The organism is Pseudosulfitobacter pseudonitzschiae (assembly GCF_900129395.1).
GTDB lineage: Bacteria > Pseudomonadota > Alphaproteobacteria > Rhodobacterales > Rhodobacteraceae > Pseudosulfitobacter > Pseudosulfitobacter pseudonitzschiae.
On the sequence record NZ_FQVP01000004.1, the window covers coordinates 112,636 to 225,487 of the forward strand.

Annotated in this window: 111 protein-coding genes and 1 pseudogene (2 of these 112 running past the window's edge); 53 read left to right on the forward strand and 59 right to left on the reverse strand. The window is 61.7% G+C overall.

What is annotated here, in order from left to right:
* From nusA to pip, 5 genes are all read right to left on the reverse strand, one after another.
* Positions 1-978, reverse strand: the 5' portion of a protein-coding gene (nusA, locus tag BUC08_RS12360) for a transcription termination factor NusA (protein WP_037922480.1). 645 nt of this gene lie to the left of the window's left edge; only the first 978 of its 1,623 coding nucleotides appear in the window; the start codon lies at positions 976-978; its stop codon lies off the left edge, out of view.
* The gene (rimP, locus tag BUC08_RS12365) at positions 978-1,514 is read right to left on the reverse strand and encodes a ribosome maturation factor RimP (RefSeq protein ID WP_051539419.1); all 537 of its coding nucleotides are present in this window, start codon (positions 1,512-1,514) and stop codon (positions 978-980) included. The genes nusA and rimP overlap by 1 nt, the downstream gene beginning before the upstream one ends.
* Before the next feature lie 191 nt (positions 1,515-1,705).
* Positions 1,706-2,470 (reverse strand): NYN domain-containing protein, encoded by a 765-nt coding sequence (locus BUC08_RS12370; protein ID WP_156024883.1) that lies wholly within the window; start codon positions 2,468-2,470, stop codon positions 1,706-1,708.
* Positions 2,471-2,519: 49 nt separating this feature from the next.
* Positions 2,520-3,368, reverse strand: coding sequence for an ABC transporter substrate-binding protein (locus tag BUC08_RS12375; protein WP_037922485.1), 849 nt, complete (start codon positions 3,366-3,368; stop codon positions 2,520-2,522).
* Positions 3,365-4,348, reverse strand: a complete 984-nt coding sequence (gene pip, locus BUC08_RS12380; RefSeq protein ID WP_037922487.1) for a prolyl aminopeptidase — start codon at positions 4,346-4,348, stop codon at positions 3,365-3,367. The genes BUC08_RS12375 and pip overlap by 4 nt, the downstream gene beginning before the upstream one ends.
* Before the next feature lie 49 nt (positions 4,349-4,397).
* On the opposite strand from pip, the gene ubiG reads away from it, so the two are divergent.
* The gene (gene ubiG, locus BUC08_RS12385; RefSeq protein ID WP_037922490.1) at positions 4,398-5,144 is read left to right on the forward strand and encodes a bifunctional 2-polyprenyl-6-hydroxyphenol methylase/3-demethylubiquinol 3-O-methyltransferase UbiG; all 747 of its coding nucleotides are present in this window, start codon (positions 4,398-4,400) and stop codon (positions 5,142-5,144) included.
* Here ubiG and BUC08_RS12390 read toward each other — a convergent pair.
* The 4 genes from BUC08_RS12390 to BUC08_RS12405 are packed head-to-tail and all read right to left on the reverse strand — an operon-like array spanning position 5,141 to position 7,455.
* A complete protein-coding gene (locus BUC08_RS12390) occupies positions 5,141-5,584 on the reverse strand; it encodes a MarR family winged helix-turn-helix transcriptional regulator (protein WP_037922493.1) in 444 nt (147 codons plus the stop codon). The two genes, ubiG and BUC08_RS12390, sit on opposite strands and share 4 nt — an antisense overlap.
* Before the next feature lie 13 nt (positions 5,585-5,597).
* Positions 5,598-6,428: a carbon-nitrogen hydrolase family protein gene (locus BUC08_RS12395; RefSeq protein WP_037922495.1), complete on the reverse strand. Its 831-nt coding sequence runs from the start codon at positions 6,426-6,428 to the stop codon at positions 5,598-5,600.
* On the reverse strand, positions 6,428-6,685 hold the full coding sequence (gene grxC / locus BUC08_RS12400; protein ID WP_037922499.1) for a glutaredoxin 3: 258 nt from the start codon (positions 6,683-6,685) through the stop codon (positions 6,428-6,430). The genes BUC08_RS12395 and grxC overlap by 1 nt, the downstream gene beginning before the upstream one ends.
* A 35-nt stretch (positions 6,686-6,720) precedes the next feature.
* Positions 6,721-7,455: a ComF family protein gene (locus BUC08_RS12405; RefSeq protein WP_037922502.1), complete on the reverse strand. Its 735-nt coding sequence runs from the start codon at positions 7,453-7,455 to the stop codon at positions 6,721-6,723.
* 14 nt (positions 7,456-7,469) lie between these two features.
* Between BUC08_RS12405 and BUC08_RS12410 the strand changes: the two genes are divergently transcribed.
* Together BUC08_RS12410 and hemH are read left to right on the forward strand one after the other, a co-directional pair.
* Complete coding sequence (locus tag BUC08_RS12410; RefSeq protein WP_037922504.1) at positions 7,470-8,288, forward strand: methyltransferase domain-containing protein; 819 nt, start codon at positions 7,470-7,472, stop codon at positions 8,286-8,288.
* 50 nt (positions 8,289-8,338) lie between these two features.
* Positions 8,339-9,400, forward strand: a complete 1,062-nt coding sequence (gene hemH, locus BUC08_RS12415; RefSeq protein WP_037922507.1) for a ferrochelatase — start codon at positions 8,339-8,341, stop codon at positions 9,398-9,400.
* 99 nt (positions 9,401-9,499) lie between these two features.
* On the opposite strand, the gene BUC08_RS12420 is transcribed toward hemH, so the two are convergent.
* The gene (locus BUC08_RS12420) at positions 9,500-9,679 is read right to left on the reverse strand and encodes a hypothetical protein (protein WP_028955657.1); all 180 of its coding nucleotides are present in this window, start codon (positions 9,677-9,679) and stop codon (positions 9,500-9,502) included.
* A 138-nt stretch (positions 9,680-9,817) separates the two neighbouring features.
* Positions 9,818-10,408, reverse strand: coding sequence for a L,D-transpeptidase (locus tag BUC08_RS12425; RefSeq protein WP_037922509.1), 591 nt, complete (start codon positions 10,406-10,408; stop codon positions 9,818-9,820).
* A gap of 168 nt (positions 10,409-10,576) precedes the next feature.
* Here BUC08_RS12425 and dalA point away from each other — a divergent pair.
* Positions 10,577-11,089: pseudogene (gene dalA, locus BUC08_RS12430) on the forward strand (divisome-associated lipoprotein DalA); the annotation flags it as partial.
* A 167-nt stretch (positions 11,090-11,256) separates the two neighbouring features.
* On the opposite strand, the gene BUC08_RS12435 reads toward dalA, so the two are convergent.
* Together BUC08_RS12435 and BUC08_RS12440 are read right to left on the reverse strand one after the other, a co-directional pair.
* The gene (locus tag BUC08_RS12435; protein ID WP_037922512.1) at positions 11,257-11,754 is read right to left on the reverse strand and encodes a L,D-transpeptidase family protein; all 498 of its coding nucleotides are present in this window, start codon (positions 11,752-11,754) and stop codon (positions 11,257-11,259) included.
* A 105-nt stretch (positions 11,755-11,859) separates the two neighbouring features.
* A complete protein-coding gene (locus BUC08_RS12440; protein WP_037922514.1) occupies positions 11,860-13,077 on the reverse strand; it encodes a class I SAM-dependent RNA methyltransferase in 1,218 nt (405 codons plus the stop codon).
* Positions 13,078-13,183: 106 nt separating this feature from the next.
* Between BUC08_RS12440 and BUC08_RS12445 the strand changes: the two genes are divergently transcribed.
* The 3 genes from BUC08_RS12445 to BUC08_RS12455 are packed head-to-tail and all read left to right on the forward strand — an operon-like array spanning position 13,184 to position 16,847.
* A complete protein-coding gene (locus tag BUC08_RS12445; RefSeq protein WP_037922517.1) occupies positions 13,184-14,437 on the forward strand; it encodes an aminotransferase class V-fold PLP-dependent enzyme in 1,254 nt (417 codons plus the stop codon).
* A complete protein-coding gene (locus tag BUC08_RS12450; protein ID WP_037922520.1) occupies positions 14,430-15,533 on the forward strand; it encodes a CaiB/BaiF CoA transferase family protein in 1,104 nt (367 codons plus the stop codon). The genes BUC08_RS12445 and BUC08_RS12450 overlap by 8 nt, the downstream gene beginning before the upstream one ends.
* Positions 15,534-15,572: 39 nt before the next feature.
* On the forward strand, positions 15,573-16,847 hold the full coding sequence (locus BUC08_RS12455) for an acetylornithine deacetylase/succinyl-diaminopimelate desuccinylase family protein (RefSeq protein ID WP_037922522.1): 1,275 nt from the start codon (positions 15,573-15,575) through the stop codon (positions 16,845-16,847).
* Here the strand turns inward: BUC08_RS12455 and BUC08_RS12460 are convergent.
* Together BUC08_RS12460 and BUC08_RS12465 are read right to left on the reverse strand one after the other, a co-directional pair.
* Positions 16,844-18,043: an APC family permease gene (locus tag BUC08_RS12460; RefSeq protein WP_037922525.1), complete on the reverse strand. Its 1,200-nt coding sequence runs from the start codon at positions 18,041-18,043 to the stop codon at positions 16,844-16,846. The two genes, BUC08_RS12455 and BUC08_RS12460, sit on opposite strands and share 4 nt — an antisense overlap.
* An 89-nt stretch (positions 18,044-18,132) precedes the next feature.
* Positions 18,133-19,383, reverse strand: a complete 1,251-nt coding sequence (locus tag BUC08_RS12465) for an Hsp70 family protein (RefSeq protein ID WP_037923381.1) — start codon at positions 19,381-19,383, stop codon at positions 18,133-18,135.
* Between the two features lie 129 nt (positions 19,384-19,512).
* On the opposite strand from BUC08_RS12465, the gene BUC08_RS12470 reads away from it, so the two are divergent.
* On the forward strand, positions 19,513-20,991 hold the full coding sequence (locus tag BUC08_RS12470; protein ID WP_037922528.1) for an ABC transporter substrate-binding protein: 1,479 nt from the start codon (positions 19,513-19,515) through the stop codon (positions 20,989-20,991).
* Between the two features lie 73 nt (positions 20,992-21,064).
* Positions 21,065-21,472, forward strand: a complete 408-nt coding sequence (locus BUC08_RS12475; RefSeq protein WP_037922531.1) for a (R)-mandelonitrile lyase — start codon at positions 21,065-21,067, stop codon at positions 21,470-21,472.
* On the opposite strand, the gene BUC08_RS12480 is transcribed toward BUC08_RS12475, so the two are convergent.
* Complete coding sequence (locus BUC08_RS12480) at positions 21,469-22,608, reverse strand: acetoin utilization protein AcuC (protein ID WP_224769713.1); 1,140 nt, start codon at positions 22,606-22,608, stop codon at positions 21,469-21,471. The two genes, BUC08_RS12475 and BUC08_RS12480, sit on opposite strands and share 4 nt — an antisense overlap.
* A 73-nt stretch (positions 22,609-22,681) precedes the next feature.
* Positions 22,682-25,060: a transketolase-like TK C-terminal-containing protein gene (locus tag BUC08_RS12485; protein ID WP_081855317.1), complete on the reverse strand. Its 2,379-nt coding sequence runs from the start codon at positions 25,058-25,060 to the stop codon at positions 22,682-22,684.
* A 120-nt stretch (positions 25,061-25,180) separates the two neighbouring features.
* Here BUC08_RS12485 and BUC08_RS12490 point away from each other — a divergent pair, with 120 nt between their 5' ends.
* Positions 25,181-25,648: an Lrp/AsnC family transcriptional regulator gene (locus tag BUC08_RS12490; RefSeq protein ID WP_143186735.1), complete on the forward strand. Its 468-nt coding sequence runs from the start codon at positions 25,181-25,183 to the stop codon at positions 25,646-25,648.
* On the opposite strand, the gene BUC08_RS12495 is transcribed toward BUC08_RS12490, so the two are convergent.
* The 12 genes from BUC08_RS12495 to BUC08_RS12550 all read right to left on the reverse strand — a co-directional run bounded on the left by BUC08_RS12495 (position 25,645) and on the right by BUC08_RS12550 (position 37,939).
* Positions 25,645-26,025 (reverse strand): RidA family protein, encoded by a 381-nt coding sequence (locus BUC08_RS12495; RefSeq protein WP_037922537.1) that lies wholly within the window; start codon positions 26,023-26,025, stop codon positions 25,645-25,647. The two genes, BUC08_RS12490 and BUC08_RS12495, sit on opposite strands and share 4 nt — an antisense overlap.
* Positions 26,022-26,651 carry a TetR family transcriptional regulator C-terminal domain-containing protein gene (locus BUC08_RS12500; RefSeq protein ID WP_037922540.1) on the reverse strand — a complete coding sequence of 210 codons (630 nt, stop codon included), beginning with the start codon at positions 26,649-26,651 and terminating at the stop codon, positions 26,022-26,024. The genes BUC08_RS12495 and BUC08_RS12500 overlap by 4 nt, the downstream gene beginning before the upstream one ends.
* 112 nt (positions 26,652-26,763) lie before the next feature.
* A complete protein-coding gene (locus BUC08_RS12505; RefSeq protein WP_037922543.1) occupies positions 26,764-27,774 on the reverse strand; it encodes an ABC transporter substrate-binding protein in 1,011 nt (336 codons plus the stop codon).
* On the reverse strand, positions 27,771-29,162 hold the full coding sequence (locus BUC08_RS12510; protein WP_200796208.1) for an FAD-binding oxidoreductase: 1,392 nt from the start codon (positions 29,160-29,162) through the stop codon (positions 27,771-27,773). Before BUC08_RS12510 ends, BUC08_RS12505 begins: the two co-directional genes overlap by 4 nt.
* On the reverse strand, positions 29,162-30,337 hold the full coding sequence (locus BUC08_RS12515) for an amidohydrolase family protein (RefSeq protein WP_037922549.1): 1,176 nt from the start codon (positions 30,335-30,337) through the stop codon (positions 29,162-29,164). The genes BUC08_RS12510 and BUC08_RS12515 overlap by 1 nt, the downstream gene beginning before the upstream one ends.
* A gap of 5 nt (positions 30,338-30,342) precedes the next feature.
* Positions 30,343-31,191: an ABC transporter permease gene (locus BUC08_RS12520; protein ID WP_037922550.1), complete on the reverse strand. Its 849-nt coding sequence runs from the start codon at positions 31,189-31,191 to the stop codon at positions 30,343-30,345.
* Complete coding sequence (locus BUC08_RS12525) at positions 31,172-31,972, reverse strand: ABC transporter ATP-binding protein (protein WP_037922552.1); 801 nt, start codon at positions 31,970-31,972, stop codon at positions 31,172-31,174. The genes BUC08_RS12520 and BUC08_RS12525 overlap by 20 nt, the downstream gene beginning before the upstream one ends.
* 3 nt (positions 31,973-31,975) lie before the next feature.
* Positions 31,976-32,776: a creatininase family protein gene (locus BUC08_RS12530; protein ID WP_037922554.1), complete on the reverse strand. Its 801-nt coding sequence runs from the start codon at positions 32,774-32,776 to the stop codon at positions 31,976-31,978.
* Between the two features lie 233 nt (positions 32,777-33,009).
* Positions 33,010-33,765 (reverse strand): IclR family transcriptional regulator, encoded by a 756-nt coding sequence (locus BUC08_RS12535; protein ID WP_037922556.1) that lies wholly within the window; start codon positions 33,763-33,765, stop codon positions 33,010-33,012.
* Between the two features lie 117 nt (positions 33,766-33,882).
* Positions 33,883-34,971 (reverse strand): extracellular solute-binding protein, encoded by a 1,089-nt coding sequence (locus BUC08_RS12540; protein WP_037922558.1) that lies wholly within the window; start codon positions 34,969-34,971, stop codon positions 33,883-33,885.
* 35 nt (positions 34,972-35,006) lie between these two features.
* Positions 35,007-36,800 carry an ABC transporter permease subunit gene (locus BUC08_RS12545; RefSeq protein ID WP_037922559.1) on the reverse strand — a complete coding sequence of 598 codons (1,794 nt, stop codon included), beginning with the start codon at positions 36,798-36,800 and terminating at the stop codon, positions 35,007-35,009.
* Complete coding sequence (locus BUC08_RS12550) at positions 36,797-37,939, reverse strand: ABC transporter ATP-binding protein (RefSeq protein WP_081855333.1); 1,143 nt, start codon at positions 37,937-37,939, stop codon at positions 36,797-36,799. Before BUC08_RS12550 ends, BUC08_RS12545 begins: the two co-directional genes overlap by 4 nt.
* A gap of 227 nt (positions 37,940-38,166) precedes the next feature.
* Between BUC08_RS12550 and BUC08_RS12555 the strand changes: the two genes are divergently transcribed.
* The 20 genes from BUC08_RS12555 to BUC08_RS12650 all read left to right on the forward strand — a co-directional run bounded on the left by BUC08_RS12555 (position 38,167) and on the right by BUC08_RS12650 (position 60,610).
* Positions 38,167-38,982, forward strand: coding sequence for a CoA transferase subunit A (locus BUC08_RS12555; protein WP_037922561.1), 816 nt, complete (start codon positions 38,167-38,169; stop codon positions 38,980-38,982).
* Entirely contained in the window at positions 38,979-39,746 is a 768-nt protein-coding gene (locus BUC08_RS12560; protein WP_224769712.1) for a CoA transferase, read from the forward strand. The genes BUC08_RS12555 and BUC08_RS12560 overlap by 4 nt, the downstream gene beginning before the upstream one ends.
* A 48-nt stretch (positions 39,747-39,794) precedes the next feature.
* On the forward strand, positions 39,795-40,991 hold the full coding sequence (locus BUC08_RS12565; protein WP_037922563.1) for a CaiB/BaiF CoA transferase family protein: 1,197 nt from the start codon (positions 39,795-39,797) through the stop codon (positions 40,989-40,991).
* A gap of 9 nt (positions 40,992-41,000) precedes the next feature.
* A complete protein-coding gene (locus BUC08_RS12570) occupies positions 41,001-42,059 on the forward strand; it encodes a 2-hydroxyacid dehydrogenase (RefSeq protein WP_051693973.1) in 1,059 nt (352 codons plus the stop codon).
* Between the two features lie 10 nt (positions 42,060-42,069).
* A complete protein-coding gene (locus BUC08_RS12575) occupies positions 42,070-42,747 on the forward strand; it encodes a class II aldolase/adducin family protein (RefSeq protein WP_037922565.1) in 678 nt (225 codons plus the stop codon).
* Positions 42,748-42,759: 12 nt separating this feature from the next.
* Positions 42,760-44,259 carry an FGGY family carbohydrate kinase gene (locus tag BUC08_RS12580; protein ID WP_037922567.1) on the forward strand — a complete coding sequence of 500 codons (1,500 nt, stop codon included), beginning with the start codon at positions 42,760-42,762 and terminating at the stop codon, positions 44,257-44,259.
* The gene (locus BUC08_RS12585) at positions 44,256-45,809 is read left to right on the forward strand and encodes an acetolactate synthase large subunit (RefSeq protein WP_037922569.1); all 1,554 of its coding nucleotides are present in this window, start codon (positions 44,256-44,258) and stop codon (positions 45,807-45,809) included. The genes BUC08_RS12580 and BUC08_RS12585 overlap by 4 nt, the downstream gene beginning before the upstream one ends.
* Before the next feature lie 14 nt (positions 45,810-45,823).
* Positions 45,824-48,130, forward strand: a complete 2,307-nt coding sequence (locus tag BUC08_RS12590) for a molybdopterin-dependent oxidoreductase (RefSeq protein WP_037922570.1) — start codon at positions 45,824-45,826, stop codon at positions 48,128-48,130.
* 12 nt (positions 48,131-48,142) lie between these two features.
* Positions 48,143-48,712, forward strand: coding sequence for a peroxidase-related enzyme (locus tag BUC08_RS12595; protein ID WP_037922572.1), 570 nt, complete (start codon positions 48,143-48,145; stop codon positions 48,710-48,712).
* A gap of 3 nt (positions 48,713-48,715) precedes the next feature.
* Positions 48,716-49,111, forward strand: coding sequence for a rhodanese-like domain-containing protein (locus BUC08_RS12600; RefSeq protein WP_037922575.1), 396 nt, complete (start codon positions 48,716-48,718; stop codon positions 49,109-49,111).
* 26 nt (positions 49,112-49,137) lie between these two features.
* A complete protein-coding gene (locus tag BUC08_RS12605) occupies positions 49,138-50,805 on the forward strand; it encodes an acyl-CoA synthetase (RefSeq protein ID WP_081855334.1) in 1,668 nt (555 codons plus the stop codon).
* Between the two features lie 26 nt (positions 50,806-50,831).
* Complete coding sequence (locus BUC08_RS12610) at positions 50,832-52,229, forward strand: FAD-binding oxidoreductase (protein WP_037922581.1); 1,398 nt, start codon at positions 50,832-50,834, stop codon at positions 52,227-52,229.
* A 101-nt stretch (positions 52,230-52,330) separates the two neighbouring features.
* Positions 52,331-53,278, forward strand: a complete 948-nt coding sequence (locus BUC08_RS12615; RefSeq protein WP_037922583.1) for an ABC transporter permease — start codon at positions 52,331-52,333, stop codon at positions 53,276-53,278.
* Positions 53,275-54,090, forward strand: a complete 816-nt coding sequence (locus BUC08_RS12620) for an ABC transporter permease (protein ID WP_037922586.1) — start codon at positions 53,275-53,277, stop codon at positions 54,088-54,090. Before BUC08_RS12615 ends, BUC08_RS12620 begins: the two co-directional genes overlap by 4 nt.
* The gene (locus tag BUC08_RS12625) at positions 54,087-55,709 is read left to right on the forward strand and encodes an ABC transporter ATP-binding protein (RefSeq protein ID WP_037922588.1); all 1,623 of its coding nucleotides are present in this window, start codon (positions 54,087-54,089) and stop codon (positions 55,707-55,709) included. Before BUC08_RS12620 ends, BUC08_RS12625 begins: the two co-directional genes overlap by 4 nt.
* Positions 55,687-57,135, forward strand: coding sequence for an aldehyde dehydrogenase family protein (locus BUC08_RS12630; RefSeq protein ID WP_037922590.1), 1,449 nt, complete (start codon positions 55,687-55,689; stop codon positions 57,133-57,135). Before BUC08_RS12625 ends, BUC08_RS12630 begins: the two co-directional genes overlap by 23 nt.
* Before the next feature lie 24 nt (positions 57,136-57,159).
* The gene (locus tag BUC08_RS12635) at positions 57,160-57,900 is read left to right on the forward strand and encodes an SDR family oxidoreductase (RefSeq protein ID WP_037922592.1); all 741 of its coding nucleotides are present in this window, start codon (positions 57,160-57,162) and stop codon (positions 57,898-57,900) included.
* The gene (locus BUC08_RS12640) at positions 57,897-58,247 is read left to right on the forward strand and encodes a cupin domain-containing protein (protein ID WP_037922595.1); all 351 of its coding nucleotides are present in this window, start codon (positions 57,897-57,899) and stop codon (positions 58,245-58,247) included. Before BUC08_RS12635 ends, BUC08_RS12640 begins: the two co-directional genes overlap by 4 nt.
* 4 nt (positions 58,248-58,251) lie before the next feature.
* Positions 58,252-59,253, forward strand: coding sequence for a P1 family peptidase (locus tag BUC08_RS12645; protein WP_037923398.1), 1,002 nt, complete (start codon positions 58,252-58,254; stop codon positions 59,251-59,253).
* On the forward strand, positions 59,246-60,610 hold the full coding sequence (locus BUC08_RS12650) for a tetratricopeptide repeat protein (RefSeq protein ID WP_051693976.1): 1,365 nt from the start codon (positions 59,246-59,248) through the stop codon (positions 60,608-60,610). Before BUC08_RS12645 ends, BUC08_RS12650 begins: the two co-directional genes overlap by 8 nt.
* A gap of 4 nt (positions 60,611-60,614) precedes the next feature.
* On the opposite strand, the gene BUC08_RS12655 is transcribed toward BUC08_RS12650, so the two are convergent.
* From BUC08_RS12655 to BUC08_RS12670, 4 genes are all read right to left on the reverse strand, one after another.
* Positions 60,615-61,088 carry a c-type cytochrome gene (locus BUC08_RS12655; RefSeq protein ID WP_037922597.1) on the reverse strand — a complete coding sequence of 158 codons (474 nt, stop codon included), beginning with the start codon at positions 61,086-61,088 and terminating at the stop codon, positions 60,615-60,617.
* An 86-nt stretch (positions 61,089-61,174) separates the two neighbouring features.
* Entirely contained in the window at positions 61,175-61,819 is a 645-nt protein-coding gene (gene maiA, locus BUC08_RS12660; RefSeq protein ID WP_037922600.1) for a maleylacetoacetate isomerase, read from the reverse strand.
* Entirely contained in the window at positions 61,816-62,511 is a 696-nt protein-coding gene (locus BUC08_RS12665) for a fumarylacetoacetate hydrolase family protein (protein ID WP_037922602.1), read from the reverse strand. The genes maiA and BUC08_RS12665 overlap by 4 nt, the downstream gene beginning before the upstream one ends.
* Positions 62,512-62,580: 69 nt before the next feature.
* Positions 62,581-63,807, reverse strand: a complete 1,227-nt coding sequence (locus BUC08_RS12670) for a DUF2254 domain-containing protein (RefSeq protein WP_051693978.1) — start codon at positions 63,805-63,807, stop codon at positions 62,581-62,583.
* 127 nt (positions 63,808-63,934) lie between these two features.
* Between BUC08_RS12670 and BUC08_RS12675 the strand changes: the two genes are divergently transcribed.
* Complete coding sequence (locus BUC08_RS12675; RefSeq protein ID WP_051694043.1) at positions 63,935-64,789, forward strand: formate/nitrite transporter family protein; 855 nt, start codon at positions 63,935-63,937, stop codon at positions 64,787-64,789.
* Between the two features lie 62 nt (positions 64,790-64,851).
* Here the strand turns inward: BUC08_RS12675 and BUC08_RS12680 are convergent, their stop codons facing one another.
* Positions 64,852-65,580: a Crp/Fnr family transcriptional regulator gene (locus BUC08_RS12680; RefSeq protein ID WP_037922604.1), complete on the reverse strand. Its 729-nt coding sequence runs from the start codon at positions 65,578-65,580 to the stop codon at positions 64,852-64,854.
* A gap of 97 nt (positions 65,581-65,677) precedes the next feature.
* Here BUC08_RS12680 and BUC08_RS12685 point away from each other — a divergent pair, with 97 nt between their 5' ends.
* The gene (locus BUC08_RS12685) at positions 65,678-66,046 is read left to right on the forward strand and encodes a hypothetical protein (protein WP_037922606.1); all 369 of its coding nucleotides are present in this window, start codon (positions 65,678-65,680) and stop codon (positions 66,044-66,046) included.
* Here the strand turns inward: BUC08_RS12685 and BUC08_RS12690 are convergent.
* Together BUC08_RS12690 and BUC08_RS12695 are read right to left on the reverse strand one after the other, a co-directional pair.
* Positions 66,043-67,557: an FAD-dependent monooxygenase gene (locus tag BUC08_RS12690; RefSeq protein WP_037922609.1), complete on the reverse strand. Its 1,515-nt coding sequence runs from the start codon at positions 67,555-67,557 to the stop codon at positions 66,043-66,045. The genes BUC08_RS12685 and BUC08_RS12690 overlap by 4 nt on opposite strands.
* 125 nt (positions 67,558-67,682) lie before the next feature.
* Positions 67,683-68,498: a response regulator gene (locus tag BUC08_RS12695; RefSeq protein ID WP_037922612.1), complete on the reverse strand. Its 816-nt coding sequence runs from the start codon at positions 68,496-68,498 to the stop codon at positions 67,683-67,685.
* Positions 68,499-68,605: 107 nt separating this feature from the next.
* Between BUC08_RS12695 and BUC08_RS24355 the strand changes: the two genes are divergently transcribed.
* From BUC08_RS24355 to BUC08_RS12715, 6 genes are all read left to right on the forward strand, one after another.
* On the forward strand, positions 68,606-68,770 hold the full coding sequence (locus BUC08_RS24355; protein ID WP_143186737.1) for a NepR family anti-sigma factor: 165 nt from the start codon (positions 68,606-68,608) through the stop codon (positions 68,768-68,770).
* Positions 68,767-69,324, forward strand: coding sequence for an RNA polymerase sigma factor (locus BUC08_RS12700; RefSeq protein WP_037922614.1), 558 nt, complete (start codon positions 68,767-68,769; stop codon positions 69,322-69,324). Before BUC08_RS24355 ends, BUC08_RS12700 begins: the two co-directional genes overlap by 4 nt.
* An 80-nt stretch (positions 69,325-69,404) precedes the next feature.
* Positions 69,405-71,060, forward strand: a complete 1,656-nt coding sequence (locus BUC08_RS12705) for a sensor histidine kinase (protein WP_037922617.1) — start codon at positions 69,405-69,407, stop codon at positions 71,058-71,060.
* 9 nt (positions 71,061-71,069) lie between these two features.
* Positions 71,070-72,614: a phospholipase D-like domain-containing protein gene (locus tag BUC08_RS12710; RefSeq protein ID WP_037922619.1), complete on the forward strand. Its 1,545-nt coding sequence runs from the start codon at positions 71,070-71,072 to the stop codon at positions 72,612-72,614.
* 130 nt (positions 72,615-72,744) lie between these two features.
* Complete coding sequence (locus tag BUC08_RS24615; protein WP_156024884.1) at positions 72,745-72,909, forward strand: hypothetical protein; 165 nt, start codon at positions 72,745-72,747, stop codon at positions 72,907-72,909.
* Positions 72,910-73,101: 192 nt separating this feature from the next.
* A complete protein-coding gene (locus tag BUC08_RS12715) occupies positions 73,102-74,634 on the forward strand; it encodes an alkaline phosphatase D family protein (protein ID WP_037922622.1) in 1,533 nt (510 codons plus the stop codon).
* Positions 74,635-74,695: 61 nt separating this feature from the next.
* Here the strand turns inward: BUC08_RS12715 and BUC08_RS12720 are convergent, their stop codons facing one another.
* The 5 genes from BUC08_RS12720 to hslO form a co-directional block, all read right to left on the reverse strand.
* Positions 74,696-76,528, reverse strand: a complete 1,833-nt coding sequence (locus tag BUC08_RS12720) for an ABC transporter ATP-binding protein (RefSeq protein ID WP_037922625.1) — start codon at positions 76,526-76,528, stop codon at positions 74,696-74,698.
* Positions 76,525-78,363, reverse strand: a complete 1,839-nt coding sequence (locus BUC08_RS12725; protein WP_037922627.1) for an ABC transporter ATP-binding protein — start codon at positions 78,361-78,363, stop codon at positions 76,525-76,527. Before BUC08_RS12725 ends, BUC08_RS12720 begins: the two co-directional genes overlap by 4 nt.
* Positions 78,364-78,510: 147 nt before the next feature.
* Positions 78,511-79,665 carry a CCA tRNA nucleotidyltransferase gene (locus tag BUC08_RS12730; protein WP_037922630.1) on the reverse strand — a complete coding sequence of 385 codons (1,155 nt, stop codon included), beginning with the start codon at positions 79,663-79,665 and terminating at the stop codon, positions 78,511-78,513.
* On the reverse strand, positions 79,662-80,273 hold the full coding sequence (locus BUC08_RS12735) for a CoA pyrophosphatase (RefSeq protein ID WP_037922633.1): 612 nt from the start codon (positions 80,271-80,273) through the stop codon (positions 79,662-79,664). Before BUC08_RS12735 ends, BUC08_RS12730 begins: the two co-directional genes overlap by 4 nt.
* On the reverse strand, positions 80,245-81,234 hold the full coding sequence (gene hslO, locus BUC08_RS12740; protein ID WP_037922635.1) for an Hsp33 family molecular chaperone HslO: 990 nt from the start codon (positions 81,232-81,234) through the stop codon (positions 80,245-80,247). The genes BUC08_RS12735 and hslO overlap by 29 nt, the downstream gene beginning before the upstream one ends.
* A 77-nt stretch (positions 81,235-81,311) precedes the next feature.
* Between hslO and BUC08_RS12745 the strand changes: the two genes are divergently transcribed.
* On the forward strand, positions 81,312-81,758 hold the full coding sequence (locus BUC08_RS12745; RefSeq protein WP_037922637.1) for an NUDIX domain-containing protein: 447 nt from the start codon (positions 81,312-81,314) through the stop codon (positions 81,756-81,758).
* On the opposite strand, the gene BUC08_RS12750 is transcribed toward BUC08_RS12745, so the two are convergent.
* Positions 81,737-83,023: a PP2C family protein-serine/threonine phosphatase gene (locus BUC08_RS12750; RefSeq protein ID WP_037922639.1), complete on the reverse strand. Its 1,287-nt coding sequence runs from the start codon at positions 83,021-83,023 to the stop codon at positions 81,737-81,739. The two genes, BUC08_RS12745 and BUC08_RS12750, sit on opposite strands and share 22 nt — an antisense overlap.
* A 154-nt stretch (positions 83,024-83,177) precedes the next feature.
* Between BUC08_RS12750 and BUC08_RS12755 the strand changes: the two genes are divergently transcribed.
* Positions 83,178-83,513, forward strand: coding sequence for an Hpt domain-containing protein (locus tag BUC08_RS12755; RefSeq protein ID WP_318173659.1), 336 nt, complete (start codon positions 83,178-83,180; stop codon positions 83,511-83,513).
* On the opposite strand, the gene BUC08_RS12760 is transcribed toward BUC08_RS12755, so the two are convergent.
* Both BUC08_RS12760 and ilvA read right to left on the reverse strand, forming a co-directional pair.
* A complete protein-coding gene (locus BUC08_RS12760) occupies positions 83,510-84,322 on the reverse strand; it encodes an SDR family NAD(P)-dependent oxidoreductase (protein WP_037922641.1) in 813 nt (270 codons plus the stop codon). The two genes, BUC08_RS12755 and BUC08_RS12760, sit on opposite strands and share 4 nt — an antisense overlap.
* A 10-nt stretch (positions 84,323-84,332) precedes the next feature.
* Positions 84,333-85,556 carry a threonine ammonia-lyase IlvA gene (gene ilvA / locus BUC08_RS12765; RefSeq protein ID WP_234973755.1) on the reverse strand — a complete coding sequence of 408 codons (1,224 nt, stop codon included), beginning with the start codon at positions 85,554-85,556 and terminating at the stop codon, positions 84,333-84,335.
* A 117-nt stretch (positions 85,557-85,673) separates the two neighbouring features.
* Here ilvA and BUC08_RS12770 point away from each other — a divergent pair, with 117 nt between their 5' ends.
* The gene (locus tag BUC08_RS12770) at positions 85,674-86,894 is read left to right on the forward strand and encodes an argininosuccinate synthase (protein WP_037922645.1); all 1,221 of its coding nucleotides are present in this window, start codon (positions 85,674-85,676) and stop codon (positions 86,892-86,894) included.
* Here the strand turns inward: BUC08_RS12770 and BUC08_RS12775 are convergent.
* Positions 86,884-87,594, reverse strand: a complete 711-nt coding sequence (locus BUC08_RS12775) for a sulfotransferase-like domain-containing protein (RefSeq protein ID WP_143186738.1) — start codon at positions 87,592-87,594, stop codon at positions 86,884-86,886. The two genes, BUC08_RS12770 and BUC08_RS12775, sit on opposite strands and share 11 nt — an antisense overlap.
* Positions 87,595-87,696: 102 nt before the next feature.
* On the opposite strand from BUC08_RS12775, the gene msrA reads away from it, so the two are divergent.
* A complete protein-coding gene (gene msrA, locus BUC08_RS12780) occupies positions 87,697-88,341 on the forward strand; it encodes a peptide-methionine (S)-S-oxide reductase MsrA (protein WP_143186739.1) in 645 nt (214 codons plus the stop codon).
* Here the strand turns inward: msrA and BUC08_RS12785 are convergent.
* Positions 88,338-89,213 (reverse strand): ribokinase, encoded by an 876-nt coding sequence (locus tag BUC08_RS12785; protein ID WP_037922648.1) that lies wholly within the window; start codon positions 89,211-89,213, stop codon positions 88,338-88,340. The genes msrA and BUC08_RS12785 overlap by 4 nt on opposite strands.
* Positions 89,213-91,468 (reverse strand): NADP-dependent malic enzyme, encoded by a 2,256-nt coding sequence (locus tag BUC08_RS12790; RefSeq protein WP_037923414.1) that lies wholly within the window; start codon positions 91,466-91,468, stop codon positions 89,213-89,215. Before BUC08_RS12790 ends, BUC08_RS12785 begins: the two co-directional genes overlap by 1 nt.
* A gap of 122 nt (positions 91,469-91,590) precedes the next feature.
* Here BUC08_RS12790 and mutS point away from each other — a divergent pair, with 122 nt between their 5' ends.
* Complete coding sequence (gene mutS / locus BUC08_RS12795; protein WP_037922650.1) at positions 91,591-94,221, forward strand: DNA mismatch repair protein MutS; 2,631 nt, start codon at positions 91,591-91,593, stop codon at positions 94,219-94,221.
* Positions 94,222-94,252: 31 nt separating this feature from the next.
* On the opposite strand, the gene BUC08_RS12800 is transcribed toward mutS, so the two are convergent.
* Complete coding sequence (locus BUC08_RS12800) at positions 94,253-94,816, reverse strand: nucleotide exchange factor GrpE (protein WP_037922653.1); 564 nt, start codon at positions 94,814-94,816, stop codon at positions 94,253-94,255.
* A 9-nt stretch (positions 94,817-94,825) separates the two neighbouring features.
* Positions 94,826-95,890, reverse strand: coding sequence for a heat-inducible transcriptional repressor HrcA (gene hrcA / locus BUC08_RS12805; RefSeq protein WP_037922655.1), 1,065 nt, complete (start codon positions 95,888-95,890; stop codon positions 94,826-94,828).
* Between the two features lie 111 nt (positions 95,891-96,001).
* Between hrcA and rph the strand changes: the two genes are divergently transcribed.
* Genes rph through hemW form a run of 3 tightly spaced genes read left to right on the forward strand, consistent with a single transcriptional unit; the run spans position 96,002 to position 98,461 of the window.
* Positions 96,002-96,715, forward strand: coding sequence for a ribonuclease PH (gene rph, locus BUC08_RS12810; RefSeq protein ID WP_037922657.1), 714 nt, complete (start codon positions 96,002-96,004; stop codon positions 96,713-96,715).
* Positions 96,712-97,323: an RdgB/HAM1 family non-canonical purine NTP pyrophosphatase gene (rdgB, locus tag BUC08_RS12815; RefSeq protein WP_037922659.1), complete on the forward strand. Its 612-nt coding sequence runs from the start codon at positions 96,712-96,714 to the stop codon at positions 97,321-97,323. The genes rph and rdgB overlap by 4 nt, the downstream gene beginning before the upstream one ends.
* Entirely contained in the window at positions 97,316-98,461 is a 1,146-nt protein-coding gene (gene hemW / locus BUC08_RS12820) for a radical SAM family heme chaperone HemW (RefSeq protein WP_037922661.1), read from the forward strand. The genes rdgB and hemW overlap by 8 nt, the downstream gene beginning before the upstream one ends.
* Here the strand turns inward: hemW and BUC08_RS12825 are convergent.
* From BUC08_RS12825 to BUC08_RS12855, 7 genes are all read right to left on the reverse strand, one after another.
* Positions 98,458-99,348, reverse strand: coding sequence for a ParB/RepB/Spo0J family partition protein (locus BUC08_RS12825; protein ID WP_037922663.1), 891 nt, complete (start codon positions 99,346-99,348; stop codon positions 98,458-98,460). The two genes, hemW and BUC08_RS12825, sit on opposite strands and share 4 nt — an antisense overlap.
* A gap of 1 nt (position 99,349) precedes the next feature.
* Entirely contained in the window at positions 99,350-100,165 is an 816-nt protein-coding gene (locus tag BUC08_RS12830; RefSeq protein ID WP_037922665.1) for a ParA family protein, read from the reverse strand.
* Positions 100,158-100,775, reverse strand: a complete 618-nt coding sequence (rsmG, locus tag BUC08_RS12835) for a 16S rRNA (guanine(527)-N(7))-methyltransferase RsmG (RefSeq protein WP_037922667.1) — start codon at positions 100,773-100,775, stop codon at positions 100,158-100,160. Before rsmG ends, BUC08_RS12830 begins: the two co-directional genes overlap by 8 nt.
* Complete coding sequence (mnmG, locus tag BUC08_RS12840; protein WP_037923417.1) at positions 100,772-102,631, reverse strand: tRNA uridine-5-carboxymethylaminomethyl(34) synthesis enzyme MnmG; 1,860 nt, start codon at positions 102,629-102,631, stop codon at positions 100,772-100,774. Before mnmG ends, rsmG begins: the two co-directional genes overlap by 4 nt.
* A 14-nt stretch (positions 102,632-102,645) precedes the next feature.
* Positions 102,646-103,926 carry a tRNA uridine-5-carboxymethylaminomethyl(34) synthesis GTPase MnmE gene (mnmE, locus tag BUC08_RS12845; protein WP_037922669.1) on the reverse strand — a complete coding sequence of 427 codons (1,281 nt, stop codon included), beginning with the start codon at positions 103,924-103,926 and terminating at the stop codon, positions 102,646-102,648.
* Positions 103,927-103,944: 18 nt separating this feature from the next.
* Complete coding sequence (rho, locus tag BUC08_RS12850; protein ID WP_037922671.1) at positions 103,945-105,243, reverse strand: transcription termination factor Rho; 1,299 nt, start codon at positions 105,241-105,243, stop codon at positions 103,945-103,947.
* 119 nt (positions 105,244-105,362) lie between these two features.
* The gene (locus tag BUC08_RS12855; protein WP_037922673.1) at positions 105,363-105,812 is read right to left on the reverse strand and encodes a CopD family protein; all 450 of its coding nucleotides are present in this window, start codon (positions 105,810-105,812) and stop codon (positions 105,363-105,365) included.
* Positions 105,813-106,215: 403 nt separating this feature from the next.
* Here BUC08_RS12855 and BUC08_RS12860 point away from each other — a divergent pair, with 403 nt between their 5' ends.
* The 4 genes from BUC08_RS12860 to dnaQ are packed head-to-tail and all read left to right on the forward strand — an operon-like array spanning position 106,216 to position 108,914.
* Positions 106,216-106,815 carry a Maf family protein gene (locus tag BUC08_RS12860; protein WP_037922676.1) on the forward strand — a complete coding sequence of 200 codons (600 nt, stop codon included), beginning with the start codon at positions 106,216-106,218 and terminating at the stop codon, positions 106,813-106,815.
* Positions 106,812-107,645 carry a shikimate dehydrogenase gene (locus tag BUC08_RS12865; RefSeq protein ID WP_037922678.1) on the forward strand — a complete coding sequence of 278 codons (834 nt, stop codon included), beginning with the start codon at positions 106,812-106,814 and terminating at the stop codon, positions 107,643-107,645. The genes BUC08_RS12860 and BUC08_RS12865 overlap by 4 nt, the downstream gene beginning before the upstream one ends.
* Positions 107,642-108,235: a dephospho-CoA kinase gene (gene coaE, locus BUC08_RS12870; protein WP_037922684.1), complete on the forward strand. Its 594-nt coding sequence runs from the start codon at positions 107,642-107,644 to the stop codon at positions 108,233-108,235. Before BUC08_RS12865 ends, coaE begins: the two co-directional genes overlap by 4 nt.
* Positions 108,228-108,914 carry a DNA polymerase III subunit epsilon gene (gene dnaQ / locus BUC08_RS12875; RefSeq protein WP_037922686.1) on the forward strand — a complete coding sequence of 229 codons (687 nt, stop codon included), beginning with the start codon at positions 108,228-108,230 and terminating at the stop codon, positions 108,912-108,914. The genes coaE and dnaQ overlap by 8 nt, the downstream gene beginning before the upstream one ends.
* Before the next feature lie 32 nt (positions 108,915-108,946).
* On the opposite strand, the gene secB is transcribed toward dnaQ, so the two are convergent.
* Both secB and BUC08_RS12885 read right to left on the reverse strand, forming a co-directional pair.
* Complete coding sequence (gene secB, locus BUC08_RS12880; RefSeq protein WP_037922687.1) at positions 108,947-109,438, reverse strand: protein-export chaperone SecB; 492 nt, start codon at positions 109,436-109,438, stop codon at positions 108,947-108,949.
* A gap of 68 nt (positions 109,439-109,506) precedes the next feature.
* Positions 109,507-109,986 (reverse strand): FxsA family protein, encoded by a 480-nt coding sequence (locus BUC08_RS12885; RefSeq protein ID WP_037922690.1) that lies wholly within the window; start codon positions 109,984-109,986, stop codon positions 109,507-109,509.
* Between the two features lie 106 nt (positions 109,987-110,092).
* On the opposite strand from BUC08_RS12885, the gene BUC08_RS12890 reads away from it, so the two are divergent.
* The 3 genes from BUC08_RS12890 to BUC08_RS12900 are packed head-to-tail and all read left to right on the forward strand — an operon-like array spanning position 110,093 to position 112,370.
* Positions 110,093-110,749, forward strand: a complete 657-nt coding sequence (locus BUC08_RS12890; protein ID WP_037922692.1) for a Tim44/TimA family putative adaptor protein — start codon at positions 110,093-110,095, stop codon at positions 110,747-110,749.
* A gap of 41 nt (positions 110,750-110,790) precedes the next feature.
* Positions 110,791-111,783, forward strand: a complete 993-nt coding sequence (gene mltA, locus BUC08_RS12895) for a murein transglycosylase A (protein ID WP_051539441.1) — start codon at positions 110,791-110,793, stop codon at positions 111,781-111,783.
* Entirely contained in the window at positions 111,780-112,370 is a 591-nt protein-coding gene (locus BUC08_RS12900; RefSeq protein WP_037922694.1) for a Smr/MutS family protein, read from the forward strand. Before mltA ends, BUC08_RS12900 begins: the two co-directional genes overlap by 4 nt.
* Before the next feature lie 33 nt (positions 112,371-112,403).
* Here BUC08_RS12900 and BUC08_RS12905 read toward each other — a convergent pair whose 3' ends face one another.
* On the reverse strand, positions 112,404-112,852 hold the end of the coding sequence (locus tag BUC08_RS12905; protein ID WP_037922695.1) for an alpha/beta hydrolase. It continues 652 nt past the right edge of the window; 449 of the gene's 1,101 nt are visible here — the last part of the coding sequence; its start codon lies off the right edge, out of view; its stop codon occupies positions 112,404-112,406.

A 112,852-nucleotide genomic window follows, 5' to 3' on the forward strand; every position in this document is an offset into this window, starting at 1 on the left:
GCCGATGGCCAGCGACAGTTGTTCTTCGGGCACGACAACTTCGATCTTGCCGGCTTCTTCGTCCAGAACAACCTTGGTCACTTCGGCCGGTTGCAGCGCGTTCACCAGGAACGTGGGCTGGTCGTCGTTCCACGGGATAATGTCGATCTTTTCGCCCTGAAGCTCGTTCACGACGGCCTGAACCCGGCTGCCGCGCATACCGACGCAGGCGCCGACGGGGTCGATCGAGTTGTCATAGCTGATCACGGCAATCTTGGCGCGCGATCCGGGATCACGGGCCACAGCCTTGATCTCGATGATGCCGTCATAGATTTCGGGCACTTCCATCTTGAACAGCTCGGCCATGAACTCGGGCGCTGTGCGCGACAGGAAGATCTGCGGCCCGCGCTGCTCGCGGCGCACGTCCTTGATATAGACGCGGATACGGTCGTTGGGACGATAGCTTTCGCGGCCGATCTTCTCGTTGCGGCGCAAGATCGCTTCGCCTGCACCCACATCGACGATGACGTTGCCGTATTCCTCGCGTTTGACCAGACCGTTGATGATCGTGCCTGCGCGGTCCTTGAATTCTTCGTACTGGCGATCACGCTCGGCTTCGCGGACCTTCTGCAGGATCACCTGCTTGGCCGACTGCGCAGCAATCCGGCCCATTTCCACGGGCGGCACTTCTTCGACAAAGGTGTCACCGATCTTGGGGTCGGCCATATACTGCTTGGCCTGCTCAACGGTGAATTCAGCCTGATAGTTTTCCAGCTCGTCCTCGGCAACCACGGTGCGCACGCGGGTAAAGGTGGCGCGGCCAGTCTTGCGGTCGATGGAGACACGAATGTCCATCTCGGCGCCATAGCGGCTCTTGGCGGCACGGGCGAGGCTCTCTTCCATCGCCTCGATCACCAGACCGGGGTCGATCATCTTTTCGCGCGCAACGGCCTCGGCGGTTTGCAGCAGCTCAAGCTGGTTTGCAGATGTAATTGCCATCAGTCTTTCTCCTCATCGGACCCTTCGGTCTCAATATCGTCAAATGCGTCTTCGTTCAGAACACCGGCCTGTTTGCGCTGGCGCAGCATCTCTTTGATCAGGTCGTCGGTCAGCACCAGTTTGGCATCGCTGAGCCATTCGAATTTCAGGCCGATCGTGCCCTCTTCGATGTTGATCAACACCTCGTCATCCTCGACACCGGCCAGCTCGCCCTTGAACCGGCGACGGCCGTCGATCAGCTCGTCGGTTTCCAACTTCGCCTCGTAACCCTCGAAGGTCGCAAAGTCCTTAAGACGGGTCAGCGGGCGGTCGATGCCGGGGCTGGACACTTCCAGCGTATAGGCATCCAGAATCGGATCTTCGACGTCCAGCGTGGCGCTGACGGCGGTCGAGATTTCGGCCAGATCATCCACCTCGATCCCGCCTTCGGGACGTTCGGCCATGATCTGAAGGATCGATTCCTTGCCGCTCATCAGGCGGACGCGCACCAGCTCGAACCCCAGATCCTCGATCACCGGAGTGATGATCTCGGCCATGCGGCGGTCGATGGCGGCTTTGGCAATCAGGTCATTTACAGGCACGTGATTATTTCCAAGCAGATTCTAGCAGACACAAAAAAACGGGCGCGCGGCCCGTTGCTCTTTCTCGGTGGAGCGTCGGGTTTGGACCCCAGCGCGCCGCTGTTAAGGGGCATATACGCCGAAGCTGCCCGAAGCGCAAGCTTCTACTAGTCCCCTCCTGATGACCAAGAGTTTGGCCGATAGATCTTTGTGCCACCTTGACCGATCACAGGATCAGGAAATTGAGATTTTCTGAGCATTGCGTCGGACACGTGCCTGATGGCCGTCGCATACTCACGATGCCGTCTACCTGCTTGTGGGTCAGCATACCAAGCCATGACAATACGCTTGTTCAATTCTTGGGAAACCATTCTGAGTGGTTCCAACAAATCTGTATCTTGAGAAAAAATTAAGGCAACATCAAAAGTATCGCAAAATGCATCCATCAGAAGATGAGACGCAAGATTAACGTCTGAGCCTTTTTCTTCGGTATCCCTGACAAGAACGTATCTCTCAGGGTCTTCAACCAAGGGCCTCTTAATCTTCTTGGTAAGAAAAGATCCTTTATGTATTTCAAGTTCGGGAATGGTCTTCAGGGCTCGGAAATATGTCGCCTGCCTTATTGGCGCTTCTAAATCACCAGCTCGGGGACTTACATCCGCTGTAAAGTATCTAATCTTATCAATGTGATCCCCATCCAACAACAAAAGCTCAGCGAGAGACTTGAGATTGGTCCACTTGGTATTACTGCTCTGGAGACGCCTATAATAGAAATTGAAGCCGTCGATATAAACTCTTGCGCGCATCATTTGAACGCTAGAACCACTCAAACAAAACAGCAAGGGCCGCATGGCTTTCACCGATGCGACCCTTGAACCAACAGACTTGCCATTGGCCGGTATAACCTGAATATAACCCTGCGATTCGCGCAAGTCAACACTGACTTGTCCAGAGTCAAGCTAAATTATCAAAAAATCGTAATTAAACCCGCCACCACCGTTCCGCCATACGCAGATCATCCAGCGCGTGACGTGTGCCAATTTCCGCCGGAACCCCGATGTCCCGGTGCACGATCTGCTGGCAGCGTGCGGCGTCGGGCAGGTGCATGAACGCGCGGTCATCGGGCAGCGCATCGCGGCTGGTCACGTCGGCGGCATCCACCAGACCGGCGCGCAATGCCTCGGCGCGGACCTCTTGCGCGGGGATCGACACGAACTCGACCGTATCGAACCAGCCCGCGCGGTCGTTCTTGTAATGATCACCGATCCGAACCCCGATAAACTGGCGGCCTGCATCGAATTTCTGAACGCGGTACAGGCCGGTGCCCACACCCTGCGCCCGCGCGTCAGGGTCAGCCGGACGGATCAACGCGCCGGACAGCACATAGGGCAGATCGGCCTGCGCGTAGTTCAGGTGCACAACAACGCGCGCAGCGCCTTCGGCCCGCACCGTGCCGTCAACCTGATCGGCCAGGCTGGCCACCACATCCTGTGCCCGCAACGGCGTGCCATCATGGAACCGCACACCCGACCGCAGGTCAAAGGCCCAAGCGCGACCGCCCTGAGATCCCTGCCAGCCTGTCGCCAGCGCGCCGCGCAGGCTGCCGTCGGCGGCCACTTCGGTCAGCGCCTCGAACACGGTGTGATGCGCGGCCATCATGAACAGCCCGTTCGGCGCCCTGTCCCATGCATCATCCCGCGACGCACCGGACAGCGCCGCGCGCAACCGACCGCCCGAACGCGGCGCGATCTGCGCCTGTACGCCTGTCGCCGCCAGCAAGGCAGCAGCAGCACCCGAGGCAAACAAGGCACGACGGTCCATCCGTTTCATCGCCGCTGCTCCGTCATGGCGATCCGGTCCATCGTCCGGACCAGTTCCGAACTGATCCCCGGTTCAGACAGAGCGTGACCTGCGTTGCGCACCATCTTCAACGTGCTGCGCGGCCAGCGTTGCACAATGGCATAAGCGCTGTCAGGCGGGCAGATCATGTCATAACGACCCTGCACCACCGTCCCCGGAATATCGGCAATCCGGTCCATGTTCGCCAGAATCTGCCCGTCGAACTCCAGAAACCCGCCGTTGATGAAATAGTGATTCTCAAGCCGCGAGAATGCCCGCGCATATTCACCCGGCGCTTCGCCGCCCATGCCGTTGCTGTGGATCGACGCCAGCGCGTTTTCCCACGATGCCCAGGCGCGGCCGTATTTGGTCTCTTCCAACCGGTCGCCGCTGAACAAACGCTTGTGATAGGCGGCCACCAGATCGTCGCGCTCGTCCTCGGGGATCAGCCCGACAAAGCGCGCCCAGACCTCGGGCCAGAACTTGCCCGCGCCGCCACCATAGAACCAGTCGATCTCGGCCTTGGTCATGGTGAACACACCGCGCAACACCAGTTCGCGCACGCGGTCAGGATGGGTCTGGGCATAGATCAGCGCCAGCGTCGCCCCCCAGCTTCCGCCAAAGGCAATCCATGCGTCGATGCCCAGCGCCTCGCGGATCATCTCGATATCGCGGACCAGATGCCATGTCGTGTTGTTCTCGATCACCGCATGGGGGCGCGACCGCCCACAGCCACGCTGGTCAAACAACACCACGCGAAACACCGCAGGATCGAAATACCGCCGCATCGCGGGGCTGCATCCGCCACCGGGGCCACCGTGCAGCACCACGACAGGAATCCCAGACGGATTGCCGCACTGTTCGACATAAATCTTGTGCCCGTCGCCCACATCCATCATCCGCTGGTCGAACGGATCAACCGGCGGGTAAAGATATTGCACTGCGCGTTTTTGATCCGGGTACTTGTCCATGACCGTCCTATATAGGGTGCAAGGAACAATTGAGCATATGGAGAGCAGAATGCAAGCGCATCACGGCACCGTAGACCCCGCAGAAGTCGCCAAATTCGAAGCGATGGCCGCCGAATGGTGGGACCCGACGGGCAAATTCAAGCCGCTGCACATGCTGAACCCCTGCCGTCTGGACTATATCACCACCCAGATCGCCACCGAGTTCGACCGCGACCTGAACGCGCCCGATGCCTTTGCGGGCCTCCGCATCCTGGACATCGGCTGTGGCGGTGGGCTGCTGGCCGAACCGATGGCCCGGCTGGGGGCAGATGTTGTTGGGGCCGACGCGGCGGCGGGCAACATTCCCGTGGCGCAGGTCCACGCGCAGCAATCGGGGCTGGAGATCGACTATCGCCACACCACCGCCGAAGACATGGCCGCCGCAGGAGAACAGTTCGACGCGGTGCTGAACATGGAAGTGGTCGAACACGTGTCGGACCCGCTGGCCTATCTGACCGCCTGCCGCGAACTGCTGAAGCCGGGCGGGCTGCACATCTGCTCGACGCTGAACCGCAATCCCAAATCCTTTGCGATGGCGATCATCGGGGCCGAACACATCATGCGCTGGCTGCCCAAGGGCACCCATGAATGGTCCAAGTTCATCACGCCGGACGAGTTGTTTGACCTGCTGAAACGCGCCGGATTAGAGCCTGTGGACCGACAGGGGTTTGTGTTCAACCCGCTGACCTGGAGCTGGCGCCTGTCCGACCGGGATCTGAGCGTGAACTATGTCACGGCCAGCGTGAAACCGCGTTAAGCCTTGTCCGCCAACTGGCTGCGCAACTCGCGCAGCGTCGGAATCGCGGCGCGCACCTGTTCTTCACCGACCTTCTCGACCAGGTCACGGAACAACGGGGCGATGGCCGACACAGCCGCATCGCGGGCCTGCGCGCCTGCGGGGCTGATCGCCACCAGCTTGCGCCGCGCGTCGTCCCAATCGGGGCGGATGTGCACATATCCCTGCCATTGCAGCTTGCGCAGGGTGTTGGTCATGGCACCACGCGTCACGTTGAATGTCTCGGCCAGTTGTGCAGGCGTGCGCTCGCCGTGATGCCACGCCAGATTGTTCAACACCGAAAAATGCGAAATTTCCATGCCCTTGGGCAGCACACGCCCCAGCCGGTTGCGCACCGTCTGGTCGGCTGCCAAAACCTCGCTGAACAGAGCGATGGCCAATGCGTCCTTGTCCTGGGTCATGCGTTCATTTGGTTCATGGTCCGTCGAATTCACGGGCGTTTTCCAGCGCCGGAATGCGGCGGCGGGCGTCCGTGACCTTGCTAATGTCCAGATCGAACACCGAAAACCCCGGCTCCGCTCCTGCATCCACTACTACATCGCCCCACGGGTCAACCACAAGGGAATGGCCATAAGTGCTGCGCTGTGAACCCGACGTCGCGGGGTGCGTGCCGGTCTGGGCCGGGGCCAGAACCCACGCCCCGCTTTCGATTGCACGCGCCCGCAACAAGCTGTGCCAATGCGCGGCCCCCGTGACAGGCGAAAACGCCGACGGATAGACCAGAACCTGCGCGCCCGCCTGCACCAAGGCACGCGACAGATGACCAAAGCGCATGTCATAGCAGGTGGCCATACCCAGCCGAAAACCTGGCATATCAGCGACCACAGCACGGGTGCCGGGCCGGTAACCGGCAGATTCGCGATAGGTCTCACCCTCGCCGATCTGTACGTCGAACATATGGATCTTGTCGTAACGTGCGCGAATGTCACCATCCGGCCCGATCAGGAACTGCCGGTTGGCAAAGCGCCCGTCGGCATCATCCGTCTTGACCGCAAGCGATCCGATCAACAGCCAGATACCACGCGCCGCCGCCTGCGCCCGCAGTCCGGCCAGCGTGATGTCCGATGCCTCGTCCTGCAAGACCTCTTGCTGGCGGTCCCGGCGGGTCGAGATGCAGTTCGTCACCTCGGGGGACAAGACGAACTGCGCCCCCGCATCCACCGCGGCCCCCAACAAGGCTGAGGTCTGAACCAGATTGGCCGCCGGATCGTCCCCGACGTTCAATTGCAGCAGCGCGGCCTTCATCAGGCAGCCAGCAGCGCGTCCAGTTTGCCCTGACGCTCCAATGCATACAGGTCGTCGCAGCCACCCACGTGATCGTTGCCGACAAAGATCTGCGGCACCGTGCGGCTGCCATTGGCACGCTGGATCATCTCGGCCTTGCGCTCGGGGTTCGACATGACGTCAAACTCGACAAAATCCACGCCTTTCTGGTTCAGCAACTGTTTGGCGCGGTGGCAAAAGCCGCAAATCGGCGTGGTGTAGATTTCAACGGGTTTCATAGCAGCATCCTCGATATGGGGCGTTTGCCCAATATCTAGGTTGCTTTTGTCACCCGCGCCAGTGTCACCGCACAGACCCGCCCTGCGCCAGACGCCCGCACAGCGCGCGTTGCCTCGGCCATGGTCGCCCCAGAGGTCATGACATCATCGACCAACAGCACCGGCCGCCCGGCCGAAACACGGTGCGCCCGCGCCGGATTGAGCCGCAAGGCGCCGTCCACTATCGCGCGTCTTTGTGCGCCGTCCAGCTTGTCCAGGCTTCGGGTGCGGCGCGCGCGAATCAGCAGATCCGGGCAATAGGACAGGCCCAGCCGCTTTGCCATTGCCCTGCCCAGCAACGCCGATTGGTTGTACCGCCGCGACAGCATCCGTGTCCAATGCAGCGGGACCGGCGCAACCAGCATATCCGGCACCACGATGTCGCGCACCGCGCGGGCCATCCATCCCGATGCGGGCACCACCACCTCTTGCCGGTCCGCGTGTTTCAACCCCAGAACCAGCGACCGCGCACGGTCCCGATAGACCAACGCCGCGCGCCCCTGGTCCCAAGGCGGTGGTGCGCGCAGACAGTCATCGCAATGCGCCGCATCCACACCCATCTGCCCCGGCAACGGCCCCCCGCACGCATCGCAGATCGCGCCACCGATAAAAGGCGTGTCGCGCCAGCACGTGCCGCACAGGCCAAAATCGTCGTCCACCATGGTGCCACAGCCCAGACAGCGGGCCGGATAAACAAGGGAAAGGGCCGTTTGTAACCGCGTTGCAACCATTCTATCTAAGCTCCATGAACACACATGCACCACTGACCGACACCTCTGCCCTGGCCGCGCACCGCAAGCGGGTGCGCGCCGACGCGATGTTCCTGCACCAGACAGCGCGAGAGGAAATTCAGGATCGGCTGGAACTGGTTAACAGGACATTTACGCAAGCCGCCGTGGTCACCGGCTTTCCTGAAATGTGGCGCAATCTCATTCTTGGCGCGCGGATTGTTTCGGAAGGGGAAACGCTGGACCTGCAACCCGGCACGCAGGATCTGGTGATTCACGCCATGGGCCTGCACTGGTCCAACGATCCGGTTGGCCAGTTGATCCAATGCCAGCGCGCGCTGAAACCCGATGGCCTGTTTCTGGGCGTCTGTTTTGGCGGTCAGACCCTGCACGAGCTGCGCGCTTGCCTGGCCGAGGCCGAAGTGGCGCAGACCGGCGGGCTGAGCCCGCGCATCGCTCCAATGGGCGAAGTCCGCGATCTGGGTGCGTTGTTGCAACGGGCCGGTTTCGCCCTGCCGGTGGCGGATGTGCTGACGCAGCGGGTGGAATACAAATCCCCCCTGCACCTGATGCACGACCTGCGCGCGATGGGCGAGACCAACGCGCTGACCGGACGGCTGCGCAAACCCACCCGCAAGGCGGTGATGATGGACGCCGTTGCACGATACCAATCTGCATTCGGTACAGATACCGGCCGGATACGTACAACATTCGACCTGGTCTTTCTGGCCGGCTGGGCACCGGACCCCAGCCAGCCCAAGGCACTGCGCCCCGGCTCGGCCCAACAACGGCTTGCAGATGCGCTCAATGTCGCAGAACGCCCCTTGCCTGATTGAACTCGGGACAAAACCCTCTATGTCTCGGGCACCTGAACAGCGGAAAAGCCATGCCCGATACACAAACCAACGCCCAACGTCCCGCCCATGCCGCACCGGATCACCCCGCGCTCCCGGGCGAACGCGTCGGGGTTTTGCTGGCCAATCTGGGCACGCCGGACGGCTATGATTATTGGTCAATGCGCCGCTATCTGAGCGAATTCCTGTCAGACCGTCGCGTGATTGATTATTCGCCCTGGCTTTGGCAGCCGCTGTTGCAGACCGTGATTCTGACGAAACGACCCTTCACTTCGGGGGCGGCCTATAAATCCATCTGGAACGAGGCCGAAAACGAAAGCCCGCTGTTGACCATCACCAAGGCGCAGACCGCGAGAATCGCGGATGCGATGCAGGCACGCTTTGGCGACGCGGTCATGGTCGATTACTGTATGCGCTACGGCAATCCGTCGACCGAATCAAAGGTACGCGCACTGACCGAAGCAGGCTGTCGCAAGATCCTGTTTTTCCCGTTGTATCCGCACTATGCCGGCGCCACGTCGGCCACTGCCAACGATGCGTTTTTCAGCGCCTTGCAGAAAGAAACCTGGCAGCCGGTCGCGCGCACTGTGCCGCCCTATTTCGACCGCACGGACTACATCGACGCATTGGCCCAATCCATCGAACGCGGCTATGCGCAGGCCGAGCAGAGGCCTGATATTCTGCTGTGTTCCTACCACGGCGTGCCGCAACGCTATCTGACGCAGGGCGATCCCTATCATTGCCAATGCCAGAAAACGACGCGCCTGCTCAAGGAACGGCTGGGTTGGGACGACACCGAGATCATGACGACCTTCCAGTCAAAGTTCGGCCCGGAAGAGTGGCTGCAACCCTACACCGTGGAAGAGGTCGCGCGGCAGGCCAAGGCGGGCAAGAAACGCATCGCCGTATGCGCGCCCGCATTCTCGGCGGATTGCATCGAAACGCTTGAAGAAATCAATGAAGAGATCAAGGAAAGCTTTGTTCACGCGGGCGGCGAAAGCTTTACCTATATTCCCTGCCTGAACGATGACCCTGCACATATTCAGGCATTGTCGAACGTGATCGAGGAAAACCTGCGCGGCTGGCTGGTCTGAGGGCCTGCCGCGACCACGCCACCCTAGGGTGATTCGGTTTTTAGACGAAAAAAAAGGCGGTACCGAAGTACCGCCTTTTTCATTAGCTTGAAGCGTCGCTTAGTCAGCAACAGCTGCAGCCACCAGTGCCAGAAGCAGCAGGGGCAGCAGGATGCCGGAGGACGAAGAAGTAGCTTCTTCAACCACGACGGGTGCTTCGATGATCGGATCGGCAGGAGCGCCGGCGAATGCGGTAGTTGCAGCAGCTGTCAGAGCGGCGGCGAGAACGAGTTTTTTCATGTTAACCTCCAGAAAAAGCGCGTCAGCAATTGTGCGGACGCGCACCCAAGACTTACCTCGTATCCCGTTGTAAACAGCAAATAAGGTCGTTTGCAAACCCACATTGCCGCACAAAGGCCGCTAATCAATTCGATGTCGTCAAATTAGCAACACTTGTGTGCCCACTTTGGCCATCGCGAACAGTTCCTGGATATGTTCGTTGTACAAACCGATGCAGCCGTTGGACGAGCGGCGTCCAATTTTACGTGTGTCGTGGGTGCCGTGGATACGGTAATAGGTCCAGCTCAGGTACAAAGCATGTGTGCCCAAGGGGTTATCCGGGCCGGGGCCGATAAAGTCAGGCCACTCAGGGTTGCGCTGTTTCATCGAGGGCGTGGGGCGCCAGCTGGGGCCTTCGACCTTTTGAACAACGCTTGTGCGGCCGCGACGGGTCAGGTCGTCGGTCAGCGGCACGCTCGACGGGTACAATTTGTACACCGAGCGGTCTTCGTTCCAGTAATGTACGGCGCGGCTGTCGATATCGACGAGAATCGCACCGTTCTTCAGGTTGTCGAAATAAGGCTGCCAGTCCAAAGTCCGAAAGCTGGAAACGTTGCGGCGCACGGATTGCGTCGGATCACGCTCGGCTTGACCGGCGGGGACCTGTGCCAGCGCGGGCGTCGCAAGCAACGCAGCGGAGCCCGCCAAAAACGCACGACGGTTGTTGAATTCAAAACGCTTGCTGGACAAAATATGCCCTCCTGTTATGCGGATACTGCATTTACCCTTTTATATATGGCGCGAAAGACGCAGTCGCAATTCAAACAACTGTCATCCGGCAAGCTCACGCCTATGTGCGTTTGAATTGCAACGCGCGGCACTGTATCTCACCGGAAAACCAATCGACTGGAGCCTGTCATGATCCGTATATTTACCCTGCTTATGGCAGGTTTCCTTGTTCTGAGTGCCTGCGCCGTACCGCCGTCAACCCCGACACTCACTTCGGACGGCAGCACCGCCCCGAAATTGTACCGCATCCGCGCGGGTGACACTTCGAAGCTGCAGTACCGCATGCTTGATTCTGTCAACGCCCTGCGTCAGGCCCAAGGCGCCGCGCCGGTCGAGCTGAACCCGCAACTGAACGCCGCGGCCGCCACCCATTCGCGTGACATGTCGGTGCAGAACCGTCCCTGGCACTTTGGCTCGGACGGCTCGTCGCCCATCGACCGTCTGCAGCGCGTCGGCTATCCCGGTCGTCTTGTCGGGGAAAACATCTCTGAAACCTACGAATCAGAGCTGGAAACGCTGGCCGCGTGGATGGATCAACCCGACACGCGCCGTACGATTGTGTCACGTGACGCCAGCCAGATGGGCTTTGCCTGGCATCAGGAAAGCAACGGCAAGATCTGGTGGACGCTGGTCATGGCCAACCCCAACAGCAGCGCAATGGTCCCGCAGGCGAACCCGACCGCGACACGCCGCGTGCCTGCCCGTGTGGATCAGACCACAACATCGGCAGACGACGCCGCAGGGCTTGTTGCCTCTACCGAATGATCGGCTGAACCGGCGGCGGGCCTGACGGCCCGTCGCGCCCGTTTTTACGGATTGATCTGTATCGGCGTGCCGTCACCGACCATAGCGTAGACATCTTCGATCTCTTTATCGGTGACCGCGATGCAACCCCAGGTCCAGTCGTTCTGGCCCTTTTTCCGCTTGTCCGAATTCCCGTGAATAAAGATGTCGCCGCCGGGGCTCTTGCCCATCTCTTCGGCAAAAGCACGGTCTTTTTCGTTGGGATAGGAAATGCCCACGGACAGGTGGAATTTGCTGTTCGGGTTGCGTCGGTCGATCAGGTACACGCCCTCGGGCGTGCGTCCGTCACCTTCAAAGAACTTGTGCCCGATGGGGGCAAAGCCCAGATCAATGGTATAGGCTTTCAGCACGCGATCCTTGTGCAACAGGAACATCTGTCGCTGTGATTTGTTCACCACGACAAAGGTCACGGCAGGGCCGTTGTAGCGTTTGAATTTGCTGGGGGTACAAGCGGGTACGATCGCCGCCGCAACGCCGCCAAGGATCAATGCCCTGCGTTTCATCCAATCTGTCCTGCCTTGCGTGCCTGTTATCAGGCTACCATTTACTGCTTTGCATCGGTACACCGAATCCGGGCGTTCACCAAGCCGTTATCGCAAAAAATAAGCTCACAGACGCGTCAACTTGCCGACCAGTTCCACGTGAGACGACCAACGGAACTGATCCACGGGCTGGACCCATTCCAGCGCAAAGCCCGCCGAAACAAGCTGTGCCGTGTCGCGGGCAAAGGTCACCGGATTGCACGAAACATAGGCCACCGTCTTTACCGTGCTTTCGATGATCTGCGCGACCTGTGCAGCCGCCCCGGCACGCGGAGGATCAATCACCACAACGTCAAACCGCTTCAACTCGTCCGGCAACAAGGGGCGGCGGAACAGGTCGCGTGCCTCGGAAGTCAAGGGGCGCAATCCGCCTGCCGCGCGCCAGCCCGCCGCCAGCGCTGCCGTCATTTCCGCGTCGCCCTCGACCGCGTGCACTTCGGCGTGGGCCAGCAAGGGAAAGCTGAAGGTGCCGCAGCCTGCGAACAGGTCGGCGACCGACCTGGCCCCTGCACAAATTTCCATCACCAGCGCCTGCAAGCTGTGTTCGCCGTGCACCGTGGCCTGCAGGAACGTCCCCGGCGGTGGCACGACCCGCGCCGCGCCAAAGGTCTGGAACGCCTGCCCGCGTGCGGCAATCACCTCGCCGTCCCACGCCAGACGGCACAACCCGTGCGTCTCGGTCGCCTGCGCCAACTGGATGCGCAATGGTCCGTCCAGCGGCTTGCCGCCCTGCACCGAAATATCCAGCCCCTCGCCCGAGAGGGTTGCGGACACCGACATCTCGGCCTTGCGACTGGAGCCGACCAGCGCCAGCGCCTTGGCCACCTCAAGCGCGGGCAACAGCGCGCGGTCGACCAGCAGGCAATCGGTCACCTCGACAATCACGCCGGACGCGCGGCCATGAAAACCGGCGGTTGCGCCCTTTTTGGTGCGTTTGACAGAAAACGTTGCCCGTCTGCGCGACTGTGCGGGGGATGTCAGCGTCGGGCGTACATCGGTTTCCAGACGGTGGGCAGACAGCGCCGCCTTGACCACATCCGCCTTGAAATCCGCGACCAGCGCGTCGCTGGCGTGCTGCAACTGGCAGCCGCCGCAGCTTTTGTAATGGCGGCAGGGCGCGGCGACGCGGTCGTCCGACGGCACGTCGATACGCACGTCGGTCAGTTGCGAGTCGTTCAACGTCCCGCTGACCACTTCGCCGGGCAACGTGCGGGGGGCAAAAACCGGGCCTTCGGCAATGCCGTCGCCCTGATGTCCAAGGCGGATGATTGTGTGTTGTGTCATAGCGCGTTCCTTAGCGCGAAGCGTCGCCACACAGAAGCCCCATCGAACAGTTGCACCCGTCGCGAATTTGGCAGACCAATACGCGACACACCCAAAGGACATCAAAATGCCGTCACCGCTTGCCCCCCTGCTGGAAGACATCCGCGCCCGCTTTGCCCATGTCGATGAATGCCCCTTTGCCGGGCCGCGCATCTTTTTCGAGAACGCGGGCGGCGCGCTGACACTGAAGTCGGCGGTCGAAACCTCGGCAAAATTCGCGGCCATCCCCGACAACCAGGGGCGCGACAACCCGGCGGCCAAGGCGCTGGTGGGTATCATCCAGACGGCCAAGGCCGACATGGCCACATTCTTTAACGCGCCCTCGGGCCAGTTCTTTGTCGGGGAAAGCGGGACCGAGCTGTTGTTCCGCCTGATCCGCACCGCCGTGATGGGGGCAAAGGGCACCGTGATCGGGTCCACCATCGAACACCCGGCCTCGCGCAGTGCCGCGCAGATCTGGGCGAAAAACGCCGGTGTAGACTATATCAGCGTGCCCCATGACGCCGCGCGCGGGCTGGTGACAGCTCAGGACTACGCCGCCGCGATGACGTCGGATGTGCGTGTGGCCACGATCCTGCACACCTCGCCCGTGACCGGCATGGGCATGGACATTGCCGCCATTTCGCAGGCGATCCGCGCCGTGTCGCCCGATTGCCTGATCATCGTGGACGGCATCCAGCACGCCAGCCACGGCGGCATCGACATCGCAGCCGCAGGCATCGACGGCTATGTGGTCAGCCCCTACAAGGTGTTCTCGCGCCACGGTTACGGCGTGGCATGGGCGTCCGACCGGCTGAGCAAGCTGCCGCTTGAGGCGCTGATGGGCGGACCGTCGGAGAACTGGGAAATGGGCACCCGCGACACAGGTGCATATGCGACGTTTTCGGACGTGGTGGCCTATTTCGACTGGCTGGGCGGGCAGGTGTCCGACGCAACCGACCGCCGCGCGCGGATCGAGGCGGCAGGCCATGCCATCCACGCCCACGAGAAACACCTGACCGACACCATGCTGAACGGCACCGGCAACCTGCCCGGCCTGACCGATCTGCCCGGCGTCCAGATCATTGGCGGCGACGACAATCCGGCGCGCGAGGGGCTGGTTTGTTTTGTCATGGACGGAATGCCCGCCGCCGACATCGTGGCCCGCCTGAACGATCAGGGCATTCGCACCCATGTGCGCAAGGCTGACCACTATTCCGGCAACGTGCTGGACCCGCTGGGCCTGCCGGCGGCTGTGCGCGTGTCGCTGTGCCACTACAACTCAGAGGCCGAAGTGACGGCATTCCTGTCCGCCATGAAGAAGATGTCCGACGATGCTTGACCGCAACGGCCCCCTGCGCGGACTGCGTGTTGTTGAAATGGCGGGGCTGGGACCTGCGCCCTTTGCCTGCATGATGCTGGCCGACATGGGGGCCGAGGTGGTCCGCATCGCCCGTCCCGGCCAGAAACCGATGTTCGGGATCGACCAAAAGCACAACCTGTACGACCGCTCGCGCCAGAGCGTCACGCTGGACCTGCGCAATCCCGACGACCTGGCACAGGCGCAAACCCTGATCGCCCGCGCCGAAGTGGTGATCGAAGGGTTTCGCCCCGGCGTGATGGAGCGGCTTGGCCTGGGCCCCGAGCCGATGATGGCCAGCAACCCCGCGCTGGTCTACGGACGCATGACCGGCTGGGGACAGGACGGACCGCTGCGCGACCGCGCGGGTCACGACCTGAACTATATGGCAATCTCCGGCGCGCTGTGGTCCATCGGTCCCGCCGACGCGCCCCCGCCCCCGCCGCAGAACATCATCGCCGATCTGGCGGGCGGCGGCATGATGCTGTTGGCCGGCGTTCTGGCTGCCGTGTTGCACGCGCGCGGCACCGGGCAGGGACAGGTTGTCGATGCCTGCATGTCTGACGGTGCAGCGTTGATGATGGTGATGCAATACGGCCTGATGGCCGCAGGGATGCACAACGATCAGCAACGCGGCGGCAACACGCTGAACGGCGGCATTGCCAGCTATCGCTGCTATGAAACCGCCTGTGGCGGCTATGTCGCGCTTGGCCCGCTGGAACCGCAGTTCTATGCCGAGATGCTGGCGCAACTGGGGCTGTCGGACGATCCGCGCTTTGCCGATCAATACGGGGCGCAGGATGAGATGCACGCCGTGTTAGAGACGCTTTTCAGGTCAAAACCCCGCAGTCACTGGCAGGACATTCTGGAACGTGTCGATGCCTGTTTCGCACCCGTCCTGCCCATGTCCGAGGCGCCGGACTACCCCCACAATGTCGCACGCGGCACCTTTGTGACGACCGACGGCATCGTGCAACCCGGTCCCGCCCCGCGCTTTTCCCTCACCCCCTCCGATCCGCCGACGCACGGCGACGCTGGCATGACGACCGTGGCGGATGTGCTGAAATCCTGGGCCTAGGCTCTTGCCATTCGGTCGCCAAGCTTCAAAGGTATCGCCATGACAGTTTCCCAACGTATCACCGACAAACGCGATGACCTGATCCAGCTGACCCAGGACCTGATCCGCATCCCGACGCTGAATCCTCCGGGCGAGAACTATCGCGAGATTTGCGATTTTCTGGACAAACGCCTGAGACAGCACGGCTTTCAGACCCAGTTGATCCGCGCCCATGGCACCCCCGGTGACAGCGAGAAATATCCCCGCTGGAACATCGTCGCGCGGCGGGACGGGGCGCAGACGGGCGAATGCGTGCATTTCAACAGCCACACGGATGTGGTCGAGGTCGGTCAGGGCTGGACCTTTGATCCCTTTGGCGGCGCGGTGTCCGATGGCAAGATCTACGGACGCGGGGCCTGCGACATGAAGGGCGGGCTGGCCGCGTCGATTATCGCCGCCGAAGCGTTCATCGAGGAGCATCCGAATTTTCAGGGCGCCATCGAAATCTCGGGCACGGCGGACGAGGAATCGGGCGGCTACGGCGGCGTTGCCTATCTGGCGGAACAGGGATTTTTCGACCCTAACAAGGTGCAACACGTCATTATCCCCGAACCCCTGCAAAAGGATCGCATCTGTCTGGGCCATCGCGGCGGCTGGTGGGCCGAGATCGAAACCAAGGGCGAGATTGCCCACGGGTCTATGCCGTTCCTGGGCGATTGTGCCGTGCGCCACATGGGCGCGGTGCTGTCCGAATTTGAAACCAAACTGTATCCGGCGATGGCGGCGCGGTTCACCGAGATGCCCGTGGTGCCCGAAGGCGCACGGCAATCGACGATGAACATCAACTCGATCCACGGCGGACAAAAGGAACAGACCGACGATTTCACCGGCCTGCCCGCGCATTGTGTGCCTGACAGCTGCCGCATCGTGATCGACCGGCGCTATCTGGTCGAGGAAACGCTGGACCAGGTCCGCGACGAGGTTAAGGCGCTGCTGGAAGGGCTGCGCGAGACACGGCCCGATTTCGAATACGAGCTGACCGAGCTGAACAGCGTGATCCCGTCGATGACGGACAAGACTGCCCCTGTTGTAGAGACTGTTGCAAAGGCAATCGAGGATGTGATGGGCAAGCCGCCGACCTATGTGGCGTCGCCCGGATCGTACGACCAGAAACACATCGACCGCATCGGCAAGCTGAAGAACTGCATCGCCTATGGTCCCGGTCTGCTGGAACTGGCGCACAAGCCCGACGAATACATCGGCATCGACGACATGGTGGACAGCGCCAAGGTGATGGGCGCCGCGTTAGAGACGCTTTTGCTGCCCAAGGGCTAGCCTTCGGCCGATACCCCGAAGATCGCGATGGCGATGCCCAGCACGGCAAGGGCGGCAAAGCCTACGGCTCGCGGCCGCCCGTCGGCATTCTGCCACGCGCCAATCGCCGCAATTGCGGACTGTATCGCGTAGTACAGCGCAAAGGCGCGCGAGGCGTAGCTGATGATTTCGAACACGCTCGCCGCCCATGTCAGAACCAGCCCGATGGCCACCAGAATGGCATAGCCCTTGCGCGTCGACACACGCCCGCCGGTCAACTCGGCAATCAAACCGCCGGAACCACCCGTATCGGCCACTGCCGCGCTGAACTGGGCGCTGATGGCCGCCGCGATCAGCAACAGCGGCAGGATGGGGGCGACAACCGCCATCAGATCAATGATCGCCGTTTCGCTTAGGTGTCGGGCGTCGGGTTGGATCGAATAGCTTAGTAATACAATGTAAAACATGTAGATCGCCATCGACAGCCACTGCGCCAGTTTCATCGACCGTATCCGTTCGCTGGCACTGTAGTCCGCGCCCAGATAGCGCGAGGTCTCAAACCCCTGCACGGTGACCAGCAGACCTGCAAAGATCGTCAACGCGTGTATCCCGCCCACCTTCGGCGGCTGAACGATCAGGTCTCCGGCAACGGCGGTCTTGACGAAATACCAGCCCAGCCCGAACAACAACCCCGCGATAATCGCCAGCTTGACCCCGACAGACACCTGTTCGACCCGTTCCAGCGCGTGAAACCCCTTGGTCCAGCCGATGATCAGGATCACCACGAAAACGACACTTGTCACCAGCTTGGCATCAATGGTCGTGTTGAACGGCGTCATGCTGACGGCGAAAGACCCCAACAGGTTCAGATAGTAAGCCACCGATATCACATAGGCAAAGGCCAGCGCCCAGGATGCGGCCGTCTCGAAACTGTCTTCGGTTGCGTTGCGTCCGGTCGTGTCATCCGCCCTGCGTGCAATGTTGAACCGGATCGCGGCACCAAAGCAGTAGGCCATCAGGCACAGAGCCAGCATGACCGATGGCGCGTATTTGCCATAGGACGTATCAAGGATCGGCCCCAGCACCAGAAAGCCGCTGCCGATGATCGAGGCCAGCGGCGTGATCGCGGCGCGCCACAGTCGGGCCTGTGCCAGTCTGGGATACAGCAGCAAGGCCGCCGTACCGACGGTCACCAGAACAATAAACGCATTCAACATGAGAGATCCCTTTTTGATGGACTCATCGCACGGCTGTCTTCATGCGAATGCGCCAGCCCCGATCTACATAACGCGTTTAACGCGCACGGCTAGAACGCAGTTTCCGATGCCAGCGCCAGACCTTCGACAATGCCGGTCAAAGCAGCACCGCGATGCACATCTGCCCGAGGAAACCGCTGTGTCAGTGCGCCCTGAATCACGGCCATCAGGCTGGACCCGCCAACAAAGATAAGCCGGTCGATGTTCTCCGGCGCCACCCCGGCCTGCTGCACCGCCTGCAATGCAGCCTCGCCCACCTGATCGGCCATATCGGCCAGCCCCGCCCACATCATCGCGGCGGGCAGCGGAACGGTCAAACCTGTCTCTAACAGGCCCAATTTGATCTCGGGCAATGCGGTTCCGGCGGGATCGTTTGCGGCGATCTTGCCCGCCTCGACGGCAAAGGCCAGGTCGTGGCCCAGCTCATCCTCAAGCACACGCACCAACCGGTCGAGCAATTCCGGCTGCACCGCATGTTTCGCCAGATCCTGCGCCGCGCGGCGGCTGTCAGGGGCATAGAGGAACGGAATTTTCTGCCATGTGGCAAGATCGGCAAACAAGGCGCGCGGGGCGGTGTGGACCTGATCGCCAAAGGCATGACGAATGTCGCTGCCCAGCCCCAGATGCGGCATCACGTGATCCAGCGAGAGCCGCCGGTCAAAATCGGTGCCGCCCAGCCGCACGCCGTGGCTGGCCAGGATATCAATGCCTGCATCGTCCCCGTGCCGGAACACGGTAAAATCCGACGTACCCCCGCCAATGTCGACCACCAGCCCCAGATCGCCGTCCTGCAAGGCCGCACGGCTGGCCAGCGCCGCCGCTTCGGGTTCGGGCATGAATTTGACCGCGTCAAACCCCGCCGCGTGGTAACATTCCGTCAGGTCCACCAGCGCCTGCGCGTTGCGTTCGGCATTGGCACTGTGAAACAGCACCGGCCGACCCGACAGCGCGGTGTTGAACGTCAGCCCGCTTTCCGCTTCCGCCCGCTGTTTCAGCGTCGCCAGAAACCGTGCCACGATGGTGATGAAATCCTGCCGTTCGTTCAGCAGCATCCGGCTTTCACGCATCAACGACGTGCCCAGCAGGCTTTTGAGCGCGCGCATATAGCGCCCCTCGTCCCCCGCGATCAGCGCATTGTTGGCGGGACGCCCGTAAACCACCTTGCGCGAATCGAAATCGAAAAACACCGCCGTGGGCAGGGTCTGTTCGCCCGGTTCAAGCGCGACAAGATGCGGCGTGCCATCCACAGCATAGCCCGCAGCAGAGTTGGAAGTGCCAAAGTCGATGCCAAGGGTCGCCATGTCGTCACCGCCTGAAAACAGAAGAAAGGCGCCGCCATAGCGCCTTGGCCTTGCGGGTGCAACACGCCGGTGCTGGTCAAAGTCCAAGGAACTGGCTAGCCTTTCAAAAAACCAACCGGGAGTCTGAAAATGTTCCACATCCGCTCGCTTTTGCTGGGGGTCGCATCCGCTGCGCTGATCGCAGGATCGGCCTTGGCCAAGGACGACATCGTCGTTGCCCTGCAGCTTGAGCCGCCGCACCTTGATCCTACCAGCGCCGCTGCCGGCGCCATCGATTCGGTTCTGTATTCCAACGTGTTCGAGGGTCTGACCCGCTTTATGGGCGACGGATCGATCGTGCCCGGCCTGGCCGAAAGCTGGGAGATTTCGGACGACGGTCTGACCTATACGTTCAAGCTGCATGACGGTGTGACATTCCACGACGGCACCACCATGGACGCCGAAGACGTGAAATTCAGCCTGGACCGTGCCCGCGCCGAAGACAGCGTGAACGCGCAAAAGGCGCTGTACACCGGCATCGCGGATGTCGAGGTGATCGACCCCCTGACGGTCAAGCTGACCCTGTCCGAACCGAACGGCAGCCTGCTGTTCAACCTGGCATGGGGCGACGCGGTGATCGTGGCCCCCGAAAGCATCGAGAACATCAAGCAGACGCCCATCGGCACCGGCGCGTTCAAATTCGTGAACTGGGTGCAGGGCGACAAGATCGAGCTGGAACGCAACGACGCCTATTGGGGTGACGCGCCGGCGCTGGCCAAGGCGACGTTCAAGTTCATCTCGGACCCGACCGCCGCCTTTGCCGCTGTGATGGCCGAGGATGTGGACGTCTTTGCCGGGTTCCCCGCCCCCGAAAACCTGCCGCAATTCGAGGCAGACCCGCGGTTTCAGGTGCTGATCGGCAGCACCGAGGGCGAAACCATCCTGTCCATCAACAACGCCCAGGCGCCCTTTGACAACGTCAAGGTCCGCGAAGCGATTGCCCACGCCATCGACCGTCAGGCGATCATCGACGGGGCAATGTTCGGCTATGGCACGCCCATCGGCACGTTCTTTGCGCCGCACAACCCGGCCTATGTCGATCTGACCGGCCTGAGCGAATACGACCCCGAGAAAGCCCGCGCGCTGCTGGCCGAGGCCGGCTTTGCCGACGGGTTCGAAACCACGTTGCACCTGCCGCCCCCGTCCTATGCCCGTCGTGGCGGCGAGATTGTCGCGGCACAGCTGGCCGAGGTCGGCATCAAGGCCGAGATCATCAACGTCGAATGGGCGCAATGGCTGGAAACGGTGTTCAAGGGCAAGAACTTTGGCCTGACCATCATTTCGCACACCGAACCGATGGACATCGGCGTCTATGCCAACCCGGATTACTATTTCCAGTATGACAACCCCGACTTCCAGGCGCTGATGACCAAGCTGAACGGCACCACCGATCCCGACATGCGCACGCAACTTCTGGGTGACGCCCAGCGCATGATTTCCGAGGATTACGTGAACGGCTATCTGTTCCAGCTGGCCATGCTGTCGGTCGCCAAGGCCGACCTGCAAGGTCTGTGGACCAACGCGCCGACCCAGGCCACCGATCTGACCGGCGTCAGCTGGGCGGACTAAGCGCCCCTGACAAACTGATAAAGGGCGGCGGTTGCGTCGCCCTTTTCCTTTTTCATCTCAAGGGAGACCGCCAATGGACATCCACAAATTCGGCACACGGCCCCGCACGCAGGCTCCGTCAGAGTATTTTACCGGCGATGTCTGGCAAGATCCGGTTGTCACTGCGCCCGAGCCTGCACGTCTGCGCGCGCTGATCGTGACCTTTTCCGCCGGTGCGCGCACAGCGTGGCATACGCATCCGCTGGGCCAGACCCTGCACGTGATGTCGGGCGAAGGGCGCGTTGCCCTGCGCGGGCAGCCGCCGCGCGTCATCTCGGCGGGTGATACCGTCTGGATTCCCCCACACGAGGAACATTGGCACGGCGCCGCACCTGACACAGAGATGGTGCATATGGCGATGCAAGAGGCGCTGGACGGCAGCGCCGCCGACTGGCTGGAACATGTCAGCGACGCGGACTATGCCCTGAGGCCTGAAGGTTAAAACCGCGCCGCCAGCCGTGCCACATCGGCCCGCACGCTGTCGCGCACTGGCCCGCCGCGCGGCACATCGCGCAGGGTTGTGAACCACGCCGGATCGGGATTGCGCCCCCGCGCGTTGCCCTGAAACACCAGCCCGCGCAGCACCTGTTGCGCGGGTTCGGACAACACCGGCGGGATCGCGTGGCCGTTCAGCGTGGCCCAGACGCCCGTCCACAGCCGTCCCGCCGACCACGGGTTATAGCCGCCGCCGCCCAGCACCAGCAGGCGCGGGGCCATGCCCATCAGCCCCGCCACGACCTGCCAGTGGGCGTTGTTCGACAGCGACAGATGCGACAGCGGATCATCGGCCACCGCATCGGCCCCACATTGCAACACGATGGCATCGGGCCGAAAGGCAGCCACGGCGGGCAGGATCAGACCGTCGCGGATCAACGCCATCTCATCGTCGTTCAACAGCCGTGGCACCGGCAGGTTGAACACATTGCCCACCCCTTCATCCTCCAGCGCGCCAGTGCGCGGCCACAGACCGGCCTCGTGCACCGACAGCACCAGCGTGTCGGGGTCCTCTGCAAACCCGTGCTGCACCCCGTCGCCATGATGCGCGTCGATGTCGATATAGGCGATGCGCGCCGCCCCGTTGGCCCGCAACGACCGGATCGCCAGCACCGGATCGTTGAGAAAGCAAAATCCGCTGGCGCGGTCGGGCATCCCGTGGTGGGTGCCGCCCGCAGGGTGAAACACCACGCCACCGCCTGCCAGCAACTCACCGGCCAGCAACGACCCGCCCGCCGCCGTGGCAGGCCGACGGAACATCTCGGGGAAGACAGGGTTGGAGGGCGTGCCCAGATGGTGCCGTGCGCGCACGGCGTCACTTACGGCCTGTTCGGCCTCGGCCCGCAGCAGGGCCGCGACATAATCCGGCGTATGCCAACCGGTCAGCGCGGCGGGCTTGGCGCGCGGGCTGGTGACGTAAACAGACCGTGGCAACCAGCCCAACGCCCGCGACAGGTCCATCACCGTCGACACGCGCGGCACCCGCAGCGGATGCCAGCGCCCATAGGTCGAGGCACGGTAAATCTCGTGGCCGATGAACAGCGGGTGCGGCAGCGGGGTGGTGGGCCGTAGGCGGGCGTTCAAAATGTCATCTCGGCATCCTTTGCGATGCCAAAGGTGCAAGGATCAGCCCGCAAAGGCAACCACACGCGCCGCACTACATCCGAAGCGGTGCGACCACCGGACGCCCCAGCGTCAGGCCGTTCACCTTTTCCACGATCCCTTCGGCGTCGATGCCGAAATGCCGGTACAGATCGGCAATGGTGCCTGTCTGGCCAAAGTGTTCAACGCCCAGTGACACCGTCTGATGCCCGATCACCGAGCCCAGCCACGCCAGCGTGGCGGGATGGCCGTCGATCACCGTGACGATCTTGCAATCGCGCGACAGCCCGCCCAGCAGGGTTTCGATATGCGACCGTGCCGCCCCATTGCCCCGCGCCCGCGCCCGTTGCGCCGCTGTCCAGCCCGCGTTCAGCCGGTCGGCCGAGGTGACGGCCAGCACCGCAACATCGCGGCGGCCTTCGGCAATGATACCCGCCGCGCGGATCGCTTCGGGGGCGACAACCCCCTGATAGGCAATCACCACCTCGCAATTGGGGCCGGGTTTGCGCAGCCAGTACGCCCCGTCAATCGCGCCTTGGCGAAAGTCATCATCGACCCGCTTGCCGGGCTGTTCGATCGGGTTGGTGGACAGCCGCAGATAAACCGACCCGCCGGTTTCGTCGCGCAGCCATGTGCGTTCGTCCGGGTCGCCGTCGCCGCTGCGTTGCAGGTATTCAAACGCCCACTGCATGATCACCGACAGCTCGTCGACAAAGGCGGGTTCGAACGCGGCCAGGCCGTCCTGGCTCATCCCGATCAGCGGCGTGCCAATGGACTGGTGCGCGCCACCCTCGGGGGCCAGCGTGATGCCCGACGGGGTGCCCACGATCATGAAGCGCGCGTCCTGATAACACGCATAGTTCAACGCATCCAACCCACGCGCGACAAAGGGATCATAGACCGTGCCGATGGGGATCAGCCGTTTGCCGAACAGCGAATGCGACAGGCCCGCCGCCGCCAGCAACAGGAACAGGTTCATCTCGGCGATGCCCAGTTCGATATGCTGACCTTCGGGCGTGAATTCCCATTTCGCGGTCGAAGGGATCTTTTCGTTGATGAACGTGTCTTGTTGTTCGGTGCGCGCGAACAGCTTGCGGCGGTTCACCCACGGGCCGAGGTTGGTGGTGCCCGTCACATCGGGCGACGTGGTGACGATGCGCGACGCCAGATCGCTGTCGCCCTTGGACAGATCGTCCAGGATCTTGCCAAAGCCCATCTGGGTGGACAGTTCGCGGTCGGTTGCAATCTCGACCTTTGGCACGTCCAGAACATCGTCGGTATAGCGGCGCGGGCCCTTGGCAAAGAACGGCACCTGTCCCAGGAATTCGCGCAGGGCGTCGGGGTCTTCGACCGTGGCGAAGGGGTCCCATTCCTGCCCCTGCGGCACGCCCATCATCTTTTGCCACTCGGCCATCTGGGTCTTGTTCATCAAACCGCCGTGGTTGTCCTTGTGACCCGCAATCGGCGTGCCCCACCCCTTGATCGTATAGGCCAGGAAGCACACAGGGCGGTCGTGATCGATGGCGGCAAAGGTGTCGGCCATGGTTTGGACGCAGTTGCCGCCCAGGTTTTCCATCAGCTCGGCCAGCTCGTCGTCGCTGCGGCTGTCGATCAGCTTGGTCACGTCACCCTGATCGCCCAGACTGTCCATCAGCCGTTCGCGCCACGCCGCCCCGCCCATGAAGGTCAGCGCCGAATAAAGCTGGTTGGGGCAGTTGTCGATCCAGTCACGCAGCGTGTCGCCGCCCGGTTCCTTGAACGCGGCGCGTTGCAGGTGCCCGTATTTGACGCGGACCACATCCCAGCCAAAGGCCTCAAAGATCTTCTCGACCCGCTGGAACAACCCCTCGCGGACCACGCCGTCCAGCGACTGGCGGTTATAGTCGATGATCCACCACGCATTGCGCAGATCGTTTTTCCAGCCCTCTTGCAGGCATTCGTATATGTTGCCCTCGTCCAGTTCGGCGTCGCCGACCAGCGCCACCATGCGGCCCAGCGGTATGTCATTGCCCCAGCGTTTGGCGTGAATGTAATCCTGCACCAGCGAGGCAAAAGACGTGATCGCCACGCCCAGACCCACCGATCCGGTCGAGAAATCCACATCGTCGATGTCCTTGGTCCGCGACGGATAGGATTGCACGCCATGCAGCCCGCGAAAGTTCTGCATTTTCTCCAGCGTCTGCTCGCCCATCAGGTACTGCATCGCGTGGAATACCGGCGAAGCATGGGGTTTCACGGCGACCCGATCCTCGGGGCGCAGGGCGCTGAAATACAGGGCAGACATGATCGACACCATCGACGCCGACGACGCCTGATGGCCGCCGACCTTGATCCCTTCGGTCTTGGGTCGGATGTGGTTGGCGTTGTGAATCATCCAGTGCGACAGCCACAGCAGGCGTTGTTCAATCGTTTTCAGATGGCTGGCGTGGGACATTGGAGTTCCTGTGATCATGGATTTGACGCAGTATAACGCAGTGATATGCGTGAAATTCGCCTTTCTTTGCCTTCATTCCTGATTTATTAGCTATATCCATCAACAATGGCGGTATCCGTGATGGTTTCAACCAACTTGGACAGTTTCGACCTGGCCATTCTGCGCGCCCTGCAAAACAACGGAAGGGCATCGATTCAAGAGATCGCCACCGCAGTCGGTCTCAGCCCCTCGCCCGTGGCGCGCCGCTTGCGCCTGTTGGAAGACGCGGGCGTTGTCACCGGCTATTCGGCGCTGATCGACGAGGCATCGCTTGGCTTCGGCTTTTCGGTGTTCCTGTCGGTCAAACTGGAAAAGCAGGTGGACGATGCGCTGGCCCGGTTCGAGCGGGCGATTGCCGCTCACCCCGAGATTGTCGATTGCTGGCTGATGACCGGAAACCGCGACTACATGCTGCGCATCGCAACCAGCGGGTTGGAAGAATTCGAGCGGTTTCTTGTCGGAACCTTCACCAAGATCCCCGGCGTCGCGTCCATCGAAAGCTCGATCCCGTTGCGGCGGGTGAAATCGGGACAGGCGCGGCTGGGCTAAGGGGCCACCGCCAGGGCTTCGACCTCGACCAGAAACTCGGGGCGGGTAAAGCCCGTGACGATCAACAGGGTCGAGGCAGGCTTGACCGCAAAATCACGCACCGAGGCATCGCGCACCGCCATATAGGGGGCAAAATCCTCGCGGCGTGTGACATAGCCGGTAAAGCGGATCACATGCGAAAAATCCGCCCCCGCTTCCGCCAGAATGGCGCGAATGTTTTGGAAACACAGCTCGGCCTGCGCGGTCACGCCGGCGGGAACGCTGCCATCCGCCGACAACCCCAACTGTCCCGACGTGGCAATCAGCCGCCCGGCCTGAACGCCATGCGCATATGCACCAAAGGGGGCGGGCAAGGTATCGGGTGTCAGCGCCCTCATATGCGGCGCCCTTGTTCGTCCAGACCGCAACGGCGCAGGAACAGCGCGCTGGCCTCGGCGATGATGCGTTCGGCGTCCATGGGTTGGCCTTCGGGCGTCCCCATCAGCTTGCGTGCCTGCGCCTCGTATTCGGCATAGTGCTGGGTGACCGCCCAGATGTTGATCTGGAACAGCAGCGGATCGATCGGTGCGATCTTGCCCGCGTCGATCCATGTGCGAATGGTGTCGTTTGCCTCTTCCACAGAGGCGCGCAGCGGTTCCCAATAGTCCCCCATTTCGGGCGCGCCGCGGGCCATTTCATTGGCAAAGAACCGCGAGACATCGGGATGCTCAAGCGCATGTTCGACCTTGTTCCTGACGTAATTCCTGATCGCTTCAGCAGGGTCTTCCAGCGAGGACGACAGCGAAAACAACTCGCGCCAGTGCGACACGATATAACCCAGCACGTCCTGATAAAGGTCCTCTTTCGAGGTGATGTAATAATGCAGCTGCGCCTTGGAGATACCTGCCGAGCTGGCAATCGCTTGCGTCGAGGTGCCCGCCAACCCGTTGCGCGCAAATTCGCGGATCGCCGCATCGCGGATCGCTTCGTTTATGGCGCTGCGCCGGATTTTTGCGGTGGTCATGGGTGGTCCTCAGGTGGTCGCGGTCAAGGGGCGGCGCTGCAAGATTAACACAAGCACCGCCCCGCACCAGAACGGAAGGGACGCCGCATGAACGTGCGGCGACCTTGTCTGTTTATTGGCCTGTCAGTTTCGCCTTCAGGTCCAGCCCGTGACCCTGGTTCACGAACTGGCTGGTCGCGACCTTGCTCAGGTCGACCGAGCCCGCGTCGACGATGCCGCTGGACACGGCCAGATCGTAAAACGCTTTGATCCGCTCCTGGGACAGCGCGCCGATACCCTTCTCCAGCGCGTCGCCGCTGTCGATGATCTCAAGCGCCTTGAGCTGGGCCACTTCCTTGTCCAGCTTTTCGACGGTCATCTCGGGGTTGGCCGCCATGATCGCGTCATAGGCAGGCGTATGGTCGCCATAAAGAAAATTCACCCAGCCCTCGATGGTCGCATCGACAAACCGCTGCACCAGTTCGGGGTTTTCGTCGACCAGCTGCTGACGGGTTTCCAACGTCGCGGCATAGGTGTTCCAGCCGTTGTCGGCCAACAGGAACACGTCCACCTCGGCCCCTTGCTCGCGGGCATAGATCGGCTCGGCGGTGCCATAGGCCTGCTGGACCATTTTGTCGTCGGCCAGAAACTGCGCCAGGTTATAGCCATAGGGGCGCAGTTGCTCGTTCTTGAAACCCTGTGCCTGCACCATCCATTCCCAAAAGCTGAATTGCCCATCCTTGGACACCAGCACCGTGGGCGCGCCGGACAGGGCGGCAAAGTCGGCGTATTGCCCCTTGTGGGTCATCAATGCCTGCGGGTCTTTTTGGTAGAAGGCGGCGACGACGGTGGTGGGGATGCCGTTGCGCACGTTGTCAAAGGACAGCAACAGGTTGCCCGCCATCAAAAAGTCCAGCCGCCCCGCCGACAGCATCGGGCGGTTGTTGACCTGCGGGCCGCCGGGGCTGATTTCAACGTCCAGCCCGTATGCCTCATAGGTGCCATCTGCCAGCGCCTGATAGAACCCGCCGTGCCCGCCCTGGGCCAGCCAGTTGGTGCCCATGACGACCTTGTCGTTGGCCCATGCCGCTGTTGCGGACAACAGGGCGCAGACCGCGCCGATTGCCGTAAGTGTTCGTTTCATGCCGTTTCTCCATGCTGGTGTTGGTCGTCACGTCGGGCCATATCCTTGGTCCATCCGCGCGTTTTTCCGGGGTTCATCAGGCCGTAAGGGTCAGCCCGTTTTTTGAAATCAATCTGCGATGTGTCGATTTCCTTCATGCCGCCGTCTTCAATGGTGACGACATGGGGGTCGAAAATCGTGCAGCCGTCTGTTTCTTCCAGCTCTGCAATCAGACGGTACATGTCGTCCTTGCCGCGATAGCGCACCAGCGGCAGGGCAAAGATCTGGATGTCGCCGTCCTGACGCGCCATTTCGTGGTGCCAGAACATATCGTCGCCGTGGCGCGCCATCTGGCGCATCACCAGATCAACGTCGAACGGGCGCGGATAGGCGACTTGCAGGTACGTCCAGCCCGGATCGACCTTGAGCGCCTGCAAGGTGGTGTGGTTCCAGCCGCATTCGTAAGCCGGTTGCAGACCTTCCGCGCGGATCTGGTCCTTGGTCATGGCAAAGGACACGCGCCCGCCCTGCGCTTCGGCCTGCGCCGTGAAACGGTCCATTTCGTCCGGTGCCACCATCGCAAAGATCGCATCCCGGTCGGCGGGGAACAGATCGCCGAACTTGGTGTAATAGGGGGCAAAGCGCCGCTCGACCGCAGTCAGCAGGTAACAGTCCATCCCGTCCTTTTGCGCCTGGGTGGCAAAGTTCAGGGCGTGGTCATAGCCGTCGAACAGTGCCGCTGTATGAATCCAGTCGGTCCGGGGTGTTAAGGCCAGACCCAGTTCCACCATGATCCCGTTGGTGCCAAAGGCGTGCTGCACCTTCTGGATCTCGTCGCCGTGCAGTTCGATTACCTGCGGGTCTTCCTCGACCGTGATCACCTTGACGTAGCTGACGTTGCCGGGGTCGCGCAGCATCCCGTGGCGCAGCGACCCGATGCCGCCCGAGCCACCGGCCAGAAACCCGCCAATCGTCGCCATCTGGCGGGTCGACGGGTACATCAACAGCTCTTGCCCCGTTTCATGCGCCGCATCGTCCAGCCGCGAAATCCGCGCACCGGCCTGCACACGCACGTGGCCCGGTGTGATCTCCAGAACCTTGTCCAGACGGGTCAGGTCCATGATCACCCCGCCCTCCATCGGCACGCACTGACCATAGTTGCCCGTACCACCGCCGCGCAGGGTCAGGGGCAGCTTGTGCTTCGCAATCAGCGATGCCACCTGCATCACCTCGTCGACCGACTGCGGGATCACCAGCAGGTCGCCGATCTTGTCCTTCAACTGGTCGTTCAGGATCGGGCTGTACCAGAAATAGTCGCGCGACCGCGCTTCCAGATGCTTTTGGCCATCGTGAAAGCGGATGTCGCCCAGTGCGGCCTTGAATGCGGTCAGATCGGAGGTGTGGGACATCATTTGTCTCCTTGAAAGGGGGGCAGAACCGCGCCGTCACGCCAGACACGCCGCACCGCAGTGGGGCGGCTGATCACGTCGTTCAGGTCGGTCGCGTCAAAGTGGATAAAGTCGGCAGGGCCGCCGACGCGCAGGGTCAGGTCGTGGCCCATCCATGCGGCGGGCCGTGCACTGATGGCATCCAGCCAGTCCTCGGGCGGCAAATGGCCCATCAGCACGCCCATGCGCAAAACCTCGATCAGGTCATAGTCGCCATAGGGAAAGAACCCGTCGCGCACATTGTCCGACCCCAGCATGACCGGAACGCCGGCAGCATCAGCCTCTTGCAGGGGCGCAAGACCGCGCAAGCGGGGGGTGCGGCCCGCGCCTGCGTCCTGAAGATAGCTGTTGGCGCCGGGCAGGACGGTCAGACCAATGCCTGCCTCGGCAGCGCGGCCAAGAAGGGTTTCAACCTGCGACACGTCGCGCACCGACAGCGAACACCCATGCCCGCACAGCACACGGCCGGCCATGCCGCGTTTGGCCGTTTCGTCGATGATCGCGTCGATGCCACGGGCGTCCACGTCCAGCCCTTCGTCGACATGGAAATCAAGGTGCAGATCGTGCGCCTCGGCCAGATCGAACAGGGTGGCGATATGTGCCGCCAGATCGTCGTTGCGGTAAACGAACGCGCCCAGAATACCGCCGTCACGGCGCAGCACCGGCGCGATGGCGGTACCGATCCGCGCCAGATCGTCCAGACGGGTCAGCGACGACAGTTGCAGCTCAACCCGCCCTTGCCAGTCCTGCGCGAGTTCGGTCAGCACGTGCCAACCGCGCGGCGCGTCGGCATAGGACCAATCCACATGGCTGCGCATCAGCGCGGTGCCGTGGTGATAGGCCTTGGCCAGACCCAATGACGCGCGGTGGCGCAGGTCGTCGTCGGTCCAACGCGCGGCGTCCTGCCCCATCATCTCGATCGCATCGAACAGCGACTGCGCGCGATGTGGCATACGCGGCGCGGTCATCGTCTTGTCCAGATGGGTGTGAATGTCCGCCAACAGCGGCATGACGTAGCCGCCGCCGCCCGTCGTCGCGGGGCGCAGCGCGGTGATGCGCCCCGCGTCCTGTTCCAGATCCCAAAAGCCGCTGTGACCGGCCAAAGTGATCCCTTTTAGGTGCATACTGTCCGTCATCCGCCCTATCTCTCGCGCTTGATCTCGCTCTCGTGCCAATGGCCAAGAACGGCGCGCGACAGCCACGCGGTGATCAGGAAAATGCCGACGCCCAACACCGACACCAGGAACAACGCTGCAAACATGCGCGGGATCTCGTTGCGAAAGCTGGACTCGAGGATGCGCGAGGCAAGCCCGGTGTTCTGCCCTGCGGTGCCTGCCACAAACTCGGCCACCACCGCGCCGATCAGCGCCAGGCCGCCCGCGATTTTCAGCGCGGCCATGAAATAGGGCAACGCCGAGGGGATCAGCAGATACCGCAAACGCTGCCACGGGGTCGCCTGATACAGGCGGAACATGTCACGCAGGTTGTGGTCGGCGCTGCGCAGGCCGATGGCCGTGTTCGACAGGATTGGGAAAAACGCCACGATCCACGCGCAGATCAACAGGGCAACAAAGGTGTTGCTGACATAGATCAGGATCAGCGGTGCGATGGCGACCACCGGCGTGACCTGAAGGATCACGGCAAAGGGAAACAGGCTCATCTCGATGGGACGCGACAGGGCAAACAACATGCCCAGCGCCACGCCGCCCACAATCGCCAGCGCCAGTGCCATCAGCGTCAGCTTGACGGTGAACATCGCGCTTTGCATCAGGCTGGACCAATCGGTCACCAGCGTCTTGGCGATCAGGCTGGGCGCAGGAATCAGGTAATGCGGCACCGCGTTGTACCAGACCAGGAATTCCCACAGGCCCAGCGCAACGGCAATGGCGGTGATGGGCAGGATATACTGCAACCGGCGCTCGCGGCGTTCGCGCAGGATACGCGGGTCAAGCTGCGCGGCGGCCGGGGTATCAGTGGTTAAGTTCGACATGATCCATGGTCCCTTCCAAAGCTTTGCTGACGGTGCGGCAGCTTTCGGCGTATTCCGGTGACATCCGGTAGGCGGCGTTGCGCGGATAGCCTCCGCTCAGCGCGATGTCGTGCACCACGCGCCCCGGACGGGCGGCCATGACCACGACGCGGCTGGACAGATAGACGGATTCAAAAACCGAATGGGTGACGAAAATCACCGTCAGCCCCAGCGACTTCCACAGCGACAGCACCTCGTCGTTCAGCTTGGTGCGCGACATCTCGTCCAGCGCGGCAAAGGGTTCGTCCATCAGCAACAGCTTCGGCTTGGTCACCATCGCGCGGGCGATGGACACGCGCATTTTCATGCCGCCCGACAGTTCGCGTGGATAGGACCTGGCGAAATTCGCCAGCCCCACCATCGACAGCGCCTCTTCGACGCGGACGCGGCCTTCGACCTTGCCGACGCCTTGCAGTTTCAGGGGCAGATAGACGTTTTCGTAAACCGTGGCCCACGGCATCAGCGTCGCCTCTTGAAAGACATAGCCGATGTCGCTGCCCGCGTTGCCTTCGCCCGGACGGTGGCCGTTGACGGTGATCGTGCCCCGCGAGACGGACAGCAGCCCCGAGATCATTTTCAACGCCGTGCTTTTGCCGCAGCCCGAGGGGCCGAGAAAGCTGACAAATTCGCCTTGCTGGATTGTCAGCGACATATCCCGCACGGCGACGGTGCCGTTGCCGAACTGTTTGTCGACGCCGCGCATGTCGATCAGCGGCGTTCCGGTTTCGGAGGTGTGTGCCATCTATCAGACCTTTGGTTTTCTGTGCAGCCAGTCGGCGGGCATGGCGTCAATCTCGGCCATCGCCTCGACCAGCCGCGCAACCGCGTGATCCAGCGTCGCCTCGCCCTTGGCGGCGGTGGCCAGGTGCGCCTCGCCGCAGGCGCCTGCGGGGCTCAGGTCCTGGGTTTTCCATGCAGGTTTGCAGGCACGGCCAAGACCCAGATGCTTGGTCCCTTCGAACAGGTCCTGACCGCGTGACCGGAAATCGCGGGCATGGCGCATGTCCACGTTGCCCGCGTCCAGCGCCAGCATCACCGACGTTTCCATATCACCCGCGTGAATGCCGTGGGTGCGTTCCGTTTCGGAATACATCCCCTCGGGCATTCCAAAGCCGAACCAGTTGACCGAAAACGCCAGCATATCGTGCGAGATGCGCAATTGCCGCGCGACGATGTCCATCACCGGAATGTTGCCGCCGTGTCCGTTCAGCAGCACCAGCTTGTGCACCCCTGCCCGCGCCACGCTGGCCCCGATTTCGGTCAGCACGCGGATCAGGGTTTCCGCCGACAGGGTCAGGGTGCCGGGAAAGTCGATGTGTTCATCGCTTTTGCACACGGCCTGCGTGGGCAGGAAAATGACCGGACTGTCATCGGGCAGCGCATCGGCCAGACGGCGCGCCACGCCGGTCACGGTGCAGGTGTCGACTGACATGGGCAGGTGCGGCCCGTGCTGTTCAATCGCCCCGATGGGCAGCACCGCGATCAGACGGTCATGGTCCAGCGCTGCGAATTCGCGTTGGCTGTGATCGGCCCAGTACCGTTTCATACCGGCACCCTGCGGAACATCTTTTTCAGACTGATAAAGGTCATAGGCCCCCCTGTTTTAAGGCAGCCTAGGTATCTTCATACCAATTGGTCAAACTATTTGTTCAGGTTTTTTCAAGGCAACGCTGAATCCCCGCGCATCTGCCCAAAAAAGAAACAGGCGCGCGCAACAGCACGCGCACCAGGTGGCAAATTTGACTGTAAAACATGCAATGCCGCCCCGGCAGGTCCGGATCAGCGCGGGCCGGTGTATCCCAAGGCGGATGAAATCGCAGAGGCCGCCGCAACCAGGTGCGGGCTGAAGGCGTCCAGCTCTTCGCGTTTGACACGGGTGTCGGGGCCGGACACGCCAATCGCACCGGCCAGATCGCCATTGGGTCCAAGGATCGCACAGGCACAGGCCGCGATACCGGCGCGCCATTCGCCGTGTGGCACCACCGCAAAACCGGTCGCCCGCACCTCTTCTATGGCGCGGTGAAGCTGGTCCATTGTCGTGATGGTGGTTGGCGTAAAGCTTTGAAACCGGTTGTGATACCGTTCCAGGTAGGCATCGGGCATCCGCGCCAGCATCGCCTTGCCCGTCGCCATCGTATAGGCCGGCGCGCGTTGGCCCACATGGGTGTGGGCGCGGATGTGGTGGCTGCTTTCGATCTTGTCCAGATAGACAACGTCCATGTCGTCCAGAACCGACAGGTGCACCGTTTCACCGGTCAGCGCCGCCAGACGTTCCATTGCCGGACGCGCCACCTTGGTCAGGTCCAGCCGGCGGATCACATGGCTGCCCAGTTCCCAGATCTTGGTGCCCAGCGCATAGGTGCTGTATTGCGGGTCCTGGTGGACATATCCCTGTGCCACCAACGTCGCCAACAGCCGGTGCACGTTGCTTTTGGTCAGGCCCAGTTCAGCGGCAAGTTCGGTGACGCCGCGCGGCTTCTCGCTGTGCGCAAGCGCCTCGATCAGGCGCAACCCCTTGATAAATGCCTTGTCCATGACAGTTCTGTTACCTTGAATATCACGCTGTGAACAGTGCATCGCGCAACAGGGTTCCGTAACGAAAAGGCGGCCACAGGACATCGCCCCGCAGCCGCCGATCCTGTCATCTTCGGATCATTTCGCCAGCAAGCTGTTCAGCTGCTCCTGACCGTACTCTTCGTTGGTCATGTTGCCCGATGCAGCCTGTGCGCCCCAGAATTCCGGGCTCCATTCGATGGCTTTTTCCACGTTCTCGGGGTTGTTCGCCCAATACTTGCTGATCTCGGGGTCGGCCTTCTCGAACACCAGCGGCGACGGCAACGCCACCGGATAGGCCGAGGTCAGCTCTGCCGCCAGATCGGCGTCCAGACGCCACGACAGCAGCTTCAGCGCGTTGTCGTAGTTCGGCGCATCCTTGGGGATCGAGAAGAAGTCATAGTAGACAAAGCCCTGGTTCCACTCGACTTCGATCGGTGCACCCTCCAGCGCCAACAGCGATGTGGACCCGGTATAGGCCATGCACATGTCCGCCTCGCCATCCAGCAAAAGCTGCGGCGGCTGCGCGGATGTGGTCCACCATTTGGTCACATGCGGTTTGATCTCTTCCAGCTTTTTCAGCGCGCGGTCCATGTCCAGCGGGTACAGGTCCTCTTTGGCGACACCGTCAGCCATCAAAGCGGCCTCCATGGTAAAACGCGGCCATGCAGGCAGGCACCGTTCGCCGGGAAATTTCTCAACATCCCAGAAATCCGCCCAGCTTTGGGGGACGTTGCCGTCTTTGTAGACATCGGTGTTATAGACCAGACCCACGCCGATGACCTGCAAGGCGACGCCTTTGGGCCGTTTCAGGTTGTCGGGCATGGTGGCCAGCGTTTCCTTGGCGCTGTCCGACAGCTTGTCATAGTCGATGTCGGCAAGGCAGCAATCGCCCAGCAGTCCGACCTCTTGGTCAAAGATGAACGTCAGGTCCCACTCGGTCTTGCCCGCGTCCACCTGCGCCTTGATCCGGGGGCCGGACCGGGCCTCTTGCACGGTGATCACGTCAATGCCGGTCTCGTCTTCGAAGCTGTCGTACATCACCGACCGCAAGGCATCGCCATAGCTGCCACCGGGGTCTTGCATGATGACCTCGCCATCGGCAGACGCAAATTGTGCGCCCCCCGCGAGCAAGGCTGCGGCGGCAAGCGCCGTCATGCCCATCTTTTTGATTTCTTTTATAAACATGGTCTTCTCCTCCTCCTGTGTTGTCTTTGGGTCGTTCACGTGTCGGCGCGGGCCCGGGCAAAGACCGGACGCGCCAATATGATGCCACCAACGACCAGCAGAACCTCGAGCGTGGACACCACCGCCAGAACCGGATTCAGTTGATAATTGATGTCGCCCCACAGCATCAGCGGCAGGGTCTTCATGCGCGGGCTGGAGAGGAACAGCGTCAGCACCAGCTCGTCAAAGGAATGCAAAAAGGCAAAGAACACGGCCGCCCCCAGGCCGGGCGCAATCGCGGGCAAGGTCACCTTGCGAAACACCGTCAACGGCGACGCGCCATGCACGGCGGCCCCTTGTTCCAGCCTGCGGTCGACCCCCTGCAAAGCTGCCGCGACAATCACCACCACGATGGGAATGCCACCGATGGAATGCGCCGCGGCCAGCCCCCAATAGGTGCCAACCATATCGAATTTCAGAAACAGGCTGTACAGCGACAGACCCAGCACGACGGGCGGCACGATGATCGGGCTGACCAGCAAAAGCATCAGCGTGGATTTGCCCCGGATCGAACTGCGCACGATCCCCATTGCCGCCGTGGCCCCCAGCGTGACGGAAATGCCGGCGGACATCAGCGCGATGAACAGCGAATTCCAGAACGCCGACATCCAGTTGCGGTCGGAAAAGAATTTCTCGTACCAGCGCAGGGAATATTCGGTCGGCGGAAAGGTCAGATAGCTGGCCTTGCTGAACGAGATGATCATGACGACGACGATGGGCAGGACCAGCGTGGCAATCACGCAAATCGCCAGAACCCGCACCGTCCATTCGCCCCAGCGGGCATTCAGCGCGCCCAGCCAGCGCAGCAGCGGCCAGCCGGCCCTGTCGGCCAGCGCCTCCTTGACCCCGCCACGGGACGGCTTTGGCCGGTCTAGGGTCTCGCGCGCTTTTGGCATCGGGGCTTTGCGCTCGCCGCCCCAGATGAATTCGAACCCCAGAAAGCGCCCTGCGACCGCAACGACGATCAATGTCAGCACCAGCAGCACCACGGCCAGCGCCTGCAAGAACCCCTCGCCGGTGATCGAATCCGCTTGTTGGGTAATGTGCATGGCAAACATCATGTCGCCGGGACCGCCCAGCAGGCTGGGCGTGATGAAGAACCCCAGCGCCTGAACAAAGACCAGAAGGAACCCGGCACCCACACCGGGCAGGGTCAGCGGCAACAGCACGCGCCAAAACGCGGCCAGCGGCCCCGCGCCGTTCGCCATCGCCGCGCGCACCAGCGCCGGGTCCAGCCGCGACAGGCTGGAATAAATGCTTAGCACCATGATCGGCAAAAGCACCGCGGTCATGCCCAACAGCACGCTGCCCCGGTTGAACAACAGGCCCACAGGCTCGTCAAAGGCACCAATCCAGACCGCAAATTTGTTGATCGGCCCGTTGCGCCCCAACAGCACCATCCAGGCGTAGGTGCGGATCAGGATCGCGATGAAATAGGGCAGGATGATCGCCATCGCCACCAGCACCTGCGTGATCCCTTTGGTGCGCTGGATCAGCAGCGCCGCGGGGTATCCAATCAGCGCGCACAACAGCGCCACGGTCAGCGCGATGTTCATCGTCCGCACCAGCGAATCGAAATACAGCGGCACGGACAGCACCCGTTGCAGATCTGCCCACCACGGGTCACCTTCGACGCTGGTCTGCATCAGGTCGATCAGGGGCAGCAGGTACATGAACCCCAGAAAGGCAAAGGCGGGGATCAGCAACAGCGCCGGATCTTTCAGCCGTTCCGACAGGCTGCGCGCGGGGGTAACCCCCGGGTTACCCTGGTGCGTGTCCATCTGTGTCATGCCAAAACCCACCCGTCCGACATGCCCCAACTGACATGCACCGTGCTGCCGGGCGTGGGCAGCGTCTGGCCGGCACTGTCGGAACAGCGCACCAAAAGCGTCTCTCCGCTGTCCAGCGTCACCTCGATCCGCAGGATTTCACCCAGGAACAGCGCCGATTTCACACGCGCCGGTATCGACTCCTGACCCGGCACATCGGACAGGATCAGCCGTTCGGGACGGACCAGAACGGTGACATTGCGCCCCGAGACTTCGTCAGGCGCAGGACTGCGGAACAGATGGCCGGTCTTGGTGCGCAGAACCAGCGCCGCACCTTCTCGGCGCACGATCTCGGCGTCGATCAGGTTGCTTTCCCCGACAAAGCCTGCGACGAAACGGTTGCAGGGCTGGCGATAGATGGTTTCGGGGCGATCCACCTGGATGATGCGCCCGGCGTCCATGACGGCAATGCGGTCAGACATGGTCAGCGCCTCGCTTTGGTCATGGGTGACAAACAGGAACGTGCTGCCGATGGTCCGGTGCAGGTCGCGGATTTCCATCTGGATGGACTCGCGCAGCCGCCGGTCCAGCGCGCTCAGCGGTTCGTCCATCAAAACGACCTTTGGCCGCATGACGATGGACCGCGCGATGGCGACTCGCTGTTGCTGACCGCCCGACATCTCGGATGGCATCTTGGCCGCTGAATCCGAAAGCTGCATCATCCCAAGCGTTTCCGCCACGCGCCGATCGCTGTCGGCGCGGCTGATCCCGGCCATACGCATCGGAAAGCCGACGTTCTGCGCGACCGTCATGTTGGGAAACAGCGCATAGCTTTGAAACACCATGCCGAACCCGCGCTTGTGAACAGGCACGTTCTGGATCGGCTTGCCATCGACGCGGATTTCGCCGCCATCGACGCGTTGAAAGCCGGCAAGCAGGTTCAGCAAGGTTGTCTTGCCGCTGCCCGAGGGGCCCAGAAGCGTCACGAACTCTCCCGGCTGGATATCCAGACATATGCGGTCCGCGGCCACGAATGCACCGTATCGTTTCGTCACATTCTCGATCGTGATCCCCGAGCCGATGCCCGCACGCGACACGTCATCGCGTCGGGCGTCAGCACCGCCGGGCACAACAACGGGGTCTGCCAGCTTCAATGTCATCATATCCTCCCTAGTGTTCCATATTATAGAACGCTATTCCGAATACGATCATTGTATCGAAAAAATCACCTGTCAATCCCCTAGCTATCCACCCCTTGCGTTGCTGCACTGCGGCAAATTTGGGCGATTGACAAATTTCCCTCTGCCTGAATACCTTGTTGTTGAAATCTTGTTCCACAATACAGAACAACGACGACCGAAACGCACCAAGCAACAGGCGAACCGAAATGCTAACCAATGTGGACAGTCTGGTGGACAGGCTCAGGGACGGAATGCGGATCGCCGTGCCCGTCGATTACGCCGGCGTTGCGATGGCATTTACCCGGCCCATGATCGCGCGCGGGCTGCGTGATCTTGACCTTGTCTGTGTCCCGACCGGCGGCTTACAAGTGGACCAGCTGATTGGCGCGGGCTGTGTGCGGTCGGTGGAAACCAGCGCCGTCAGCCTGGGCGAGGCCGGCGGCGCCCCCCGTTTCAACGCGGCGGTGAAAGAGGGGCGCATCCGCGTGATTGACGCCACCTGCCCCGCCGTTCACGCGGGGCTGATTGCCGCGCAGAAAGGATCGCCGTTCTTCCCGATGCGTGGGCTGATCGGCACCGACGTGCTGCGCAACCGCCCCGACTGGAAAGTGATCGACAATCCCTTTGCCGATCAGGGCGACCCGGTGGTGCTGATTCCCGCCATCAAACCCGATGTCGCCATTTTTCACGCGCCGATGGCCGACCGCGCGGGCAACGTCTGGATCGGCCGGCGGCGTGAACTGGCCCCGATGGCCTATGCCGCGACCGACACCTATGTCACCGTTGACCGTATCGTGGATGACAACCTGCTGGCGGATGAAACCACCGCGGCGGGGGTGCTGCCCGCCTTGTACGTGTCGGGCATCGCGCATGTGCCTCAAGGGGCGTGGCCCTATGGGCTGTGGGGTGTCTATCCGGCGGACACCGATGCGCTGAAACGCTATGCCGCCGCCGCCCGCACGCAAGAGGGGTTCGACGCCTACATGGCCGCGACCGAAACCCGGAAGGAGGTGCGCGCATGATGTCCGATGCCCCCGCCCTGCCCAGCGAAACGCTGATCACCGCCATCGCCGCCCTGCTGGCCGATGTGCGTCACGTGGCGGTTGGTGCATCGTCACCGATGCCTGCCGCCGGTGCCATGCTGCGCCAGGCGCTGGACGAACAGACCCGCCACGTGCGGCTGTCGATCCTGGGGTCGGTCGCGCACAACTTTTTCACCAACGGATCGGGCGAGCTGTTCGATTGCGCGGGTCAGGGGCGCATCGACGCCTTTTTCCTGGGCGGCGGGCAGATCGACGGGCAAGCGAACGTGAACCTTGTCGGCGCGGGCGATTATCCTCAAAGCAAGGTCCGCTGGCCCGGCTCTTTTGGGTCGGCCTATCTGTATTTCGTCGTGCCCCGCGTGATCCTGTTCCGCGAAGAACACAGCCCGCGCGTGATGGTCGAACAGGTCGATTTCATCTCGGCCCCCGGTGTCAGCCCGCCGGATGTGTACCGGCCCGGCGGGCCCGTGGCGCTGCTGACAGGCAAGGCGTTGTTTTCCTTCGACAAGACGCGACCCGGATTCACCCTTGTCTCGGTCCATCCCGGCGAAACGCTTGAAACCATCCGCGACGCGACCGGCTTTGACTTTGACCACCCCGATGTGGTGCCGCAAACCCCCGCGCCCGACGCTGCCACGCTTGCCTTGTTGCGCGGTCCGGTTCTGGACAAGCTGCAAGAAACCTATCCGGCCTTTGCCGAAAACTGGCGCCGTGACCTGGCCGCCCAAACGCAACATTGCTGAAACACTGGCCTGACAGGGCCGCACATTACCGATTGAACGGAGAACTGCATGACGCCCACCGGCTCCCTTTCCAACCTCAAGGTCATCGACGCCAGCCGAGTCCTTGGTGGGCCCTATTGCGGCCAGATCCTGGCCGACCATGGTGCGGATGTCATCAAGCTGGAACCGCCCGCAGGCGACGAAACCCGTGGCTGGGGCCCGCCCTTTCTGGATGGGGCGGCCAGCTATTTCCAGGGTCTGAACCGCAACAAGCGCGGCATTGCGGTGGACATCTCGCAACCGGCGGGGCGCACGCTGCTGCTGGAGTTGCTGGCCGATGCCGACGTGTTTCTTGAGAATTTCAAGACCGGCACGCTGGAACGCTGGGGTCTGGGCACGGATGAGCTGCAGGCGCGGTTTCCCAAGCTGGTCCACTGCCGCGTGTCCGGCTTTGGCGCCGATGGCCCGAAAGGCGGTCTGCCCGGCTATGACGCGGCCATTCAGGCGGTCTGTGGCATCATGAGCGTGAACGGCGAACGCGGCGGCGATGCCACGCGCGTGGGCCTGCCCGTGGTCGACATGGTCACCGGCCTGAACGCGGCGCTGGGTGTGTGCATGGCGCTGAACGAACGCGCCACCAGCGGGCGTGGGCAGTTCATTGAAACGACCCTGTACGATTGCGGCGTGTCGCTGCTGCACCCGCACCTGCCCAACTATTACCTGTCCGGCAAGGTCGCAGGCACCACCGGCAACGCGCATCCCAACATCTGCCCCTATGACACCTACCAGACCAAAACCGCACCGCTGTTCCTGACCGTCGGCAACAACCGCCAGTTCGCCAAACTATGCGAAGGCATTGGCAACCCCGCGCTGGCGACCGACCCCCGCTTTGCCAGCAATGCCGACCGGCTGAACAACGCGGATGCGCTCAAGCTGGAGCTGGAAACCGCGATGGCGGCGTTCGACTGCGGCCCCCTGTCGGAAAAGCTGATCCGCATGGGCGTGCCCTGCGGTGCCGTACGGACCATCGACGAAGTGGTGGCCGACCCGCACACCACCCATCGTGAAATGATCGTGGACATCGGCGCCTATCGCGGCACCGGCAGCCCGATCAAACTGTCGCGCACGCCGGTCAGCTATCACAGCGCACCGCCCCGCTTTGCCCAGCACACCGTCGAGGTGATGGCCGAACACGGGCTGGATCTGGAAACTTACCGCGACGTGCTGCCGGGGCTGGACCCCGTGGCCACACCCGAGAAAGCGTAGGACACCCCCATGACGACGCATGATACAACGCCCCTGACCATCGGCATCATCGGTGACGGGTTCATGCAGCCCGCCCTGTTCCGCACGGCGCTGGAAACGCGGCTGGGTGACCGCAAGATCACCTTCCGCGAAATGGAACTGGATTGGCCGCTGCACGTCAAATCGACCAAGGTCGATCCTGACCTGCCCGTGGGGGAATTCGTCGGCAGGCCCGAGGATTACTTTGACTTCCTGTCCGATCTGGACGTGCTGGTGACCCACCTTGCCCCGATCACCGCGCACAGTCTGGACCATGCGCCCGCGCTGAAGCTGATCGCAGTGTCGCGCGGCGGGCCGGTGAACATCGAAATGCCGGCCGCCCGCGACCGCGGCCTGAGCGTGGTCAACACGCCGGGCCGCAACGCGTCGGCGGTGGCGGAATTCACCGTGGCCTCGTTGCTGGCGGAAACGCGCAACCTGATCCGGGGGCATCTGGCGGTGAAAAGCGGGTCGTTCAACCGCGATTACTATCACTATGACAACGCGGGGCCGGAACTGGGCGAACTGACCGTTGGCATCGTCGGCTATGGCGACATCGGCACCCGCGTGGCGCGGCTGTTGCAACCGTTCGGCTGCCAGATCGTGATCTACGATCCGTTCAAACCGCTGACCGCCGAGGAAACCGCCGCAGGCTTTCGCAAGGCCGAGCTGGACGCGCTGCTGGCCGAGGCGGATGTGGTCACGCTGCACCCGCGCGTGACGCCCGAAACCATCGGCATGATCAGCCGCGAACGGATCGCGGCGATGAAACCCGGCGGCTATATCGTGAACACCACGCGCGGGCAGGTTCTGGACTATGACGCGCTGTATGATGCGCTGGTGTCGGGGCATTTGCGCGGTGCGGCGCTGGACACGTTCACCCCCGAACCGCCGCCCGCCGACATGCCGTTGCTGCAACTGCCCAATGTCACCCTGTCGCCGCATATCGCCGGTGCGTCCCGTCTTTCTGCGAAAAAGGCCGCCACTGTGATCGCCGAGGACATCGCGCGGTTTCTGGCGGGCGACACGCCCCACAACCTGTGCACCTGAGGATAGAGACATGACCGACCAAGAGCTGACTTTGCGGACCGAACTGATCGAAGCGTGCCGCGCGATGAACGGGCTGGGCATCAACAAGGGCACGGCGGGCAACATCAGCGTCCGCCACGGCGACGGCTTTCTGATTTCGCCCACCGGCATTCCCTATGACAAACTGCGCCCCGAACATGTGGTGGCGATGAACTGGGACGCCTCGTTTACGGGCGACGTGCTGCCGTCCAGCGAATGGCGGTTTCACCGCGACATCCTGCAAGCGCGCCCCGAACTGAACGCCGTGGTGCACACCCATTCGACCAAGGCGACCAGCGTGTCAGTACTGGGCCGTGACATCCCGGCCATCCACTATTCGATTGCGGCCGCCGGCGGGGACAGCATCCGCTGCGCCCCCTATGAATTGTTCGGCACGCAGGAACTGGCCCACGCAGTCGTCAAGGCGCTGGAGGGCCGCCGCGCCTGTCTGATGGCGCATCACGGCGTGATCGCGGCACATGTGTCCATTGCCCGCGCGCTGGCGCTGGCCGTGACCGTCGAAGAACTGGCGACGCAATTGCTGGCCCTGCTGCCCATGGGCGAACCGCCGGTTCTGTCCGAAGCGCAAATCGCGGTGGTGCTGGAGAAATTCAAGACCTACGGCCAGCAGACGCCCACAGTTCAAGAAGGTCTGCGACATGCGTCGTAACGCGTTGCCCTTGTGATCCTGTGCCTGGACAGCGGCACGACGGCGGTCAAGGCCGCCGCCTTTGATGCCTCGGGGCAGCTGCTGGCGCATGTGGATTTGCCCAATACGGCACTAAGACGCACGGGCCTGCGGGTTGAACAGGACATGGATGCCTCGCGCGAACTGGCGGTACGCGCGCTGCGCGACTGCATGACGCGCGCGGACGGTCATACACCGCGCGGGCTGATCCTGACGGGACAGGGTGACGGGCTGTGGCCGGTGGATGCCGACGGTCAGCCGGTCGGGCCTGCGATGACATGGCTGGACGGTCGGGCGCGGGGGCTGGTCAGCGAACTGGGCGAAGCACTGGACCGGATCGAGGACATCACCGGGTCGCGCCCCACCGCCGCCGCACAAAGCCTGCAATTGCTTTGGCTGCAACGCCACGATCCCGACCGTGTGCAGCGGATCGCAAAAATCCTGCGGCTGAAAGACTGGTTGTTCTACACCCTTACCGGCACCCTGTTGGCCGAGCCGAGCGCCGCCTTGCCGGTCTGGGGCAACTGGCGCGAGGGCCGGATGTCGGCAGAGATCGGGCAGGCGCTGGGCCTGACCCGTGGCATCGACATTCTGCCCGAATTCGCGCCCGTGGGCCAGTGCCGCGCGCCATTGTCTGCCTCCGCAGCGCAGGCTTGCGGCCTGCCCGCCGGCCTGCCGGTGCTGATGGGGCCGGGCGATGTGCAGGCGACGCTGATCGGTCTGGGGCTTGGCACCCGTCCCGAGGTCACGCGGGCGTCGGTGTTTGGCACCAGTGCAATTCATGGCTGCCTGCTGGATGATCCCGACACGATGCCGCAAAAGCCCCGCGGGGCGATGGTGCAGCAGTTCGTGCTGGGCGACGGGTTCCTGTGCTTTCACCCCTGCTTTAACGGGGCCACCCTGTTGCAGCACCTGCACGGACAGTTCCGCGATCTGCCATCGCCCGTGCCGCCCGCCTATTCGGGGTTGGTGATGCATCCCTTTTTCGAGCCGGGCGGCGAACGTGCGCCCTGGACCGACCCACAGGCCAGCGCCGCCCTGTTCGGGCTGAGTGCCGCCACCACACCGCACCAAATTGCATGGGCCGGACGCGAGGCGCTGGCCTTTGTCGCGCGCACCAGCCACACGATGATGGGTGCCGCCCAAGGCGCATTGTCGCTGGGTGGCGGGCTGGCGCGGGATGCGGATTTCGCGCGGTTTCTGGCGACCTGCCTTGGCACGCCGGTGGTGCGCAGCCCCACGGCGCACGCGGGCCCGCGCGGGCTGGCCGCGATTGCGGCAACACATCTTTTGGGTGCTTCCCCTGCCGATATCGCGGCCCAATGGATCGGCCCGCCCGAAGACAGCATTCCCCCCCAAACCGGTCCGGTCGCGCGCTATGCGAATGCAAAATTTGCATCCTTCCGCGATCTGGTCGACACAGCATCACCCCATTGGGCGGCATTGTCCGGCATCGCGGACGCCGCTGCACATCTGAACGAGGACACACTATGAAAATCGGCGCCGACCTGCTTTGCGATACCCTGCTGGCCAACGGAATCGACACCTGCTTTGCGAATCCGGGCACCTCTGAAATGCACTTTGTCGCGGCACTGGACCGCCAGCCTGCGATGCGCTGCGTGCTGGGGCTGTTCGAGGGTGTGGTCACGGGGGCCGCCGACGGATACGCCCGTATGGCCGAAAAGCCCGCCGCGACCCTGCTGCACCTGGGGCCGGGGCTGGCGAACGGGCTGGCCAACCTGCACAACGCGCGCCGTGCCGGCAGTCCGATGGTCAACGTCGTCGGCGATCACGCGACCTATCATCTGGCGCTTGACGCGCCGCTGACCTCGGATATCGAAAGCCTGGCGCGGCCGATGTCGCATTGGGTCGGACGCGCGGACAGCCCCGAAACGCTTGGCTCTACAGCAGAAGAGGCGATTTCAGCCGCCTGCACCGCACCGGGGCAGATTGCCACGCTGATCCTGCCCGCCGATGCCTCGTGGGGGGCCGCTCCGGCTGGCGATCCCGTGGCCATCACGCCGCCGCAGCCCACGGCACCGGATGCCGCGCGCATCACACAGGCCGCCGCCGCCCTGCGCAACGGGCGCACCACCACGATCCTGATCTCGGGCAAGGCCCTGCGCGATGCCGAACTGGACACGCTGGACCGCATCGCCCAAAGCAGCGGCGCGCGGCTGATGGCGCAGCAATCGAACGGTCGCATGATGCGCGGCGCGGGGCGCGTTGCCCTTGATCGGGTGCCTTACAAGGTCGATCAGGCCCTTGCGACCTTTGCCGACACCGAACAGGTGATCCTGATCGGGGCAAAGGCGCCGGTCGGCTTTTTTGCCTACCCCGGAAAGCCGGGCAAGATGCTGCCCGAAAGCTGCGAGGTGATCGACATGGCCGATGCGGGCAGCGATCTGCCAGCGGCCATTGCCGCGCTTGCGGATGAATTCGGCGTGGCAAACAGCCCCGCCGCGCGCCTTGCGTCCCGCGCCAAGCCCGACATGCCCAGCGGCACGCTGACGCCGGATGCCATCGCCGTCGCACTGGCGCACCACATGCCCGACAATGCCATTGTTTGCGACGAATCCGTGACCTCGGGCCGCGACTTTTTCCGCCACACCTATGGCGCGGCCCCGCATGATTTCCTGCAACTGACCGGTGGGGCCATCGGTGTCGGCATGCCGCTGGCCACCGGTGCCGCCGTCGCCTGCCCGGACCGCAAGGTGATCACGTTGCAAGCGGACGGATCCGGCATGTACACGGTTCAGGCGCTGTGGACGCAGGCGCGCGAAGAACTGGATGTGGTCACCATCGTCTTTGCCAACCGCCGCTACCAGATCCTGCACGGCGAGCTGAAAGACGTGGGCGCAGGCACCGCCGGGCGCAACGCCAGCCGGATGCTGGACCTAGACAACCCTGCGCTGGACTGGGTCAGCCTTGCGCGCGGCATGGGAGTCGAGGCCGCCAGCGCCAGCACCGTCGAAGAATTCAGCGACTTGCTGCGCGCGGCCTGCCAGCGCCGTGGTCCGTTCCTGATCGAAGCCTTGATATGAAAGGGCCTGCCGCCATGTCCAACGTCCGCCGCATACCGCATTGCAGCCATTGGGGCGCCTATACGATCCTTGTCGATGACAACCGGATCGTGGGGGTCGAGCCGTTTGGCCCCGACCCTGCCCCGTCGCCGATCATCCATTCGGTGGCCGAATGGACCAAAAGCGACCGGCGTGTTTTGCAGCCCATGGTGCGGCAGGGTTGGCTGGAGAACCGCGGCGCAAGTGACGGGCGCAAGCGCGGATCGGACCGGTTCGTGCCGGTCAGCTGGGACGAGGCGACAACGCTGGTATCGGACGAGATTTCGCGCGTGGCGCGCGACCATGGCAACGCGTCGATCTTTGCCGGTTCTTACGGCTGGACTAGTTGCGGGCGTTTTCACCATGCCTCGACCCTGCTCAAGCGGATGTTGAATCTGGTGGGCGGCTATACCGGCCACGTCGACACCTATTCGATTGCCGCAGGCCCGGTGATTTTGCGGCACACGCTGGGCGACGAGCGCGCCTGTGGCGGCGGAGCCAACACGCTGGACAACATTGCCGAACATACCGAAACGCTGGTCGTGTTCGGCGCAATGTCTCCGCGCACCTCGCAAAGCGAGGCGGGGGGGATCGGCACGCACCAGTTGGAAACCCACCTGCGCCGGATCGCTGAACGCGGGGTCAGGGTCGTGCTGGTGTCGCCCCTGCGCGACGACCTGCCCGACTGGCTGAATGCCGAATGGATGCCGATCCGGCCCAACACCGACGCCGCGCTGATGCTGGGGCTGGCCGGTGAAATCGTCGCCGCCGGACGCCACGCCCGTGATTTTCTGGACCGCTGCACCAGTGGCGCGGACACGCTGCTGTCGTATCTGACAGGGGCCGACGACGGTGTTGTCAAAGACGCCGACTGGGCCGCCGAAATCACCGGGCTGGATGCCACGGCAATCCGCGCCCTGTCCGCGCAGCTGGTCGACAGCCGCAGTATGCTGACCGTCAGTTGGAGCCTGCAACGCGCACACCATGGCGAGCAACCTTTCTGGGCCGCGCTGGGGCTGGCCGCGATGATCGGCCAGATCGGCCTGCCCGGTGGCGGCGTCGGCTATGGCTATGGGTCGCTTGGCGGGGTCGGTGCGCCGATCCAGACCGGCAAATCCCCTGCGATGAGCAAGGGCATGGATGCGATCCGCAGCTTTATCCCCGTGGCGCGGGTCACCGACATGCTGCTGAACCCCGGTACGCCGTTCACCTATCAGGGCGAGACCCGCACTTACCCCGATGCGCGGCTGGTCTATTGGGCGGGCGGCAACCCGTTCCACCACCATCAGGACCTGAACCGGCTGAGCGAGGCGTGGACCCGTCCCGAAACCATCATCGTGCAGGACCCTATGATGACGGCCACCGCCCGGCGCGCCGACATCATCCTGCCTGCCTCGACCTCGCTCGAGCGGAACGACCTGGCTGGAAACCGTCGGTCGGACTATATCCTTGCCATGCACCAAGCCGTTGATCCGATGGGTCAGGCGCTGTCGGATTTCGAGATTTTCTGCCGCATTTCGGAAAAGCTGGGCGTCAGGGCCGCCTTTGACGAAGGTCGCGACGAAATGGGGTGGGTGCGGCACCTGTATGACCTCAGCCGGACCGATGTGCGCGAGCGGCTGGACTTTGACATGCCCGACTTTGACACGTTCTGGGAGCAAGGTTTCGCCGCCTGCCCGATTCAGCACAACCACACCTATCTGGCCAATTTTCGCGCCAATCCGCAGGCCGCGCCGCTGGCCACGGAAAGCGGCAGGATCGTATTGGGCAGCGCCGCGCTGGCGCAGCTTGGCTATGACGATTGCCGCGCACATCCCGCGTGGATTCCGCCCGCCGAATGGCTGGGGGCCGCTGGTGCAACCGACGCGCTGCACCTGCTGTCCCACCAACCCAAGGGGCGACTGCACAGCCAGCTGGAAACCGGCCCATCCAGCCGCGAGGAAAAACGCAACGGTCGCGAACAGGTGCGCATGAACCCCGATGACGCCGCCGCGCGCAACATCGCCGACGGGCAGACCGTGCGCCTGTGGAACGATCGCGGTGCCTGCCTTGCCACCGCCAGGCTGACCGCCGACCAGCGCCCCGGCGTCGCCGTGTTACCCACTGGCGCATGGCTGACCGAACAGGCAGATGGGCCGGAATTGGCCGGCAATCCCAACGTGCTGACAATGGATGTCGGCACCTCGCAATTCGGGCAGGGCTGTTCCGCACAGACCTGTCTGGTTCGGATCGCGCCGCATGACGACAATCCGGGCGATGCCATCGAAATCTATCAGGCGCAACTGACTGCGCTTTTGACCTAAGGAAGGACTTTCATGACCAACACATCCATCAGCCGCTTTCCGGTGCCCGAGATCAAGGACCTGCCCGAGGATCTGCGCGACCGCATTCTGGCGGTTCAGGAGAAATCGGGATTCGTGCCGAACGTCTTTCTGACGCTGGCCCACAGACCGGAAGAATTCCGCGCCTTTTTTGCCTATCACGACGCCCTGATGGACAAGCCCGGTGACATCACCAAGGCCGAGCGTGAAATGATCGTCGTCGCCACCTCGAACGCCAACCAGTGCCAGTATTGCGTGGTCGCCCACGGCGCGATTTTGCGCATCCGCGCCAAGGACCCGCAGATTGCCGATCAGGTGGCGATCAACTACCGCAAGGCGGACATCACCCCGCGCCAGCGCGCAATGCTGGATTTCGCCATGAAGGTTTCGGCCCGCGCCTACGAGGTTGACGAAAGCGATGTGGAAACGCTGAAATCGCACGGGTTCAGCGAGGAAGACATCTGGGACATTGGCGCGATCACCGCGTTTTTCGGCATGTCCAACCGGCTGGCCAACCTGACCAGCATGAAACCCAACGCTGAATTCTACAACATGGGGCGCTAGGACATGGCCATTGGATACCAACAAATGCTGGACGAAGCCGACGCCAAAGTGACCTCGGTCGACGCTGCGGATATGGCCGCGCAACTGGGCGCGGAGGATATCGTGATGGTCGACATCCGTGATCCCCGTGAACTGGAACGCGAAGGCATGATCCCCGACGCCTTTCACGCCCCGCGCGGGATGCTGGAATTCTGGATCGATCCGGCCAGCCCCTATCACAAGCCGCGCTTTGCCGAGGGCAAAACCTATGTCTTCTATTGCGCCTCGGGCTGGCGGTCGCTGCTGGCCGCAAAAGTGGCGCAGGAAATGGGTCTGGACGCCCGCAGCCTGCGCGGCGGCTTCAGCGGCTGGAAAGCCGACGGCCACCCCGTTGGCGAACTGCAAAAGCGGGCGCGTTGATGCACACAGACCAGGGATCTCCGCGCATGAGCATCTATGACACCGATCTGGACCGTTGTCCGGCCAACCATCAACCGATGTCGCCCCTGTCCTATCTGGAACGGGCGGCGCTGACCTATCCCGAGCGTGTGGCGGTGATCCACGGGCCGGACCGGATCAGCTATCGCCAGCTTTGGGAAAATTGCCTGAGGCTCGGTTCGGGCCTTGTCGGGCTGGGGATTGGCCACGGCGACACGGTTTCTGTGCTGTTGTCGAACACCCCGCCGATGATCGAGGCGCACTATGGCGTCGCGATGGCCGATGGCGCGGTTCTGCATTCGCTGAACTACCGTCTGGACGCACGCGCCATCGCCTTTCAACTGGACCACGCAGAATCCAAGGTTCTGATCGTCGACCGCGAGTTTTCGGATCTGGCCGCAGAAGCGCTGAGCCTGATGACATCCTCCGCGCTGCCCATCGTGATCGACTATGACGATCCGGCCTACCCCGACGATGCCCCCTATCCCAAAGGGCCGCTGATCGGGGTCATGGAGTATGCGGCGCTGCTGGCATCGGGGTCGGCTGACTATGTGGCACCGCCCCTGCGCGACGAATGGAACGCGATTTCCCTGAATTACACCTCTGGCACCACCGGCAACCCCAAAGGGGTCGTCTGCCACCACCGCGGTGCGGCGCTGATGGCGATGAACATGGTGATCCACGGCGAAATGGGGCGGCACCCTGTCTACCTGTGGACGCTGCCGCTGTTCCATTGCAACGGCTGGAGCTTTTCGTGGAGTGTCGCGGTTCAGGCGGGCACCCATGTCTGCCTGCGCTGGGTCCGCGCCAAACCGATCTATGACCTGATTGCAAACCACGGCGTCACCCATCTGTGCGGCGCGCCAATTGTCATGACGACACTGCTGAACGCCGCCGATGCCGACAAGACGCCCTTTGCGCATACGGCAACCTTTATCACCGCTGCCGCACCGCCCCCTGCCGCCGTGCTGGAGGCGATGAAAGCTGCCGGGTTCGAGATGCAGCATATGTACGGGCTGACCGAAACCTATGGCCCCGTGGTCATGAACGCTTGGCAGGACAGCTGGGACGACCTGCCGCTGGCGGATCAGGCTGCCTACAAGGCGCGTCAGGGCGTTCGTTTCCTGTCGCTGTCCCAGGCCGATGTACTCGACCCCAAAACGCTTGAGCCTGTCCCGCGCGATGGCGAAACGCTGGGCGAGGTGATGCTGCGCGGCAATGTCGTGATGAAGGGATACCTGAAAAACCCCGCCGCCACGTCCGAGGCCTTTGCCGGCGGCTGGTTTCACACCGGCGATCTGGGTGTGATGCATCCCGACGGGTATATCCAGCTCAAGGACCGGTCCAAGGACATCATCATCTCGGGCGGCGAAAACATCTCGTCTATCGAGGTTGAGGACGCGATCTTTGCCCATCCGGCTGTTGCCTTGTGTGCGGTCGTGGCCATGCCTGACGCCAAATGGGGCGAACGGCCTGTGGCCTTTGTCGAACTGCGCGGGGGACAGGTGATCCAGGAAAGTGACCTGATCGACCATTGCCGCGCGACCCTTGCGCATTTCAAATGCCCCGCAAGGATCGTGTTTGACGAACTGCCCAAGACGTCGACCGGCAAGGTGCAAAAGTTTGTCCTGCGCGAACGGGCCAAGCTGTTGGCAGAGCAGGCGTTGGCCGGCTAAGCGCGCCTTTGCAAAAGGAGACACCGATGCAAGACACCCCCGCGCTGCCCGATGTCGGCCTTGTGGACCGTCTGGCATCGGCCCTGCCCCCCGAAGCCTTGCTGACAGGCGACGCCATTGGCCCGCGCTATCAGGAGGACCGGCGCGACCGGTTTTCCGCCCGCCCGCAGTTTGTCCTGCGCCCTGCCGACACCGCCCAGACCGCAACCGCGCTGGCGCTGTGTCATGACGCGGGGCAGCCGCTGGTGATCCAGGGCGGACGCACGGGGCTGTCCGGTGCACACCGCATTGCCGAGGGCGAGGCGGTTCTGTCGCTGGAACGGATGACCGATGTCGGCCCCGTGGACATGGACAGCGCCACCGTGCTGGCGGGGGCCGGCGCGCCGTTGCAGACGGTGCAGGTTGCGGCGCAGGACGCCGGTCTGTTCTTTGGCGTCGACATCGGTTCGCGCGGGACCGCGACCATCGGCGGAAACATCGCCACCAACGCGGGCGGCATCCGCGTGCTGCGCTATGGCATGTTCCGCGCGCAGGTTGCCGGGCTGGAAACCGTGCTGGCCGACGGCACGGTGCTGTCATCGCTGCGCGGTCTGGCCAAGGACAACACCGGCTATGACCTGAACCAGCTTTTCATCGGCGCAGAGGGCACGCTGGGCGTCGTCACCCGCGCATTGCTTCACCTGCACCCCCGCCCCCAGACAGAGTTGAACGCGTTGCTGGCCCTGCCGTCACTGCCTGCGGCCCTGGCGCTGCTTCAGCGCGCGCGTCAGGGGCTGGGCGACGTGTTGTCGGCCTTCGAGGTGATGTGGAAAGACACATATTTTGGCATCTGCGCCCACCAGAACCGCCAACCCCCGCTGGGCACGACCGCGCCGTTCTATGTGCTGATCGAATGCCAGTCCGCCGACGCAGGCCCCGCCGTGGCCGACCGGTTCACCCAGATCCTGATGCAGGCGCTGGAGGACGATCTGGCGCTGGATGCCATCGTGAGCCAATCGAACCGTGAATTCGACACCCTGTGGGACATCCGCGATGGTGCTGCCGATTTCGTGCGCGGGCTTGATGGTGTGGCCAGTGGCGATATCAGCATTCCGCTGAACCGGATCGAGGCTTTTGCCCAGGCCAGCCAGACCGCGCTGCGCCAGATTGACCCAGATGCCGGATTTTACATGTTCGGCCATCTGGGCGACGGCAACCTGCATTATGTTTTCACCACGAATGACAGAACTGCCGCGCTAGAAAAACTCTATACTCTGACCGCCGAACATGGCGGATCAATCTCGGCCGAACACGGGATCGGCGTAGACAAGAAACCGTGGCTGAGCCTGTCGCGCAGCCCGCAAGAGCTGGCTGTCATGCGACAGATGAAGCGCACCCTTGACCCCAGGACGATCCTGAATCGCGGGCGTCTGTTCGATTTGTAAGATGGGCCGTCCCCACGCTGCCGATCGCGTTTCGCAGCGTTGCGTTATTTGTGTGCGGTCAGTGCTAGACCCTGCCGCGATCCGGGCATAACGTGCGCGCGATGCTACGATATATCCTCAAACGTCTGCTGTCTCTTGTCATCAGCCTGGCCGTTGCCTCGCTGGTGATTTTCTTCGTGATCGAGATTGCTCCGGGCGATCCGGCGACGTTCATGCTGGGGATCAATTCGCAACCGGATACCATCGCCGCGCTGCGCGCCGAACTGGGATTGGACGTGCCACAATGGCAGCGTTACCTGAACTGGGTCGGCGGGCTGCTGACCGGTGATTTCGGCACCTCCTACACCTATCGCACCCCTGTTGCGCAGATGATTTCCGAACGCTTGTGGGTGTCTTTGCCGTTGGCGATCTATGCGCTGACGCTCAGCACCCTGATTGCCTTTCCCACCGGCATCTATGCCGCGTCCCGCCGGGGCAAGGCAGGTGACACCGCCGTGATGGGGGCCACGCAGCTGGGCGTGGCGATCCCGAACTTCTGGTTTGCGATGATGCTGGTGCTGCTGTTCGCCATCAACCTGCGCTGGTTCAGCGCCGGCGGCTTTGTCGGCTGGGACAAGGGGCTGGGCGCGGGACTGTGGTCGCTGACGCTGCCCGCGATTTCGCTGGCGTTGCCACAGGCCGCGATCCTGTCGCGGGTCATGCGGTCGGCCCTGCTGGATGTGCTGGGCGAGGATTTCATGCGCACCGCACGCGCCAAGGGGCTGACACGCAAACAGGCGCTGTGGCGGCACGGGCTGCGCAATGCGATGATCCCCGTTCTGACCATCATCGGCCTGCAGTTTTCGTTCCTGCTGGCCGGTGCCATCATCATCGAACAGGTGTTCTATCTCCCCGGTCTGGGGCGGCTGGTGTTCCAGTCGATCAACGCCCGCGATCTGATCGTGGTGGAAAGCGTGGTCATGCTGCTGGTGTTCACCGTGATCATGGTAAACTTTGCCGTCGATCTGGCCTATGCCCTTGTCGATCCCCGCCTGAGGAGCCGCACATGAGCCGCAACCTGATCATCGGCGGGCTGCTGACGGCGCTGGTCCTGCTGGCCGCCTTGCTCAGCTTTGTCTGGACGCCTTACGCGCACACCGCGATGGACATCCCGCAAAAGCTGCAACCGCCCAATGGCACGCACTGGCTGGGCACCGACCATTTCGGGCGGGATATTCTGTCGCTGATCATGGTCGGCGCACGCACCTCTATCGCCGTGGCCTTTGTCGCCGTGGGCGTCGGTATGCTGATCGGTGTGCCGCTGGGCCTGTGGGCCGCCGCACGCAATGGCGGTTGGATCGACGAACTGATCATGCGCGGCAACGATCTGGTCTTTGCCTTTCCCAGCCTGGTCATCGCCATCCTGATCACTGCCATCTTCGGCGCCGGTGCGATCAATGCGATCATCGCCATCGGCATCTTCAACATTCCCGTCTTTGCCCGTGTCACCCGTGGCGGTGCGCTGCCCATTCTGGCGCGCGAGTTCATTATGGCCGCCCGCGTGTCGGGCAAGGGCGACGCGCGGATCGCGTTTGAACACGTGCTGGGCAATGTCGCCAACCTGTTGATCGTGCAGGCCACGATCCAGTTCAGCTTGGGCATTCTGGCCGAGGCGGCACTGTCCTATGTCGGTCTGGGCGCGCAACCGCCCACGCCAAGCTGGGGCCGTATGCTGGCCGACGCGCAAACGCTGGTCAGCATCGCGCCCCATATGGCGCTGATCCCGGGCTGTGCGATCATCATCACCGTTCTGGGTCTGAACCTGCTGGGCGACGGGCTGCGCGACAGGCTGGACCCGAAACTGCGGGTGTCACGGGTATGAGCTTGCTAAGCGTTCAGAAGCTGTCGATGGGCATTCACGACCATCCCGTGTTGCACGATGTGACCTTCGAGGTGGCCAAAGGCGAAATCGTGGCGATCACCGGCGAAAGCGGTTCGGGCAAGTCGATGACCGCCTTTTCGGTGATGGGTCTGGCCCCCGGCGGGTCGCACGCCACGGGCCGGATCATGTTGAAGGACACCGACCTGCTGACGCAGACCGAGGCGCAGATGTGCGCCCTGCGCGGCAATGCCATCGGCATGGTGTTTCAGGAACCGATGACCGCGCTGAACCCGGTGAAAACCATCGGCGACCAGGTGGCCGAAACCATCCTGATCCATGGTGCCGGCACCCGCGCCGAGGCGATGAGGATCGCGGCCGATACCCTGACCCGCGTCGGCCTGCCCCAGGACCGCTTTCCGCTGGGGCGTTTCCCGCATGAACTGTCCGGTGGCCAGCGCCAGCGGGTTGTTATCGCCATGGCCATCGCCCTGCGCCCCGCGCTGCTGATCGCGGACGAACCGACGACGGCGCTGGATGTGACGACACAGGCGCAGATTTTGCAACTGCTGGCCAAACTGGCGCGCGAGGATGACATGGGCCTGCTGATGATCACGCATGATCTGGCGGTGGTGTCCGAAATGGCCGACCGCATCGTGGTGATGCAACATGGCAGGATCGTAGAACAGGGCGACACCGCGCACCTGCTGCACAACATGCAGCACCCCTATACCAAACTGCTGTTTGCGGCCTCGACGCATCAGGTGGATCTGCCGCCGCTGACGTCCGACGCGCCGCTGTTGCGGGTCGATGGTGTCAGCCGCGATTACCGCACGCCGCGCAAATCCGTGTTTGGCGCGCCGGGCACCTTCCGCGCGGTGAACAACGTCAGCTTTGACATCAAAAAGGGCGAACGCCTTGGGCTGGTCGGGGAAAGCGGGTGCGGAAAATCGACCCTGACACGGGCGATTCTGGGTCTGGAAGACGTGCAAGCCGGCAGCATCACCCTGAACGGCGCGCCAGTGTTTTCGGCGGGCCGCGCGAACCTTGCCGTGCGCCGCAACATGCAGGTGGTGTTTCAGGACCCCTACGGCAGCTTCAACCCGCGCCACCGTGTATCACGCCTGATCACCGAGCCGTTTTTCCTGCTGGACGACCCGCCCAAGGGGCAGGACCGCACCGACCTGATTGCCGAAACGCTAGAGGCTGTGGGCCTGTCGGCGGCGGATGCCGACAAGTATCCCCACCAGTTCTCGGGTGGCCAACGCCAGCGCATCGCCATCGCACGGGCGCTGATCATCCGCCCCGAACTTATCGTCTTTGACGAGGCGGTCAGCGCATTGGATGTCTCTGTCCGTGCGCAGATCCTTGATCTGCTGGCAGACCTCTGCCGCCAATACGACCTGACCTATCTGTTCATCAGCCACGACCTGAGCGTGGTGCGCACGGTGACCGACCGTGTGCTGGTGATGCAGTCCGGCCAGATTGTCGAACACGGACCGACCGAACAGGTCTTTTCCGACCCGCAACACCCTTATACGCAAACTTTGCTCGCGGCGGCGCCCACGCTGCCCGACCTTACAGACAAGGCCAGTCCCCATGCCCAACCCCCTTTGGTTTGACCCCACTGAAATCCTGATCGGCGGCAAATGGCAGCCCTGCGCCAGCGGCGAAACGATCCCGCTGGTCAACCCGTCGGACGGCAGCGAACTGGCGCAGATCGCGCGCGGTTCCAGCGCCGACATCGACGCCGCCGTCACGGCTGCTCAGGCAGCGTTGGACGGCGCATGGGGCCGCATGACCGCGCTGGAACGGGGCCGCATCCTGACCGAGATTGGCCGTCGCGTGCTGGACCACGTGGACGCACTGGCCGAGCTTGAGGCCTGCGACGTGGGCAAACCGCTGGGACAGGCGCGCGCCGATGCGATTGCGCTGGCCCGTTACATGGAATTCTACGGCGGGGCCGCCGACAAGGTGCATGGCGCGACAATCCCCTATATGGACGGCTACACTGTCTATACCCTGCGCGAACCGCACGGGGTCACGGGGCATATCGTGCCGTGGAACTATCCGATGCAGATCATCGGGCGCAGCGTCGGGGCGGCCCTGACCATGGGCAACGCCTGTGTTCTCAAACCGGCGGAAGAGGCATGCCTGACCGCGCTGGCCTTTGCCCGTATCTGTCAGGACGCGGGCCTGCCCGATGGAGCGCTGAACGTCGTCACGGGCATTGGCGTCGAGGCAGGCGCCGCCCTGACCAGCCACACCGGCATTCACCACATCAGCTTTACCGGCTCGGTGCGCACCGGCGCGCTGGTGCAACAGGCGGCGGGGGCCAACGTGGTGCCCGTGACGCTGGAGCTGGGCGGCAAGTCGCCCCAGCTGGTGTTTGACGACGCCGATCTGGATGCGGCGCTGCCGTTTCTGGTCAACGCGGGCATCCAAAACGCGGGCCAGACCTGTTCGGCGTCCTCGCGCATTCTGGTGCAACGCGGTGTCTATGACGCCGTGCGCGACCGCATGGCCGAGGCCTATCGCGCGCTGACCGTCGGCCCCGCCATGGACGACCTGCGCGTCGGTCCGGTGATTTCCAACCGCCAGCGCGACATCGTGCAGGGCTTTCTGGACAAGGGCGCGGACCTGACCATCGCCGCGACCGGCCAGTTGCAGAACGCCCATGACGACGGGGCCTATGTGCTGCCGACGCTGTTCGCCGACGTGCCGCCCGATCACACGCTGGCCCGCGACGAGATTTTCGGCCCGGTACAGGTGCTGATCCCCTTCGACACCGAAGAAGAAGCAGTGCAGATCGCCAACAGCACCGACTATGGCCTGGTTGCCGCCATCTGGACCGCCAACGGCGCGCGGCAGATGCGTCTGGCCAAGGCACTGCGCGCCGGTCAGGTGTTCATCAACAACTATGGCGCGGGGGGCGGGGTCGAATTGCCGTTCGGCGGCAGCGGCAAGTCCGGCCATGGCCGCGAAAAAGGCTTTGAAGCGCTTTATGGCTTCTCCACGCTCAAAACCGTCGCGGCCCATCACGGCTAGGGCGTATTCACAGGGAGGAATGACATGCGATTGGACGGAAAAACAGCGATTGTAACCGGCGCGGCGTCGGGCTTTGGCGAAGGCATCGTGCGCCGGTTCGCCGCCGAAGGCGCCCGCGTCCTGGTGGCCGATATCAACGGTGACGGGGCCGCGAAAGTGGCCGCCGATCTGGGCACGGAATACTGTCAGGTCGATGTGGGCAAGGGCGCATCGGTGCAGGCCATGGCCGATGTGGCGCTGAAGACGCTGGGCCACGTGGATATTCTGGTGAACAACGCGGGCATCACCCACCTGCCACAGGCGATGGAATACGTGACCGAAGACGACTTTGACCGCGTGTTCAACGTCAACATGAAGTCGGTCTATCTGACCGCCCGCAGCCTTGTTCCCCACATGAAAGAACGCGGCACCGGCGCGATCCTGAACATCGCGTCCAGCGCCGGCGTATCGCCGCGCCCGAACCTGAACTGGTACAACGCGTCAAAGGGCTGGATGATCACCGCGACCCGCACCATGGCGGTCGAGCTGGCCCCCAGCGGCGTGCGCGTCAACGCGCTGAACCCTGTTGCCGGGGAAACGCCGCTGCTGAAATCGTTCATGGGCGAGGACACGCCGGAAATGCGTGCCAAGTTTCTTGCGACGATCCCGCTGGGCCGCTTTTCGCAACCCGAAGACCTGGCGAATGCCGCGCTGTTCCTCTGCTCGGACGAGGCCAGCATGATCACCGGTGTTGCAATGGAAGTGGACGGAGGACGCTGCATATGAAGACGATCAATCTGGCATCGAAACTGGCGCAGTTCAGCACCCATTGGGACCCACACGTCGTGGCCGATTACAACGACAACGACGTGATGGTGGTCAAATTCCAGGGCGAATTCCCGTTCCACCTGCACGAAGACACCGATGATTTCTTTCTGGTGCTCGAAGGCGAGATGGTGATGGATCTGGAAGATGCCCAGCACCCTGTCGGCGCGGGGGAATTGTTTATCGTCCCGCGCGGCGTCACCCACCGGCCCCGCGCCGCAGCCGAATGCAAGGTGCTGCTGATCGAACCCAAGGGCGTGCCGAACACCGGCAATCCTGCCACAGCCGCCCCGAAACCACGGATCTGACATGATGACACCCGGCCCCCGCAACCTGTTGACCGACGTGCCCGGCCTGCGTGTCGGCAACGCCACCGACCAGGCACTGAAATCGGGGGCCACCGTCGTCACCGCCGATGCGCCGTTCACCGCTTCGGTGGCCGTCATGGGCGGTGCGCCCGGCACGCGTGAAACCGATCTGCTGCAACCCGACAAATCGGTGGCGGCGGTTGATGCGCTGGTGCTGTCGGGTGGCTCGGCCTATGGGCTGGATGCCTGTTCGGGTGTGGTTGACGGGCTGCGGGCGATGGGGCGCGGTTACCGGATTGCCGATGCCGTGATCCCGCTGGTGCCCGGCGCGATCATCTTTGACCTGCTGTCGGGCGGTGACAAGGATTGGAACGAAAACCCCTATCGCACCCTGGGCCGTGCCGCGCTGGATGCCGCCAGCGACAGCTTTGACCTGGGCAGCGTCGGTGCAGGCACCGGGGCGATGACGGCGATGGTGAAAGGTGGGCTTGGCTCGGCTTCGCTTGTTTTGCCGGATGGCACGACCGTGGCGGCATTGGTCGCGGCGAACCCGATGGGGGCCGTGACCACGCCGGGCGACAAACACTTCTGGGCCGCGCCGTTCGAGATCGACGGCGAGTTTGGCGGCCTTGGCCCCGACCCCGCCAGTGGACTGGGCCGCACGCTGGACAGCCGCAAGGTCAGCGCGGTGATCGAACGCGCCAACACCACCATCGCCATCGTTGCCACCGATGCCAACCTGACCAAGGCCCAGTGCCAGCGCGTTGCATGGGCGGCGCATGACGGCATCGGACGCGCTTGCGTGCCTGCGCACAGTCCGGGCGACGGCGATCTGGTCTTTGCCCTGTCCACCGGCGCGCGGACCATGCAGGACGACCACCGCGACCTGTCGGTGATCGGCCATGCCGCCGCGGTCTGTCTGTCACGGGCCATTGCGCGCGGCGTCTATCTGGCCCACGCTGAGCCGGACGACCTGTTGCCCTGCTGGAGGGACCTGAATGCCTGAGATGACCGACCTGTATGGCCTGCCCGTCACCGGTGCCGATGAGGCCGCCCTGCAAGGCATCGACGACTTTGTGCACGGTTTCATCAGCTTTCAGACCAAGGCGGCCAATGTGCTGAAGGCCGCCGAGGCAGCACCCGACTGTGCGTTGATCAACGCCTATGCCGCGATCCTCTACATGCTGCTGGAGGCACCCATTGCCCCGCAACTTGCAGCCCCTTTTCTGCAAGCCGCCGAAGCTGCCGCGCCCAATGCCACCCCCCGCGAGCAGGCGACCGTGCACGCCGCACGGCTTTTCCACGACGGCAAGATCCCCGAGCTGATTGCCCTGTGCGAAGAGACCATCCGCCGTTACCCGCGCGATATGGTGATGCTGAAGCTGGGCCAGTACCACACCTTCAACATTGGTGATTTTCCGGCGATGCTGCGCATCGCCACCCGCGCCTTCCCGGGGGCCGAGGACATCGCCTATGCCCATGGCATGCTGGCGTTCGGCTACGAGGAATGTCACCTTCTGGAAGAGGCCGAAGCCGCCGCACGCCGCTCGATGCGGCTGCGCAATGACGACCCGTGGGCGCATCACGCGCTGGCGCATATCTATCTGACGCGCGGCGACGTGACCGGTGGCATCGTCTTTCTGGAAAGCGTCGCGGACACGTGGCAGGATCTGAACAGCTTTATGCGCAGCCACAACTGGTGGCATCTGGCGCTGTTCTACATCAGCCAGGGGCGGCACGAGGATGTGCTGCAAGCCTATGACGAACACGTCTGGGGGCTGGCCAAGGACTACAGTCAGGATCAGGTCGGGGCGGTGTCCCTGCTGGCACGGCTGGACTTTGCGGGCATTGACGTGGGCGACCGCTGGGCCGATGTGGTGGCGCATGTGGCACAGCGCGGGGCCGATACGGTCAGCCCGTTCCTGACACTGCAATACCTGTATGGACTGGGGCGCACCGAAGATCGCGCGGCGATGGATGTGTTGATGCAGGCGATCCTGGACCGCGCCGCCGACAACACCCGGCACGACCACCGCGCATGGGCCGAAGTGGCCCTGCCCGCTGCCCAAGGAATCGTCGCCCATGCCAACCGCGACTGGTCAGAGGCCACGCGGCTGCTGGGCATTGCCCTGCCCCGCCTGGCCGAATGTGGCGGCAGCCACGCCCAGCGCGATCTGTTTGACCAGATCCATCTGGATGCGTTGATGGAAAACGGCGACGTGGCGCGGGCGCAGCAAGTGCTGGAGATGCGGCGCACCTATGATCCCGACGGCGTGCCGCTGAACCGGATGCTGGCCGAGGTCTATACCCGCAACGGTCTGCCGGAACTGGCGGCGCAGGCACAGGCCCGCACCGCGCGTTGAATGCTTAGCTGTCGCTGTCGGCGTGTGCCTCTGCGGCATCTGCCTCTGCCGGTGCAACTTCGGGCCCGACGCGCGCCAGATAGGCAGCCACATCAGCGCCGCCTTTCTTCAACTTGAAGGACATGCCCGACTTGGCCTTGGAATCGTCCAGAAATTCGCGCAGGAATTCGCGCGGATCGGCGATATATTCCGTCAGCGATGCCTCGTCCCAGACCAATCCGGCCTCGCCTGCTTCAACGATGGACTTTTGATAGGTGTATCCTTCGGCAGTGCCCGCCTGACGCCCGATCACCCCATACAGGTTCGGCCCGGTGCGCCCGCCCTTTTCGATCACCTGGTCGCCGTTGGCGATCATGTGACAGCTTTTGCATCTGCCAAAGGTCTTGGCCCCGGCGTCGGCATCCCCCGCTGCGTGACTGTCGGCAAAGGCAGGGGTGGCGAGGGCGAAGATGGCAAGAACGCGGAACATCGTTTTCATGGGGTCACTCCGATCAACTGGCTTCAGCATTGTCCGAACCCAGAGTAGCACGCAGCCTGACGAAGGCCGCGTGCCACGGTGTCGCATCAGGTGGCGTCGGGCTGGTTCGCGGGGGCCGCGCGTTCAAACGCAGGCATTGCCATACAGGCCGCGTGAATGCGCGCGATGGTCGGATAGGCATCCAGCCCCACGCCGAACCGTCCGTTGTTCAGCACTTGGGCAAACAGACACAGATCGGCCAGACCGGGGGTATCGCCGTGGCAAAAGGTGCCGGTTTCAGCCTCTGACGAAAGCCGCGCCTCAAGGCTCTCCATGCCCGCCTGTGCCCACTTGCGGAACCACGCGGCCTTGCCGTCGGCATCGACGCCGTATTCGGTTTCAAGGTGTTTGAGAATGCGCAGGTTGTTCACGGGATGTACATCTAAGGCGATAATATGTGCAAGACTCCGCACCCGCGCACGGCCCCAGGCGTCGGCAGGCAGCAAGGGCGGTTCGGGATGAACTTCGTCCAGCCATTCGATAATCGCCAGCGACTGCGGCAGCGCACCGTCATCTGTCACCAGCGTCGGCACCAGCCCTTGCGGGTTCAGCGCCAAGTGCGCGGCCCCGCGCTGTTCGTCCTTCAAGAGCGCATAGGACACATAGTCATAATCCAGCCCCTTGAGGTTCAGCGCCGCCCGCACACGTGTCGACGTGGACGAGCGAAAATAGTTGTGCAGGACAAGCGTCATGCGCGCGGCCCCACTGTCACTTCAAGTTCTGCAATGCCATCAACACCGCCCGTCATCACGTCACCGGGTGTCACGGCGCCCACGCCCGCAGGCGTGCCCGTCATGATGATGTCACCGGGGGCCAGCGTCATCGCCTGGCTCAGCGTTGCAATGTGATCGGCGACCGGCCAGATCAGATCGGCGATGTCGGCGTCCTGCTTGATCTCGCCGTTCACGGCCAGCCAGATTCGCCCCTGCGTCAGGCTAGGCACATCGGCCATCGGCACGATCGGGGCGATCGGCGCGGAGTGGTCAAAGGCCTTGCTCCAGTCCCACGGGCGGCTCATCTTCTTGGCTTCGTTCTGCAAATCACGGCGGGTCAGGTCGATACCAACCGAAGCGCCCCAGATATGATCAGGCACATCCGCAGCCGAAATATCTGCGCCCCCCTTTCCGATGGCAATGACCAGCTCGATCTCGAAATGCAGGTCCTCGGTCAGCGGCGGATAGGGCACGGTGCAGGGCGTGTTCACCACCGCGTCCGCCGGCTTGGTGAAAAAGAACGGCGGATCACGGTCGGGGTCATTGCCGAACTCGCGGGCGTGGGCCGCATAGTTGCGCCCGACGCAAAAGACGCGCCGCACCGGAAAATGGTCGGTGCTGCCTGCAACGGCCAGAGCGGCCTGGGGAGCGGGTGGAAAGACGAAACGCATGACGGGAACCTTTCAATCAGCAGTGCCGCAGTTGTGCGACAAGTGATCCGGTTTGGCAAATGGCCGCGCTCAGGCTTTTTCAAATTCCTCAAGCAGCTTGGCCACGGTCTTTTTATGTTCACCCGTGGCCGCGTCCATCAGGCTGCGCACGCAGAACATCCAGTGGTCGCGCGCCATCTTGTCGGGCATGCAATAGGGTGCAGCGGCACGAAAGCTGATGTTCAGCAAATGCTGCAGGGTCAGGCTGCGGTATTGCACTCGCGCCCGCTGCACGGGGGCAAGCCCGCCCTTGTATTGCAAGGCGACGCTGATGCCGTTGCGCAGCCAGTTCAGGCAATTCAGCGCGGTAAATGGATCATTCACCCCCGGCGACAGGGCCCGCGCCAACATCTCGACCAGCTGGTCGATCATAAAGGTGATGTCCTGCGCTTCGGTCTGCTCTTCGCCGACGGCAAAGCTGGAACACAGGCTGTCGCATTGGTCTGCGGTGGGTGCGCTGGCCGAATAGACGGTCAGGACCGTTTCGTACATGCTGACAAAGCTGCCGATCTCGACGGCGACATGGATCACCCAGTCGTTTTCTTCGGCAAGTTCAAAAAGACCCGCCAGATCCAGCTGCTGGATATAGCCCGCACGTCCAAGGCTCAGCTCGGTCTCGGTCGCGTTCTTCTCAGGCTGCACTTCGGCTTCAGGGGTCCGTTCGGCGTGGTTGTCGATGATCCGTTCGATCCCCCGCGCCAACCTGCGCCCCAACGCGGCCGAGATGTTCGATACATTGATGGTTTCGGGAATATGGTGCAGGAAATAGATCAGCGTGCCCACGGACACCAGCGTCAGCAACAACGCCATCAGCATCGAATATTGCGGCACGAAGGACTCCAGCCCGTCCGCCCCCGAACTTTGCACCGCGCGCAGGATCATCAGCGAATAGACAAAGGCGGAAATCAGCAGGCCCAGGCTGATCTGGTTGCCACGATCGCGCATAAAGTTCCCGATCAGCCGCGGCCCGAAGTTGCCAGAGGCAAAGGACACCGCCACCATGGTGATCGAAAACATCACACCCGTGACCCCAATGATCGATTGCGCAATCACCGCCAGCGTTTGGCGCGCGCCGTCCACCTGTGTGTTCAGAAAATCATCCGGCAGCGCAACAGGCAGAATATCCGGGTTGTGGTCGATCCACTGGGTCAGTTCGGACAGCAAAAGAGCGGCAACCACCAAGGTCGAGGGAATAAACCAATAGCTGGATCGCACGTCTTGTGCGATTTTCAAAATATAGGCGCGCGATCCGAACATGTATCTCTCCAAAGTGTCAGGCTGCAATGTGGAGCAGAACACCTATACGACAATGGCAACAGATAATCGGGAACCAAACAAGAGGTCCGCGTGTTAAAGTCCGATGACCAACTGGGACGAACATAAAATGGTATCTATTCACGAGAACGATCCCGGTGCGGTGCCTCTTGAAGAAGAAACCGAACGCGAGTCAGTCGAAGCCGCGGCCAAACTGTCGTCAAAGCTGATCTACGAAGTCATCCGCCGCGATGGCGAGGAAGAGCTGGCGCGCACCAAGCGGTCGCTGTTCTGGTCCGGGACGGCCGCCGGTATCATGATCAGCTTTTCGGTGCTGGGCGAGGCGATCCTGCGGACCTATCTGCCCGATGCGCCGTGGTCGTTCCTGATCGAGAACTTTGGTTATTCGCTGGGCTTTTTGCTGGTCATCATGGGCCGGATGCAACTGTTCACCGAAAACACCATCACCACGGTGCTGCCGCTGATGGTCAAACCGACGGTGCATAATTTCGCCTGCGTGGCGCGGCTGTGGGGGATCGTGCTGGGGGCCAACGTGCTGGGCGCGTTCTGTATCGCGACGCTTTATGCCCATACGCCCGCGATCCCTGAAAACCTTGGGCCTGCGCTGCTGTCCTTGTCCGAACACGCGATCCATATGCCTGCGGGCGAAAGCTTTTTCCGTGCAATTCCGGCGGGCATTCTGGTCGCGGCCATCGTGTGGATGCTGCCGCAGGCGGACGAATCCGGGTTCTTCATCATTCTGACATTCACATGGCTGATCGCGGCGGGTGATTTTACCCATATCGTCGCGGGGTCGGTCGAAATGGCCTATCTTGCGGTGCAAGGGTTGCTTGGCCCGACCGAGGCTGTGTTCGGCTTTTTCATTCCGGTGCTGGTGGGCAATATCGTTGGTGGCACGGTGGTCTTTGCGCTGATCGCCTGGGGTCAGGTCAAGGATGATGTGCTGGCGGCGGAGTCCCAATAACAAAAGACCCTCTGCAGGGGCGTGCAGCGGGTCCCGGACTTGCTCGAATCTTGACGACACGCCTACATGATCGGACGTTTCATCAAAGGTTCCAGCGTCATGCAAGCGGCCTTGGCCAAGGCGCCCAGATCATTGACGATCAGCGCGTCATCGCTCCAGTTCGCCAGTTGGCGCGTGCGCAATTTGCTCAGTGTCTTGTTGGTGTGGACCAACGACAGGCCCAGCGCATCCGCAAGATCCTGTTGCCGGAAGGGCAAGGGCATCACCCGATCCCGCGCCAATCCCAACGCCTGCCCGCGCAGCATGATCTTGCACAACGCCCAGGCGATTGCCTCATAGGCTGTTCGCTGTCCAACCGAGGCCAGCGCCTCGCCCAGAAAATGCTCTTCTGCGGCGGCCATCCACGTCAGGTCAAAGGCACGTTCGGGGTGGGATTTGAAAAAGCTCCAGAATTCACTGCGGTCGAAGACGCACAAGGTCATCGGTGACGTGGCCTCGACCGAATGTTGCATTTCGCCCATGATACCCGCCTGAAGGCCGATGAAATCACCCGGAAAGACAAAGTTGATCACCTGCCGGTTGCCGTTCTCCAGTGTCTTGTAACGCAAGCCCATGCCGCGCAGCGCTGTATAAAGCTGTGGGCTGTTTGACCCTTCCATCAGCAAAGGCGTGCCTGGATTCACCTCAAGCTCGCCCACTTTGAACTTCTGCATGTACCGGATTTCTTCTTCATTCAGGTCAACGAACACATCACTGCGTTGCAGCGGGCAGTTCGCGCATTTGGTCGCCATGGTACGAAAAACCTTTTTAGAGCTATGTCATAGTTTAATGCGCGACGCTGAAGAATGTTCCATATAGAAGACCTGTCACGAATTTAGGGGACAGTGAATGACGACGAAATTCCTGGTCGTGCAGGGCGATATTTTGATTACAGAGGATCTGTCCCAGATCCTCCTCGACTGCATTCCAGCGTCGACCATCCGCCGCGTCGATAACGTGCCGCAAGCGGTTAAGACGTTGAAACAGGACGGCCCGCAAGACGTGGTTTTCCTGCTGGGCAGCGCGGCCAGCAGTGTCGACCCTGAATTGATGGACCTTCTGAGCGAACGCGCAGTCACAGCCGTGCGCGTCGGCGTCGAGAACCCCAGTTTCACCGAAGTTCTCTATGATGGCTATCGGGTCGCCATGCCGTTCAGCACCGGCGACATCGAGCGTTTGCTGGGCAACATCGGGCTTATACCAAAAGACGACAGCTAAAGCCCCAGGCCTGCCATATAAGTCTCTAACAGCTGCGTATCCCCCTGCGGAGCCGCACAGCCGACATAGGTGTCGGGGCGCAGCAAATAGGCCGCGCCCTGTTCAAGGCCCGCAGCCTCGCAGGCAGCGTTCCAACCAAAGACATGCAGCGGAATATCGCGGTCCGAACACCATGTGTGCAGCGCATCCGTCGGCTGGCCGTAAACGTGCACCTGCCAGATGATGTCGGCGAGCGGACCAAAATTGTCCCCCTTGTCCAGTTGCACGAAAGGCAAGCGGTCACCGCCTGACACCTCCCCCGCCTTGCCCGCACCCAAGGGTCCGTCGGCATAGGTGATCGCCACCTGGGAAATGGCGCGGAACATGGCCGCACGGGCCGAGGCTAGACCAAAGGCCAGCTTGGCGACGTTCGGCACCACATAGGTGCGCATGAAACCAAAGACGCTGCCCTTGCGCGAGGCAAGGTTGAACGCCTGATCGGTGGTCTTGATCAGGGTCCGCGCAAAGGCCGCGCGTTCGGCGTGATAGCTTTCCAGCAGCGCATCATTGCCGCGTCCATTGACCGCTGCTGCCAGCTTCCACGCCAGGTTGATCGCGTCGCCAATGCCCGTGTTCATCCCCTGCCCGCCTGCGGGGCTGTGAATATGCGCGGCATCTCCGGCCAGGAAGATATTCCCGTGCCGGAAACGGTCGGTCATTCGGTGGTGCGATTTATAGGTCGAGAACCAGTTCAGATGCGTCACCTGGATGCCCAGGGCATGCAGGCTCTCGCGGCCCACATCCTCAAAGTTCAGATCGACGCTGCGCGCCACCCGCTCGGGCCGTATGCTGCCCACCAGCCGCATTTTTCCCTCGGTGCCATAGGGGAAGACCAACAGGAAATCGGTTTCCTCAAAGGACAGGTGGACGTTGCCGTTGAACATGTCCTGCGCAACCTCAACATCCGCCACATAGAGCAACGACCTGTAGGTCCCGCCCTTGAATTTCCCACCCAGCCCCTTGCGTACGGTCGATGCGGCGCCGTCGGCCCCCACCATGAACCGGGCGGTGCAGGTCTGGGTCTTGCCATCGGGGCCGCGCAGCTTGGCGGTGACATGGTCGCCCTCGTCTTTGGCGTCCAGCAACTCGGTGTTGCGCTCAATGGACAATCCACGCGCGGCAAGCTGGTCACACAAGAATGCCTCGTGATGGTCCTGCGGATAGATCAACAGATAGGGATAGGGGGTGATGTCCCCGCCAAAGTCGCGCATGTCGATCTGCGCGCGGCGCTTGCCGCGCGCCCACATATTCACCACGCGGCTGGGATGTCCGGCGGCCGCCACGGCATCGGCCATGCCCATCTGACGGTACAACTCAAGCGTGCGGGCGTGCACCACCATCGCCCGCGATGTGGTGCCGGGTGCGCTGGTCTTGTCGATGATGCGGACGGTGATCCCCTGGGCCTGCAACCAAAGCGCCAGAACCAATCCCGTTGGCCCAGCCCCGACAATCAAAACATCGGTTTTTTGCATATCAAACGCCTTTCTATACGTTCAACATGCGTGCCCTTTGCCCCCGTTTCAACGCGTCAGACACGCAAAAGCCCGCCGCATTTCTGCGACGGGCAAATTCCGGCTGATCCGCGAAGGGACGGGTATCAGACCTTTAGCGTCGCCGTTGTCGAAAAGAACATCGCCTGGCTGACAGCCGATTTCACCTGATCTTCCTTGTAGGGCTTTGAGATCAAGAACGCAGGCTCGGGGCGTTCGCCTGTCAGCAGACGTTCGGGATAGGCGGTGATGAAGATCACCGGCAGGTTGCCAAACTGGCCCAGCAGATCGTTCACGGCGTCGATGCCGGACGAGTTGTCGGCCAGCCGGATGTCGGCCAGGATCAGGTCGGGTTTGTCGGCACCGCCCAGTTTCACAGCTTCGTCGCGGGTGCGCGCGATGCCGGTGATGCGGTGACCCAGATCACCCACAAGGTTTTCCAGATCCATCGCAATGATCGGCTCGTCCTCGATGATCAGGACGCGACCCGCGATGCTGTCGGCCATTTCGCGGTGTGCGACATTGACCAGGTGTTCAGCCTCGTCACGGTCCACGCCCATGATATCAGCCACGCCGCCAAAATCGAATTCCTCGATGGTGTGCAGCAACAACGCCTCGCGGGTGTTGTCGGTCAGTTTTGCCAGGTGCTTTTGCGCGGCACCTTCCATGATGTCGTCGGAACTGTCCATCGTATCGACCTTGCTGGCCTGCCAGATGACATGCAGCACCTTGAACAGACCTGTCTTGACACTCAGACTTGGGTCCAGCGCACTGCTATCGGCCAGGATCGCTTCCAGAGCAGCGGCGGCATACCGGTCACCTCCCGTTTGCGAACCAGTCAGCGCACGCGCGTAGCGGCGCAGATATGGCAACACCGAGCCAATCTCGGCGGAACGGTCCAAGCCAGTATTTTCAGAAGTCATATTATTTCCCCGAATTTCGAATTTCTTGGGAACCAAACGCAGCATGCCGTGTTTAGTTCCCAACTAAGTGCGCAAAAGTACATTTCTGAAATTAGGCGAAATCCACAATGGCAAATAACGAACCGAATTCCGGGACACGCAAGCAGATAGACGACAACCTGCGTCGTGTGTTTCAGGAAAAGGTCGAGGAAGAGGTTCCCGATCGCTTCAAGCAACTGCTTGCGCAGCTGCAAGAGCAGGACAGCCAAAAAGGGTCAGGTGACCATAAATGAGCGATTCAGATCCGAGAAATCAGCTGGTAGACCATCTGCCGGCATTGCGGGCGTTCGCCCTGAGTTTGACGCGCAACGGCGCCGTGGCCGATGACATGGTGCAGGATACCGTCGTCAAAGCCTGGACAAATATCGACAAATTTCAGGAAGGCACCAACATGCGTGCCTGGCTGTTTACCATCCTGCGCAACACCTATTACTCCAGCCGTCGCAAGGTAAAACGCGAGGTTGCGGATGTGGACGGCGTTCACACCGGCAACATGGCTGAAAAGCCTGCGCACGATGGCCGCTTGCAAATGAACGACTTTCGCAAGGCATTTGCCCAGCTGCCCGACGAACAGCGCGAGACACTTGTACTTGTGGGGGCCTCTGGATTTTCCTACGAAGAGGCAGCCGAGATGTGCGGTGTTGCCGTTGGGACGATCAAAAGCCGTGCCAACCGGGGGCGCAAGCGTCTGGCGGAATTGATGCACCTTGATGACGAGGATTCGATGATCATGACCGACAGGGCAACGGTCGCAGTTGTAGCGGCGAACGGCTCTTCCGCGTTCTGATGTCAGACCCGGGACGCGACACATCGTCGACCCGGGCGCTTGCGCGCGGCCTTAGGCTTAGGGTCGCGGCTTTTCTTGCGTTGGCACTGCTGCCCATCGGCGTCATGGGTGTCTTGCAAACCCACGATCTGTCACGAGAAGTGGACAACCGGTCGGAACTGGCATTGCTGGCGCTGACGAACACCGCCGCCGTATCCGAGCGGCAGGTGTTCGAACGCGCCTTTGGCGCGGCCGAGGCGCTGACTGCCGTGTTGCAGTTGATGCTGGTCGAACCGGAGCGTTGCGGCAATTACCTGGCCCAATATATCAAGGAAACCGGAAGCTACTCCTTCGTCGGTTTTCTGGACCCGAACGGAAACATGGTGTGTTCCTCTGGCGGCACCGAAATTAACATAAACAGCTGGTCGAACCTGACACAGCGGTTCGAAGCGCCACGTATGTGGATCGACCCCACCCACAACAACGGCACGGATGGAAACGGGGCCATCAACGTGCTTTACCCCTCGTATCAGGATGCAACCTTTCGCGGTTATATCGCCATGTCGTTGCCGCGCACCGGGCTTGGTGTGCCATGGCAACCCTCGACCACGCGCCGTCCGCTCAGCCTGACCACATACAATGACCGTGGCGACGTTCTGACAACGGTGTCGTCAACAGCGGACCAAACGATCTATCTGCCGCAGGATTTCAAATTCGAGCGGCTGGACGGTGACTGGACGCAGACCTTTGTGTCCAAGAACCAGTTCGGCCAGGAACAGGCCTTTGCCGTGGTGCCGGTGATGCCCGGCCTGGTCTATGCGCTGGCCGCCTGGCCGGTCGAATACCGCAAACCTGCAATCGGGCGTTTTTCCAGCGCACCGATGCTGTTTCCGTTCCTGATGTTCGTGGCCAGCCTGGCGGTGGCCTATTACGCGGTCGACCGGCTGGTCGTGCGCCACGTGAAAAACCTGCGCAACAAGGTGCAGGCGTTTTCGCGCACACGCCGGCTGCCGACCACTTCAGACCAGTTTTCCCTGTCAGCCGAGTTGCAGGATCTTGAGGATGCGCTGGCCGAGATGGCCTTTCACCTGCTCGACGACGAGGCACAGATGGAAGACGCGCTGCGTGAAAAGAACGTGCTGTTGAAGGAAATCCACCACCGGGTGCGCAACAACCTGCAACTGATCTCGTCGATCATGAACATGCAGATCCGCAAGGCTTCCGAACCGGAAACGCGCGATATCCTGCGTCGGTTGCAGGAACGGGTCATGAGCCTGTCATCGGTGCACAAAAGCGTTTACCAGACCGAAAACCTGAGCCGCACCAACGCGGGCACGCTGATACCTGACCTGTTCGAACGGCTGGTTGCCTCGAACGGTCCGGCAGGTCTGGATTATCGCCACGAGTTCGACGAAATCGTCCTGTTCCCGGACCAGGCAGTGCCGCTGACCTTGTTGGCATCCGAGCTGGGCACCAACGCGCTGACCTTCATGGGGGCGCCGGAGGGCGAAAAACCGCATCTTTTTGTGTCACTCAAGCAACTGGAAGCGGGGTCAGCGCGTTTGGTCTGCGAAAACTCGGTCGGCGCGGACATCCAGGATATGAAACCCAACGACGCTGGGTTGGGCGCGCAGTTGATCCGGGCATTTGCAACGCAGTTGAACGGCAAGGTCGAGACCACCTCGACAGACCGTTTGTACCGGACCGAGGTGACCTTTGATGTCGAAGACGTGTTTCACGAACCTGCCGACCATTGACCCCCTGTCATGATCTCGGAAAACCCGGCAAAGGCACGGATTTTCCTCACGGCATCCGAAGCCTATCCCGCGCTTGAAACCCTTTTTCTGGACGCGGAAGAGGAGCTGTTGGCAGGCTTTCGCGTGTTTGACCCCGCGACACCGCTGTATTCCGAACGCGCACGCGAGATTGGCGATACGTGGTTCGACCTGATCGAACACACCCTGCGGCGCGGTGTGCGGTTCCGGATGCTGCTGACCGACTTTGACCCGATCATCCGTCCCGACCTGCACCGCGGCACATGGCTTGCCAAACACCGAATGATCCTGGCCGGCGAGGCATCGGGCAATCCGCATCTTCTGGACATCGTGCCCGCCATGCACCCCGCGCGGGTCGGCTGGCTGCCGCGCATCTTCTTCTGGCCAAAGATCATTTCGGAGATCCGTGCCGAGGTGAAACGGCTGAACGCGCTGCCCCAGCAAGAAGCAGCCATGCAACTGAAGCACGCGCCGGGGCTGGGCCAGTATGTTTCAGGCGACCATCCCCAGCTGAAGGTCGGCCTGCGGCAGTTTCCTGCGCTGATCCCGACCACGCACCACCAGAAACTGATTGTCGCCGATGGCAAGCGGCTGATGCTCGGCGGTCTGGACGTGAACGAACGTCGCTATGACACGCCCGAGCACCAACGCGAGGGTCCGCAAACCTGGCACGACACACAGATCATGTGCGAAGGCCCGATCGTGGAACAGGCCCAGCGCCATTTGTTCGAAATGCTGGCGGTCACCAATGGCACCCGCGCCCCGCAACCGCTGCCCCTGCTGTTGCGCACCCTGTCCCGCAAGCACGACAACGCCGCACTGCACATGTCGCCGCGCCCGGTGCTGAACCGGATCGAACAGACGCATTTGAAGCTGATCGCCAAGGCGCAACACCTGATCTATCTGGAAAGCCAGTATTTCCGCAGCCGCGTCATCACCAAGGCGCTGGCGCGCGCGGCGCGTGAAAAACCCGATCTGAAACTGATTCTGGTCCTGCCCGCGGCCCCCGACGACGTGGCTTTTGAACATTCAACCAAGAGCGACGCGCGTTTTGGCGAGTACCTGCAAGCGAAATCCGTGAGAAAAGTGACGCGTGCCTTTGGCAAACGCTGTCTCGTGATGTCCCCCGCCCGTCCTGTCAAACTGGACAAGGACAGCGGTCGCGCAGCGCATTACGATGCGCCAATGATCTATTTGCATTCCAAGGTTTCGATCTTTGACGAAACGGATGCGATCATTTCGTCTGCCAACCTGAACGGACGCAGCATGCGCTGGGACACCGAGGTGGGCACCCATCTGACCGACCAGCAGACAGTTAAGGAACTGAAATCAAGAAGCTTTTCCCACTGGCTACCCAATGATGCAGGGCCCGAGTATCACGATTTGAACACCGCCACATCTGCATGGCGCAAGCTGGCTGTACAGAACGCCAAACTGCCCCCGCAACAGCGATCCGGCTTTGTCCTGCCATTCCCGATTGCGCCTGCCCGCCACTTTGGCCGCAACCTGCCAGCCGTCCCGGAAGAACTGGTCTGAGGGCCGCATTGCTAACGATGTATTAACGCAACCGTGATTATTTGAAATTGATTCAACCATTAAATCATGGAACCGACGCTGCACTGCCGTGTTGAGACCCCAGACCCACTTAGAGAGAGAGGATCAGAACATGAGTATCGACATGCTTGTTTTTGGGCTTCTTGCCCTCGGATTGGTTGCTGCGATCATCTATGCGACGACTGGCAAACGCAGTGGTCACCAGGAGTCGTCGAACTTTGATATGTCCAAGGAATTTGGACGTATGAGAGACAAGGGAAGCAACAACTTCCGTTAGACTCAGGCCGAAACAGATCGGCAAACCAACAATGTGCCGCTTTCCTGACCGTGCCATGCCTGAAAAACCCTCGACGGGCAGTGCACGATCAGGGATGCCGCGCACGTTTCGCATTTCTGTCGTCTGACCATCATCCGTCTGTTACCAAAACCGCGCATCGCTCCGGGATATCATTCATCCACGGAGCATCCGATGCCACGCATTACCTACACCCGCCGCCAGACCCTGCTGGGCACCGCCGCCCTTGGCGTTTCCATGTCCATGCCGTCCCTGTCGCGCGCCCAATCGCGCCCGATGATCACCCACGGTGTGATGTCCGGCGATGTCGCCCATGACGGCGCTGTGATCTGGAGCCGCGCCGACCGCGAGGCCAAGATGCTGGTGGAATGGGCCACCACCGAAAGCATGACCGACGCACGTGCCGTACCCGCGCTGGCCGTGGGCACGCCCACCGACTACACCGGCAAGATGGCCCTGACCGGCCTGCCCAGCGATCAGGACATTTTTTACCGCGTGACCATGGCCGATCTGGCCGATGGCACACTGTCCGAACCCACCACCGGCACGTTCCGCACCGCCCCCATGGGCAACCGCGACATCAGCTTTGTCTGGTCGGGCGACACCGCAGGCCAGGGCTGGGGCATCGACGAGGACCGCGGCGGCATGACCACCTATGCCACCATGCTGAACCACAGCCCGGACTTTTTCCTGCACTCGGGCGACACCGTCTATGCCGACGGTCCGCTGAAAGAAGAGGTCGAGCTGGCCGACGGCACCCTTTGGAAGAACATCGTCACCCCCGCCAAGACCAAAGTGGCCGAAACGCTGGACGAATTCCGCGGTCAGCACCTGTACAACTACATGGACAAGAACGTGAAGGCGCTGAACGCCGCCGTTCCGATCATCGCCCAGTGGGACGACCACGAGGTAACAAACAACTGGTATCCCGACGAGGTTCTGGCCGAAGACGACCGTTATACCGTCAAGTCCATGCAAACGCTGTCTGCCCGCGCGCACCGTGCGTTCCACGAAATGATGCCGACGCGCCAATCGCTGGCCGAGCCGATGCGCGTCTATCGCAAGGTGTCCTACGGTCCGTTGCTGGACATTTTTGTCATCGACATGCGCACCTATCGCGGCGACAACACCGCCAACACCGAAGCGGAAGGCACGCCGTTCCTTGGCGCCGATCAGCTGGCATGGCTGAAGCGGGAAATGGTGAATTCCACGGCCACGTGGAAGGTCATCGCGTCGGACATGCCCATCGGCATGATGGTGCGCGACGGCGACAACATGGAAAACGGTGCGAACGGGGACGGTCCCGTGCTGGGCCGCGAAAAAGACATCGCGGCGGTTCTGTCTTTCATCAAGGCCGCCGAGATCACCAACACCGTCTGGCTGACCGCCGATGTGCACTACACGGCTGCGCACCATTATTCGCCAGACCGCGCAGTGTTTCAGGAGTTTGAACCGTTCTGGGAATTCGTGTCAGGCCCGCTGCACGCGGGCACCTTTGGCCCCAGCGATTATGACAACACATTCGGCCCCGAGGTCCGTTATGCCAAGCACCCCGAGCCGGGTCAGGCCAACCTGCCGCCCAGCGACGGGATGCAATTCTTTGGCAAGGTCGACATCGCCGCCGACACCGGTGTGATGACCGTGCGCCTGATGGACAGTGCCGATGTCGAACTGTGGTCGGTCGAGCTGGAACCGAAGCTGGCCTAAGCTTTGCCACCTGAAACACCAAAGCCGCCCGTATCATCGGGCGGCTTTTTCGTGTGCGGTCCTACTCTGCCGCTTCGGTCCGCAGGAACCCACCAGACTGAAGGTTCCAGTACTGCGCGTACAGCCCGCCCTCTTTCAGCAGCGCCTCGTGGCTGCCGTCCTCGACGATACGACCCTGATCCATCACGATGATCCGGTCCATTTCGGTCAGCGTCGACAGCCGGTGGGCGATGGCCAGCACGGTTTTGCCCTGCATCACCCGGTCCAGCGCGGACTGAATCGCCGCCTCGACTTCGCTGTCCAGCGCGCTGGTTGCCTCGTCCAGGATCAGGATCGGGGCGTTTTTCAGGATGGCGCGCGCCAATGCGATCCGTTGGCGTTGGCCGCCGGACAGTTTCACGCCACGCTCGCCCAGGTGGGCGTGATAGCCGGTGCGGCCCTTATGGTCTTCCAGATCCAGAATGAAGCTGTGCGCCTCGGCCTCGCGGGCGGCTTGAAACACCTCTTCGTCCGTCGCCTCGGGGCGGCCGTATCGTATGTTGTCCATGGCCGAGCGGTTGAACATCGCCGTTTCCTGCGTGACCATGCTGATGCTGCGCCGCAAGCTTTCCTGCGTCACGGTGCTGGTGTCGGTCCCGTCGATGCTGATCGTGCCGCCTTCGGTCTCGTAGAGCCGCAGCAGCAACGCCACGAGGGTAGATTTCCCCGCGCCCGACGCGCCGACGATGCCGATCTTTTGCCCCGGCTCGATGTGCAGGTTCACGCCAGAGATCCCGCCCACGTCGCGTCCGTAGGCAAAATCCAGGTCCTTGATAACGATGCCACCCCGTTCCACGTCCAGATCACGCGCATCGGGGTTGTTTTCGGTCCGGTTGCGCGGGGTCAGCGTGTGAATGCCGTCCTCGATCTCGCCGATGCTGGAATAGATCGCCATCAGCGTGAAGCTGACCCAGCCTGTCATCTGCGCAATACGGATGGCCACGGCACCGGCAGCGACGATGTCGCCCTGGGTCGCGATGCCCTGTTTCCACAGGATCAGCGTCCAGCCCAGCAGCAGCACCGGCAACAGCCCCGCCAGCGTCATCAGGCAAAACCGGAACCCCGCCGAAAGATAGCCAAAGTCCAGCGCGGTCCGGCGAAAGTTGCCCATGGCGCCCAGCGCCGCGCGGTCTTCGTGATCGTCGTGGGCAAACAGCTTGACCGTCTTGATGTTGGTGATCGTATCCACGATCTGCCCCGACACCATCGCCCGCGCGCCGGCCCGCGCCGCGGACCGAAGGCGGATACGCGGCAGGAACCAGCGGATCATCAGGAAATACCCCATCAGCCACACCAGGAATCCCAGCCCGATCTTCCAGTCAATCGCCACCAGCAACAGCATCGACCCCGCCAGCGACGCCAGCGCAAAGGCAACGACGTTGATCACCTCGACAACCACATCCGTCACCGCCCGCGCGGTCTGCATCTGCTTTTGCGCGATGCGCCCTGCGAAATCGTTGTCAAAGAACCGCACCGATTGCCCCAGCGTCCAGCGGTGCAGGCGCGACAGCACCAGGGGGTTCAGGTTCGGCTGTACGACGATCGCATTTGCCGAAGAGGACAGGCCGAACAACAAGGGCCGCGCCAGCAGGAAGAACGCAACCGCGCCCAGGATCAGGACAAGGTTGTCCGGCGCAAAGAACCCCTCCGGTCCCAGCGCCGAACTTGCGTCAATCACCTTGCCCAGAATCCACGCCGTCCCCGCCTCGACCGTGCCCGCCGCCGCCGAGAAAAACGCAGCGATCCACAGCGCGGGCCACGCCCCCGACAAGGCCCAGCGCATGAAGGGCGTCAAGCTCTGGGGGGGAGGTCCGTCGGCGGGGCGAAAGGCGTGTATCCATTTGGCAATGTTCATGCCGGGTCCTCTGGGTTCAGGAAACCGCCCGACTGGCGGGTCCAGAACTGGCTATATAGTCCGCCCTTGGCCAAAAGCGCGTCGTGACTGCCGTCTTCGATGATCTTTCCGGCGTCCAGCACCAGAATGCGGTCCATTTCGGCAATGGTCGACAGACGGTGCGCGATGGCGATCACCGTTTTGCCCTCCATCATCTTGTACAGCGTGCCTTGAATCGCTTCTTCGACCTCGCTGTCCAGCGCGCTTGTCGCCTCGTCCAGCAACAGGATCGGGGCGTTTTTCAGGATCACCCGCGCGAGCGTCACCCGCTGACGTTGCCCGCCCGACAGCTTTACACCGCGTTCGCCCACCTGCGCGTCATAGCCGACATTTCCAGCCGGATCGGTCAGCGTCATGATGAAATCATGCGCCTCGGCCTGTTTGGCCGCTGCGATCATCTCGGCCTCGGTCGCGTCGGGTTTGCCGTACAGGATGTTTTCGCGCACCGACCGGTGCAACAGGCTGCTTTCCTGCTGTACCATACCGACACTCAGCCGCAGACTGTCCTGCGTCACCTTGGTGATGTCCTGACCGTCAATCTCGATCCGGCCGCTTTCGGGGTCGTAGAAGCGCAGCAACAGTTTCACCAGTGTCGACTTGCCCGCACCCGACCGTCCGATCAGACCGACCTTTTCACCGGGCTGGATCGTCAGATCAATCGCCTCGAGCCCGCCCGAGGCGCGGCCATAATGGTGCGTCAGCCCCTTCAGCTCGATCCGCCCGTCGGTCAACACCAGCGGCTTTGCTTTGGGCGCATCCACCAGCGTCACCGGCTGGGCAATCGTTTCCATACCCTCGGCCACAACACCCAGTTCACGGAAGAACGTGGTCAACGCCCACATGATCCAGCCGGTCATCGCGTTCAGCCGCAGCGCCAGCGCCGTGGCCGCCGCCACCGTGCCGACCGACGCCTGCCCCTGAACCCAGAGCGCAATCGCCCAGCCGACAACGCCGACGATCAGCAGACCGTTCAGCACCACCAGCGCGAAATCCATGGTGGTGAAAATCCGCATCTCGGTCTGGAACGTCTTGCGCGTGTGTTCGATCGCCTCCTTGGCATAGTTCAGTTCGCTGTCGTGGTGGGCGAACATCTTGACCGAATGAATGTTGGTATAGGCATCGACCACGCGGCCCGTGACCGCGCTGCGCGCATCCGACGCCGCCTTGGACGCCGGACCGACACGCCGGGTCGTCCAGTTGATCAGCAGACCGTACAACACCATCCAGATCACCAGCGGCAGCAACAGCCGCGGATCGGACGTGGACAGCAGGACGGCGGCACCAATCATATAGGCCAGCGAATAGGAAATCGCGTCAAACACCTGAAACACCACCTCGCCGGCGGCGGGGGGCGTTTGCATGATGCGGTTGGCGATGCGCCCGGCAAAGTCGTTTTCGAACCAGCCAACGGACTGACGCAGCACATGCTTGTGCGACCGCCAGCGGATCAACGTACCAAAGTTCACGATGATCGTGTTGTTCAGCAGCATCACGTCCAGCAACTGAATCAGCGGCCGCAAGGTCAGGATAAAGATCGCCACCGCGATCAGCTCGACCTTGTGCGCGGCCCAGACTTCGGAGGGCGTGCCTTGCAGCAGGTCAACGACCCGCCCCATGTAATAGATCAGCCCGATTTCAATCGCGGCAATGACGATGGACAGAATGCCCGCCAGAATAAACACTGTTTTAAACGGCTTGGCATACTCGCGCATGAACGGCCACAACCGCGTGGGCGGTGTGTTGGTTTCGGCAAAAGGCGCATAGGGATCGACGAGGTTTTCGAAATATTTGAACATGAGGGACCTGTAGGAAAGACGGAATTCAACTGGGGTCTGCGCACGCTTGCAGCCCGTTCAATCAGCTGTGGTTATGAAAACCAAATCCCGCGGTACATGTCGCACTCTCCTTGTCTGTATACCAGATAGCCGGAAAGCCAGGGAATGTCAGCCCAAAAGCTGCGCGCGGGTCAGCTTAAAGTCCGAAGCGATCCAGCGCGCCTCCAGCTCTTTCAGCTTTGCACCCAGTTCCGGTCCATGCAGCGCAGGCATCAGATCACGCGCGGCGACTGGAAACCTTGCCACATCACCCCGGACCGCGGCGGCCGCATCGTCCACGTGTACAGGCGTTTCGAACACCGCGGACCGCAGTGCAATCACATCCAGCGCGACGTTCCGTCCGTGGCGATAACCCAGTTCGGCGGCCCCTTCGCCAGTGCCCGCAAGCTCACGCAGAACCGCGAGTTTCCGCGCATCCGCCCGTGACAAACGCAACCGGTCGGCCACATCCTCGCCCCCCAGAACCGCCAGCCGGCGCATTGGATCGGGTGACAGGTCAAGCATGGATTCGGCGTGGATCAGCGGCGCCAGCCAACGCGCCTGTGCGCCGGTCAACACTTGCGGTAACACGCCCACCCGTTCCATCACCGCCACGGCAGGTGCAGGATCAGGCGCGCCCAACAGCTTGGTCATCTCGGCCCCGACCCGTTCGGCGGACAGCTGCGCCAGCCCGTCCAGATGGTCCGCAATCGCCGCCAGCGCATTCGCGTCAAAGCCATGCGCGGGGTCCGCGTACCATGCGGAAAACCGGAAGAACCGCAGAATGCGCAGATAATCCTCGCGGATACGGGCGGCGGCATCGTCGATGAACACCACCCGCCGCGCCAGCGCATCGGGCAAACCGCCCAGCGGATCGACCAGCGTGCCATCGGCGCGGGCATAAAGCGCGTTCATCGTGAAATCACGGCGCCGGGCATCCTCGGTCACATCGGTGGAAAAGGCGACGACCGCGCGTCGGCCATCGGTTTCAACGTCATTGCGGAAGGTGGTGACCTCATAGGGTTTACCGCCGATCACCACCGTCAGCGTGCCGTGATCAACACCGGTCGGAATCGTCTTGAACCCAGCGCCTTTGCAGACCTGTTGCACCTGATCGGGTGTCGCATCGGTGGCAATGTCGATGTCACTGGCCTGAACGCCCAGAACCGCGTTGCGCACGCAGCCGCCCACGAACAACGCCTGAAACCCCGCACCCTCAAGTGCGGCACACAGCGCCAGCGCCCCGGCATCGTTCAGCCAGGGCACATCGGCGGGCAGTTTCATGTCATCCGGTCGGTCCATGCCCGCAACATACGCGCGGTTGCGCCCCAGATGTAATAGGGACCGTAAGGCACCGTGTAATAGGTGCGCATCACCCCGCGCCAGCGCCGTGATTGGGTGAGGTAATTGTCAGGGTTCAACACATGGCTCAGCGGCACCCGGAACACTTCGGCGACTTCGCCGGTTTCGGGCAAGACCTGAAACGGCTCGCCGACATAGGCCAGAACCGGCGTAACAAGAAAGCCGGTGCCGGTTTCATGCGGGGGCAACGTGCCCAGCACCTGCACCAGTTCGGGCGGCAGACCGATCTCCTCGTGCGCCTCGCGCAGGGCGGCGGCGGTCACATCGGCGTCCGTCTCTTCCTGCTTGCCCCCCGGAAAGGCAATCTGCCCCGGATGATGCTTCAGCGCAGACGACCGCGTGGTCAGGATCAATTCAAGCTCGGTCTTGCCCTCGACCACCGCAGCCAGCACACCCGCAGGGCGCAACTTGCGCCCCTCGGGCAGCACCGTGTCAGGGTTCAGGTCAAAATCGGAAGACGGCCGCCCCGGACGGTCCAGCGCGGCCTTGATGGCGTTCAGATCAATCGTCACCGGGCGCCTTTTCTGCATCAAAGCCAACCGTTTTCGGGTCCAGGTCGTAGTGCGCACCGCAGAACTGGCAGTCAGCGGTCACGCGCCCGTCGTCGGTGGTCATCGTTTCGATGTCGCGCGCCGAATAGATCGACAGGCTTTGGCGTACACGGTCTTCCGAACAGGTACAGCCAAAACGCACCGCTTGCGGGTCGAACACGCGCGGCAGTTCCTCGTGGAACAGACGTGTCAGCAGGTCGTTCGGCGGCACCTGCGGGCCGATCAGCTCAAGCTCTTCGACCGTATCCAGCAGGATGTTCACGCGGTTCCAGTTCTCTTGCTTGTCCCCGTGCAACAGGTCCGCAGGCTTCAGGATATCGCCTTCGCCCGGCGCCTTGGCCATCAGCGGCGACGCCTCGGGCATATGCTGCAACATCACACCACCAGCGCGCCAATGCGGCTCGCCATTGCCTTCGGTGCTTTCACCAAAGCTCAGCTGGAACCGTGTCGGCAGCTGCTCGGACTGGGCGAAATAGGCCTCGGCGCTGGCCGACAGCGTCGGACCGACCAGCGGCGAGATGCCCTGATAGGGGGCCATGTCCTGACCCTGATCGATGATGATCGCGAAATAGCCCTCGCCGATGTTGTCGAACGGGGCGCCATCCGTCAGCCGGTCCGCGTCATAGCTGGCATAGGCGCGGATGCGGGCCGGTTCGCCCTCTTCGGACGGACCATAGTAATCGGTCGCGATCATCCGCACCGGACCTTTGGATTGCACTTGCAGCGACAGCTTCCAGCGCAGTTTAATGGTCTGGCCGATCAAAGCCGTCAGCAGCGCCATCTCGGCGACCAGTGCTTCGACCTGCGGGGGATAGTCATGTTGTTTGAGAATACCGCCCAACACACCGTCCAGCCGCGCCACGCGGCCACGAATGTCCGAGGCATCAAGCTGAAAAGGCAGGACCGTGTCGTCCCACACGAGTTGGTTTCCGAGTGTCATTGGGGTTTCCTTATGCGCCGGTCGTTGGCATATCGCGTCAATATAGGCGACGCAATCCGCAGTAAAAGGGGCAAGCCATGATCCGACGCGTGGGACCACCCCCGATCAAAGGTCAGAAATACACCCAACGTTCTGGCGCCTATGCGATTTTGCCGGTGCCGGGCGGCGTGCTGTTGACGGGTCAGCAAGGCGACTGGCTGGACATCCAGCTGCCCGGTGGGGGCATTGATCCGGGCGAATCCCCGGTGCAAACATTGCACCGCGAGGTTCTGGAGGAAACCGGTTGGGCCATCGCGCAGCCGCTGCGGCTGGGCGCATTCCGGCGGTTTGTCTATATGCCCGAATATGACCTCTGGGCCGAAAAGCTGTGCACGGTGTTTGTCGCCCGCCCAACGCGGCGCATCTGCGATCCGGTCGAACCGGACCATGTAACGCTGGTCTTGCCGTGGAACGTGGCGATCGACAGCCTTGGCAACGACGGCGACCGGATGTTCCTGCAACGCTATGCGTCTGGGCGGACCTGATATTCGAACAGCGCGCCCGACACATCATCGGGAAAGTCCTGATGGCCGGCAAATTCGCTTAGCTTCCAGACCAGCGCCTCGAAAAATGCGGGGCCGGTGATCCCGTGCAGATCGCGCATGATCGTCTCTAACCCCGCCTCATCCAACAATTCGGCGGCGACATTCGGGCATTCGGTCACCCCGTCCGAACACAACAGCAGCCTGTCACCCCTGTGCAGTTGCAGATCGAACTGCGAGAATTGGGCATCGTGGACCAGCCCGACAGGAAAACCACCCAAGCCGACGGTCTCGATCTGGCCATTGCGGCGCTGTACGACCGGATGCGGATGCCCGGCCTGCGCCAGTGCCACTTTGCCCGTACTCAGATCCACGTCGGCCAGAAGCATTGTGAAATAATGCTCTGTGTCCATTTCGTTCAGCACCAGGTTGTTGATCGTCTGCATCACCGCAAGCGGCGGGCGGGTGCGATAGCTGCCATCGCCAAGCAGCTCCAGCGCTACGTTCTGTTCCGGCGCGGTGGACGACAGATACCCCGCCAGCCGCGCCGTCATCAGCGCCGAGCTGATCCCGTGGCCCGACACGTCGATGGCATAAAGCCCCAGGTGATCCTCGCCCGCGCGGAAAAACCCCACAAGGTCGCCGCCCACATGACCGCTGGGTCGCAGCAAAAGCGAGACATGCCCCTGATCCAGGACAACGGACCGTTCGCGCACCAGCGATTGTTGCAATTTCTTCGCCTCAAGCAGGTCCTTGTCGATGCTGTCGTACAGGCGCTGAAGCTCTTGCAGGGTCTTTGAAATCAAGTGATTCTTGCCCGTCAGCTCGCGCTGCATCTGCAAGATGCGGTCGCCGGCCGCGATCCGCGCGCGCAATTCGTTCAGGTCCACCGGCTTACTGACAAAATCATCTGCCCCGGCCTCAAGCCCGCGGGCGACCTCTTCTTTCTCGGATTTCGAGGTCAGCAGGATGAAATAGCCGTAATCATCGCCCTGAAGCTGGCGAAAGGCGTCGCAAAATTCCAGCCCGTTCATCCCCGGCATCATCCAGTCGCTAAGCACCAGATCAGGGGTCACATCACGACAAATCTCCAGCGCCGCATCGCCAGAGGCTGCTTCGATCACGTCGAACCCCCACGCCTGCACCGATCTGCACAGGATGCGCCGCTGCAAGCGGCTGTCGTCCACGATCAGTGCCAGCCGCCGCCGCGCGCCCTGCTGCGCGTCGTCAGCGCCCTGTGGGACGAGGTTCGGGGTGGCAAGCTGCATGCGGTTCGATCCAGATCAGGGGTCTTTGCCCACCGTATTGGCGGATCAGCATTAACGATTGGTCATCATGCCCTGAAACATCCGTAAAATTGCGACCACTTACCCGATGTTTACCTGTCTGACGCATCCTTTGGATCACGCAAAACTGGGGACCATGATGATAGACTGGGCACAGGTGACCGCATTGCGCGATCAGGTCGGCGCCGATGACATGGACGAGGTGATCGACCTGTTCATCGAAGAGGTTGAAGCGGTCACAAACCGCCTGCGCACCTCGGCGCGGGCGGAGACCCTGGAACATGACCTGCATTTCCTGAAAAGCTGTGCGCTGAACCTGGGGTTTGCCGATTTTTGCCAATTGTGCCAAAGAGGCGAGGCGATGGCCCGACAGGGTCAGGCCGATCAGGTCGATATCACCCTGATGCTGCACAGCTATGAGGTGTCGAAACAGCGATTCCTGTCCGAGAAGGACAGGCGGCTGGCGGCCTAGACCAGCTTGTAAAAATCCTTGATCCCCGCCTGACCCAGCTCGCGTTCCGCCTTGATCTTCAGCCTGCGCATGCCTTCCAGCCAGGCGTCGGGATCATTGGCGCGCACCTTGACGTATTCACCGACCACCGGGTGCGACAGAATGCGGAACTGTTTGTTGTTGATCCCGTCAACGGTCGCCTGCGCAACATCATCGGCAGTCATCAAAGACGGGTGGCCCGCAGCATCGTCATCGGCCAGATCAATCAGCGGCGTCGCCACATATTGCGGACACAGCACCGACACGCCGATCCCGTCATTGCCATGGCTGATTGCCAACGATTCGGCAAAGCTGACGGCGGCGTGTTTGGTTGCGGAATAAGCTGCATCGCCAATCTGGTTCAGCAATCCCGCAGCCGAGGCCACGTTGACGAAGTATCCCGATCCGCGTTCGATCATTTGCGGCAACAGCGCCCGCGCCGCATAGACATGTGCCATCACATGCACGTTCCAGTTCAGCATCCATGTTTCATTCGACGCCGACGCCGCATGGCCGGGTTGCCCACGACCCAGCCCCGCGTTCGACACGAACAGGTCAATCGGTCCCATGGTGGCGGTGACGCCATCACACAGCGCCACGATGTCGGATTCGGATGTCACATCACAGCGCATCGCCATGCCGCCCACCTGATCCGCCAGCCCCTGTGCTGCGTCCATGTTCAGATCGGCCACGCAAACCCGCGCGCCCAGCCCGGAAAATTTGCGCACCATCGCGGCTCCGATGCCGCTGGCCCCGCCGGTGACGACGACAACCTTGTCCTGAAAGTCCATGTCTCTCTCCCTAGATGACGAATTGCGCGACGGTCTCGTTGTTGGTGATGTCCGTATAGGCGAACCCGCCCGCATCCAGCCGTGCGAAAAAGTCGGTGAAATTTTCGGGCGCACTGGTTTCGATCCCGATCAGGACCGAACCAAAGTTGCGCGCCGATTTCTTCAGATACTCAAACCGCGCGATGTCGTCGTTCGGACCCAGCAGCGACAGGAAATCCTTGAGCGCACCGGGGCGCTGCGGCAGCCGCAGGATAAAGTATTTTTTCACGCCAGAATAACGCAGCGCACGTTCCTTGACCTCTGGCAGACGTTCGAAATCAAAGTTCCCGCCTGATGCCACGCAAACCACCGTCTTGCCCCGGATCTCGTCCCGCAGATCGCCCAGCGCCTCGATGCTGAGAGCGCCGGCAGGCTCAAGGACAATTCCCTCGACGTTCAGCATTTCCAGAATGGTAGTGCAAATGCGATCCTCGGACAGGTCGATCACGTCGCTGCGGGAAATGCCGCGCAAACGATCGAATGTACGCACACCAATGGTTGCCACGGCCGCGCCATCGACGAAGGTGTTGACCTTTTTCACCTCGGTCGGCCGACCCGCCTCGACCGCTGCGGCCAGACTTTTGGCGCCGGAAGGTTCGACAAATGTGTACTGCGTCGCGCCGCCGAAATAGCTGTAAACCCCAGACGACAACCCGCCGCCGCCCACAGGCAACACGATCCGATCTGGCACGCGGCCCAGTTGTTCTTCGATCTCAACGGCAACCGACGCCTGCCCTTCGATCACGTCCTCGTCGTCAAAAGGCGACAGGAAATGCGCACCCTCTTGCGCACAGAATGCCTGTGCCGAGGCCAGGGTGTCGTCGAAATAGTCACCGATCAGCCGCACTTCGACCGCGTCACCACCGAACATGCGCGTTTTCTGCACTTTCTGCTGCGGCGTGGTCACGGGCATGAAGATCACCCCGCGCACACCAAAGTGTCGGCACATGAACGCGACGCCCTGCGCGTGGTTGCCCGCCGAAGCACAGACAAAAACCGACTGTCCCGGAATGACCTTGCGCATGGCATTGAACGCCCCGCGCAATTTATAGGACCGCACCGGGCTCAGATCCTCGCGTTTCAGCCAGATGTCGGCGTCATAGCGCGCCGAAAGCAGATCGTTGCGCAACAGCGGGGTCGCGGGGAAAACCGCGCGCATTTCAGCGGTGGCGGTCCGGGCATCATCTTTGAACATCATGACAGTCCTTTCAGGTCGTTCCAGCCCTAAGCGCCCTGTGTGCAAGGGTCAATCTTGCCCCGAGGGCCGAAACCTTATATCGCGGCCAGCAAAACCCTAATGTGGAAAGAACCAATGAGCGCGCCAAAGAAAGTAGTGCTGGCCTATTCCGGCGGCCTCGACACCTCGATCATCCTGAAATGGCTGCAAACCGAATACGGTTGCGAAGTCGTCACATTCACCGCCGACCTGGGTCAGGGCGAAGAGCTGGAACCAGCGCGCGCCAAGGCCGAGATGATGGGCGCGTCGTCGATCTATATCGAAGATGTCCGTGAGGAATTCGTGCGCGATTTCGTGTTCCCGATGTTCCGCGCCAACGCGCTGTACGAAGGCCTGTACCTGTTGGGCACCTCGATCGCGCGTCCGCTGATTTCGAAACGTCTGGTGGAAATCGCCGCCATCGAAGGTGCTGACGCGGTGGCCCATGGTGCGACCGGCAAGGGCAACGATCAGGTCCGGTTCGAACTGGCCGCCTATGCGCTGAACCCCGACATCAAGGTGATCGCGCCCTGGCGTGAATGGGACCTGTCCAGCCGCACCAAACTGCTGGAATTTGCCGAAAAGAACCAGATTCCCGTGGCCAAGGACAAACGCGGCGAAGCGCCTTTCTCGGTCGATGCGAACCTGCTGCACACCTCGTCCGAGGGCAAGGTGCTGGAAGATCCCGCGCAGGATGCGCCCGATTACGTCTATCAGCGCACCGTCGCCCCAGAGGATGCGCCCAACACGCCCGAATACATCGAAGTCGGCTTTGAAAAGGGCGATGCAGTCTCTATCAACGGCGAAGCGATGTCGCCTGCAACGATCCTGACCAAGCTGAACGAGCTGGGTGGCAAACATGGCATTGGCCGTCTTGACCTGGTCGAAGGCCGTTTTGTCGGCATGAAATCACGCGGCATCTACGAAACCCCCGGCGGCACGATCCTGTTGGAAGCGCACCGTGGCATTGAACAGATCACGCTAGACCGGGGTGCTGCGCACCTCAAGGACGAGCTGATGCCGAAATACGCCGAGCTGATCTACAACGGCTTCTGGTTCTCGCCCGAGCGTGAAATGCTGCAAGCCTTGATCGACCGCAGCCAGGAACATGTGACCGGCACCGTGCGTCTGAAACTGTACAAGGGTCTGGCGCGCACCGTTGGCCGTTGGTCCGAACACTCGCTGTATTCCGAGGCACACGTGACCTTTGAAGACGACGCAGGCGCTTACGACCAGAAAGACGCTGCAGGGTTCATTCAGTTGAACGCCCTGCGCCTGAAACTGCTGGCCGCGCGCAACCGTCGCCTTAAAGGCTAAGTTTCCTTTCCGCCATCCGCGTATAATAGGGCATCGCCGCATCGGCGATGTCCTGGTACGCGGGCGGCAGATCCGGCAACGGCCCTTCGGCCCCTGCGAACCCCGTTGACCGATGCACCGCGTTGTACCAATGCGACGCCCACACACCGTCGTCGGCGTGGCCACCGGCAGGCCAGTTCAACATGCCCGCATCCCAATCAATCCCGACAGCATCGCACAATGCGCGCAGCATCCCCTCGGGGTTGTCACGAATATCAGCTGAGTCGATCACAACCGGCGCCTCCGCCGCATCGAACAGCGCCGCCTGCTGGACAAACCCGATGTCGCTCAGGCTCGGCCCCTCGCGTTTTTGTGCATAGCTGGCCAGAACACGGGCCGGATGACGGATCAGGAACACGTTGGTCATCTGGTCCATCCAGTCGCGCGGGATGCCGTCGATCATGTGATGGGCCATGTGCTTTTGATAGAAAACAGGCTCTGACACGGGGGAAATCAGTGTATCCGCCACGCGTTGCCCATCCGTCGGCTGCGCTGCCAGAATTTCGTCCCGCATCGGGTGGTCAATCCCGGACGCCTTCAGATAGGCCGCATAAAACGGCTCGTCCACAACCTTGCAATCGGCCCGCGCGCCAAAGCTGTACATCATCGCCGTCGACAGGTTGCGTGGCCCCGACCACATCGCGATACGTTTGGTTTTCATGCGCTGATCCTTTCGACGCGGCTTCACCTTGGCGTGACCGGCCCTGCTATTGCTTGAGCGGTCCGGCCTTTCCCCTACATGCTGAACCAAAGGGAGTTTGTCATGATTATTCAATGTTTGTTTTTGATCGCCGCCACCTGTGCCGGCCTGTCCTCCACTGCGCAAGCCGCAGATATGAAAACGCTGACCGTCGCGGGCGGTTGTTTCTGGTGCGTCGAGGCCGATTTCGAAAAGGTCAAAGGCGTGAAAGAAGCCGTTTCAGGCTTTGCCGGCGGCACCGTCGCCAACCCGACCTACAAACAGGTCGTGGCGGGTGGAACGGGCCATTACGAGGCGGTGCAGATCACCTATGACGCGGATGTGGTCAAGGCTGATACGCTGCTGAACCTGTTCTTCCGCTCGGTCGATCCGCTGGACGCGGGCGGTCAGTTCTGTGATCGCGGCGACAGCTACCGCACGGCGATCTTTGCAGCGGACCCCGAACAAAAACGGGCCGCGGAACAGGCCAAGGCCGCAGCCCAAGCGGCACTGGGCAAGCCCGTGGTCACGCCAATTCTGTCCGCAGCAGAGTTTTACCCCGCTGACGCCTATCATCAGGATTACTATAAACAATCCAGCCTGATCCTGACCCGCTTTGGCCCGAAATCCAAGGCCAATGCATACAAAGCTTACCGCGAGGCCTGTGGTCGTGACGCGCGGGTGAAACAGCTTTGGGGCAACGACGCGGCATTCGTGCCAGGCAGTTAACCCCGTTTGAAATCTTCGATGTCTTTCAGGTCGGGAATCACATCGGCGGTGCCGTGCCGCGTGACCATGATCGCCCCGGCAGTCATGGCCAGTTCAATCGCCTGAGCAATGGGCAGATCACGGTCCAGCCCTGCCACCAGATAGCCGGTGAACGTGTCGCCGGCACCCGTGGTGTCAACCGCGTCAACCTTGACGGACGGGTAATGCTGTCTGGTTTTGTGGATGTTGTCGTAATGGTCGCAACCCTCCGCACCGCGTGTCACCACGATCTGCGAAATGTGCAAATCGTCCAGCTCGGCGCCCAGCGCATCGCTCAGTTGCGCCGCCTCGACCGCGTTCAGCACCAGCATGTCCAGATAGGGCATGACCACCCGCACCGCATCCGCGTCAAAGGGGGCAGCGGCATAAACGACCTTCAGCCCCAGCTGGCTGGCCATCTGCGCCGCCTCGGCCTGACCGTTGGTTTCGTTCTGCATCAACAGCGTGTCGCCACGGTCCGCCGATGACAATGCCGCACCGATCATATCGCTGTCCAAATGGCTGTTTGCGCCTGTGTAGAGAATGATGTTGTTCTCGCCCGCGCCATCCACCGCGATGATCGCGTGACCTGTCTCGCCCGTCAGCCGCGCGATGTGGCGCACATCGACGCCGTATTCCATCAGCCGGTCCACAGTCCAGCCGCCATCAGCGCCCACCGCACCAATATGCGCCACACGCCCCGCTGCACGGGCGGCCGCAACGGACATATTCGCCCCCTTGCCACCCAGCCCACGCGTCACCTCGGTCGCGGCAAGTGTTTCGCCGGGCGCCGGCAAATGCGGCACCCGGTACACCACGTCGATATTGATCGACCCGAGATTCCAGATCGCCATCAGCCGACCTTGCAGGCCGCCAGCACAGCCATGTTCAGGATGTCGTTGGCAGTTGAAACCGTCGAACAGATCTGAATCGACCGGTCCACGCCGGACAGGATCGGCCCGATCACCGTGGCCCCGCCCATTTCCTGCATCAGCTTGACCGAAATGCTGGCCGAATGCCGCGCCGGCACCACCAGAATATTCGCAGGCCCCGTCAACCGCGAGAACGGATAGGCCTGTTGCGACTTGGCGTTCATCGCCACATCGACGGTCATTTCGCCCTCGTATTCGAAATCAACACCGCGCCGGTCCAGAACCTTGGGCGCTGCCGCCATTTTCTCGGCCCGCTCGGACACCGGATAGCCGAAGGTCGAGAAGCTGACAAAAGCGACACGCGGTTCAATCCCCAGATGCCGCGCCACGACGGCCCCGCGTTCGGCGATATTGGCCAGATCTTCCTCGTCCGGCCATTCGTGCACCAGCGTGTCCGCGATCAGCACGATGCGCCCCTTGTGCAGCAACGCCGTGATCCCTGCAGCGCCGTGTTCGGCATCGGCGTCAAACACCTTGTTGATCCGTTCCAGCACATGCGCCGATTTGCGCGTGGCTCCGGTCACCAGACCGTCGCCATGGCCATGCGCCAGCATCAGCGCCGAGAACACATGCCGGTCACGCGCCGCTAGGCGGTGAATGTCCGCCCGATCGTATCCGCGCCGGTTCAGACGGTCGTAGAGGAAGGTTTTATAGGTGGTCAGATGCTGCGTGTTGGCCGCATTGACCACCTCGATCTCGCGCACCGCATCTTCCAGGCCGGCCGCTTCCAGCTTGGCCTTGACGTCGCTTTCGCGGCCGACCACCAGCGCCTTGCCCAGACCGGACCTCTGGTACATCACCGCCGCGCGCAACACGCGTGGATCGTCACCCTCGGCAAAGATCATGCGCGCCTGTGCTGCACGGGCACGCGCGTTGATGCCGCGCAGGATGTTCGCGGTGGGGTCCATCCGTGATTTCAGCGACAGCTCGTAAGCTTCCATGTCGATGATCGGACGGCGTGCGGCGCCGGTGTCCATCCCTGCCTTGGCCACAGCCGTCGGAATGCGGTGGATCAGGCGCGGGTCAAAGGGCGTGGGAATGATATAGTCCCGACCAAATGTCAGGTTCCGGCCATAGGCCAGCGCGACCTCGTCCGGCACGTCCTCGCGTGCGAGCTGCGCCAGAGCGTGGGCACAGGCGATCTTCATCTCGTCGTTGATGGCGCGCGCGTTGATGTCCAGCGCGCCCCGGAACAGGTAGGGAAAGCCAAGGACGTTGTTCACCTGGTTGGGGTAATCGCTGCGCCCCGTGGCCACGATGGCGTCCATGCGCACCTCGTGGGCCTCTTCGGGCGTGATTTCGGGATCAGGGTTCGCCATGGCGAAAATCACCGGATTGTCCGCCATCGACGCGACCATCTGTGGTGTCACGGCACCCTTGGCCGATACACCCAGGAACACGTCGCAATTCACCATCGCCTCTTCCAGCGTGCGCAACTCGGTTTTCACCGCGTGGGCCGATTTCCACTGGTTCATGCCCTCGGTGCGGCCTTGATAAATCACGCCCTTGGTGTCGCACATGATACAGTTTTCGTGCCGCGCGCCCATGGATTTGAGCAATTCAAGACAGGCAATGCCCGCGGCCCCTGCCCCGTTCAGCACGATCTTGACGTCTTCGATTTTCTTGTTCGACAGATGCAGCGCGTTGATCAGACCGGCGGCGCAGATCACGGCGGTGCCGTGCTGATCGTCATGGAAAACGGGAATGTCCATTTCCTCTTTCAGACGCTGCTCGATGATAAAGCATTCGGGTGCCTTAATGTCCTCAAGGTTGATGCCACCAAAGGTCGGCCCCATCAGACGGACGGCGCGACAGAATTCGTCTGCGTCCTCGGTGTCCAGCTCGATGTCGATGCTGTTCACGTCGGCAAAGCGTTTGAACAGAACCGCCTTGCCTTCCATCACCGGCTTGGACGCCAGCGCGCCAAGGTTGCCCAGGCCCAGCACCGCCGTCCCGTTGGAAATAACCGCCACAAGGTTGCCCTTGTTGGTATAATCATAGGCGGTCTCGGGGTTTTGCGCGATTGCTTCACAGGGGACGGCCACGCCGGGCGAATAGGCCAGGCTCAGGTCGCGCTGGGTGGTCATCGGAACCGTTGCAGTGATCTCGAACTTGCCCGGCGTAGGCTCAAGGTGGAAGGCCAACGCCTCTTCCGCTGTGACTTTGGTCTTCGACATGTGCAACATTCCTCCAATGTGTTGACCCCTCATAACCGAGCGATCTTCCGCGCTCAATCAGCTTTGGCTTTCGCTCCGCCGCTGGCGTTTGTAAGGTCGCGCTGGTTTGCATGGGGGCAGGTATGACGGTCACGCCGATGATGGCGCAATTTCTGGAGATCAAGCAGGCGCACCCCGGTTCGCTGCTGTTCTACCGGATGGGCGATTTCTACGAGATGTTCTTTGACGACGCGGTCGCCGCCGCCGAGGCGTTGGACATCGCCCTGACCAAACGCGGCAAACACGACGGCGAAGACATCCCCATGTGCGGCGTGCCCGTGCATTCGGCCGAGGGGTATCTGCTGACGCTGATCCGCAAGGGGTTTCGCGTGGCTGTTTGCGAACAATTGGAAAACCCCGCCGAGGCCAAGAAGCGCGGCAGCAAATCCGTGGTAAAACGCGGCGTTGTGCGGCTGGTGACCCCCGGGACGCTGTCCGAGGATTCCCTGCTGAACGCGCGGCAACACAACTATCTGGCCGCCTTTGCCCAAGTCCGCGATGCCGCCGCGCTGGCGTGGCTGGACATGTCCACGGGCGCGTTCCGGGTGATGCCGCTGGACCAGATGCGGCTGGGGCCGGAACTGGCCCGGCTGGCACCGTCAGAATTGATCGTTATGGATGCGTCCGAGCCTGATTTGACCGAGTTAGTGTCTGATTTCGGGATTTCGATGACACCCCTGTCGCGCGCGACATTCGACAGCACCGGCGGCGAAAAGCGGCTGTGCGAATTGTTTTCCGTTCAGACGCTGGACGCCTTCGGCAGCTTTGACCGCGCGCAGATTTCCGCGATGGGCGCCATCGTCGAATATCTGAACATCACGCAAAAGGGCAAACTCCCGCTGGTGCGCCCGCCGCAGCAAGAGGACCAGTTGGGACAGGTCCAGATCGACGCCGCCACGCGGCGCAATCTGGAGCTGACCCATGCCTTGTCCGGTGGCCGCGCCGGATCGCTGCTGGCGACGATTGACAAAACCCTGACCGCAGGCGGCGCGCGTTTGTTAGAGCGGCGTCTGTCCAGCCCTTCGCGCAATGTGCGGATCATTCAGGACCGACTGGATGCGGTCGGTTTTTTCCTTGATAACAGTCTTTCGAATGCGCTGACCGAGCGGCTGCGCCATGTGCCCGACCTGGACCGCGCCCTGTCGCGCCTGTCGCTGGACCGTGGTGGGCCGCGTGACCTGACCGCCATTCGCGATGGCCTGACACAGGCAGCGGCAATCGCGCAGGACGGGTTGGGAACGGATGCGCCACAGGCCGTGACTGATGCGCTGACCCGTATGGGCGGCATGGACGACCTGATCGACCTGATGGACGACGCGCTGGTGGCCGAACCGCCCCTGTTGGCCCGCGACGGCGGCTTTATCGCGCCCGGTTATGACGCCGATCTGGACGAGGCCCGCACCCTGCGGGACGAGGGCCGGTCTGTGATTGCCGCCATGCAACAGGAGTTCGCCAAGGTCACCGGAATTTCATCGCTGAAGATCAAGCACAACAACGTGCTGGGCTATTTCATCGAAACCACCGCGACCCACGCCGAAAAGATGCTGTCGCCACCGCTGTCCGAAACCTTCATCCACCGGCAGACCACCGCGAACCAAGTGCGGTTTACCACCGTTGAGCTGTCCGAGATGGAAACCAAGATCCTGAACGCGGGCAATCGGGCGATTGAAACGGAAAAGCGGCTCTATCAAATGCTTTCCGACACTGTTTTGGCCAAAGCCGCCGAGATTTTCCAGACCGCCACCGCGCTGGCCGAACTGGATGTGTCCTGTGCCCTTGCCCGTCTGGCACGGTCCGAAGATTGGTGCCGCCCGCAAGTGGACGACAGCCGCGCGTTTGACATTGTCGGCGGGCGGCATCCTGTCGTGGAAAAATCCCTGCGCGATGGGTCGGGTGCGCCGTTTATCGCCAACGACTGCAACCTGACTGCCGAAGACGGATCGAACATCTGGCTGCTGACCGGTCCGAACATGGCTGGTAAATCGACCTTTCTGCGGCAGAACGCCCTGATCGCCCTGCTGGCACAAATGGGCAGCTACGTGCCTGCCACCACTGCCCGTATCGGCGTGATCAGCCAGTTGTTCAGCCGCGTCGGCGCCGCTGACGATCTGGCACGCGGACGGTCCACGTTCATGGTGGAAATGGTTGAAACCGCCGCGATCCTGAATCAGGCAGACGACCGGGCGCTGGTGATCCTGGACGAGATCGGCCGCGGCACAGCCACCTATGACGGCCTTTCAATTGCCTGGGCGACCTTGGAGCACCTACACGACGGCAACAAAAGCCGCGCGCTGTTTGCAACGCACTACCACGAATTGACCGCATTGGCCGGCAAGCTGGACCATGTCGACAACGCCACCGTCGCCGTCAAGGAATTCGACGGCGAGGTCGTGTTCCTGCACGAAGTTCAAAAAGGCGCGGCAGACCGGTCCTATGGCGTGCAGGTCGCACAGCTTGCCGGATTGCCGCCCTCGGTCATCGCCCGCGCCCGCACTGTGCTGGAGGCGCTGGAAAAAGGCGAACGCGAAGGTGGTGCCACGCAAAAGGCAATCATCGACGATCTGCCGTTGTTCAGCATGCAGGCCACCGCGCCCGCACCCAAAGCAGCGAAAAGCCCCGTGTTAGATTTGATTAGCGATCTGCATCCTGACGAGATGACGCCGAAACAGGCGCTTGACGCGCTTTACAAACTGAAAGAGGCGGCCAGAACCTGACCGCCTCTTCAAACTTTCAATTTCAAACGTATTAGGACGCGGGCATCGACGACACACCCACCTGAGCCGGGCGCAGCAAACGGTCGTGCAGCATGAACCCTTCGGCGGCAACCTGGATGATCTCGCCCGCTTTGGTGCCAGGCACGGGTGCCTCGAACATCGCCTGATGGTGCTGCGGATCGAACTTGTCACCCACTTCGGGCGCGATCACCTCGATTCCATGTTTTTTGAAAACACTCAGCAGTTCCCGCATGGTCAGCTCGACGCCTTCCAGCAATGGGCCGGCAACGCTGCGCTGGTCTTCGGTCGCCGCGTCAAGCGCGCGCTTCATGTTGTCGTACACCGGCAGCATGTCACGGGCCAGCTTAGAACCGCCATAATTCTCGGCCTCGCGACGGTCCTTGTCCGACCGTTTGCGTGCGTTTTCCGCGTCGGCCAGCGCCCGCATGAACCGGTCCTTCAATTGATCCCGCTCAGCGCGCAGCTGGTCCAGCTCCAATGCCTCGTCATCGATCTCGGCCATTTCATCCGCGTATGCGTCTGCTTCTGCCGCGTCGATGTCGTCCAGGAAATCGTTGTCTTTCGGCTCCGCCATTCTTCACCTCTAACTTTTATCGGTCAGCAATTTGCCCACCAATTGCGCCGTATAATCCACAATCGGAACGATGCGCCCATAGTTCAGCCGCGTGGGCCCGATGACCCCGACCGCTCCGATGATCTTTCGATCCGCGTTCATATATGGGGAAACCACCAGAGAGGAACCCGAAAGTGAAAAAAGTTTGTTTTCCGAGCCGATAAAAATGCGCACACCGTGACCTTCTTCCGTCAGTTCAAGGAATTCGGCGATGTCACGTTTGCGTTCCAGGTCGTCAAACAGCGTGCGGATGCGGTCCAGATCCTCGCCGTCGCCCGCGGCACCCAACAGATTCGACCGTCCCCGCACGATCAGCCGTTGATTCCGGTCGTCATCGCCATCCCAGACGGCCAATCCCTGTTGCACCAGTTCGGCGGCCAGGCTGTCGATTTCGCGGCGGCGTTTCTTGATCTCGACCTGGATCACAGACTGCACTTCGCCCAGCGTCTTGCCCTCGATCAGCGCGTTCAGAAAATTCGCGGCCTCACGCATCGAACTGGGCGTTTGTCCGGGCGGCGGCGTGAACAGCCGGTTTTCCACATGGCCGTCGGCCAGCACCAGAACGCCCAACGCGCGGTCGTGGCCCAACGAGACAAATTCGATATGTTTGATCGGCGCCTCGTGCTTGGGCGCCAGCACCAGCGACGCGCCCTGCGTCACGCCGGACAGCGCCGAACCGACCCGATCCAGCAATCCGGCCACGTCCCGTTCGCCCGCGCCGCGCGTTGCGTCGATCTTTTCTCGGTCGGCGGAATCCGGCAAGCCCACTTCCATCAACCCGTCCACGAACATCCGCAACCCGCGCTGGGTCGGGATACGCCCGGCGGACACGTGCGGGCTGTCCAGCAGCCCCATGAACTCCAGGTCCTGCATCACATTGCGAATGGTTGCGGCGCTGACCTTTTCGCTGAAATCCCGCGTCAGCGTGCGCGACCCCACCGGATCGCCGTTCGCAAGGTAACCTTCGACCACGCGACGAAACACTTCGCGCGACCGGTCATTCAACTCTTCAAGAATATTTGGTGTATCTGTCATATTTTGCCTCGACGTCGCCACTAGACGGGCTGGGTCACAAAAGGTCAATCGCACTTGCGTCACAGGCCCGTGGGGCGTTATCCCCGCTCCAACAGACACAAAGGATGTATCATGCGACCCTCGGGAAGAAAACTGGACGAAATGCGCGCCGTGTCCATTGAAACCGGCTTTACCAAACATGCCGAAGGGTCCGCTCTGATCAAGGTCGGGCATACCCATGTCCTGTGCACTGCGACAATAGAAGACCGCGTGCCGCCCTTTATCAAGGGGTCCGGACTGGGCTGGGTCACTGCGGAATACGGTATGCTGCCCCGTGCCACAAACACCCGGATGCGCCGCGAGGCCGCGATGGGCAAACAAGGTGGCCGCACCGTTGAAATCCAACGTCTGATCGGTCGGTCACTGCGCGCGGGCGTGGATCGTTCTGCACTGGGCGAGCGTCAGATCACCATCGACTGTGACGTGCTGCAAGCCGACGGCGGCACCCGCTGCGCGTCGATCACCGGCGGTTGGGTCGCGCTGAAACTGGCGGTGAACAAGCTGATGAAAGCGGGCGATATCGTCTCTGATCCTTTGGTAGACCCTGTTGCCGCTGTGAGCTGCGGGATTTATGCGGGCCAGCCGGTTCTGGATCTGGACTATCCCGAGGACAGCGAAGCTGGTGTCGATGGCAACTTTATCCTGACCGGCACGGGCCGGTTGATCGAGGTGCAGATGAGCGCCGAGGGCCAGACATTCTCGCGCGATCAAATGAACCAGCTGATGGATCTGGCGGAAAAAGGCGTGTCCGAACTGGTCGCCGCGCAAAAGGCAGCCACGGCATGACACGCAGATTCACCGGTGACAGGCTGTTGGTTGCCACACACAACGCCGGCAAGCTGGAAGAGATGGTTGCCCTGTTCCAGCCGCTTGGCGTGCAGGTCATCGGTGCCGCCGAGATGAAGCTGCCCGAACCGGAAGAAACCGAAACCACTTTTGTCGGCAACGCCCGGATCAAGGCACATGCAGCCGCGCAGGCGACCGGCCTGCCCGCGCTTTCGGACGATTCCGGTATTCAGGTGGATGCGCTGGATGGCGCGCCCGGTGTCTATACCGCCGATTGGGCCGAAACCCCGAATGGCCGCGATTTCCTGATGGCGATGACCAAAACCCGCGATCTTCTGGAAGAACGCAACGCCCCCGAACCCCGCACTGCGCGATTCTGTTCGACACTGGTGCTGGCCTGGCCCGACGGCCACGACGAAGTGTTCGAAGGTACGGTCGAGGGCACGTTGGTTTGGCCGCTGCGCGGCGAGATGGGGCACGGATATGATCCGATGTTTCAACCGCTTGGCCACGATGTAACCTTTGCCGAGATGACCTCTGAGGCCAAAAACGCCATCAGCCATCGCGCCAATGCGTTCCAAAAGCTGATTGCCGGCTGCTTTGACTGAAGATTGGCAAAACGGCGGCTTTGGGATTTACATCCACTGGCCGTTTTGTGCCGCCAAATGCCCCTATTGCGACTTTAACAGCCACGTTGCACGTACCATCGACCATGCGGCGTGGCGCGATGCCTATCTGGAGGAGATCCGCAAAGCTGCCGAACAGACGCCTGGGCGCATCGTGCACACCGTGTTTTTCGGCGGCGGCACCCCCAGCCTGATGGAGCCCTGGGTTGTCGCCGACATCATCGACGCGATCCGCAAACATTGGCCCACCGCCAACGACATGGAAATTACGCTAGAGGCCAACCCCGGCTCGGTCGAGGCGCAACGTTTTGTCGATTTCCGCGCCGGTGGTGTGAACCGCATTTCGATGGGCATTCAGGCACTGAACGATGAGGATCTGCGTCGGCTGGGTCGTATCCATTCCGCTGACGAAGCGCGTGCCGCTTTCGACATTGCGCGCAAAACCTTTGATCGGGTCAGCTTTGACCTGATTTATGGTCGGCAAAAACAAACATTGGCTGATTGGGAATCCGAGCTGAAGCAGGCTCTGGCCATGGCGATAGACCACCTTTCGCTGTATCAGCTGACCATCGAACAGGGCACGGCTTTCGGCGACCGATACAACGCGGGCAAGCTGGTCGGCCTGCCCGACGAAGACCGCGCCGCAGATATGTTCACCCTGACCCGCGACATCTGTGCCGATTTCGGCATGCCCGCATATGAGGTCAGCAACCACGCCCGTGACGGCGCGCAATCGCGGCACAACCTGATTTACTGGCGCTACGGAGATTACGTCGGCATCGGCCCTGGGGCGCATGGTCGCCTGACCCTGAACGGCCAACGGTTCGCCACCGAAGCGCCCACCAACCCCAAACGCTGGCTGGAAGATCTGCGGCAGCTGCCAAATGTTGCCCTTACCGGTGAAGATCAGGCCAACGAATTTCTTTTGATGGGCCTGCGCCTGACCGATGGCGTGGATCTGGCGCGTTTCGAGGCGCTTTCGGGGCGCTCTGTGGCCCCTGATACGCTGAAAAACCTCTCAGAGCTTGGTTTGCTCAATCAGAGAGGCAAGAATATTTCCGTTACAGAACAAGGTGTTAGCGTTTTGAACGGCGTTTTACGCGAATTGCTTGCGGATTAGCTTCCGCTGAGTATCCGGCACAATTCGTCCAGTTCTTCCAACGTCTTGTACGAAATCGACATCTGACCCGCCTCGGCCCCCGGCTTGTGCGACAGTTGAACCGTCATACCCAAAGCCGCCGAAAGATCGCCTTCGAGTGCCTTGGTGTCTGCGTCCTTTGTTTCGCCTGCCCGTTTGGAACTTTTGGGTGCGGTTTCTTCGCCCCGACCCTGCATGGATTTCACCAAAGCTTCGGTCGCGCGTACGCTCAACCCTTCGGCCACAACCTTCCTCGCGAGCGCTGAGGGATTATCCGCCGTGATCAACGCGCGTGCGTGGCCAGATGACAAATCGCCCTTGCGCACCAACTCGACCACATCGTCGGGCAATTGCAACAACCGCAACAGGTTCGCAATGTGACTGCGGCTTTTGCCCAAAGCCTCGGCCATCTTTTCCTGCGTATGGCCAAACTTGTCCATCAACTGACGATAGCCGACCGCCTCTTCAATCGCGTTCAGATCCGCCCGCTGAATGTTTTCGATAATCGCGACTTCCAACACTTCCATGTCGTCAAAATCGCGCAGAATCACTGGCAGTTCATGCAGCTTCGCCATCTGTGCCGCGCGCCATCGGCGCTCGCCGGCGACGATTTCGAATCCGCCATCTTTCTCGCGCACGATCAGCGGCTGAATCACGCCCTTTTCGGAAATCGACGCCGCCAGATCATCCAAATCGTCCTGCGTAAAACGTTTACGCGGCTGATCCGGGTTCGGTTTGACCTGTTCAATCGGAACCATCCGCACACCCGACGCAACGCTTTCCACGGTCGCCTTCTCGGCCTCGTTCACATCCGCCATCAGCGCCGAAAGCCCACGGCCGAGTCCGCGTTTCTTATCCTTGGGTACCATCTCAGGCCTCTACTTTCTGTCGTGCATTGTTCCGAATAAATTCAACCGCCAGGTCGCGATAGGCCCTGGCCCCCCGCGACGTGGGGTCATAGCTCAGCACCGGCATCGCAAAAGACGGCGCTTCCGACACGCGCACGTTGCGCGGGATCACAGTCTTGAACACCAGTTCGCCCAGGTTGTCGCGCGCGTCCTGCTCCACCTGCAAACTCAAGTTGTTGCGTTGGTCGTACATGGTCAACACAATACCTTCGATCCGCAGGTCCTTGTTTCCCGATTGCCGGACCTCTCGAACGGTCAACATCAATTGCGACAACCCTTCGAGCGCAAAAAATTCGGATTGCAGCGGCACCAGAACGGAATGCGCGGCAATCATCGCGTTCACCGTCAACAGGTTCAAAGATGGCGGGCAATCAATCAGCACATAATCAAAACCAAACGGGTCCATCTGGATCTGGCGCAGCGCATCATGCAACAAAAAGCTGCGTTTTTCGTTGGACATGAGTTCAAGATCCGCAGAGCTCAGGTCCACCGTCGCCGGTATGATAAACAGATTTGCCTCGGACGTGGGCAGGATCGCCTCGCCCAGGTCGACGTCTTCCAGCAACAACTCATAGGTCGTGAGAACCCGGTCGTCTACCTCGATCCCAAGCCCGGTCGATGCATTCCCTTGCGGATCAAGATCCACCAACAGAACCTTGCGCCCCTGCTCGGCCAGCGCCGCAGCAAGGTTGATCGACGTCGTCGTCTTACCAACGCCACCTTTCTGGTTTGCGATAGCCACGATCTTGGGTCCGATGGGGCGTGTTGGGTCAGACACGTTTCAACTCCTTGATCTGCAAAACGGCTGCCTGCGCGTCCGTATAGCTGGTGTGGGCAATACAATTAAATGTCCACGCTTTGCGGGCTGCATCAAGCTCTGACTGCCAGATTTCCCCTTTTGGGAACAGCGCTTGCCCTTCGGAAGACATATGTTGTGCAACAAACTCAAGCAAATCGGAAAGTTGCGACAATGCCCGCGCCGAAATAACGTCGGCATTCAAGGGCTCGATCTCTTCAATCCGTCGGGCCAAGACAGTCGCGTTCAGGCCCAGCTCGCGTATTGCGGTGCGCAGAAAGGTGGATTTTCTCTGGTCGCTCTCCACCAGAGTGAATTTGGTGTCAGGGGCTTCATGCTTCGCAAAAATCGCGCAAATGATGGCTGGAAAACCGCCTCCGCTGCCGAAATCGGCCCAATGCACAGATTTTGGCGCCAGCTTCCAAACCTGCGCCGAATCCCAGATGTGCCGGTTCCACAGCTCGGGCGCGCTGGAACGCGAAACAAGGTTGATCTTGGCATTCCATTTCAGAAAGAGATCGTGAAAACCTTGAAGGTCCTGCAATGTTTCACGTGAAACATCGCCAGCCAGCCAGTCCGGTATAATCGTCATGCGGATTTCTTCTTGTGCTGCCGCAGTTTAGCCAAAAGCAACGCCAAAGCCGCCGGCGTCATTCCTTCAACCCGCGCAGCCTGGGCGAGATTGCTCGGCTGGATGCGCTCAAGCTTTGAAGTCAGCTCGTTCGACAGACCACTGATACCCGCGTAAACGAATCCATCCGGAATCACATGCGCTTCGTCCTTTTGCAGGCGATCGATATCCTTTTGCTGGCGGTCAATGTAGTTTGCATAGAGCGCGTCACGGGCCAGTTGGATCTGAATTGCCGGATTGATGGTTTCCAGATCGGGCTGAACCTGAATAACATCGGAAAACTGAACATCCGGAAAGGCGAGAAGCTGATAAGGCGTCCGACGCGTGCCGTCCTCTTTGACCGCAATTCCAGCGGCGGTGATCTGCTTTGGCGAGTATTTCTCGCGCGTCATCGCCTGATAACCCGCCTCAAGCGCGTCGCGCTTGGCCTCAAACAGACGGCGGCGTTTTTCCGAAACCACACCCAGTTCAATCGCCTGCGGCGTCAGACGTTGGTCAGCGTTGTCGGCCCGCAGGGACAACCGGAACTCGGCCCGTGATGTGAACATTCGATAGGGCTCGGTCACACCGCGCGTTGTCAGGTCGTCAATCATCACGCCAATATAGCTGGTCCCACGCCCAAACTGCACAGGATCGCGCCCCTGCGCCAGACATGCGGCATTCAGGCCGGCAACCATTCCTTGGGCCGCGGCCTCTTCATACCCCGTTGTCCCGTTGATCTGCCCCGCCAGGAACAGATGCGACGTTGCACGCAGTTGCAACGTGGCGTCCAGCGCGCGCGGATCGACATAGTCGTATTCAATCGCATATCCGGGCTGCAGGATCACCGCTTCTTCCAACCCGACGATGGAATGGATGTAGTCTTGCTGCACATCGACAGGCAGAGAGGTTGAAATCCCGTTGGGGTAAACGGTGTTGCCCGTCAGGCTTTCAGGCTCCAGAAACACCTGATGCGAGGATTTATCGGCAAAACGCACGACTTTATCCTCGATCGAAGGGCAATAGCGCGGGCCTGTGCCATCAATATGGCCGCCATACATCGCGGATCGCGAAAGGTTTTTCGAAATAATTTCGTGCGTGCGTTCATTCGTGTGCGTGATACCGCATGATACCTGCTTGGCGGACAATTGCGTTGTTTCAAAGGAGAAAAACGCGGGATCATCGTCGCCCTTCTGTTCTTCGAGGATCGACCAGTTGATTGTGCGCGTATCCAAACGCGGCGGTGTGCCTGTCTTGAGCCTCCCCAATGGCAGACCAAAGCTGTCAATCCGCTCCGCCAGACGAACCGAAGCCTTGTCGCCCATACGCCCGCCCGAGCGCTTTTCTTCGCCAATATGGATAATACCGCGCAAGAATGTGCCGGTCGTCAGAACGACGGTCGTGCAGTCGATCAATGTGCCATCCGCAAGTTCAACGCCCGTCACCTGCGTACCGGACATTTTCAGGTCAACGACTTCGCCCTCGACCACGGTCAGGTTCGGCTGCGCCAAAGTGGCCGCAAGCATCTCCCGTTGGTATATTGCGCGGTCGGCCTGGGCACGTGGGCCTTGGACCGCTGGGCCTTTGCGGCGGTTCAGCAGACGGAATTGGATACCGGCCTTGTCCGCGACCTTCCCCATGACACCATCCATGGCGTCAATCTCGCGCACCAAGTGGCCCTTGCCCAAGCCACCAATCGCCGGATTGCAGGACATGACGCCGATGCCGGCCAACGTCATCGTCACCAGCGCCGTATTCGCCCCCATCCGCGCAGCCGCGTGGGCGGCCTCTGCTCCTGCATGGCCACCACCGATTACCAGAACGTCAAAATGTTTCACGTGAAACACTCCTGTCATTTACCCAGGCAGAAGCTGGAAAAGATTTCATCCAGCAGGTTTTCTACATCGATGCGACCCACAAGGAATTCAAGGCTGCGAATCGCGATCCGCAATTCCTCTGCTGCCAAGTCATAAACCTCTGGACCCTGTTTGACGAGGTCTTGCGCGGTCTCCAAAGCTGCAACGGCGGATTGCAGCGAGGTCCGGTGACGTGCACGCGAGGTCAGGCCCGCCTGTGCCACTTTGTCGGCAAAGACAGCTTTCACAGCCTGTACCAGATCCGTCACACCAGCGCCCGTCACACCGGACACCCCTGTCCCGTCGCTCCGCAGGTCAGCCTTGGGAGCGACGACAATATCTTGTGGCCACGGCGTCAACGGCAGCGCAGATATATCATCTGTCAGAAACACCCGCAGGTCTGCCGTTCGGGCACGGGCGATGGCGCGTTCGATCCCGATCGCTTCCACATGATCGTCGCTCTCGCGCAAACCGGCGGTGTCCAGGAATGTCACTGGCAAACCATCCAGATCCATGCGCACTTCGATCACATCGCGGGTGGTGCCCGCGAATTCCGAGGTGATAGCAGCATCACGACCAGCTAACGCATTGAGAAGAGTAGACTTTCCCGCGTTTGGCAGGCCCACGATAGCCACTTCGAACCCGGAACGCACCCGTTCGGCCACATAGGACCGCGAAACCTCGTCCGACGCTTGCAAAATAACCTCGGCAAGCAGATCGACGACCTCTGGCGCCACATCAACCGGCACATCTTCATCGGCGAAATCAATGGTGACCTCCAGCAACGACGCTGCATGGATCAGCCGCGTGCGCCAATCCTCGACAACTTTGCTCAGCGCACCCTCGACGGTCTGCATCGCCTGGGCCCGTTGGAATTCCGTTTCGGCGTCGATCAGATCGGCCAGCCCTTCGACCTGCGCCAGGTCCATCTTGCCGTTTTCCAAGGCGCGGCGGGTGAATTCGCCGGGTTCGGCCAGCCGCAGCCCTTCGATCCCGCCCAGAACGGACAAGACCCGTTGCAGGATGGCGATGCTGCCGTGCAGATGCAGTTCGATCACGTCTTCACCGGTGAAACTGTGCGGCGCGGCGAATGTCAGGACCAGAGCACGGTCCAACAGTTCGTCACCCGCACGCAGGGCGCGGACAGCAAAGCAACCCGCGTCAGGCAGCGCACCGCAAAGCATCTGACCCGCGTGATGCGCCGACGGACCAGACACGCGCACAACGGCCACGCCCGCGCGGCCCTGCGCGGTGGCAAGGGCAAAAATCGTATCCATCGGTCACGCCCCCAAGGGTCAGGTGTTCATGGAATCGAAGAAATCCGAATTCGTCTTGGTCTGCTTCAACTTGGAAATCAGGAACTCGATGGCATCGGTGGTGCCCATCGGGTTCAGGATGCGACGCAGGACAAAGGTCTTGGCCAGATCGTTCTTGTCGACCAGCAGCTCCTCTTTCCGTGTGCCGGATTTCAGGATGTCGATGGCCGGGAACACGCGTTTGTCCGCGATCTTGCGATCCAGAACGATTTCCGAGTTACCGGTGCCTTTGAATTCTTCAAAGATCACCTCGTCCATCCGGCTGCCGGTGTCGATCAGCGCGGTTGCGATGATGGTCAGGCTTCCGCCCTCTTCGATGTTCCGCGCCGCACCAAAGAAACGTTTGGGGCGTTGCAGGGCGTTGGCGTCCACACCACCTGTCAGAACCTTGCCCGACGACGGCACAACGGTGTTGAACGCGCGGCCAAGGCGGGTGATCGAATCCAGCAGGATCACAACATCGCGCTTGTGTTCGACCAACCGCTTGGCCTTTTCGATGACCATTTCCGACACGGCGACGTGGCGCGTTGCCGGCTCGTCAAAGGTCGAGCTGATAACCTCGCCCTTGACCGACCGCTGCATGTCGGTGACCTCTTCGGGCCGCTCGTCGATCAGCAGGACGATCAGATAGCATTCGGGATGGTTGCGTTCGATGCTGTTGGCGATGTTTTGCAGCAGAACGGTTTTACCGGTACGCGGCGGGGCCACGATCAGCGACCGCTGGCCTTTGCCGATGGGCGACACCAGGTCGATGATCCGCGCCGACCGGTCCTTGGTCGCGGGCTCGTCGGTTTCCATAGTCAGACGCTCGTCGGGATACAGCGGCGTAAGGTTGTCAAAGGCGATCTTGTGACGCGCCTTTTCGGGGTCTTCGAAGTTGATGTTCGCCACATCTGTCAGCGCGAAATAGCGTTCGTCATTGTCAGGCGCGCGAATGCCGCCGTCGATGGTGTCACCGGTGCGCAGCGAATATTTGCGGATCATCTCGGGCGACACATAGATGTCGTCGGGGCCGGACAGATAGTTCGCCTCGGGCGAGCGCAGGAAACCGAAACCGTCTTGCAGCACTTCCAGCACGCCGTCGCCGGAGACCTCCCAGCCTTCGTCCGCGCGTTCGCGCAGGATCTGGAACATCATCTCGCCCTTGCGCATGGTCGAGGCGTTCTCGATCTCAAGCTCTTCGGCCATCGCCAGAAGATCTTTGGGGCTGTTGGCCTTAAGCTCGGCCAGAGTCAGGCATTCAACTGTTTCAGGTGCGTCGATGGTTTCATCTGTCATGCAAACACGTAGCAGCCGGCGCGAACCTGGCTGTCCTTGATCAAATATATCGCTAGATGCGGTCCCCGAACGGGGTGCTTAAGCCCAGATAGGCAATAGCACCGTCAGAGTCAAATAATTCAGAACTTCACCACCACGGACAGCACGATCACGACCATCAACAGCGTCGGCAGTTCGTTCATCATCCTGTAGGTGCGGCCGGTTTTCAGCCCCTCGCCCGCGACAAAGTTCTTGCGTTGGCGTGCCAGCCACATGTGAAACCCTGTCATTGCCAGAACCGACAATCCCTTGGTCCACGGCCAGATCATATCCCAGCCGACAATCCCCGGTGTCATCACCAGCAGCAGCCCAAAGAGCCAGGTCGCGATCATCGCTGGGTTCATGATCACCCGCAGCAGCTTTTCTTCCATGACGAGGAACAGGTCATGGCTGGGCCCGCTCAGCCCTGCGGTTTCAACGTGATGGATGAACAGGCGCGGCAGATAGAACAGCCCCGCCATCCACGCGATCACCGACATGATGTGCAACGCTTTGATGTAGGGATACCAGTTGCTCAGAATATCGGACATGGGGCCTCCTGCGATCGGCTCCTTACTAATAATATATATAAGATAAAAGAAAGGATGATGATGACGTAGTGACGTCAAAATCTGTGGATTATCTGTTTGTACACCTGGTTATGAACAGTGGGACAATATTTCTCCCGGAATGGCAGATTTGGGAGTAACCGAATTTTACGTTTTATTTTCAAATGTTTGCAGATTCACCATCCGTAAACCGTCGTGGATAACTTTGTGGACAGTGTCACAACAAATGTTTCATCAACAGGCGCTGTCTTATCCTTGTGCATGGGGGTACAAACGCCCTGAAGTTCGCCAAGAAGCCGGCGAAATTCGGGATTGAACCCGCAGCGTAGAATTCCCACAAAAGGACCAACGCAGCTGCACATGGTTTTCACACAAGGTTATCCACATGCCACAGTCCATCATCCTCGCCTCGGGGTCGTCCATACGGGCGGATATGCTGACACAGGCCGGTGTCGCTTTTGAGGTGATGAAACCACGCGTTGATGAAGAAAGTGTAAAGGCGGGGATGCTGGCCGAGCAGGCCAAACCGCGCGACATTGCCGACACGCTGGCCGAGATCAAGGCGCGCAAGATCAGCGACAAGATGCCCGGCGTCTTTGTCCTGGGCTGTGATCAGGTGCTGGATCATCGGGGTACGTTGCTGTCGAAACCTGAAACGCCCCAGGAGGTTGTCAGCCAGCTGACCGCCCTGCGCGGCGACACGCACAGTCTGTTGTCGGCAGCAGTCATCTGCGAAAACGGCGAACCGATCTGGCGGCACATCGGGCAGGTCCGCGTGCGGATGCGGGATGCATCCGACGCCTATATTCAGGACTATGTCGACCGCAATTGGGACAGCATCCGTCACAGCGTTGGCGGTTACAAGATAGAAGAGGAAGGCGTGCGGCTGATGGCCAGCATTGAAGGGGATTACTTTAGCGTGCTGGGTATGCCACTTTTGCAGCTTCTGGCCTTTCTGACCGTCCGAGGAGTTGTGCAGGCGTGACCCAGACAAAGATACCCTTGGCGGGCGTGATCGGCGCCCCCATTGCCCATTCGAAATCACCACAGCTTCAGCATCATTGGCTGAGAGCATTGGGGCTGAAGGGGCACTATATCCCGATGCATGTAGAACCCGAAGATCTGGAAACGGTGCTGCGCACGCTGCCGCAGATGGGGTTCGTGGGCGTGAACGTCACCATCCCCCACAAAGAGGCCGTGTTGCAGATCGCCGACATAATCACCGATCGCGCCACGCTGATCGGGGCCGCGAACACGATCATCTTTCGCAAGGACGGCAAGATTCAGGCCGACAATACGGACGGTTACGGTTTCATCGAAAACCTGAAAACCGGTGCGCCGGACTGGGTGCCGCAATCCGGTCCCGCCGCCATCATCGGCGCGGGCGGTGCATCGCGCGCAGTGGTGGCCTCGTTGCTGGATGCAGGCGTTCCGGAAATCCTGCTGACCAACCGCACCCGCGTGCGGGCCGACCGTGTGGCGTCCGACTTTGGCAACCGCGTGCAGGTTTATGACTGGGTTCAGGCCGGCAACATGCTGGACGATGCCGTGCTGACCGTGAACACCTCGTCGCTGGGGATGATCGGCAAGCCCGAGATGCGCATTCCACTGGACGGGCTGCGGCGCGGGACCGTGGTGACGGATCTGGTTTATACGCCGCTGAAAACCAAGTTCCTGGCAACCGCCGAAGAGCAAGGCTGTGTGGTGGTCGATGGTCTGGGGATGCTGCTGCATCAGGCGGTGCCGGGGTTCGAGCGTTGGTTCGGTCAGCGTCCCGTTGTGGACAGTGCAGCGCGTGCGGCGGCCCTGAGATGAGCTTTCGTCTGGGACTGACAGGGTCGATTGGCATGGGCAAATCGACCACGGCGCAATTGTTCGCTGAAGCGGGCTGTGCCGTGTGGGATGCCGATGCCGCCGTGCACCGGATTTACGGCAAGGGCGGCATCGGGGTGGAACCGATGCGCGCGCTGGAGCCGCGTGCAGTGATCGACGATACGGTATCGCGCCCGTCCCTGCGTGCGCTGATCGCCGAGGACCCGACGTTGCTGGAGCGGATCGAGAAAATCGTGCATCCGCTTGTGGGTCAGGACCGGCAGGCATTCATCGACACGGCGCAGGCCGACATCTTGGTATTCGATATTCCGCTGTTGTTCGAAACCGGCGGCAACGCGCGGATGGACGCGGTTGTATGTGTCTCTATTCCGGCGGAATTGCAACAAAAGCGGGTGATGGAACGCGGGACCATGACGCTGGAGCAGTTCGAGCAGATCAAGGCAAAGCAAATGCCCAACGATGACAAGGTCGCACGATCCGACTATGTTGTGATCACCGATACGATGGACCACGCCCGCGCACAGGTTCAGGCCATCGTAAACACCATCAAGGCAGGCTTATCCAATGCGTGAGATCGTTCTGGACACCGAAACCACGGGCTTTGATCCCTTCAGCGGCGACCGCATCGTCGAGATCGGCGCGGTCGAGCTGATGGGGCATATGGCGACAGGCAAGACCTATCACCAATACATCAACCCCGAACGCTCCATGCCAGACGAGGCGTTTCAGGTGCACGGGCTGGGCGACGATTTCCTGCGGGACAAACCCAAGTTCGCGGCTGTCGGTCAGGCGTTCCTGGACTTTATCGGCGACGCCAAGCTGGTGATCCACAACGCCGCCTTCGACATGAAGTTTCTGAATGCCGAACTGAAATGGATGAACCTGCCCGAGATCCCCTATGACCGGGCCATCGACACGCTGGAAATCGCGCGCAAACGCTTTCCCGGCTCGCCCGCATCGCTGGATGCGCTGTGTCGCCGGTTTGGCATCAACAATGACGCGCGGACCCTGCACGGCGCTTTGCTGGACAGTGAAATTCTGGCCGAGGTCTATCTTGAACTGATCGGTGGCCGCCAACCCGATTTCGGACTGTCCACGGCAGGGTCGCAAAAGTCGGATACCGACCTGCCCGACTGGACACCCAGACCACGGCCAACGCCGCTTGCGTCACGTATTACAGAAGAAGAAGCACAGGCCCATGCCGCATTCGTCGAGAAAATGGGCAATGCGGCCCTGTGGGCGAAAGGCTGAAGGCCGCCTGACGGCCCTCAGCATCCGTTTACTTACGCGTCGGCCTTGGGCGGGTTTTCCGCTTGGCGACGTGCGATTTCGTTGCGGTACATGGCAATGAAATCAATATTTTCCAGGTTCAGCGGCGGGAAACCACCGTCACGGGTGAGGTCGCTGACAACGCGGCGCAGGAACGGGAAGATCATGCGCGGGCATTCGATCAGCAGAAACGGGTGCATCTGGTCTTCGGGTACGTTTTCGATGTGGAAAATACCGACATAGTCGATTTCCAGCACGAACAGCGTGCTGTCGCCGCCCTTGGCCTTGGATGTCACGTTCAGCTTGATCGCCGATTCATATTGGTTGTCGGCGGTGCGCTTCTTGGCGTCAAGGTTGACCTGAACCTGCACATCGGGCTGCACATCCTGCGGTGCGCCTTTCTGTGCCATGATGTTTTCGAACGAAACGTCGCGAATGAACTGGCCCAGAATGCGCATCTGCGGTTGCGCCTGTTGCTGCGGTGCCTGACCGTCGGTTTCAGCCATTGAAGTCTCCTGTTGAAATGCGTTTTTTCCGCTTTAACAGGTTGGGGTCACCTGCTCAATGCCATGCCTTACGGCTTGGTCCAGCCCGAGGGACCCTGATGTTCGTCCGCCTGTGGCGTCACGTCCTGATAGTCGGCGTCGATGACATCGGGGCGGTGCGGGTGGCGTTGTGGTCCCTGCCCGCCCGCGGCGAAACCGGTCACGTTGATCCGGCTGCGCACGGTCTGGAACATCCACGACCGCACCTGCGGGATCATCAGGGCCAGCCCGATCGTGTCGGTGAAGAATCCCGGCGTCAGCAACAAAGCGCCTGCAAACAGGATCATCGCCCCGTGCACCAGCGGTTCGGTCGGATCGGTCAGCTCGTTCATCGAAGACCGCAGCTTTTCAATGGTCCGCAAGCCCTGCTGACGCATCAGGTAAGTGCCCAATATCGCAGTGGTGATGACGATGAACAGGGTCCATCCCAGACCGATGGCACCGCCAATCTGGATAAAAAGCGTAATCTCGATCAATGGCACAGCGAGAAATGCCAAAAACAACCACATACAAACGATCCTTTCCTGTGGGCGCGGTGGACTTGGTGCGCCCCAGCCCCTACATAATAACCAACACTGCGGGTTACCACTTTTCCGCCTGAAAGAGGTTTTTTCAATGCAAGCGCCCTTAATCCAACTGTTGGTTCTGGCTGGCATCGCCATTTTCCTGATCCTGCGCCTGAAAAGCGTTCTGGGCACGCGCGAAGGCTTTGAAAAGCCGCCCGTGACCAAAGAACAGACAGGCGCCATGCGTCCCGAGTTCGAAGTGATCGAAGGCGGCCCCGATCTGGATATCACCGATCATGTTCCCGAAGACAGTGAGGCAGCCAAGGCGCTGGCCGCGATGAAGCGCGTCGAACCATCGTTCAACGTCTCCGATTTCCTGGGCGGCGCACGCGGGGCCTATGAAATGATTGTCATGGGCTATGAAAAGGGTGAACTGGCACAGATCCAGCCGTTCCTGTCGGAAGAAATCTATGAAAGCTTTGTCGATGGCGTGGCCGCACGCGAGGATCAGGGGCTGACGATTGACGCGAACTTTATCGGCGTCAGCGAGATCAAGCTGACCAACGCCACCTTTGACGCCAACACCAACGAGGCCGAACTGACCCTTCGCTTTGTTGCCGAACTGACCTCTGCCGTGCGGGACAAGGGCGGCGATATCGTGGAAGGCAGCACAACCGAAATCAAACGCCAAAAGGACACCTGGGCCTTTGCGCGGACAATGGGTTCGGATGATCCAAATTGGCTGCTGGTTTCCACAGACGCGTGATCTGGCGGCGCGTTGTCGCCGCGATCCTTTTGGGGGCGGCGATGACACAGCCCGTTCAGTCCGAGACACGGGTGAAAGTGACAGGCTTTGACCAGCTTGACGGCTGGGCCAATGACGACCATGCCGCCGCTCTCGCCACGTTTCGAAACACATGTCAGGACCTGAACGAACCGGACTGGCGTGCCCTGTGCGCCTTTGCTGCACAAAACCCCGAACCGCGCACGTTTTTCGAGCTGTTGTTTCGTCCCGTCCTGATCGAAGACGGCAATGATGGCCTGTTCACCGGCTATTTCGAACCCGAGCTTGACGGATCACGCACCCCCACCCCACGCTTTCGCTATCCTGTCTACGCCATGCCGCCCGAGGCACGGGTGACGCGCCCGTGGCTCAGCCGTCGCGACATTCTGGACGGCGAAATCCTGTCGGGGCGCGGGCTCGAGATTGCATGGGTCGATGATCCGGTCGAACTGTTCTTTTTACAAATTCAGGGCTCTGGCCGTATTCGCCTGCCGGATGGCACGTTCCTGCGTGTCGGCTACGAAGGGTCAAACGGTCAGGATTACCGCTCGATCGGGGCCGAGCTGGTGCGGCGCGGTACATATGATGCCCATCAGGTCAGCGCCGACGTCATCAAGAATTGGGTGCGCCGCAATCCTGACGACGGGCGCGAACTGCTGTACCACAACCCATCCTACGTGTTTTTCCGCGAGGTCAGCGAAGTGCCCGCCGACCGCGGCCCGCTGGGCGCGATGAACCGGTCGATTACCACGATGCGGTCGATTGCGGTCGATCCGTCCTTTGTCCCGCTTGGCGCGCCGGTCTGGATTGAAAAAGACGGCGAGAAACCCCTGCGCCGCCTGATGATCGCACAGGACACCGGATCTGCCATCAAGGGTGCACAGCGGGCCGACGTGTTCTTTGGCACCGGCGACGCGGCGGGGCGTGCGGCGGGCAGGCTGCGTGATCCGGGGCGGATGTATGTGTTGCTGCCGATCCAACGCGCCTATGCCCTGCTGCCGGAAAGCGCGATATGACCCGGCGGCGATTGCGACCGGACGAGCTTGAGCTGTGGCGCAAGGTGACGGAAAAGGCCGAGAGGCTGGACGCCGGGGCCGCGATGAAACAGGCGCTTGAGGTCACGCGGGTCGATCCCCCAAAACCGCGCGTGGTCCCCCGCTTTGAAACATTGCCCAAACCGGCCGGTGCCAAGGGCCAGCCTGTGATCACCCGCGATGTCCTGCGCCCCGTGGCGGAACGACTGTCGAATGCGCAGGTTCAGATGGACCGCAAGGCGTTCGACCAGATGCGGCGGGGCAAGCTGAAGCCTGAAGCGCGGATCGACTTGCATGGCATGACATTGGATCATGCCCATCCGGCGCTGACGCGGTTTATCCTGTCGTCACAGGCATCAGGCAGGCGGCTGGTGCTGGTGATCACCGGCAAGGGAAAGGCCCGCGACGAAGGCGGGCCGATCCCGGTGCGCTTTGGCGTCCTGCGTCATCAGGTGCCGCAATGGTTGACGATGGCCCCGCTGTCGCAAGCGGTGTTGCAGATCACCCCCGCCAACATCCGCCACGGCGGCACGGGTGCATATTACGTTTACCTGAGAAAACGGCGCTAGGTCGCGTTCAACGCTTCAAAGGCGCGCCCGATCTTATCTGTCTCGGGCCACCGGCGCGCGCACCGTCAGTTCCGTTGCGTCGCCATACACACGTCGCGTGCCGGGCAACGAAATGCTGCCGCCGCTGCGTCCACGGACGAAACCATCGTCCAGTTTTGCAAGATTGGACAAAAGCGCACCCAGCGCAGGCGATCCCGCCGCGACAAAGTGGTCACCGCTTTTGCGATCCTGGAAGGCGCTGACATCAATCACCTCTACCGGCATATCATCGAGGTCGGCGGCAGAGCTGATATTGCCCAGTTGAGACGCTTCGCCACGCATCCGGGCAGACAGTTTCAATACGATGTCGCGTTTCGAGACAAAAATCAGGAATGGCTGCGGTAGTTTTTTAAAGCTGCGCACCTGTGACCGGAACACATCCACGTTCAGATCAGGTGACATCAGAATAACCCCGGCGATGTGTTCCGAGGTCCAGCCCGGCC

Bases quoted from the DNA above. Each gene is read 5' to 3' on its own strand.
- BUC08_RS12755 (WP_318173659.1), top strand. From the start codon at position 83,178: ATGATGATAGACTGGGCACAGGTGACCGCATTGCGCGATCAGGTCGGC.
- rimP (WP_051539419.1), bottom strand. From the start codon at position 1,514: ATGGCCGAGATCATCACTCCGGTGATCGAGGATCTGGGGTTCGAGCTG.
- BUC08_RS12860 (WP_037922676.1), top strand. From the start codon at position 106,216: ATGCCACAGTCCATCATCCTCGCCTCGGGGTCGTCCATACGGGCGGAT.
- hrcA (WP_037922655.1), bottom strand. From the start codon at position 95,890: ATGACAGATACACCAAATATTCTTGAAGAGTTGAATGACCGGTCGCGC.
- mutS (WP_037922650.1), top strand. From the start codon at position 91,591: ATGACGGTCACGCCGATGATGGCGCAATTTCTGGAGATCAAGCAGGCG.
- BUC08_RS12760 (WP_037922641.1), bottom strand. From the start codon at position 84,322: ATGGACTTTCAGGACAAGGTTGTCGTCGTCACCGGCGGGGCCAGCGGC.
- ilvA (WP_234973755.1), bottom strand. From the start codon at position 85,556: ATGTTCAAAGATGATGCCCGGACCGCCACCGCTGAAATGCGCGCGGTT.
- BUC08_RS12710 (WP_037922619.1), top strand. From the start codon at position 71,070: ATGATCTCGGAAAACCCGGCAAAGGCACGGATTTTCCTCACGGCATCC.
- rph (WP_037922657.1), top strand. From the start codon at position 96,002: ATGCGACCCTCGGGAAGAAAACTGGACGAAATGCGCGCCGTGTCCATT.
- BUC08_RS12655 (WP_037922597.1), bottom strand. From the start codon at position 61,088: ATGAAAACGATGTTCCGCGTTCTTGCCATCTTCGCCCTCGCCACCCCT.
- BUC08_RS12685 (WP_037922606.1), top strand. From the start codon at position 65,678: ATGACGACGAAATTCCTGGTCGTGCAGGGCGATATTTTGATTACAGAG.
- BUC08_RS12460 (WP_037922525.1), bottom strand. From the start codon at position 18,043: ATGTTGAATGCGTTTATTGTTCTGGTGACCGTCGGTACGGCGGCCTTG.
- BUC08_RS12785 (WP_037922648.1), bottom strand. From the start codon at position 89,213: ATGGCGATCTGGAATCTCGGGTCGATCAATATCGACGTGGTGTACCGG.
- BUC08_RS12540 (WP_037922558.1), bottom strand. From the start codon at position 34,971: ATGTTTATAAAAGAAATCAAAAAGATGGGCATGACGGCGCTTGCCGCC.
- BUC08_RS12550 (WP_081855333.1), bottom strand. From the start codon at position 37,939: ATGACATTGAAGCTGGCAGACCCCGTTGTTGTGCCCGGCGGTGCTGAC.
- dnaQ (WP_037922686.1), top strand. From the start codon at position 108,228: ATGCGTGAGATCGTTCTGGACACCGAAACCACGGGCTTTGATCCCTTC.
- BUC08_RS12405 (WP_037922502.1), bottom strand. From the start codon at position 7,455: ATGGTTGCAACGCGGTTACAAACGGCCCTTTCCCTTGTTTATCCGGCC.
- BUC08_RS12665 (WP_037922602.1), bottom strand. From the start codon at position 62,511: ATGCGTTTCGTCTTTCCACCCGCTCCCCAGGCCGCTCTGGCCGTTGCA.
- BUC08_RS12725 (WP_037922627.1), bottom strand. From the start codon at position 78,363: ATGTTCAAATATTTCGAAAACCTCGTCGATCCCTATGCGCCTTTTGCC.
- BUC08_RS12575 (WP_037922565.1), top strand. From the start codon at position 42,070: ATGACCGACCAAGAGCTGACTTTGCGGACCGAACTGATCGAAGCGTGC.
- BUC08_RS12510 (WP_200796208.1), bottom strand. From the start codon at position 29,162: ATGTCCCACACCTCCGATCTGACCGCATTCAAGGCCGCACTGGGCGAC.
- BUC08_RS12605 (WP_081855334.1), top strand. From the start codon at position 49,138: ATGAGCATCTATGACACCGATCTGGACCGTTGTCCGGCCAACCATCAA.
- ubiG (WP_037922490.1), top strand. From the start codon at position 4,398: ATGCAAGCGCATCACGGCACCGTAGACCCCGCAGAAGTCGCCAAATTC.
- hemH (WP_037922507.1), top strand. From the start codon at position 8,339: ATGCCCGATACACAAACCAACGCCCAACGTCCCGCCCATGCCGCACCG.
- grxC (WP_037922499.1), bottom strand. From the start codon at position 6,685: ATGAAACCCGTTGAAATCTACACCACGCCGATTTGCGGCTTTTGCCAC.
- rsmG (WP_037922667.1), bottom strand. From the start codon at position 100,775: ATGACGATTATACCGGACTGGCTGGCTGGCGATGTTTCACGTGAAACA.
- BUC08_RS12675 (WP_051694043.1), top strand. From the start codon at position 63,935: ATGGTATCTATTCACGAGAACGATCCCGGTGCGGTGCCTCTTGAAGAA.
- BUC08_RS24355 (WP_143186737.1), top strand. From the start codon at position 68,606: ATGGCAAATAACGAACCGAATTCCGGGACACGCAAGCAGATAGACGAC.
- mltA (WP_051539441.1), top strand. From the start codon at position 110,791: ATGACACAGCCCGTTCAGTCCGAGACACGGGTGAAAGTGACAGGCTTT.
- BUC08_RS12715 (WP_037922622.1), top strand. From the start codon at position 73,102: ATGCCACGCATTACCTACACCCGCCGCCAGACCCTGCTGGGCACCGCC.
- BUC08_RS12390 (WP_037922493.1), bottom strand. From the start codon at position 5,584: ATGACCCAGGACAAGGACGCATTGGCCATCGCTCTGTTCAGCGAGGTT.
- BUC08_RS12435 (WP_037922512.1), bottom strand. From the start codon at position 11,754: ATGAAACGCAGGGCATTGATCCTTGGCGGCGTTGCGGCGGCGATCGTA.
- BUC08_RS12670 (WP_051693978.1), bottom strand. From the start codon at position 63,807: ATGTTCGGATCGCGCGCCTATATTTTGAAAATCGCACAAGACGTGCGA.
- BUC08_RS12470 (WP_037922528.1), top strand. From the start codon at position 19,513: ATGTTCCACATCCGCTCGCTTTTGCTGGGGGTCGCATCCGCTGCGCTG.
- BUC08_RS12515 (WP_037922549.1), bottom strand. From the start codon at position 30,337: ATGACGGACAGTATGCACCTAAAAGGGATCACTTTGGCCGGTCACAGC.
- BUC08_RS12700 (WP_037922614.1), top strand. From the start codon at position 68,767: ATGAGCGATTCAGATCCGAGAAATCAGCTGGTAGACCATCTGCCGGCA.
- BUC08_RS12640 (WP_037922595.1), top strand. From the start codon at position 57,897: ATGAAGACGATCAATCTGGCATCGAAACTGGCGCAGTTCAGCACCCAT.
- rho (WP_037922671.1), bottom strand. From the start codon at position 105,243: ATGACAGATGAAACCATCGACGCACCTGAAACAGTTGAATGCCTGACT.
- BUC08_RS12440 (WP_037922514.1), bottom strand. From the start codon at position 13,077: ATGACACAACACACAATCATCCGCCTTGGACATCAGGGCGACGGCATT.
- BUC08_RS24615 (WP_156024884.1), top strand. From the start codon at position 72,745: ATGAGTATCGACATGCTTGTTTTTGGGCTTCTTGCCCTCGGATTGGTT.
- BUC08_RS12800 (WP_037922653.1), bottom strand. From the start codon at position 94,816: ATGGCGGAGCCGAAAGACAACGATTTCCTGGACGACATCGACGCGGCA.
- BUC08_RS12525 (WP_037922552.1), bottom strand. From the start codon at position 31,972: ATGGCACACACCTCCGAAACCGGAACGCCGCTGATCGACATGCGCGGC.
- BUC08_RS12770 (WP_037922645.1), top strand. From the start codon at position 85,674: ATGAGCGCGCCAAAGAAAGTAGTGCTGGCCTATTCCGGCGGCCTCGAC.
- BUC08_RS12375 (WP_037922485.1), bottom strand. From the start codon at position 3,368: ATGAAACGGATGGACCGTCGTGCCTTGTTTGCCTCGGGTGCTGCTGCT.
- BUC08_RS12565 (WP_037922563.1), top strand. From the start codon at position 39,795: ATGACGCCCACCGGCTCCCTTTCCAACCTCAAGGTCATCGACGCCAGC.
- BUC08_RS12635 (WP_037922592.1), top strand. From the start codon at position 57,160: ATGCGATTGGACGGAAAAACAGCGATTGTAACCGGCGCGGCGTCGGGC.
- BUC08_RS12410 (WP_037922504.1), top strand. From the start codon at position 7,470: ATGAACACACATGCACCACTGACCGACACCTCTGCCCTGGCCGCGCAC.
- mnmE (WP_037922669.1), bottom strand. From the start codon at position 103,926: ATGGATACGATTTTTGCCCTTGCCACCGCGCAGGGCCGCGCGGGCGTG.
- BUC08_RS12445 (WP_037922517.1), top strand. From the start codon at position 13,184: ATGCCGTCACCGCTTGCCCCCCTGCTGGAAGACATCCGCGCCCGCTTT.
- BUC08_RS12455 (WP_037922522.1), top strand. From the start codon at position 15,573: ATGACAGTTTCCCAACGTATCACCGACAAACGCGATGACCTGATCCAG.
- BUC08_RS12610 (WP_037922581.1), top strand. From the start codon at position 50,832: ATGCAAGACACCCCCGCGCTGCCCGATGTCGGCCTTGTGGACCGTCTG.
- BUC08_RS12395 (WP_037922495.1), bottom strand. From the start codon at position 6,428: ATGAAGGCCGCGCTGCTGCAATTGAACGTCGGGGACGATCCGGCGGCC.
- BUC08_RS12485 (WP_081855317.1), bottom strand. From the start codon at position 25,060: ATGTCCCACGCCAGCCATCTGAAAACGATTGAACAACGCCTGCTGTGG.
- BUC08_RS12775 (WP_143186738.1), bottom strand. From the start codon at position 87,594: ATGAAAACCAAACGTATCGCGATGTGGTCGGGGCCACGCAACCTGTCG.
- BUC08_RS12595 (WP_037922572.1), top strand. From the start codon at position 48,143: ATGACCAACACATCCATCAGCCGCTTTCCGGTGCCCGAGATCAAGGAC.
- BUC08_RS12500 (WP_037922540.1), bottom strand. From the start codon at position 26,651: ATGACCACCGCAAAAATCCGGCGCAGCGCCATAAACGAAGCGATCCGC.
- BUC08_RS12630 (WP_037922590.1), top strand. From the start codon at position 55,687: ATGCCCAACCCCCTTTGGTTTGACCCCACTGAAATCCTGATCGGCGGC.
- BUC08_RS12695 (WP_037922612.1), bottom strand. From the start codon at position 68,498: ATGACTTCTGAAAATACTGGCTTGGACCGTTCCGCCGAGATTGGCTCG.
- rdgB (WP_037922659.1), top strand. From the start codon at position 96,712: ATGACACGCAGATTCACCGGTGACAGGCTGTTGGTTGCCACACACAAC.
- BUC08_RS12825 (WP_037922663.1), bottom strand. From the start codon at position 99,348: ATGGTACCCAAGGATAAGAAACGCGGACTCGGCCGTGGGCTTTCGGCG.
- BUC08_RS12600 (WP_037922575.1), top strand. From the start codon at position 48,716: ATGGCCATTGGATACCAACAAATGCTGGACGAAGCCGACGCCAAAGTG.
- BUC08_RS12590 (WP_037922570.1), top strand. From the start codon at position 45,824: ATGTCCAACGTCCGCCGCATACCGCATTGCAGCCATTGGGGCGCCTAT.
- BUC08_RS12545 (WP_037922559.1), bottom strand. From the start codon at position 36,800: ATGACACAGATGGACACGCACCAGGGTAACCCGGGGGTTACCCCCGCG.
- BUC08_RS12680 (WP_037922604.1), bottom strand. From the start codon at position 65,580: ATGGCGACCAAATGCGCGAACTGCCCGCTGCAACGCAGTGATGTGTTC.
- BUC08_RS12900 (WP_037922694.1), top strand. From the start codon at position 111,780: ATGACCCGGCGGCGATTGCGACCGGACGAGCTTGAGCTGTGGCGCAAG.
- BUC08_RS12885 (WP_037922690.1), bottom strand. From the start codon at position 109,986: ATGTGGTTGTTTTTGGCATTTCTCGCTGTGCCATTGATCGAGATTACG.
- msrA (WP_143186739.1), top strand. From the start codon at position 87,697: ATGATTATTCAATGTTTGTTTTTGATCGCCGCCACCTGTGCCGGCCTG.
- BUC08_RS12625 (WP_037922588.1), top strand. From the start codon at position 54,087: ATGAGCTTGCTAAGCGTTCAGAAGCTGTCGATGGGCATTCACGACCAT.
- BUC08_RS12475 (WP_037922531.1), top strand. From the start codon at position 21,065: ATGGACATCCACAAATTCGGCACACGGCCCCGCACGCAGGCTCCGTCA.
- hslO (WP_037922635.1), bottom strand. From the start codon at position 81,234: ATGACACTCGGAAACCAACTCGTGTGGGACGACACGGTCCTGCCTTTT.
- BUC08_RS12505 (WP_037922543.1), bottom strand. From the start codon at position 27,774: ATGAAACGAACACTTACGGCAATCGGCGCGGTCTGCGCCCTGTTGTCC.
- BUC08_RS12450 (WP_037922520.1), top strand. From the start codon at position 14,430: ATGCTTGACCGCAACGGCCCCCTGCGCGGACTGCGTGTTGTTGAAATG.
- maiA (WP_037922600.1), bottom strand. From the start codon at position 61,819: ATGACGCTTGTCCTGCACAACTATTTTCGCTCGTCCACGTCGACACGT.
- secB (WP_037922687.1), bottom strand. From the start codon at position 109,438: ATGGCTGAAACCGACGGTCAGGCACCGCAGCAACAGGCGCAACCGCAG.
- BUC08_RS12745 (WP_037922637.1), top strand. From the start codon at position 81,312: ATGATCCGACGCGTGGGACCACCCCCGATCAAAGGTCAGAAATACACC.
- BUC08_RS12650 (WP_051693976.1), top strand. From the start codon at position 59,246: ATGCCTGAGATGACCGACCTGTATGGCCTGCCCGTCACCGGTGCCGAT.
- BUC08_RS12585 (WP_037922569.1), top strand. From the start codon at position 44,256: ATGAAAATCGGCGCCGACCTGCTTTGCGATACCCTGCTGGCCAACGGA.
- BUC08_RS12720 (WP_037922625.1), bottom strand. From the start codon at position 76,528: ATGAACATTGCCAAATGGATACACGCCTTTCGCCCCGCCGACGGACCT.
- BUC08_RS12790 (WP_037923414.1), bottom strand. From the start codon at position 91,468: ATGTCGAAGACCAAAGTCACAGCGGAAGAGGCGTTGGCCTTCCACCTT.
- BUC08_RS12420 (WP_028955657.1), bottom strand. From the start codon at position 9,679: ATGAAAAAACTCGTTCTCGCCGCCGCTCTGACAGCTGCTGCAACTACC.
- BUC08_RS12555 (WP_037922561.1), top strand. From the start codon at position 38,167: ATGCTAACCAATGTGGACAGTCTGGTGGACAGGCTCAGGGACGGAATG.
- BUC08_RS12690 (WP_037922609.1), bottom strand. From the start codon at position 67,557: ATGCAAAAAACCGATGTTTTGATTGTCGGGGCTGGGCCAACGGGATTG.
- BUC08_RS12735 (WP_037922633.1), bottom strand. From the start codon at position 80,273: ATGCAGAAAAGGCGCCCGGTGACGATTGATCTGAACGCCATCAAGGCC.
- BUC08_RS12855 (WP_037922673.1), bottom strand. From the start codon at position 105,812: ATGTCCGATATTCTGAGCAACTGGTATCCCTACATCAAAGCGTTGCAC.
- BUC08_RS12570 (WP_051693973.1), top strand. From the start codon at position 41,001: ATGACGACGCATGATACAACGCCCCTGACCATCGGCATCATCGGTGAC.
- BUC08_RS12495 (WP_037922537.1), bottom strand. From the start codon at position 26,025: ATGAGGGCGCTGACACCCGATACCTTGCCCGCCCCCTTTGGTGCATAT.
- BUC08_RS12645 (WP_037923398.1), top strand. From the start codon at position 58,252: ATGACACCCGGCCCCCGCAACCTGTTGACCGACGTGCCCGGCCTGCGT.
- BUC08_RS12535 (WP_037922556.1), bottom strand. From the start codon at position 33,765: ATGGACAAGGCATTTATCAAGGGGTTGCGCCTGATCGAGGCGCTTGCG.
- BUC08_RS12730 (WP_037922630.1), bottom strand. From the start codon at position 79,665: ATGAAACTGCCCGCCGATGTGCCCTGGCTGAACGATGCCGGGGCGCTG.
- BUC08_RS12520 (WP_037922550.1), bottom strand. From the start codon at position 31,191: ATGTCGAACTTAACCACTGATACCCCGGCCGCCGCGCAGCTTGACCCG.
- BUC08_RS12530 (WP_037922554.1), bottom strand. From the start codon at position 32,776: ATGAAACGGTACTGGGCCGATCACAGCCAACGCGAATTCGCAGCGCTG.
- pip (WP_037922487.1), bottom strand. From the start codon at position 4,348: ATGGACAAGTACCCGGATCAAAAACGCGCAGTGCAATATCTTTACCCG.
- BUC08_RS12750 (WP_037922639.1), bottom strand. From the start codon at position 83,023: ATGCAGCTTGCCACCCCGAACCTCGTCCCACAGGGCGCTGACGACGCG.
- BUC08_RS12620 (WP_037922586.1), top strand. From the start codon at position 53,275: ATGAGCCGCAACCTGATCATCGGCGGGCTGCTGACGGCGCTGGTCCTG.
- BUC08_RS12465 (WP_037923381.1), bottom strand. From the start codon at position 19,383: ATGGCGACCCTTGGCATCGACTTTGGCACTTCCAACTCTGCTGCGGGC.
- coaE (WP_037922684.1), top strand. From the start codon at position 107,642: ATGAGCTTTCGTCTGGGACTGACAGGGTCGATTGGCATGGGCAAATCG.
- BUC08_RS12615 (WP_037922583.1), top strand. From the start codon at position 52,331: ATGCTACGATATATCCTCAAACGTCTGCTGTCTCTTGTCATCAGCCTG.
- BUC08_RS12490 (WP_143186735.1), top strand. From the start codon at position 25,181: ATGGTTTCAACCAACTTGGACAGTTTCGACCTGGCCATTCTGCGCGCC.
- BUC08_RS12560 (WP_224769712.1), top strand. From the start codon at position 38,979: ATGATGTCCGATGCCCCCGCCCTGCCCAGCGAAACGCTGATCACCGCC.
- BUC08_RS12890 (WP_037922692.1), top strand. From the start codon at position 110,093: ATGCAAGCGCCCTTAATCCAACTGTTGGTTCTGGCTGGCATCGCCATT.